The organism is Pantoea sp. BR_17 (assembly GCF_041955125.1).
Lineage (GTDB): Bacteria > Pseudomonadota > Gammaproteobacteria > Enterobacterales > Enterobacteriaceae > Pantoea > Pantoea stewartii.
Map to the genome: position 1 here is coordinate 230687 of NZ_JAVAXT010000004.1, position 115343 is coordinate 346029.

Here is a 115343-nt window from a genome sequence, read left to right on the forward strand (position 1 = left end):
GTGCAGCCCACCGTGCTGGGACAGGTCACGAGTGAGATGCGCATCGCGCAGGAAGAAACCTTTGGACCGGTGGCTCCGCTGTTTATCTTTGATGATGAAGAACAGGCGCTGGCGATGGCAAATGACACACCCTTTGGTCTCGGCGCTTACTTCTTTACTGAAAATATCCGTCGAGCCTGGCGCGTGGCGGAAGCGCTGGAGTTTGGCATGGTCGGTTTTAATACCGGCGTCATTTCGCTGGAAGTCGCGCCGTTTGGCGGCGTGAAATTATCCGGGATAGGTCGCGAAGGGTCGCGATATGGCATTGACGAATATCTGGAGCAAAAAACATTTCACATGGGCAGCCTGTAATTTAACTTTTAATTTCTGATATTCCTCGCCAGCATGAACGTTATGCTGGCGTTTTTTTTGTGCGCCAGATCGACGTTTTATCCGTATTCTCCTTTTTAGTGCAAGTTTCATGCGCATTGCACCAAAGCAATGCGGCTTTTTTGTGAAGTAAATCATCTGTTTAACCCTTCGGCAATTCCGCAATAAATCCTTCACGAATACGGCACAAAAATTTTTTTGGGCGGTTTTAAACGCATTTTTATTTTTTTAACGGCTGGCATACTTTCTGCATTACCTAATAAAGCGTGCCGAAAAGCATTGCCAGAAATTAATTCATCCAGCGTGTGATGGGTGTAACAAATAAGGATTCTTTCATGTTGAGTTTCGACCCGGAAAGCGTGCAACTCCCGCCTGGTCACTATATTGGCGGAAAACATGTACAGACCCAGGGCGGCGCTTTTGCCGTTAAACGCCCGTCTGATGGCAAGGTGTTTGCCACGCTGCGCGAAGCCCAGGCAGAGGATGTTGACCATGCCGTCATGACGGCACATCAGGCATTGAAAACCAGCGGCTGGTCAGGATGTGCACCGCGTGAACGTGGTCGGGTATTGCGCCGCTGGGCAGACTTAATCGAACAGGATCCCCTGCTGGCGCAGCTTGAAGCCCTTGGCTCAACCCGTCCGATTACCGATGTCGTGCAACATGAAATTCCCTTTACTGCCGAAGCCATTCGCTTCTATGCCGAGTGCGCCGACAAATACAGCGGCGATCTGTTTCCGACACGCGACAGTAGCCTGGGCATGTTGATTGCGGAGCCCTATGGCGTTATCGGGGCGATCACGCCGTGGAACTTCCCGCTGTCCATGGCTTCATGGAAATGCGGACCTGCGCTGGCCGCAGGCAATGCGGTAGTGCTAAAACCCTCAGAGCTGACGCCGCTGTCCACCGTGCGTATGGCCGAGCTGGCGGTACAGGCCGGGTTACCGGCGGGCATTCTGAATATTGTGCAGGGCAGCGGTGCGGTGACCGGCAGCGCCCTGGTCAGGCATCCCCTGGTGCGCAAAGTCTCCTTTACCGGCTCCACTGTGACAGGCGCGCGCATTATGAGTGATGCGGCCCAGTTTGGCATGAAGCCCGTCACGCTGGAGTTAGGCGGCAAAAGCCCCCAACTGGTGTTTGATGATGCGGGCGAGATTGAGGTGCTGGCACAACGTATTCTGCGTGGCTTTACCGCCAACGGCGGCCAGGCCTGCGTTGCCGGGACGCGCCTGATTGTGCAGCGCGGTATTGCCGATGCGCTGACGGAACGGCTGGCGGCGCTGTGTCGTGAGGTCCGGCCTGGCGTGACCTGGCAGGAGACCAGCCGCTATGCCCCGCTGATTGATGCGCGTCAGGGCAACAAAGTGCAGTCCGTGATTGAGGCGGCGAAAGCCCAGGGCGCAGACGTGCTGGTGGGCGGTGACCGCTTCGCGGATACCGACGAGGGCTGGTTCTGGCAACCTACGCTGCTGACGCAGGTGAAACAGGATAATCCGGCAGTGCAGCAGGAAATCTTCGGGCCTGTGCTGACAATTCAGACGTTCGACAGCGAAGACGAAGGGCTGGCGCTGGCGGCACATGAGACCTATGGCCTGTGCGCCGGGGTGCACACGCTGAGCCTGCCACGTGCGATGCGTGCGATACGGGGAATCGCTTCCGGCACGGTATGGGTCAACCGCTACGGGCGGTCCGGCGATTTCATTATCCCTACCGGAGGGTTCATGGGGTCCGGCATCGGCAAAGATTTGGGTCGTCAGGCGTTCCAGGCCTGCCAGCGCCAGAAAAGCGTCCTTATCGATTTTTAAGCACCTAACCAGACAATAACGAGGTTAATGTAATGGCACTGTTTAAACCCAAATTCATCACGTTTGATTGCTATGGCACGCTGATCTTTTTTGATATGGCCGGTGCGGCAAAACGCTGTTTTCACGATCGCGTCGACGCGAAAGACATGGCGGCCTTTGTGACCGACTTTTCCAGCTACCGCCTGGACGAAGTGCTGGGCGCGTGGAAACCCTATTACGATGTGGTCAGCAATGCGATTCAGCGCACCTGTAAAAAGTGGGGCGTGACATGGACGCAGGCAGACAGCGATTACATTTACACCGACTGCGCCACCTGGGGACCGCATCCGGATGTACCTGCCGGATTAGCTAAAGTGGCGGAAGCCTTCCCGTTGGTGCTGCTGACCAATTCAATGAAGGATCTGATTCCACACCATATTCCTCGTCTGGGTGCGCCCATCCACATGACGATTACCGCAGAAGAAGCGGGCGCGTATAAACCGCAGATGAAAGGCTTTGAATACATGCTGGAGAAACTGGACTGCCGTCCGGACGAAATTCTGCATGTGTCCTCCAGTTTCCGCTATGACCTGATGACGGCGCACGATCTTGGCATTAAACACAAGGTCTGGGTCAACCGTGGCCACGAACCGGCTAACCCCTATTACCAATACACCGAAATCAAAGACATTGGCGGCCTGCCCGGCGTCGTGGGTCTGTAAGGACAGCGTTATGAAACTGGAATCGTACTGGCAGGCGACCGCACCGGCGTTTCGCGCGGCCGCCAGCGGTCCGTTACCCGCCCATGCGGATGTGGTGGTGATCGGGGCGGGCTTTACCGGTGTTTCGGCGGCCTTATCACTGGCGCGCAGTGGGATCAATGTGGTGGTACTGGACAGCGGGGAGGTGATGAGTCAGGCCTCCGCCCGTAATGGCGGTCACTGCAACACCGGCGTGGCGCAAAACTTTGCTTCACTGGTGGCCAGCCAGGGGCTTGAGCAGGCCAGTCGGTTCTATAAGGCATTCGATGATGCCGTGACCTATGTCGGGCAGTTGATTAAAGACGAGCAGATTGACTGTGATTTTCGTCTGTGCGGCAAGCTCAAACTGGCCAGTAAGGCGTCGCACTTCTCCGGCCTGCGTGAGGCCTGGGAACTGATGCGCCGTACGGTGGATCCGGAAGTGGAGCTGCTCAGTCAGTCAGAGATTGCGCAGGAGATCGACGGCGGCGATTTCCATGGCGGCCTGCTACAGCATCACGGCGGCCAGATGCACATGGGCAAATTTGGCGTCGGCCTGGCCGAAGTCGCGGCCCGCAGTGGGGCAAAAATTTATACGCACCATCACGTTACGAAGCTGGAACGGCTTGACGGCTACCGCCATCGGGTGGTGACCAGCAAAGGTGACATTCTGGCCGATAAAGTGCTGATGGCGACGGGCTGTTCCAGTGACGGTCCGTTCCCGTGGTTCCAGCGCCGTATTGTGCCGGTAGGCAGCTTTATCGTGGTGACCGAGCCGCTGGATACGGCGCTTCTTACCGGCTTGCTGCCGCATAAACGTAACTATGTGACCTCCATGAACATCGGCAACTACTTCCGGACCACCGCGGACAGCCGTCTGGTGTTCGGTGGCCGGGCACGCTTCGCCATCAGTAACCCAACGTCGGACTCCCGCAGCGGGGACATCCTGCACGCCGCTATGGCCAGTATGTTCCCCAGACTGCGCCATACGCAGATCGACTACTGCTGGGGCGGCATGGTGGATATGAGCGCCGATCGCCTGCCGCACGCAGGCGAACAGGACGGTGTGTTTTACTCGCTGGGTTACAGCGGGCATGGCACGCAGATGTCGGTATGGATGGGCCGGGTCATGGCCGATCTGTTGAGTGAGAAATCCCGCGATAACCCCTGGCAGCGCGAGACATGGCCTGCACTGCCGGGTTATCACGGAAAACCGTGGTTCCTGCCTCTCGCCGGGCTCTACTACAAAGCAAAGGATCGCCTTTCATAACTTCACATTGTTTTTCAGGCCGCCGGGGCATTATCGGGTCGAAACATCATGACCGAATCATCGCCTTCGCGGTGCGCGCCACACAGCATGTGCCGTCTGATTAACGCAGGGAATTTCACCGTTCGCTTGAAAACGTAATGAGGGTGTACAGATGAGTAAAATCGATAATAAAGAATCTGACGTAACCAATCCTGCTCTGACGCGGATGATCACTGAAGGTACGCTGTCCCGCCGCAGTCTGATGAAATTGCTTTCAGCCGGGGCCGCGATGAGCACCGGGCTGATCGGCTTCCCTGGCATGGCGCTGGCAGAGGAGAAACCGACTCAGGGCGGCAAAATCCGTGTGGGCATGTCCAATGCGTCGGCGACTGACACGCTGGACCCGGCGAAAGGCAATAACAGCGCCGACTTTACGCGCCAGTTTATGTTCTACAGCGGACTGACAGAGGTGGATAAAACCCTGACGGTGAAACCTGCGCTGGCGGAATCCATCGACTCTGACGATGGCGTCACCTGGAGCATTAAGCTGCGTAAAGGCGTGACCTTCCATGATGGTAAGCCGTTTACGTCCAAAGACGTGGTTTATTCACTGAGCCGCCATAAAGATCCAGCCGTCGCGTCCAGCGCTTTCAAGCTGGCTGAGCAGTTCAAAACCATCAACGCTGTCAACGACAATGAAGTGCAGCTTATTCTGGTGGCACCTAACTTTGACGTTCCTTACATGCTCGCAACGTCGCCCTTCCTGATCGTGCAGGACGGCACCAAAGATTTCAGCAAAGGTATCGGCACAGGGCCGTTTGTCTGCAAAAGCTTTACGCCTGGCGTCAGTACGCTTGGCACGAAAAATCCCAACTATTTTAAACCGGGGCTGCCGCATCTGGACCAGGTGGAGCTGCTCGGCGTGACCGATCAGGCGGCCCGCGTCAATGCTCTGTTATCAGGCGATATTCAGGTGGCTTCAGGGCTGAAAGCCTCGGACAGTATGCGCATCAGCCGTACACCGGATCATGGGGTGCTTGAAACCAAGGGCGGCATGTACACCAACCTGATTATCCGCACCGACATTAAACCCGGCAGCAATCCGGATTTCGTGCTGGCGATGAAATATCTGCAACCCAGAGAGATCGTGGTGAAAACCGTGTTGCAGGGCTTTGGCGACGTCAGCAACGACACGCCGGTTCCGCCGTGGCACCCGCTGTACAACGCCGATCTCAAACCCCGTCCGTTGGATCCGGAAAAAGCGAAGTTTTATATCAACAAAGCCGGCATGAGCGGGCAAACCATTGAGATTGTTACGACGCCGCCGCTGGAAGGCGCAACCGAAGGCGCGCAACTGATTCAGCAGGTAGGTCGCAACGTCGGACTGAACGTCAACGTGCGTCGTGTGCCGTATGAAGGCTACTGGGGCACCCACTGGATGAAAGATCCCATTGGTTACGGCTCCATCAACCCGCGGCCAACACTGGATATGCTGTTCTCACAGTTTTATCTCTCCAGCGCACCGAACAACGAATGCGGCTGGAAAAATGAACAGTTCGATCAGCTGGTGATTGCGGCGCGTGGCGAACGTGATAAAGCCAAACGCAAGCAGATGTACGGCGATATGCAAACCCTGATCTATGACCACTGCGGCACGCTGATTCCTGCCTTTATCAGCTCGATGGATGGTTACAGCAAAAAGCTGAAAGGGCTGGAAGCCTGGCCGTCAGGCATGTTGATGGGCTATCGCTTCCACGAGTTTGCCTGGCTGTCTGCCTGATCACGCGTCTGTAAGAGGAGTTCGCCGATGAACCGATACATGATGTTCCTGATTGCCCGGCGCATTGGCGCCGGCATCCTGACCTTGCTTATCGTCTCAGCGGTGGTGTTCTTTATCACCAGCCTGCTGCCGGGCGATGCGGCGCAAATGATCCTGGGGCAAAACGCCACACCCGAAACCGTGGCGGCCCTGCGTCAGCAACTGGGCTTAGATCAGCCGCTGCTGGTGCGCTATTTCACCTGGCTCGGCGGCATGCTGACAGGGAATTTTGGCACCTCATTTGCCAGTCATCTGCCGGTGGCACAGCTGGTGGCACAGCGGCTTCCGGCCACGTTTGAACTGGCGGCGACCACCACCGCCATCTGCGTGCCGCTTGCGCTGATTATCGGTATTGCCGCCGCGATGAACCGCGGCTCGAAGCTGGATCGCGCGCTGGTGATTGGCACTATGGCCACGGTAGCCGTACCGGAATTTCTGGTGGCGACCGTAGCGGTGCTGATCTTCGCCGTGAAGCTGCACTGGGTCTCGGCTATGTCACTGGGCAGTCCCAACATGGATTTCGCCAGCTATATCAAAGCCTACGCATTGCCGGTCATCACGCTATGTTGCGGCCTGGTCGCCCAGATGGCGCGCATGACGCGTGCGGCCATCATTAACCAGCTCGACAGCCCGTATCTGGAAATGGCGTTGCTGAAAGGCGTTTCCCCGATGCGCGCCGTGTTGCGTCATGCCTTACCTAACGCCGTTGGCCCGATTGCAAACGCGATTTCCCTCAGCCTTTCTTATCTGTTTGGTGGCGTCATCATCATTGAAACCATCTTCAGCTATCCCGGTCTGGCCAGCCAGATGGTGGATGCGGTCAGTAACCGCGATCTGCCCGTCGTGCAGCTCTGCGTCATGCTGTTTGCCGGCTGTTATCTGTTTCTGCTGCTGGCTGCGGATATTGTCACTATCGCCTTTAACCCGAAATGGAGGAGCTGATGAAACTTCTGCTTCCCTGGCGCATTTTTCAGTCACTGTCGTTATCAGGTCGCCTGGGCCTGATCGTGACCCTGTTCTGGCTGGTCATCGCGCTGTTTGGCACCTGGTGGGCACCGCACAGCCTCGACGATATTGGTTCCGGGCCGCTGATGGGCGGATTCACCCCCGAAAACCTGTTGGGCACCGATTATCTGGGGCGGGATATGCTCACGCGCATTATGTACGGCGCGAAATTCTCGCTGGGCCTGGCACTCGGCGCGGCCATTCTGGCCAGCCTGATTGGGACGATGCTGGCCTTAATCGCGGCGGTCACCGGACGCTGGCTGGAAGAGCTGCTGGGTCGCATTAACGACGCGATGCTGGTGCTGCCGGGTAAAATTCTGGCGCTGATGATTGTGGCGGTATTTGGTTCTTCACTGCCGATGCTGCTGATCACGGCGGTGTTCACCTACTGGCCGGGCGCCTTCCGCATTGCGTTTGCGCTGGCCAGTAGTTTGCGCAATATGGATTACGTCCGCGCCTCCCGGCTGCGGGGCGAAAGCCGCTGGTACATCGCCATCCACGATATTCTGCCGAACATGGTTCATCCGGTGCTGGCCGATTTTGGTCTGCGCTTTGTGTACATCGTCCTGCTGCTGAGCGGCCTGAGCTTCCTGGGGTTGGGCGTCCAGCCGCCGTATGCCGACTGGGGCACCTTAGTCCGCGAAAATATTCAGGGGCTGTTTGACGGTTCGCCGGCGGTGTTGATGCCCGCCCTGGCGATTGCCAGTCTTACTATCGCCGTAAACCTGTTTATTGACAGTCTGCAAAGCATGCGTCCGCTGACGCTGGCAAAGGAGGGGGCATGAACGTGACACCACATACGGCGATGCCTGTGATTTCGGTGGATAAGCTGCGCGTAACGGCGCACAACGACAATGGCGATGAGCTGGATATCGTCTCCGATATTCGCTTCACCGTGCAGAAGGGGGAAGTCCTGGCGCTGATTGGTGAATCCGGCTCGGGGAAAACCACCATCGCAATGGCGCTGATGGGCTATGCCCGCCACGGTTGTAAGATCGCCGAGGGAAATATCCACGTCGCGGGCACCAACGTCATGGCACTGACGCCTGCCGAACTTCGCTTTTTCCGCGGAAATAAGGTCGCCTACATTGCGCAAAGTGCGGCGGCCTCGTTTAACCCCGGCATGAAAATTATCGACCAGGTGATCGAGCCAGTGGTGATTCACGGCACGATGACGCGCAAGGCGGCAAAAGCCAAAGCGCTGGGCCTGTTTCGGGAGCTGGCGCTGCCGAATCCGGACACCATTGGCGATCGCTTTCCGCATCAGGTTTCGGGCGGACAGCTCCAGCGCTTAATGACGGCCATGGCGCTGATTAGCGATCCGGAGGTGGTGATTCTTGATGAGCCCACTACCGCGCTGGATGTCACCACGCAGGTCGAAGTGCTCAAAGCCTTCCGCCGCGTGGTCAAACAGCGTGGCGTGACGGCGATTTATGTCAGCCACGATCTGGCCGTCGTTGCACAAATGGCCGACCGTATTCTGGTTTTACTGCAGGGAAAAATTGCCGAATACGGCAGCACGGCGCATCTGATAGGCGCACCGCAGTCGGACTATACGCGCCTGCTGATGGCGGCGGCGCAACAGAAAGAACGCCCCAGCAACTGGTGCCCGGCAAAGGCGAATGATCTGCCGCTGCTGGAAGTACGCGACCTGTCCGCGGGTTACGGACCCAAAGGCAGTGATGGTTTGCCCAAAGTGCGCATTCTGGAAAACATCAATCTTACGCTCTGGAAAGGCCTGGCTATCGGCATTATCGGTGAGTCCGGCTCGGGCAAAACCACGCTGGCTCATGCTATCGCCGGTCTGAACCCGGCCTGTCAGGGGCAAATCCTGTTTAACGGTCACATGGTGGCCGGTCAGATGCAAAAGCGCACGGATAACGAACTGCGTCGTATTCAGTATGTTTTCCAGATGGCGGATACGGCGCTCAATCCTGCACACAGTGTGGAACAAATTCTGTCACGCCCGCTGACGCTGTTTCATGGGCTGAGCGGCATCGCCCGGCAGAACCGGCTGTATCAACTGCTGGATTTGGTCAGGCTGCCACGTACCGTGCTCTCGCGCCGTCCCTGGTCGCTGTCCGGTGGACAAAAGCAGCGCGTGAACCTGGCGCGCGCGCTGGCGGCAGAGCCGGATGTCATTCTGTGCGATGAGGTAACCTCGGCGCTCGATACCGTGGTGGCCTCGGCGGTACTGGATCTGATCAGTGAGCTGCGCCGTGAACTGGGGCTGTCTGTCATCTTTATCAGCCACGATATGCACGCCGTCAGAGCGGTGTGCGATGAGATCATCGTCATGCGCAATGGCGCTATCGTCACCCAACTGGCGCGGGAAAATTACGAGCAGCCGACCCGCGAGCTCTATTTTGAACGCCTGAAACGTGCCGTGCCTGAACTCCGTCAGGGCTGGCTCGACGAGCACGAAGAGATCCTGAAAGCCGAATAACCGGTAAACAAGCGTCCCCTATTCCGGGGCAGGGCAGCACGCCATTGCCATGTTGCCCCAACACACGACGAGGTTGTGACGACATGCCCGCACCGATTCGATATGTACAGGACAGCCCGGATTTCCCAGATGCTGCTGATGTGGTGGTGATAGGTGCCGGTATCGCCGGTGCAGCCGCAACCTGGTATCTGGCAAAGCAGGGCCTGAAAGTGGTGCTGATAGAAAAAGGCCTGGTCGGGGCCGAACAGTCCAGCCGCAACTGGGGCTGGTGCCGCCAGCAGAATCGCGACGAGCGTGAACTGCCACTGGTGATTGAAGCCCTGCGCGGCTGGGAACAACTGAGTCAGGAAACCGGGGAAGAGCTGGGGTTTCGCCGCAGCGGCCTGGTGTATGCCACCCGCAATGAAGCGGATATTGCCGCCTGGGATAAGTGGGGGCAGATGGCGAAGCAGTACGGCGTGCGCAGCGATATTCTGAATGCCCGGCAGGCTAAAGCGATGACGCCGGGCAGTACCACTGACTGGCTGGGCGGCGTATCAGCGCCTACGGACGGTGCTGCTGAGCCGCGACTCGCCGCCCCCGGCATTGTCATAGGGGCGCAGAAAAACGGGGCGCAGGTTTTTCAGCAGTGTGCCGTGCGCGGGCTGGATATCACGGCGGGCCGTGTCAGCGGCGTCGTTACGGAACGCGCCCTGATCAAGACCAGCCGTGTTATCTGTGCTGCCGGGGCATGGACCTCAATGTTTTGCCGTCGTCACGGTCTCGATCTGCCGCTTGGCAACGTGATTGGCACCGCGTTTCGCACCCAGCCCATTCGGCAGGCCATTACCGTGCCGTTTTATACCGAACGTTTCGCCTGTCGCCCACAACTGGACGGCAGCTATACGGTTTCCGTCTCCGGCCGCGGCAGACTGGAGCCCGGCGCGCAGGGTCTGCGTTATCTGAAGCAGTTTTATCCCACATTCAAAAGTCGTCGTAAAAACCTTACCCTGAACCTGGGGATTAAACCGTTTTTCCATGGGCCTGAAGCCATGGGCCGCTGGGATCTGGATAGCGTTTCGCCGTTTGAGCGCATGCGTATTCTCGATCCGGCCGCCGATCGCTCGGTGGTGGAAAACGGCCTGGCAGCGATGCGCCGGGAGTTTCCTGCCCTGGCCAACCTGAAGGTTGCCCAGGCCTGGGGCGGCATGATTGACAGCACCCCGGATGCGATTCCGGTCATCTCCACCGTGGCAAAACTGCCCGGTCTGGTGCTGTCGGCGGGCTTCAGCGCCCACGGTTTTGGCATTGGCCCCGGTGCGGGCCGCCTTGCCGCCGAGCTGGCAACTGACGCCACGCCGGTTGTCGATCCGACACCTTATCGCTACAGCCGTTTCACTGACGGCAGCGCACTTGATGCACCTGGCATGATGTAAGGAAAGCAAAATGACATTTCATATTCGTACCATGACCTCAGACGATATCCCGCAGGTTCACGCCATGAGCCAGGCACTTAACTGGCCGCACCGTCGCGAGGACTGGGCGATCGGCATCCAGCTTGGCGAAGGCGTAGTGATTGAAGAGCAGGGTGAGGTCATCGGCAGCGCGATTCTGTGGCGCTGGGGTGACGAGGCCGCCACCATTGGCCTGGTCATTGTGGCCAATCAGCATCAGGGCCGGGGACTGGGCAAGCAGCTGATGCTGGCGCTGCTGGAAAAAGTCCCCGGCTATAACGTACGTCTGCACGCTACCGACATGGGCAAGGGCCTTTACGAGAAACTGGGTTTTGTGGCCTGCGGCAACATTCTCCAGTACCAAACGCCATCACTGAGCAGCGTGCCGGCCGTGCCCATCCCGGCGGGGTTAACTCTGTCTGCCGCAACCGCCGACGACCAGGGCAGGCTGGTGCAGATGGACCAGGCGGCGCATGGGCTGTACCGCCCTGAACTTATTGCGCATCTTATTAACGATAACCAGACCGTTATTTTGCAGGACGACGCACAACAGGCGCGCGGGTTTGCCAGCCTGCGCCGTTTTGGCCGCGGCTGGGTGATTGGACCGGTGATCGCGGACAGTTTACCGGTGGCACAGGCACTGACCGCCGCGTTAATGCAGGGCCTGAAAGGGGAATATCTGCGCATGGACACCGACGCCGCGCTGCCGATGGCCAGCTGGCTTGAAAGTCTTGGACTGGCCAATGTGGATGCCCCGGTCACCATGGTACGTGGCCAGGTGTGGGCACCACAGGGCATGCAGGCGTTTGGCTTAATGACCCAGGCGATGGCCTGATGCATATCGTGTACAAATCGGAGCCCCAGCGCGGCCTTTACTGGCAGCGCTGGCTGGCGGCGCATGCGCCGGATATCCACTTACATCTCTGGCCCGAAACGGGTGAGCCGGAGCAGGTGGAGGCGGTGATCGCCTGGGTGCCGCCGGACGATGTGACCCGCCGGTTTCCCAACCTGAAAATTCTGTTTTCTGTCGGTGCCGGGGCGGAACAGTTCGATCTGTCCGCGCTTCCTGCGCACCTGCCGTTAGTGAGGATGATTGAACCCGGGCTGACGCAGGGCATGGTGGAATACATTACCTTCGCCGTGCTGGGACTGCATCGCGATATGCCGCGCTATTTCCAGCAACAGCGTGCGCAGCAGTGGCAGGCGCATTCAGCCGTGCCCGCCAGCGAACGGCGCGTAGGGATCATGGGACTCGGCGAACTGGGGCGCGCCGCACTGACCCAGCTTCAGACATTAGGCTTTGACTGCGGCGGCTGGAGCCGGACGCCCCATCAGATACCGGGCGCAGCCTGCTGGCACGGTGACGCGCAGCTGCCCGCGTTTCTGGCTCGCAGCGACATTCTGGTGTGCCTGTTACCACTGACGCCCAGCACAGAGGGCCTGCTCAATGCCAGACTGTTCAGCCAGTTGCCCGCCGGGGCCGCGCTGGTGCAGGCCGGACGCGGACCACAGCTTAACGAACAGGATTTGCTGACCGCGCTGGACAGCGGTCAGTTACGGGCCGCTGTGATTGACGTAACGGAGCCGGAACCGCTCCCTGCCGGTCATGCGTTCTGGACCCATCCCGCCATCTGGCTCACGCCCCATATTGCCAGCCGCACACAAAACGACAGCGCGGTGAGCGCACTGGTGGCCAACCTGCGGCGTTTTCAGCGCGGTGAGCCGCTGCACGGCGTTATCGATCGTTCACGAGGATATTAAGATGGATCATTTAGTGGCGTTGCGCCGGGATCTGCACCGTAACCCGGAGCTGGGATTTCAGGAGCAGCGTACCAGCGACATTGTTGCCCGCTTTTTACACGATCTGGGCATTGAAGTGCATCGTGGCATCGGTAAAACCGGCGTCGTGGGCATACTGAAGAAAGGCACAAATTCGCGCATGATTGGGTTGCGTGCCGATATGGATGCGCTTCCTATGCAGGATAAAGGCGAGGTTGCCTGGACCAGCCTGCAACAAAACCGCAGCCACGCCTGTGGTCATGATGGCCACACGACCATGTTGCTGGGCGCAGCGGAGAAACTGGCGCGTGACGTTGCGTTTGACGGTACGGTGTGTTTTATCTTTCAACCGGCAGAAGAGGGGCTGGCGGGCGCGAAGGCTATGATCGACGATGGCCTGTTTGAACGCTTTCCCTGCGATGCCGTGTATGCGCTGCATAACTGGCCCGAGCTGCCGCTTGGGGAGATTCAAACCCGTCCGGGGCCGATTATGGCGGCAGCCGACCGTTTTGATATCACCGTCAAAGGCGCAGGCGGGCATGCTGCCCAGCCTCATCTGACCCATGACACGCTGCTGGCGCTGAGCGAGCTGGTGGTCCAGCTCAACACGCTGGTGCCACGGGCACTCGATCCCTGCGAACCGGCTCTGCTGACCGTGACGCGCATGCAGGGCGGTTTCTCCCACAATATGATCCCTGCGGAAGCCAACATCACCGGTACGGTGCGCACCTTTAATCCCGCGGCGCAGGACATCATCGAATCACGCCTGCGGCAGATGGCAGAACACATCGCGGCCGCGCACGGCTTACAGGCTGAGGTGAACTATCTGCGCTATTACCCGGCCACGATCAACAGTGATGCGGAAGCGACTCAGGCACTTGCCGCCTTGCAGGCCGCAGGTATGCAGGCACGCCTCGCGGCTCAGCCCGCGCTCACCTCAGAAGATTTTGCTTTTATGTTGCAGGCCAAACCCGGCGCCTATTTATGGATCGGCTCCGCGCCCTGCAAGCCGCTGCACCATGCGGCCTATGACTTTAACGACGCGTTGATACCGCATGGAATACGGGCATTTATCACGCTGGCCTGCCACGGGCTGGGGGCAACATTTCCTTGCTGAAACCTGTGGGATTTTAACACTTAATGCCGCTACTGGCGGAATTACGGCACCGTCATCGCTCAACAGATTGCGATACTTAAGCCAACCGAACACGACGTGGATGAGGTAGAGAAATGCAGAATGTCCTGGCAGAACAGCAAACTTATTCGGATAACAGCCTGTTGCTGGATGTCCGAGAACACCATGTGCCGCGTGGCATCGTTACCGCACATCCGCTGGTGATCGAACGCGCGAAAGGCAGCGAAGTATGGGATGTGGAAGGGAACCGCTATCTGGATTTCGTGGGCGGCATCGGCGTACTGAACGTCGGTCATAACCATCCTGCGGTCGTTAATGCCGTGACCCGTCAGCTCGGCCTGGTGTCGCATGCCTGTTTTCAGGTTGTGGCCTATCCCGGCTATATCGAACTGGCACAGCGCCTGAATAAGCTGGTCGGCGGTGAAGATCATTATAAAAGTGTTTTCTTCACCAGCGGCGCAGAAGCCGTCGAGAATGCGGTAAAAATTGCGCGAGCTTATACGCAACGTCCCGGCATTATCGCTTTTGACGGGGCGTTCCACGGTCGTACCTTGCTGGGCGTCACGCTGACCGGCATGTCTGCGCCGTACAAACAGAATTTCGGTCCGTTCCCGAGTGATGTGTATCGTCTGCCGTTCCCGAATCCGTTGCACGGTGTCACGGAGGCCGACTGTCTGAAGGCGCTGGAGCAGCTGTTTGCGGTGCAGATTCTGCCGGAGCGCGTGGCCGCCATTATCATTGAACCGGTGCAGGGCGATGGCGGCTTCTTACCGGCCGGTCCTGCGTTTATGCAGGCCCTGCGCCGCATTACCACCCAGCACGGCATTGTGTTGATCTGTGATGAAATCCAGAGCGGCTTTGGCCGTACCGGCACCATGTTTGCCTTCCAGCAACTTGGCATCAAACCGGATTTGGTCACGACTGCGAAGAGTCTGGCGGGCGGGCTGCCGATTTCGGGCGTGGTAGGTAAAGCCGAGATCATGGACAGCCCGGCGCCGGGCGGACTGGGCGGGACCTATGGCGGTAACGCGCTGGCCTGTGCGGCGGCCCTGGCGGTACTGGATATCTTTGAGCAGGAAAATCTGCTGGCGCGTTCTTGTCAGTTAGGTGAGCAACTGAATCAGCGTCTGCGTCAGCTGGCAGACAAGTATGCCTGTATTGGCGATGTGCGCGGCGTAGGTTTTATGCAGGCCGTTGAGATTCTGGATGTGGACACACACAAACCCGACAGTGCACTGACGCAAAAGATCCTCGACTGCGCCTGTCAGGAAGGGTTGCTGCTGATTAAATGTGGCTTACATCGCAATACCATTCGTTTCCTTGCACCGTTAGTGACCACCGATTCGCAACTTGAAGAGGCGCTGCATATTTTCGATATCGCGCTGGCGCGGGCGACCGGTCGTTTGTAGCAGCACTGGCCCTCATTGACAAGGCAGCTACCCGGGATGCGGTCCACCAGGCCGCAACCGGGTGTCACGCTGGCGCATTTTTTGCAAAGCGTGATAAGCCCGGGATTTTTTGTGTTACAAAAAAGTAGCGCAGTTGTTATTTTAAAAGGCGTATTTTAAGGAGTAACAAAAGTGCGCTTTGCGCGAGTACACAGCGTATTTCTGGGTAGTCACGAACGTCCAGTACAGCGGTAAACAATGAGGGGTGCTATGAACGGCTTAATGAAACTCGATCGCATCGATATCAATATTCTGGTGCAACTACAAAAAGATGGCCGTATCAGCAACGTTAATCTCGCCGATGCCGTCGGGCTTTCCCCGAGCCCTTGCCTGCAACGCGTCAAGCGCCTGGAACAGGCGGGATTCATCACGGGCTATGAAGCGCACGTTAATCTCACCAAAATTACCGACTCCGTCACCGTCTTTACCGAAGTCACGCTTAACGGACACCGCCGCGAAGACTTTATGAAGTTTGAAGCTGCGATGCGTGATGTCGATGAGCTGATGGAGTGCCATCTGATTACCGGCGGTTACGATTACCTTCTGCGCTTTATCACCCGCAGTATTGAGCACTACCAGGACGTGATTGAGAAGATGCTCGATGCCCAAATCGGCATTGATAAATACTTCAGCTACATCGTGATCAAATCCCCGGTCATGAAAAGCAGTGTGCCCCTGCGCTCACTGATCGGCAAACATAACGCGATGGAATACGGAAGCCAGTAGCCCGCGCAGTAAGAACGCTTTTTCGCGATGACAGGTACGAATGCAACATCGCCTGTGCACGAAACCCATCACTGACCGTTGATATTTTTTTGATCGACTACCCTTTAAGTCTGCACGGACTAAGAGGGGAAGGCGACCATGAGTACCAAAACCAGTGATTTTTTTGTCCAGCGTCTCAAGGCGTGGGGCGTTACGCGCATTTATGGCTATCCGGGCGATGGCATCAACGGTGTTTTAGGGGCCATTCAGCGTGCCAACGAACAGGGTGACGGCATTGAATTTATCCAGGTCCGTCACGAAGAAATGGCCGCCTTTATGGCCGCCGGACATGCCAAATTTACCGGCGAGCTTGGCGTTTGTCTGTCAACGGGCGGCCCGGGTGCGACACATCTTCTGACCGGGCTCTACGATGCCAAAATGGATCACGCACCGGTTCTCGCCATTGCCGGGCAGGCGGAAGCGACCGCTCGCGGTGCCAGTTATCAGCAGGAAATGAACCTTGACCGGATTTTTTCCGACGTGGCTAATTTTGTGCAGGAAGCCTCCGCGCCTGCGCAGGTCCGCCATCTGATTGACCGTGGCGTTCGTATTGCCATTGCACAGAATGGCGTGGCGGTGGTGATCGTCCCGAAAGATATTCAGGACGAAGCCTGGCAGGCGCCTCCGCACCTTCACGGGTTTACCCATTCTGGCAGCGGCTATCAGCGCCCCAAAGTTGTCCCTTACGACCATGATCTGCAACGTGCTGCGGAGGTGCTGAACAGCGGGAAAAAGGTCGCCATTCTTATTGGTTCTGGTGCCCGCGATGCGGCGACAGAAGTGGTGAAAGCGGCTAATCTGTTGGGCGCGGGCGTGGCAAAAGCGTTATTAGGTAAAGATGTGCTGCCGGATGATGCCCCTTTTGTAACCGGCGCTATTGGTTTACTTGGCACGGGGCCCTCCTGGGAAATGATGCAACACTGCGACACGCTGCTGATGATCGGTAGCGGCTTTCCCTGGACGGAATTTCTGCCGAAAGAAGGTCAGGCACGCGCAGTACAGATTGATATCGATCCTGCCATGCTGGGCCTGCGTTATCCTTGTGAAGTGAATCTGCACGGCGATGCCGCAGAAACGTTGCGTGCTTTGTTACCTTTGCTGGAGCACAAAACCGATCGTCGCTGGCAGGAGGATATTGCACGTCAGGTACAAGACTGGTGGACACTGATGGAAACGCGAGCGCATGCTCCTGCCAATCCCGTTAATCCGCAGCGTGTGGTATGGGAAATGTCGCCGCAACTGCCGGACGATGCCATTGTGACCTCCGATTCCGGCTCCTGTGCCAACTGGTTTGCGCGTGACTATCGTGTAAAACAGGGCCAGCGCGCCTCACTGTCCGGCGGCCTGGCCTGTATGGGGGCGGCGGTGCCCTACGCGATTGCGGCCAAATTTGCCCATCCGCACAAGCCGGTTGTGGCGCTGGTGGGAGACGGGGCGATGCAGATGAATAATATGGCTGAGCTGATCACCATCCAGAAATACTGGCAACAATGGGCCGATCCGCGCCTGATTGTTTGTGTATTCAATAATCAGGACCTCAATCAGGTGACCTGGGAACAGCGCGTGATGGAGGGTAATCCGCGCTTCGAAGCAACCCAGCAACTGCCGAACGTTAACTATGCTGAGTTCGCTGAATCTCTGGGATTGACAGGGATCTATGTGGATAATCCGGATGCGCTCGCAGGTGCATGGCAACGGGCGCTCAGCGCTGACCGGCCTGTACTGCTGGAGGTAAAAACCGATCCGGAAGTCGCGCCTCTGCCGCCACATATCACGTTCAGTCAGGCCAAATCCTTTATGGCCTCCATGGTTAAAGGGGATCGTGGCGCGGTCCAGATTCTCAGTGACACGGCCAGCCAACTTTTTCATAAAAAGCAATAGCGGGTAAATTTTCACTCGCCCTGCGGCAAGACTCTGCTTGCTGCCGGCCATACGGATGTCCGGCAGCCCTTTGCTAAACCGATAACAGGAGCCTGATCATGGGAACAAACACACAACCGGTGTGGCTGATTTCTGGATGTTCAACGGGATTTGGCCGTGAACTGGCGCAGCAGACCATCGCCCGCGGATTCCGGGTGGTCGTAACTGCACGCCATCGATCAGCGATCGCCGATCTGGTTGACGGCCATCCGAACGCGATTGCGGTTGAACTGGATGTGACGCAACAACACAGTATTGATAAGGCGGTCAACAAAGCGCTTGAAACGTTCGGCACCCTTGACGTACTGGTCAATAATGCGGGTTACGGTTACCAAAGTTCCGTCGAAGAAGGGGAAGACAAGGCCATACGCGCGCAGTTTGATGCCAACGTTTTCGGTCTGTTTGCTCTGACGCGTGCGGTACTGCCGGCTATGCGCACCGCGCGACGGGGTCACATTATGAATATCACCTCCGTGGCAGGATTTATCGGCTTTGCCAGCTCAGGTTATTATGCTGCCAGTAAGCACGCCGTAGAGGGCTGGTCTGATTCGCTCGCCCAGGAAGTGGGTCCGTTAGGGATTCACGTGACCTGTATTGAACCCGGCCCGTTTCGTACCGACTGGGCAGGACGTTCGCTGCATCAGACCCCGAGCACCTTACCGGATTATGCCGAAACCGCTGCCGCCAGGATGAAGGCGACGGCGGCGTACAGCGGCACGCAGAAAGGTGACCCTGTTCGTGCGGCGAGCGCGATGATCGCCATTGCTGAACACCCTGATCCGCCGCGCCACGTGGTGATGGGAGCATGGGGTTATGAGGCGGTAACGGAAAAACTCAAAGCGCGACTGGCACAGATAGAAGCCTGGAAGCAGACATCATTATCAACCGATTTTCCTGATTAAACAGCCCGATAAGCCCTGACCGCCATATGGCATGGATGCCCTATGGCGTTGAGCGGTTTACTCTCAGACCTGTCCGGTGTCCTGCGCTTCACAGACAAATTCACCTTCGCTTCACTAAGTCGTCACCTCTCTGTCATCTGATCCCGTCACGCTGTAGCCATCCCGCAGTCCACCGGCTGCGAAATCCCCCCTTACGCTGTGAGGATTTATTTGTGATGGAGTTATCCAGACATCCGACCACTGTGTATCAGGCCGTTGCGGCGCAACTGGAGCAGGCTGTTCAGGAGCGTTATCGCAGTGGTGACTATCTTCCTTCGGAGCAACAGCTGGCCGATCACTATGCCGTTAACCGCCACACCTTACGTCGGGCGGTTGATGAACTGGTGAATAAAGGGTTGCTGCAGCGTCGCCACGGCGTCGGCATTTTGGTGTTAATGCGCCCGTATGATTATCCGCTCCATGCGCAGGCCCGCTTCAGCCAGAACTTACTGGAACAGGGCAGCGATCCCACCAGTGAGCGCCTGCTGGCCGTATTGCGTCCTGCCAGTACAGACGTCGCGGCCGCATTAGGCGTGAACGAAGGCGACAACGTCATTCATCTGCGCACGCTGCGCCGGGTCAATGGCCTGCCGGTGTGCCTGATTAATCACTTCCTGCCCGACCTCAGTTGGTGGCCGCAGCTACAACGCTTTACCAGCGGCTCGCTCCACGACTTCCTGCGGCAGCACACCGGCAAGCAGCTGGTGCGCACGCAAACGCGCATCAGCACCCGTCGGGCTCAGGCCAAAGAGTGCAAGCAGCTGGAGATCGCACTGCATTCCCCCTTGTTGTGCGTGCGCACCCTGAATAAAACCACCGATGGTGCGATGGCGGAGTACTCCGTCAGCCTGACGCGTGGCGACATGATTGAACTCACTCTGGAGCACGAATGAAACAGCAAACGGCACGCCAGCACTGGCTTTCGGTGTTGGCCCACAGCAGCGCCGCCGAGCTTGACGCGCTCTGGCAGCCGCTCAACCTTACGCCGGCATTTACGCTGATCCGACCGGCTGAAATTGGCCTGACACGGTTGCAGGCCCGCATGGGCGCGACGGGCAAACGTTTTGTGATGGGCGATGCCACCGTCACGCGCGCGGTCGTCCGGCTAAACGATGGCACCCTGGGCTACAGCTACCTGCTGGGCCGGGATAAAGCCCACGCCGAACGCTGTGCCCTGATGGATGCGCTGTTGCAGCAGACGGGCACCGCCGAGCTGTTACAGGAAAAGATTATTACCCCACTGGCGGCCTTACGCGACGAGCAGCGTCAGCTGCGTGCACGTGAAATCGCCAGTAGCAAAGTGGACTTCTTTACGCTGGTACGCGGAGACAATGAATGACTTTACTGGCAAGTTTTCATCACCCGGTTGCGGATGCGCAGCATGCTTTTCGCCGCATTCTGAAAGCCATGAGCGAACCCGGCGTTATGGTATCGCTGCCGCTGCAACAGGGCTGGGGCGCACTTTCTCCCGCCGCCACTGCCGTGCTGCTGACCCTGGTCGATCAGGAAAGCCCCCTATGGCTGGACCCACAGGTCGATAATCAGACGCTGCGCGATAACCTGCGTTTTCATACCGGCGCACCGATTACCGACAGCACTGATGCGGTATTTGCGTTAAGTCACGCGACCGCTCAGCCTAATCCGGCCGACTTTTCCGCGGGTGACAACCTGGCACCTGAGAAAAGCACCACGCTGATTATTGAGGTACCTGCGCTGAACGGTGGCCTGGCATTACGGTTGACAGGGCCGGGACTGCGCGAAGCACGCGCCATTGCGCCACAACTGCCGGAAAGCGTGATCGACTACCTGCGTGCCCGCCCGCATCCGTTTCCTCAGGGTGTGGATCTCATCTTTACCTGTGGCGAAGCGATGATGGCGGTGCCACGGACAACCCACGTTGAGGTGTGCTCATGTACGTAGCCGTGAAAGGGGGCGAAAAAGCCATTGCTAACGCCCATCACCTGCAGGCGGATGTGCGGCGCGGCGATCGCGCGGTGCCTGAATTATCCTGCGACCAGGTCGCGCAGCAGCTCGGTCTGGCGGTAGATCGGGTGATGACGGAAGGTGGCATTTACGATCCCGCGCTGGCGGCGCTGGCGATTAAGCAGGCCAGCGGCGATCTGGTGGAGGCCATTTTCCTGCTGCGTGCCTATCGCACGACCCTGCCGCGGCTGGCGCAAAGCACGCCGTTAGCTACCGGTAGCATGCGAATCGAGCGACGCATCTCGGCGGTGTATAAGGATTTACCCGGCGGTCAGGTACTCGGGCCGACCTACGACTATAGCCACCGTCTGCTGGACTTTACGTTGATGGCAAATGGCGAAACACCGCCGCCGCCGCGCAGTGAGCAGGCGCTACCGGAACACTGTCCGCATATGTTCAGCATGATGAGCGAGGAAGGCTTCGCGGAGGCAGAACACGACGATGGCAGCGAACCCACGGATATCACCCGTGAGCCGATGGGCTTTCCCGCCTCGCGCGCGGCACGTCTTCAGCAACTGGTGCGCGGCGACGAAGGGTTTCTGCTGTCGCTGGGCTATTCCACGCAGCGTGGCTATGGCCGCACGCACCCCTTTGCCGGTGAAATCCGTACCGGATACGTCAGCGTCAGCATTTGTCCCGAAGAGCTGGGTTTTGAACTGGAGATCGGAGAAATGCTGCTGACCGAATGCGAAATGGTCAACGGTTTTACGCACGACGGCGAAAGCGCCCCGCACTTTACGCGGGGTTATGGCCTGGTCTTTGGCCGGGCTGAACGTAAAGCCATGTCCATGGCGCTGGTGGATCGGGCGCTACAGACGCGTGAACACCATGAACGCATTACCAGCCCGGCGCAGGACGAGGAGTTTGTGCTGTCCCATGCGGATAACGTCGAAGCCGCAGGTTTTGTGTCCCACTTAAAACTGCCGCACTACGTCGATTTCCAGGCGGAACTGGAACTGCTGAAACGTCTGCGCCAGGACTATCAGGAGCAGCAAAATGGCTGAACTCAGCGGCTATAACAACGGCTATCTTGACGAACAAACCAAACGTACGATCCGACGCGCCATCCTGAAAGCCGTGGCGATTCCCGGCTATCAGGTGCCGTTTGCCGGACGTGAAATGCCGATGCCTTATGGCTGGGGCACCGGCGGCATTCAAATTACCGCCAGCGTGATTGGCGACAAAGACGTTCTGAAAGTTATCGACCAGGGCGCGGACGATACCACCAATGCGGTCTCGATCCGCCGTTTCTTTCAGCGCGTCAGCGGTGCGGCGACGACCGAGCGCACAGTGGACGCCACGCTGATCCAGACGCGCCACCGTATTCCGGAAACGCCGCTGCAAGAAGACCAGATCCTGATTTTCCAGGTGCCGATTCCCGAGCCGCTGCGCTTTATTGAGCCTCGCGAAACGGAAACCCGCACTATGCATGCGCTGGAAGAGTACGGCATCATGCAGGTCAAACTGTACGAAGACATCGCCCGTTTTGGTCACATCGCCACCACCTATGCCTATCCGGTAAAGGTCAACGATCGCTATGTGATGGATCCGTCGCCGATCCCCAAATTCGATAACCCCAAGATGCACATGATGCCCGCGCTCCAGCTGTTTGGTGCCGGTCGTGAAAAACGCATCTATGCCTTGCCGCCCTATACCAAAGTTGAAAGCCTCGATTTCGACGATCATCCCTTCACCGTGCAGCAGTGGGACGAACCCTGTGCGCTCTGTGGTTCGCGCCACAGCTATCTGGATGAGGTGGTGATGGACGACCAGGGCACGCGCATGTTTGTGTGCTCCGATACCGATTTTTGCCACCAGCAGCAGGAACAACACCATGCACAGTGAACAACCGCTGCTCGCGGTGAACAACCTTACGCATCTGTATGCGCCAGGAAAAGGCTTTGAAGACGTCAGTTTTGATCTCTATCCGGGCGAGGTTCTGGGTATCGTCGGGGAATCCGGATCGGGCAAAACCACCCTGTTGCGTAGCCTGTCAGCGCGGCTGGCACCGCAGGCAGGCGCGATTCACTATCTGCAACGCGATCTGTATCAAATGAGCGAAAGCGACCGCCGCCGCTTACTGCGCACGGCGTGGGGCGTGGTCCACCAGCACCCGCTGGAAGGTTTGCGCCCTCAGGTCACGGCGGGCGGCAATATCGGCGAGCGCCTGATGGCCGTCGGTCACCGCCATTACGGCGAGATCCGCGCGCAAGCCAGCCACTGGCTGCAGGCGGTGGAAATCGCAGCTAACCGCATCGATGATCTGCCGACAACCTTTTCCGGCGGCATGCAGCAGCGTCTGCAAATCGCCCGCAATCTGGTCACCCAGCCGAAGCTGGTGTTTATGGATGAACCGACCGGCGGCCTGGACGTCTCGGTGCAGGCACGGTTACTGGATCTGCTGCGTACGCTGGTGCGGGAACTCAATCTGGCGGTGGTGATTGTGACGCACGATCTGGGCGTGGCGCGCCTGCTGGCGCATCGCCTGCTGGTGATGAAGCAGGGCCGGGTGGTGGAAAGTGGCTTAACTGACCGCGTGCTGGATGACCCGCATCATCCTTACACGCAACTGCTGGTTTCATCGGTGCTCAACTAATGGCGACGGCGACTATGAAAACGCAACTGCGCGTAGAAAATTTGTGCAAAACCTTTGTGATGCACAATCAAAACGGGGCGGCGCTGCCGGTATTACAGGATGCCTGCCTGGACGTCAGTCAGGGCGAATGCGTGGTACTGCACGGGCATTCCGGCAGCGGGAAATCCACCCTGCTGCGTGCCCTGTACGGTAACTATCAGGCCAACAGCGGCCACATCTGGGTACAGCATCAGGGCGAGTGGGTGGATATGGCGCAGGCACCGGCCCGTCAGATTATTGCCATTCGTCGCGATACTATCGGCTGGGTCAGTCAGTTTCTGCGCGTCATCCCGCGCGTGCCGACGCTGGAGATCGTGATGCAGCCGTTGCTGGAGCGCGGCGTGGAACGCGGCTTCTGTGAAGCCCGCGCGAAAGAGCTGCTGACGCGGCTTAACGTCCCGCAGCGCCTCTGGTCTCTGGCCCCCTCAACCTTTTCGGGAGGCGAGCAGCAGCGCGTCAATATCGCCCGTGGCTTTATCGCGGACTATCCGGTGTTGTTACTGGACGAACCCACAGCGTCACTCGACAGTGTCAACAGTGCCGCGGTCGTGGGCCTGATTGAGCAGGCGCGTGAACGCGGCGCGGCAATCGTGGGGATCTTTCATGATGAAGCGGTGCGGGAACGTGTGGCCGATCGCCTGCACGTCATGCAGCCCTTCAAAACAGGGGCAGAAGCATGATCATTAATAACGTAAAGCTGGTGCTGGAAAATGAGGTTGTTGCCGGTTCGCTGGAGTTTCGCGAAGACCGTATTACCAACTTTAGCGAAACGAACAGCCAGCTGGCCAGTGCGCTGGATGGCGAAGGCGCGTATCTGCTGCCGGGCCTTGTGGAGTTGCATACCGATAACCTGGACAAATTTTTCACCCCACGGCCTAAAGTCGACTGGCCGGCGCACTCGGCGATGAGTAGCCACGATGCGCTGATGGTGGCCAGCGGCATCACCACCGTGCTGGATGCTATCGGCGTGGGGGATGTGCGTGATGGCGGCCACCGACTGGATAATCTCAGTAAAATGATTGGCGCGATTCGTGACAGCAACCAAAAGGGGCTTAATCGCGCGGAGCATTTACTGCATCTGCGCTGTGAGCTGCCGCATCATACAACGCTGCCGCTGTTTGAAGCCTTGCTGTCCTCACCCGAGCTGTCGCTGGTGTCGCTAATGGATCACTCACCCGGCCAGCGTCAGTATGCGTCGCTGGAAAAGTACCGGGAATACTACCAGGGAAAATACCAGCTGAATGATGAGCAGATGGATGCGTTTGAGCGCGAGCAGCTGGAACTGGCCGAGGCCTGGTCACAGCCCAATCGTCTGGCGATTGCCGCGCTGTGCCGCGATCACGGCATCGCGATCGCAAGTCATGACGATGCGACCGTTGACCATGTCGAAGAGTCGCACGCCGTGGGCAGTGCGATAGCCGAGTTTCCCACCACGCTGGAGGCGGCAAAAGCTTCACGCTACCGCAACATGCAGGTGTTAATGGGCGCGCCCAACATTGTCCGCGGCGGTTCGCATTCCGGCAACGTGGCCGCCTGGGAGCTGGCCGCTCATGGCATGCTGGATATCCTGTCGTCGGACTACTATCCCGCCAGCCTGCTGGATGCGGCGTTCCGCCTGGCCGCCGATGAGCGCAATACGCTCTCTTTGCCTCAGGCCATTGCGCTGGTCACGTGCAATCCGGCACGTGCGCTGGGGCTGGAAGATCGTGGCGTGATCAGCGAAGGCTGCCGCGCCGACCTGGTCCTGGCGCATACTCAACATGGCCATCCCCATATTCGCCATGTCTGGTGTAAAGGTCGGCAGGTGTACTGATGGCCCGGCTCATCTGGCTTATCGGCCCGTCCGGTTCAGGCAAAGACAGCCTGCTGGACCGACTGCGCGAGGCACCGCCTGAGGGCTTGCTGATTGCTCATCGCTATATTACGCGCCCCCATGATGTAGGGGGCGAAAACCATATCGCCCTGACGGAAACGGAATTTATCCGGCGCGATGCGCTGGGGTTATTTGCCGTCAGCTGGCAGGCGCACGGTTTTTATTACGGCGTGGGCAGTGAAATCGACCACTGGCTGGCGTGCGGGCAAAACGTGCTGGTCAACGGATCGCGCCAGCATCTGGAACACGTCCGGGCACGTTACGGCACGCGACTGTTACCGCTATGCCTTGAGGTGTCGTCTGCGGTACTGGCCGCACGGTTACGTCAGCGTGGCCGTGAGAGCGAAGCGGCGATCGACCAACGGCTGGCACGGGCTGCCCGGCATCAGCCAGAAGGCTGCCTGCGGCTGAATAACGATGGCGCACTCGAAGAGACCGTACAACAGTTACGTCAGCTGCTGGAGGGCGCCTCATGAAACTGACCCTGCTCGGTACGGGCGGCGTAACCGGGGCTCCCGTGTTCGGTTGTGACTGTGGCGCCTGTTTGCGCGCCCGTCAGTCTGCCCGTTATCGCCGCGCGCCTACAAGCGCGTTAATCGAAGCCGGACGTGAACGTATTTTACTGGATGCGGGCTTACCCTTGCTGGCAGAACGGTTTCAGCCTGAGGATATCAACCGGATTCTGCTGACGCACTATCACATGGATCATGTGCAGGGCTTATTTACCCTGCGCTGGGGCAAAGGGAAACCGATTCCCGTCTGGGGGCCGCCGGATGAAAAGGGCTGTGACGACTTGTTTAAACATCCCGGCTTACTGGATTTCCGGCCCGCGTTAACTCCCTTCGTGGCCCAGTCATTTGGCGACCTGCGGGTGACGCCCTTACCACTACAGCATTCACGGCTTACGCATGGCTATCTGTTTGACTGGCACGGTGCCCGGCTGGCCTGGCTGTGTGATACCTGCGGTCTGCCGCCGGATACCGCGGATTTCCTTCGTGGGCAAACGCTGGACCACCTGGTGGTGGACTGCAACGATCCCCCCGGGCAGGGTGGGCGTAACCATAACGATGTGACCGCGGCCCTGACCATCATCGAGGCACTGAAACCCCACCAGGCCTGGCTGATTCATCTGAGTCACGATATGGACAACTGGCTGGCCGAGCATCCGCTACCGGCCTCGGTGCAGGCGGCGCATGACGGCCTGTCGCTGTCTCTGGACGCCGTTTTGCCTGTCATCGTTTAATCACATAACCGTAATACAGCTTTCATCCCCGGTGTTCTTAATATAGCGGTCTCTCGTCAGGTTCCTGCTGCGTGAGCAGGGCCTGCTGTCCCTGCTGCCAGCAAAGGCACTGAGCCAACAGGTACGGGCCAGACAGGGTAATGAAGCCCCGGATTCAGCGTCGGGTGCACAGAACGTTAACTGGAACAACGGAGAACATCATGGCACAGGCACTGCTGAAAACGGTGGTCGATAACGTCACGTCGTTGACCCACTCCGGCGGGCAAAAAGTGTTATCTGTTCAGGGATTGAGCAAAGCCTACGGTAGCAACAAGGTCCTCGATAATGTCAGTTTCGATTTGCATGCGGGTGAATTAGTGGCGGTGATTGGTCGCTCTGGCGCAGGCAAATCGACATTGCTGCATATGCTGAACGGCACCATTTCGGCCTCGCAGGGCGCAATCATCAGCCTGCATCACGGCGAAGCCGATCGCAATGTGGTCAACCTCAGTAGCCGCCAGATGCGCGAATGGCGTGCGCAGTGCGGCATGATTTTTCAGGATTTCTGCCTGGTGCCGCGTCTTGACGTGCTGACCAATGTGCTGCTGGGTCGTCTCAGCCAGACGTCGACGCTGAAATCGTTTTTCAAAGTCTTCTCTGACGCCGACCGCGCCCGCGCGATTCAACTGCTGGAGTGGATGAACATGCTACCGCAGGCGTTACAGCGTGCCGAAAACCTTTCAGGTGGACAAATGCAGCGCGTGGCGATCTGTCGGGCGCTGATGCAAAACCCCAAAATACTGCTGGCCGACGAACCGGTTGCCTCTCTCGATCCCAAAAATACCACCCGCATTATGGACGTTCTGCGCCAGGTGAGTGAACAGGGCATCAGCGTGATGGTTAACCTGCACTCGATCGAGCTGGTGAAAAGTTACTGCACCCGCGTCATTGGGATTCAACGCGGTGTGGTGCTCTTTGACGGCCATCCTTCTGACCTGACCGACGGCCTGCTGCATCAGCTGTACGGCGATGAATTCAACCAGATCCACTAACTATCACAGCAAGAGAACAAGGCTAATGAAAATCAAAGCTTTCGCGTTATTGACTACGGCACTGCTTACCTTTGGCGTTAATGCAGCGGATGCACCTAAAGAACTGAATCTGGGCATTTTGGGCGGTCAGAACGCCACCCAGCAGATTGGTGATAACCAGTGTGTGAAATCCTTCTTTGATAAAGAACTGCACGTGGATACCAAAATCCGCAACTCGTCCGACTATTCCGGCGTAATACAGGGCCTGCTGGGTGGCAAAGTGGATCTGGTGCTGAGCATGTCGCCGTCGTCTTACGCTTCGGTATATATTCAGGACCCGAAAGCCGTCGATTTAGTCGGCATTGTCGTGGATGACAAAGATCAGTCTCGCGGTTATCACTCTGTCGTGATTGTGAAAGCTGACAGTCCTTACAAAAAGCTGGAAGATTTGAAAGGCAAATCGTTTGGGATGGCCGATCCGGATTCCACGTCAGGCTTCCTGGTACCCAATCAGGCCTTTAAAAAGCTGTTTGGCGGCAACATCGACAACAAATACAACAATTTCTTTTCCAGCGTAACCTTCTCCGGTGGTCATGAGCAGGACATCCTGGGCGTGCTAAATAATCAGTTCGACGGCGCCGTCACCTGGACCTCCATGGTGGGGGATTACAATACGGGCTACACCTCGGGTGCGTTTGGCCGCCTGATCCGTATGGATCATCCTGACCTGATGAAACAAATCCGCATCATCTGGCAGTCACCGTTAATTCCTAACGGGCCTATCCTCGTGAGCAATAAACTGCCCGCCGATTTCAAAGCGAAAGTGATTGCTGCCATCAAAAAACTGGATAAAGACGACCACGCCTGTTTCACCAAAGCCGTGGGCGGCCAGCAGCACATTGGCAAAACCTCTGTGGCTGACTTCCAGAACATCATCGACATGAAGCGCGAGCTGATGAAAGGCGCGCGCGGCTAACGGTAAAGCCGTTGGCGTTGAGCCAGCGAGCCGCCCGCCGGGGTGCGGGCGGCCCGCTATCACAGACAGATTTCCCTTTCTCTGCTGACTTTGCCACACATCAATCTGAGAACACCGCCGTGACCGACTTCGAACGCTATTATCAACGCATCCGCCGCCAACAGAAGCGTGACTCGCTCGTCTGGTCACTGGTGCTGGTGGGGCTTTACCTGGCGGCGGCGAATATGGCCGAGTTCAATCTCGTGACCATCTGGCAATCCTTACCGCACTTTTTTGATTACCTGCACGAAATCATGCCCGTATTGCATCTGCCGGTGTTATTTGCGGATGGCAAGACAGAAGGATCGCTGGCTTACTGGGGCTATCGTCTGAATATCCAGCTGCCGTTGATATGGGAAACATTGCAGCTGGCGCTGGCCTCCACGCTGATTGCGGTGGTGATAGCGGGCGTGCTGGCCTTCTTTGCGGCCGATAACACACAAACGCCAGCCAGTCTGCGCATGGCGATTCGCGCTTTTGTCGCCTTTCTACGCACCATGCCGGAACTGGCCTGGGCGGTAATGTTTGTGATGGCATTTGGCATCGGAGCGATTCCCGGCTTTCTGGCGCTGGCGCTGCACACCATTGGCAGCCTGACCAAACTGTTTTATGAAGCCATTGAGTCCGCCTCGGATAAACCGGTGCGCGGGCTGGCGGCCTGCGGTGCCAGCAAACTGCAACGGATGCGCTATGCCTTCTGGCCGCAGGTGAAGCCGGTTTTTCTGTCATACAGCTTTATGCGCCTGGAAGTTAATTTCCGTTCGTCGACCATCCTGGGGCTGGTGGGGGCGGGCGGCATTGGTCAGGAGTTAATGACCAATATTAAACTGGATCGCTTTGATCAGGTCAGCATGACGCTGCTGCTGATTTTGATTGTGGTCTCGCTACTGGACACCGTTTCTGGCCGCCTGCGCCGTCGCGTTGTGGAGGAATAACCATGGTTACGCTTGCGCCCGATATCAGCGCGATGAAACAGCAGCATCCCGCGCTGTTTGCTGCACAAAACCGCTATCTGCGTCGCCTTGCCATGCTGGCCCTGGCGCTGGTGCTCTATTATGTCTTTTTCTTTATGGTGTTTGGCATCGAATGGAACCGCCTGCTTACAGGATGCCAGCAACTGGGCCGCTATTTTCTGCGCATGTTTGTCTGGCAGGACTTCGTGAACTGGCCGTTTGGCTACTATTTCTCTCAGGTCGGCATTACGCTGGCGATTGTGTTTGCCGGCACGCTGACCGCCACGCTGCTGGCGCTGCCGCTCTCGTTTCTGGCGGCGCGTAATGTGATGCATGACAAGGTTGCCCGTCCCATTGCGTTTGTTGTGCGTCGCCTGTTCGATATGCTGCGCGGCATTGATATGGCGATCTGGGGCCTGATTTTTGTTCGCGCGGTCGGCATGGGGCCGCTGGCCGGGGTGCTGGCGATTATCCTGCAGGACATTGGTCTGTTAGGTAAGCTCTATTCCGAAGGCCACGAAGCGGTTGAGCGTTCACCCAGTCGCGGCCTGGGCGCGCTGGGCGCCAACAGCCTGCAGAAGCACCGGTTTGGTATTTTCACCCAGTCCTTCCCACAGTTTCTGGCACTGAGCCTGTATCAGATCGAGTCCAATACCCGCTCAGCGGCGGTGCTTGGCTTTGTCGGCGCGGGCGGTGTCGGCCTGGTGTACGCGGAGAACATGCGCCTGTGGAACTGGGATGTGGTGATGTTCCTGACGATCATCCTGGTTGTCGTGGTCATGGTGATGGATGCCATCTCCAGCCGCCTGCGTAAACGTTATATCATCGGGAAGCCGGTGCCGTTGTGGCAGCCTGGCGGGCACGATTAAGCCGCGCGCTGCGCTGCCAGGCGCGCTGAAGCGCCTGCACCAGCTGCGCTGCCTGCCAGGGTTTCGCCAGTCGTTCACACAACGGCAACGTGACGGGCTGGTGACGCAGATCCTGGCCGCTGATGAGCAATGTAGCCAACTGCGGCCACTTTTGCTGTGCCTGACGAATCACCTCCGCACCGTTAATCTCACCCGGCAGCATCAAATCGCTGATCAGCAAATCGATATCCGGCGTCTGGTGCAGCAGCGCCAGCGCCGCTTCGCCCGTGTCACACTCCAGCGTCAGGTAACCCAGTTGGTGCAGATGTTCACACAGGGTTTGCCGCACAGCCGGTTCATCATCCAGCACCAGAACTAACCGGTCCTGCGCGGCATCCGGCTGCGCCGGGTGCGAGGCGACGGATCGGACCGCCGGGACATCGGGTGCGCGGGGCAGCAACAGCCGTACGGTGGTGCCCTGGCCCGGCGCGGTTTCCAGCTCTACCTGTCCGCCCGACTGACGAACAAAACCGTAGACCATCGACAGGCCCAGGCCGCTACCGGTACCGGTTGTTTTGGTGGTAAAGAAGGGTTCAAACACCTGCGCACGCACTTCTTCTGACATGCCGCAACCGTGATCGATGACCTCAATGGTGACCCGGTCTCGCTTTTCACCGCGCTCAGTGCGGCGCTGGTTCCAGATACGCAGACGGATCTCGCCGCTTTGTCCGGCCATCGCATCTCTGGCATTCACCACCAGATTCATGACCGCATTCTCTAACTGACTGGCATCAATCCAGGCAGGCCAGCCGGGCCGTTGGGCATCAATAATCAGGTGTTGACCGGGCAACAGCGAATGTTGCAGCAGCCCCTGCAGGTTTTCCACTAACGACACGACCGACACCGCATGCGGATTCAGGGTTTGCTTACGCGAAAAGGCCAGCAGTCGCTGGGTCAACAGAGCTGCCCGATCCGCCGCCTGGCGGGCGCGTTCTATCCGGCTCGCAAGAGGGCCGGGCGGCAGTTGCCCCTCGGTTAACGCCAGGCTGCCGATAATGACGGCCAGCAGATTGTTGAAATCATGCGCGATGCCGCCGGTCAGCTGACCTACCGCTTTCATTTTCTGGCTGTGTACCAGCGCTTCTTCCAGCACCTTCCGTGAGGTGCGCTCCAGCACCGTATTCACGCTACCGCGCCGGGGGACCGGGCTGAAGCGCAGTTCTACGGTGCGGCCATCGGCCAGCCTGACTTCCTGTGGTTCCGCCAGATCGTGCAGGTGTATATCAAGCTGCGCCAGCAGATGCTGGTAGTGCAGTCCCCGCTGCAAATCCCGCGGTGCGATGCCCAGAAGCTGCGGATACTGATCGTTCCACACCACCAATTCGCCGCTGTTATCAAACAGGGCAAAGCCATCACGCATTGCCAGAAAGGTGGATTCAAGTTGGGTACTTTTCTCTTTTAGCAGACGCGACGTATGGGCCAGCGAGGCGGTATTACGGGCAAACACATTGAAGGCGCGCGCCAGCTCGCCCAGTTCATCTCGTCGCTGAAGGCCCGGCACGCTGACATTGTGTTCCCCCTGGGCCAGCCGGGTCATTGCGGCGGCAATGGCGGTCAGGCTGGACCCCAGGTTGCGGTAGATGTAGTACCCGGTATAGACGGTGATGGCGAGTGCCAACAGGGCAGAAAGCAGGATAAAGCCACTGACCGAATCCCGTTGTCGGTGAGTGGCAATGTTACGCTGATCACTTTGCCGGGCTACCTGCTGAACGTACGCGGTAATGTCATCATTCAGCGCGGCTACGAGCGCCTTGATACGGTAGGTGGCATAGGCGATGGACAGATCGCTCTGTTCCAGCGCTGCCGCCAACGGGATCAGGCTGCGTTGGGTTTCCAGTAACTGCTGCACGTTGTCACCCAACGCCCCCGATGCGACCACGTTGCGCCATTGCGTCATCACCTGCTGCAACTGATCAATGACCGCGGTCGAGGAGGGCGTACGAATCGCAATATCCAGTAGCCTGCCGGTCTGCTGGCGCAACGCGAAATCGGGTGCGCCGGTTCCGTTGCGGTGTGCCAGGTCATTAATGCGTTCCAGCAGCAGCTGTGACTGCCATAACCCGCTGAGCACAAGATTGCGCTGCAAATGACGTTCATGTCCCTTACGCAGCAACAGACTCACAGACTGCTCAAGCATCAGACTGCGTGCACGCAGTCGGGCCACGCGTTCAGGCTCGCGTGCAGCCAGCGGCGTACTGGCCAGCAGGGCGAGTGAATGTTGCAGGGCCTGCTGATTCTGCTGCAGTCGTCGCGATTCGCTCTGATATTCCAGCGCGCCCACGACCTGAGATAACCGCACGGCGGTGATGGCGACATTCGCGGTATTGCGCGCCAGCGCCAGGCTGCCGTTCATATCGGCCAGCGTCTGGGCCTGAGCCTGTTCCTGAAGGCTTCCGGCATGGCGAAAGCTGGTAATGGCCACCACGCTCACCATCAGGGTGACGCACACAACTAATAAATGCGACAGCAACAGGCGACCGCGCGCCCCGACCTGCCACGGCAAACTGCGTTGCATCAATACGCTCTCCGGCCATGCGACGATAGGGCGAGTATAAAAGTGAGTGCGAAGCGGAATATGACAAATATGAATGGCCGCTGACATTATCCATTTATCTTCTCCTGCTTAACTCGCGGCTATCCATAATCAGCAGGAGCGGGGCGATGACAGCTAAGCCGATACTTGAAATGCGTCAGATCACCCGGCGTTTTGGCCACTTCTACGCACTGAAAGGCGTTGACCTGACCGTTTATCCTGGCGAGGTGCATGCGCTGATGGGGGAGAATGGCGCGGGCAAAAGCACCCTGATGAAGATTCTGGCAGGGGCCTATACGGCCACCAGCGGCGAGGTGTTGATCAACGGCGAGCCGTATCCGCTTAAAGGACCGAAAGCGGCATTAGCGGCCGGGATTACGCTGATCTATCAGGAAATCAACCTTGCTCCGAATCTCACCGTGGCAGAAAACATCTTTCTGGGAAGCGAAATCACCCGTGCTGGCATGGTCAGGCGTCACCAGATGGCCCGTGAAGCGCAGCAGGTTATTAACCACTTAGGCGCGCAGTTCAGCGCAACGGACAAAGTCAGCAGGCTGAGCATTGCCGAGCAGCAACAGGTGGAGATTGCGCGCGCCCTGCATCGCAACAGCCGTATTCTGGTGATGGATGAGCCCACCGCCGCCTTATCCAGCCGCGAAACTGAACAACTCTTTGCCCTGATCAAACGGCTGCGCAGCCAGGGAATGGCGATTATCTACATCAGTCATCGCATGGCGGAAGTGTATGAGCTGTCGGATCGCGTCAGCGTACTGCGCGACGGGCAGTACGTCGGCAGTCTGACGCGCGACAACCTTAACGCCAGCGAGCTGGTGCGCATGATGGTGGGACGCCCACTCAGCGATCTGTTCAATAAAGACCGCACCATTCCTCGCGGCGAGGTGCGTCTGGCTCTGCACAACCTGTCCGATGGCGGCAAGGTACAGCCCTGTAGCCTTAACGTGCGGGCAGGCGAAATTGTTGGCCTGGCCGGCCTGGTTGGTGCGGGACGCAGTGAACTGGCCCAGCTGATTTTTGGCGTGCACCGGCTTCAGCAGGGTGAAATCTGGGTGGACGGCCAGAAGGTAGAGATTCACTCCCCAAGAGAAGCGATTGCGCACGGCATTGGCTTTCTGACCGAGAACCGCAAAGAGCAGGGATTATTCCTTGAAATGGCTGCACAGGAAAACATCGTGATGGCCACGCTGGAACGGGATGCGCAGTACGGCATGCTGAACCGCCGTCAAGCCAGGAAGATCGCCAGCGAGGCGATTGCCGCGCTCAATATCCGGGTTCCCCACGCGCTGGTGCGGGCAGGAGGCCTGTCCGGTGGCAACCAACAGAAGCTGCTGATTTCCCGCTGGATTGCCATTGGTCCGCGCATTCTCATCCTGGATGAGCCGACGCGCGGCGTGGACGTCGGGGCCAAAAGCGAGATTTACCGCATGATGCAGGATATGGCGCGGCAGGGCGTGGCCATTCTGATGATCTCCAGTGAATTACCGGAAGTGGTCGGCATGAGTGACCGGGTTTATGTGATGCATGAAGGCACTATCGCAGGGGAACTGGCAGGTAACGAGATTAGTCAGGAAAACATCATGACGCTGGCAACCGGTGCGTATAGCGCATCACCGCTTGAAGTATGAGGATAAAACCATGACACAAACGGCACGGATTCATCCACCCACGGTCAGACGAGCCCTGATGGGCGACATCATGCAGACCGTCGGCATTTTACCCATTTTGATTTTAATCGTGGCGGTCTTCGGCGTTGTCACACCCAATTTCTTTACCGAAGCCAATTTACTGAATATTACGCGCCAGGCGTCCATCAACATTGTACTGGCCGCAGGCATGACGTTTGTCATTCTTACCGGCGGTATCGATTTATCTGTCGGCTCAATGCTGGGCACGACGGCGGTGGTGGCGTTGCTCACTTCGCTGGATCCGATGCTGGCCTCGCTCACGATTCCGATGGCGCTGGGAGCCGGGCTGGCGATGGGTCTGTTTAACGGCATTCTGGTGGCCTGGGCCGGGCTTCCGCCGTTTATCGTGACGCTGGGCACCTATACCGCACTGCGCGGAGCCGCCTATCTGCTGGCGAACGGCACCACGGTCATCAACGCCGATATCAATTTCGAGTGGATAGGCAATGGCTATCTGGGGCCGGTACCGTGGCTGATTGTTATTGCGTTCGCGGTGATTGCGCTTTGCTGGTTCATCCTGCGCCGCACCACGCTGGGCGTTCACATCTACGCCGTAGGCGGCAATATCCAGGCAGCCCGTCTGACCGGGATCAAAGTCGGGCTGGTACTGCTGTTCGTTTACGGGATGAGCGGCTTACTGTCCGGCCTGGGCGGACTGATGAGCGCTTCACGTCTCTACAGCGCCAACGGCAATCTGGGCATGGGTTACGAGCTGGATGCCATTGCGGCGGTCATTCTGGGTGGCACCAGTTTTGTGGGGGGAATTGGCACCATTACCGGCACGCTGATTGGCGCACTGATTATTGCCACGCTGAACAACGGCATGACATTGATGGGCGTTTCTTATTTCTGGCAGCTGGTGATTAAAGGGGCCGTGATCATCATCGCCGTTCTGATCGACAAATATCGCACGCGTCATCATGTGGGCTGATGTCCCCTATGCAGAGAGTACACAACGCGCCATTCAGCAGTTGGCCGATAAATAACAGCAGGAGAAGATCTATGCGTTTTAATCCGATTGTAACCGGGTTGCTGGCGGCAACGCTGCTCAGCGCCGGTATGGCTCAGGCAAAAGAACTGAAATCGATTGGCGTGGCGGTGGGCGATCTGGCTAACCCGTTCTTCGTGCAAATCACCAAGGGCGCAGAGATGAAGGCGCGCCAACTGGCTGGCGATAACGTCAAGGTGACGCTGGTGTCGAGTGGCTACGATCTTGGACAGCAGGTAGGGCAGATAGATAACTTCATCGCCGCTAAAGTCGACATGATTATCCTGAATGCCGCGGACTCAAAAGGGATCGCGCCCGCAGTGAAACGCGCACGGGATGCCGGGATTGTGGTGGTGGCTGTCGACGTCGCCGCCGACGGTGCCAACGCGACGATCACCTCGGATAACACTCAGGCCGGTGAAATGGCCTGTAAATATATCGCTGACCGTCTGAAAGACAAAGGCAACGTCGTCATTATCAACGGACCGCCGGTCTCGGCGGTGCAAAACCGCGTGGAAGGCTGTATGACGGCGCTGAAACGCCATCCTGACATCAAACTACTTTCTTCTAATCAGAACGCCAAAGGCAGCCGTGAAGGCGGCCTGGAAGTGATGACCGGCCTGCTGTCGGCCAACCCGAAAATCGATGCCGTGTTCGCGATTAACGATCCAACCGCAATTGGCGCGGATTTAGCGGCGAAACAGGCACAGCGTAACGAGTTCTTCATTGTCGGAGTGGACGGTTCACCGGACGGCGAAGAAGCGCTGAAACGTAAGAACTCGCTCTTTGCCGCCACGCCCGCTCAGGATCCTCAGGTGATGGCCGCGAAAGCCGTCGAAATCGGTTACGACATCCTGCAGGGAAAACCCGCACCGGATAAACCCGTGCTGATCCCGGTGAAGCTGATCGACCGTAATAATGTCGGCAGCTACAAAGGCTGGACCGTGAAATAAACCAGCAGGCGGCATCGCAGGGTGCCGCCTTAACGGGAGAGCGGAAGATGAAACGCGCCGACGTGAACAGACATTTGCAATATACGCGAGACTTTTTCACCCGTCAGGACGTCCCTCTGCCGTCCTGGGCCGATTACGGTCTCCGGCAGTGGCGTCAGCAACAGGAGGACATCACTGAAATCGTTGCCTTACGCCTGGGCTGGGATCTGACCAGTTTTGGTGGCGACGATTTTCTGCAAACCGGCCTGACGTTATTCACACTCCGCAACGGCTCGCCGCACGGAACGCCCTGGCACAAACCTTATGCAGAAAAAGTGATGCACGTGCGTGAAGGGCAGGTAACGCCGATGCATTACCATCCGCGCAAGATGGAAGACATTATTAATCGCGGCGGCGGCAACCTGATTGTCGAGCTGTATAACCGTGAAGGCCATGACAAAGCCGCCACGCCGGTGACGGTTTCCCTGGACGGCATCCGGCAAACCCATGCGGCGGGTTCGCAGATCAGGCTTTCCCCTGGTGAAAGTGTCACGCTCGTCGCGGGCGTCTGGCACAGCTTCTGGGGCGAAAACGGCTTTGGTGACGTGCTGGTGGGGGAAGTCTCCATGCCCAACGATGATGACAACGACAACGTCTTCCTGACGCCGCTGGCGCGTTTCAACGACCTTGACGAGGATGAGGAACCCCAGAGGCTGCTTTGTAACGACTATTCCCGCTGGCTCACCTTGAGGAGTGAATGATGGCTTTGATTTCTCTGGCACAGGGGCTGGCGCATGCCCAGCAACAGGGTTATGCGCTGGGCGCGTTTAATGTCCTGGACAGCCATTTCCTGCGTGCGCTGTTTGATGCGGCAGAGCGACAGCGCTCGCCGTTTATTATCAACATTGCCGAAGTGCATTTTAAGTACGTCACGCTCGATCAGATCGCTGAGGCGATCCGTTTTGAAGCCGCGAAGCATACTGTTCCGGTGGTGCTGAACCTGGATCATGGCTTGCACTTTGAGGCGGTGATGCAGTCGATTCGTCTCGGGTTCACCTCGGTGATGTTTGATGGTTCGACCCTGAGCTATGAAGAGAACATTCGCCAGACGCGGGAAGTGGTTCGCGCCGCACATGCCGTCGGCGTTTCCGTTGAGGCAGAGCTGGGCGCAGTCGGGGGTGATGAAGGCGGCGCACTGTTTGGGGAAGCGGACAGCGAGAAATTTACCGATCCGCGACTGGCCGCTGAATTTGTGCGCGAAACCGGCATTGATACGCTGGCGGTCGCCATTGGTAATGCGCACGGCAAATACAAAGGGGAACCCAAACTGGATTTTGACCGGCTGGCGGCGATTCGTCAGCAAACCGGTGTACCGCTGGTGCTGCACGGCGGGTCGGGCATCAGCGACGCGGATTTCCGTCGGGCAATCTCACTCGGTATTCACAAAATTAACTTTTACACCGGCATGTCTCAGGCGGCCCTTGACGCGGTGGAACGCAGCCTGGCCTCGCGCAATACCCGTTATGATGAGTTCGCAGAGTTACTGATGGCGGTGGAAAAGGCGATTTGTGAAACCGTTATGCAGCAGATGAACATTTTCGGCAGCGCAGGCCAGGCGTAAATGGCAACGCGAAGCGGCATTCTGGCCGCAGGTGTCATGCTGGTGGATTATGTGCATCGCATCAGCCACTGGCCGGAACAGGGCTGGCTGACCGAAATACAGCACAGCGAAAAGGCCGCAGGTGGCGCGCCGCTCAATGTTCTGCTCACGCTGTCGCGCATGCAGTGCACACTGCCGCTGGCGGCGATTGGCCTGCTCGGCAATGACGCCGATGGCGATTTTCTGCTGGCTATGATGAAAGCGGCGCAGATTGACTACCGGTTAGTACAGCGCACCGACGACAAGCCTACAGCGATGACCCAGGTGATGACGACCCCGGACGGACAACGGACTTTTTTCTTTTCACCCGGCGCCAACAGCTTACTGGACAGACCGCACTTCGCCGCCGTCGATGACGCACAGCGCATCTTTCATCTGGGGTATTTGCTGCTGCTGGAAACGCTGGACGGCGTGGACAGTGAATTTGGTACCCGCAGCGCCCGGTTGCTGGCACACATGCAGCAGCGGGGCTATTTCACGTCCCTGGATCTGGCTTCCCGCGCGGGCGATTACCGCCCTCAGGTGCTGCCCGCCTTACGCTGGCTGGATTATCTGGTGATTAATGAACTGGAAGCGCAGGCGTTGTCAGGCGTGCTGTTACGTGATGGCCGCGGCATTCAGCCGCCCGCCGCTTTTGCCCGTGCCGCGCAGTGGCTGGCGGAGCAGGGCGTGCGTCAGCGTGTTGTCATCCATGCGCCCGAGGGCGCATGGGGACGTGAAGCGGACGGCGAAGGTGTCTGGCAGCCCGCCTGGCAGCTGGCACCCGACGCCATTGTGGGCAGCGTCGGAGCGGGTGATGCGTTTTGTGCGGGCGTGCTGTTTGCCAGCCATGAAGGCGAGGATATGGTCTCGACGCTGAAACTGGCCCATACCTGCGCCTGTTTTAATCTGCGTGCCGCCAATGCGACAGACGGCATTCGCCCCTTGCGCGACATGCGTGAATGGATGGCTCAGGCGGTTTGTGTGGAAAGTCCCAGCCCTTCAGGTTTGACCACATCGGCAGAAAAAACATAGCCCAGCCCGCGGATAGTGCGGATCAGGCCGGGCTGATGCGGATTGGCTTCAATTTTACGACGTAACCGCATGATCAGCACATCGATCGTGCGGTCAAAGACATCCATCGTCTCGCTGTGGGTCAGTTCTAATAACTGATCGCGTGTCAGGACCTTACGTGCATGCCGTACCATGGCGCGTAACAAAGTATATTCCCCCTGCGTCAGGGGAACCGTTTCGCGTTGAGGATTGAGTAACTGGCAGCGCGCTTCATCAAGCACCCAGCCATTGAAGCGCCAGCCTGACTGCGCGTCATCACTGGTTGCGGCACGTCCGCTGCGTCTGAGGGCGGCGCGTGCGCGGGCCACGACCACGCGGGGATTGAATGGTTTAGCAATATAGTCGTCCGCGCCCATCTCCAGACCCACGACCATCTCCGATTCCGATCCCATGCCGGTCAGCATGATTACGAGGATATCAGGCCGTTGACGCTGCAACTGCTGGAGCACCAGCAATCCATTGGTATCAGGCAACATCATATCCAACATTACCAGCGTGATGTCCGGGTGAGCACTGACCATCGCCAGCGCCTCTTTACCCTGATGACAACGATAAACCCGTAAAGCATGTTCACTGAGCGCGTCCTGCAACAGATCGCAGACCGCAGGATCATCATCCACCACCAGAACTGCTGGCTTCATTGTGTGACCTCAATGTTACTAAAGAGTTAATTTCGAGTTTACACATTCCCCTTTTGCCTGCAGGTTAATGCGGCTGAAACGTGACCAGCGTCGCCTCACAAAGTGTTGAAGCGTGCGTCAGAACCCTTTTTTCGCCTTTTCGGCACCGAAAGGAAAACGTTTGCGCATTTAGGGGGCAATGCACCATAATCGCGCCCTGATTCGGTTCAGAATTCTCTTAAGGCTCGTTTGCGCTTATTCAGGTAATCGATTGCGTGTCGGACTGGCACAGCAATTGCTTAAGCCTTAGCAATTGCTCACATGACAAAGGAAAGCAACCCCGGTTTTTAGCAGGCCTGCAACGGCGCGGGCCAGCCGTCGGCATTACCACAAACAGCATGATAATAACTTTGGCAAGAGAGCACGTACCTGAGTGACGTCTCTATCATCGAGAGATAATGATGTTAGAAAAACTATTTAAATTAAAAGCGCACAACACAACGGTTCGCACCGAAATCATCGCCGGGATCACGACCTTTCTGGCAATGGCTTATATCCTGTTCGTTAACCCCAGTATTTTAGGGGCGACCGGCATGGACAAAGGTGCGGTCTTCGTTGCGACCTGTCTGGCGGCAGCAATTGGTTCTGTGTTGATGGGACTGATTGCCAACTATCCTATCGCCCTGGCACCGGGAATGGGCCTGAATGCCTTCTTCACGTATACCGTTGTGCTGCACATGGGCTACACCTGGCAGATTGCGCTGGGCGCGGTATTTCTGTCTGCGGTTATCTTCTTTGCGTTATCAATCTTTAAAATTCGCGAATGGATTATCAAAAGCATTCCGTTGCCGTTGCGTGCGGGGATTGCCGCCGGTATTGGTCTGTTCCTGGCGATTATCGCGCTGGAAGGGGCGGGAATCGTCGTCGACAATCCGGCCACGCTGGTAGGAATTGGTGATTTGACCAAGCCTGGACCACTGCTGGCGATGTTAGGTTTTATCATCATCGTCGTGCTGGAGGCGCGCCGTGTGACGGGCGCGGTTTTGATTGGCATTCTGATCATTACCTTTATCTCCATGGGAATTGGCCTGACGCCGTTTGGCGGCGTATTTTCTGCCCCGCCGTCCATCGCCCCGACGTTTATGCATCTGGATATCGCGGGTGCGTTTAACGTGGGTCTGATTAGCGTGATTTTTGCGTTCCTGTTTGTCGACGTGTTTGATAACACGGGAACGCTGCTGGGCGTGACCAAACGTGCCGGACTGGCTGACGAAGAGGGCAACGTGCCTAAAATGGGGCGCGCGCTTGTGGCGGACAGTGCGGCGGCGCTGTTTGGTTCTCTGCTGGGAACGTCCACGACCACCAGCTATGTCGAATCGGCTGCAGGCGTCAGCGCCGGTGGCCGTACCGGATTAACGGCTGTGGTAGTGGCGGTGCTGTTTTTACTGGCGCTGTTCTTTTCACCCCTGGCTTCCAGCGTGCCGGTTTACGCCACGGCACCCGCACTGCTCTTTGTGGCTGTGCTGATGACCTCAGGCCTGGCCGAGATCGACTGGAAAGACATTACTACTGCGGCTCCTGTTACGGTGACGGCCCTGACCATGCCATTAACGTATTCCATTGCAAACGGTATCGCTTTCGGCTTTATTACCTGGACCGTGGTGAAACTGCTGAGTGGACGGACGAAAGAAATTAATGCGGCGCTGATTATTCTTTCCCTGCTGTTTGTCATTAAGCTCGGCTGGTTGAGTGCATAATTAACTTCACCGTTACAGCATATTAAATATGCTGTAACGGTTTTAGCGTTATATTTCGCGTCGATGCATCACCATGCTGATTCAGCTTTTTCAATCGTTGTGCATTCTCTTCCAAAATGAATATGAACTGCCTTTTCTTAACGCCTTTCACCTCTTACTCTCCGACAACACCTTCTGAATAAGGCGGCACGCTGGTTTTATTTTGCGTTCTTATTCAATCAGGTAATGTTTATTGTGCGGGACTTTGCTTCAATAACGTCGAAGCAGGTCGTGAATAACGTTAACGGATGCATGTAATCCGCCTGTCAGGGACCGATAATGGGCAACCTTTGTGTAAAACGGGATCGCGGAAAGCCAAACGTAATCGACCGTCATTGCGGGACGGGAGGCAAAACAATGGAAAATTTTGAAAAGCGCTTTGAGCGACTGGAGCAAGACAGCCATCAGATGAAAATTGATCTGGCGCTGTTCAGTGGGCGCGCGACGGCATTTGCGACGAAAACCGATCTTGAAATACTGCGCTCAGAGCAAACGCTGTTTCACGTTGAAATGCTTCAGCGATTCACTAGCCTGGAAGAAAATGTAGAACACGTCGCTAGTCAGTTTGCCGGTATTGAGAACAGGCAGGATCGTATTGACAGCAAAATTTTTGAAATCAATAAGGTATTAGTCGACGTTACTAACCGGTTTAACAGCATTGACGCCACCTTCTCGGTTGTCATAGCGAAATTTGATGATACTGACAGCCGATTTGATGGGACAGATAAGCGGCTAGACGGACTTGACTGTCGGTTCGATGGTGTGGACATGTGGCTTGATGGTGTGGATAAGCGGCTGAACGGACTCGACTGTCGGCTTGATGGTGTGGACAAGCGGTTCGACGGACTCGACTGTCGGCTCGATAGCGTGGACAAGCGGTTCGACGGACTCGACTGTCGGCTTGATGGTGTGGATAAGCGGCTGGACGGACTCGACAGTCGGCTTGACGGTGTGGATAAGCGGCTGGACGGCATCGACAGTCGGCTTGATGGCGTGGATAAGCGGCTGGACGGACTCGACTGTCGGCTCGATGGCGTGGATAAGCGGCTAGACGGAATCGACTATCGCCTTGATGGCATTGATAAACGACTCGACGGAATGGATCGTCGCTTCGACAAGGTGGATCAGCGATTCGACAAGGTGGATGAGCGATTCGATAAGCTGGATGCGCGATTTGAAAGCCTGAATAATCGCCTTATCTGGACATTTATGGTCCCGGCTATTCTGGCTGTGTTTGCCTGGTTTATAAATACTGCCGTACTGAACGCAGCCTGATTCAGCAGAAACGGAGAAGGGATGACGGCATTAATGTGAAAGAGACTCACCCTTAATACCGTCTTTGATTTTACTCTTTAACGGAACGGGGGTTCGTTAAACGTTCGCAGTTTACGCGAATGTAACTTGTCACCCTCAGCCCGTAACAGCTCTACCGCCTGAATCCCAATCTGCAGGTGTTCAGAGATGGCGCCGTCGTAAAAGCGATTCGCCTGACCGGGCAGCTTAATTTCGCCGTGTAACGGTTTATCGGAAACACAGAGTAACGTACCATAAGGCACCCGGAAGCGGTAACCCTGGGCGGCAATGGTGGCACTTTCCATATCCACCGCCACAGCGCGGCTGAGATTAAAGCGCAGGGCCGAAGCCGAGTAACGCAGCTCCCAGTTACGGTCATCGGTGGTGACAACAGTACCGGTGCGCAGGCGCTCTTTGACTTCTTCGCCGGGCATACCGCTGACCGATTTGGTGGCATCGTAGAGGGCGCGCTGAACTTCGGCGATGCTGGGAATCGGGATATCCGGTGGCAGCACGCTATCCAGTACATGATCGTCACGCAAATACGCATGGGCCAGCACGTAATCTCCAATACGCTGACTTTCGCGCAGGCCGCCGCAGTGACCTATCATCAGCCAGGCATGAGGGCGAATGACGGCAAGGTGATCGCAGATGGTTTTGGCATTGGAAGGACCCACACCGATATTGATCAGCGTGATGCCGCGACGATGCGGTGACGTCAGATGCCAGGCAGGCATCTGATGTTTTTTCCAGGCCAGATCGGACAGCATCGCGTCATTGTTTTCCGTGTCAGCCGTCAGGATGACATCTCCGGCGCATACCAGGCTGTCAAACGGGGTTGACGGATCGCGTACCTGTTCGATGGCCCAGCGGACGAATTCATCCACATAACGCGTGTAGTTGGTAAACAACACGAACGGCTGAAAATACTCCACAGCCGTGCCGGTATAGTGGCGCAGGCGTGCCAGCGAAAAGTCGGTGCGCAGCGCATCAAAGTGGGAAAGGGGAAAGGTGGCGTCAGCATGAAACAAGCCATCTGCCGTCTCATCCCCAATCTGCGAGAGTTCAGTCGTGGGAAAATGACGGGCTATGCCGGCGCTCATGGTCCGGTCCAGCGACAGGTCAGAGCCGTCTATTACATACGGGTAGGGAATCTCCTGCTGTGACGGGCCGACTTCGATGTCCACGTCGTACTCTTTTTCCAGCATCGCCAGCTGTTCTGAAATGTAATGACGAAGCAAAGCGGGGCGGGTGACGGTGGTGCTGTAACTGCCTGTATGTGTAAATCGGCCCCATGCACGCGTGCGATTCTGTTGCGGTCCGTCTCCCTGCCAGGTAATGCGTAATTCAGGATAAACAAACAGGCCTTGCTCACGCGCGGCGGGGTCCGGCAGCACGCCTTCTTCCGTGTAGGCCTTGATGGACGCACGAAGCGCATCGACGGCGTCATTGTAAAGTTGCTCAAGCGCATCGAGTGCCTGTTCGCGTGTCAGCTTTTTCCGTTGGGCTGGCATAACTTCTCCTTTCAGGTTCTTACCACAATGCTCCTCAGCTTAGCGGTTTTAACAACGGATTGGGTGAAGAATCTATGATCGCGCGCATTTTGCGGCTGCCTGTTATGGGCGAGGCTAGTGGGCATCATGCGGCACTGAGTAAAAAAACGGATTAACCCGACAGCATCAGGATGTGCAGGGCAGCAATGGCTTTCGCTAAGGCAAGAGGGTGGACCGGAGCATGGCAGCACCGATTCGGCGCGACTAAAGGCGAGAGCAGAAAAGTGTGTAACGATGATTTAACAGGAATGCAAAACGTTTTGCATATTTCACTTTACGCTACCATCATTAGAGTTCTTTCCCGACATGTTCATATTTGGTACTCCTTTGCAAAATCCCGGCGTAGCAGTGGTGCAGGCGATTAAGCGCACGGCGTGGTATCCGAAACGTCGCGCTTACCGCACGCTGTACTGGCGTGAAATTTCGCCTCTTGCAGTTCCTATCTTTTTTGAAAATGCCTGTGTGCTACTGATGGGCGTGTTAAGTACCTTCCTGGTGAGCTGGCTGGGCAAAGAAGCCATGGCCGGCGTCGGGCTGGCAGACAGCTTCAACATGGTCGTCATCTCCTTTTTTGCCGCCATCGACCTGGGAACCACGGTAGTGGTCGCGTTTAGCCTGGCCAGACGCAATGGTAAACGGGCCCGCGCCGCAACACGGCAGTCGCTGGCAATGATGACGGTATTAGCCCTGGTGCTGGTTATCGCCATTGAGTTCTGGGGGCATCTGATTATTGACGCCATCGCAGGCGCAGCAGAACCGAAAGTGAAAGCCCTGGCACTCAGCTATCTGCAGGTTTCCGCATGGAGTTATCCGGCGGCGGCCATTACGCTGATTGGTAGCGGTGCGCTGCGTGGGGCAGGGAACACGAAAATACCGATGCTGATTAACGGTGGGATGAATATTCTTAACATCGTTATCAGCAGTGTGCTGATTTATGGCTGTTTTTCATGGAAGGGGCTGGGCTTTGTGGGGGCCGGATTAGGGCTGACAATTACCCGCTACATTGGCGCAATAGCGGTCATCTACGTGTTAATGATTGGCTTCAACGCCTCACTGAGAATTTCGCTGTCCAGCTATTTCAGGCGTTGGAACAGCAGTATTTTATTTGAAGTCTTAAGCATCGGTGTGCCGGCCAGTATTGAATCCGTGCTGTTTAACGGCGGGAAGTTACTGACACAGGTCTTTGTGGCGGGCATGGGTACCAACGAAATTGCCGGCAATTTTATCGCGTTTTCAATCGCCTCACTGATTAACCTGCCTGGTAATGCGCTGGGATCGGCGTCGACCATTATTACGGGAAAACGCTTAGGTAAATACCAGGTTTTTCAGGCAGAGCGGCAAATCAAGCACGTCTATCTGTTGGCTACAATCTGTCTGACAGGCGTTGCTGCACTGACCATACCGCTGGCGGGGCTGCTGGCACGCTTCTACACCAGCGATCCGGAAGTGATTAGCGTCACCAAACACCTTATCTGGCTGAATGCCCTGTTTATGCCGATTTGGGCCGCCTCCTGGGTGCTCCCCGCCGGCCTGAAGGGCGCGCGTGATGCCCGTTATACGATGTATGTATCGATGTTCAGTATGTGGTGCGCAAGGGTTGTTATTGGTTATCTGCTGGGCATTGAACTCGGTATGGGCGTGATTGGTGTCTGGCTGGGCATGTTCCTTGACTGGACGGTGCGCGGCGGATTTTTCTGGTGGCGGCTGAAAAGCGGGAAATGGCTTAATAACTACCGCAAGATGCTCGCCAGGGCAGAATCCACCTGAATACCTTCAGCCCACCCGTTTGTGAGAAGTGATGATGCGTGGCAGCTTCGCGCCGCGCATCATCACAGTCTGTTTTAATACTGCCACGCTTTTCATTTACCTGCCTCTACACAGGTTTCGTCATTCGTCAGGACGGTTCTGTGCCCACTTTTCCCGCAAAGCGGACGAAATGCGTTCGAATCCGGGGCCGCGCGCATCGCCTTCGGGTAGGAATACTCTTAAATTTAACGCCATTGCTTCGTTCAAATCTTTGATTAATATGGGTTATTGATTTTGTTTCAGAAAGGCCAGGCAGCCAAATTTGACTTAATTTCTCTTTTCAACTTACGCATCGCGTTTGAGCTGACGGTTTTCTCAGCTTTCAGGGCCATCCGGCACCTTAAAATATTCATCTGGCTTAAGCTTTTATACTAAAGGATAGGGGCGCTGAGACCATAGATGAGTATCAGACGTACGAAATGTGCAGGTTTCACCGTATTGTCATCTGTTTGAGTTAGTAAAAAACATAAATACTATTACTTAGTTACGTAACTGGGAGCTGTATTGAATTTTTCAAGGCAATATGTAAAGCTGTGTAAGATGTTAATAAATGGAAAAGAACTTTACACAGGCGAGCAGGATGTACAGGCTCGTGCGGTAGCTATGGTGCTGCATATTTTTTTGTAACCCATTGATTTATTGCTATTTGTGTGAGATCGACTGGAATTTAAGCAGGATGTTACCATTCTCCCCACACGAATAACGATTAACCAGCCCCGTTAAGTTTAACGATTACCTAACAAAAATCGTGTCTTACCAAAACATAATCAGGCTGCTTTAATACCGTTTGCTTTTAGGAATGGGTCAGTTTGCTGAATGTATTTGGTGAAATTCAGCCGACCCGCTTCTCCGGTCATCAGGTTTTATGAACTGTGCCTATACTGTTCATGCTCATCGTATAAAATTTACACTCAATCAACGCTCCTATTCAGGCAACTTGTATTGTTAATCAATGACTTGGCGTCATCTGGCGTCCAGTTGACGTTGTGCAACAATACGACGCGCTGACCACCGGCCAAAGGCCACTTTTTTGGGTATTAATGGAACTAAATATGAAAAAAATGGTGAACTTTCGAATTGCATTAAGCCTGATGTTTGTTTTTGCTGTTGCAGGCTGTAAAACACCGCCAAAAATGACAGATGACACAATGGTCACCAATACCGTTGATGGCACTACCCTGATTCACCGTCATGCCGTAGCTGCGCCTGCACAGTTCACCGCCGTCAATGAGAGTTACCGTGCCCTGTATCCTGCCTCTGTGATGACACGCCCGGATTTTGGCGGCAAGGTCGTGGAAACGCTGAAAACGGGTGAAACCTATACCGTTGTGGGTCAGGTAGAAAATAACTGGCTGGCACTGGGCGAAGAAGCTGACGCGGTTTCACCACCCGCAACTGACGCGAAAGCCACCGACAGTAAGGGCGCCGCGCCTCAGGCACCGACCAATGCGGTCAAAGTCATTGGCTATGTGCCTTTCCGGGCAGTGGTAAAAAGCGATTTATACGACCAAACCATCAAAGCCGATCAGCCTAAGCGTCGTGCGCGTGCCGCCGCGAAGAAAAAGACCTGCGTCTCTGTTGATGGCAACAGCCAGGCCTGCCAGAACAGCAATAACGGTACCTGGATCATTAACTAAGTCAGGGGCAGGGAGGGGCAGATATGGCACATACCCACTTGCGCGCTGGCCTGAAAAAATGGCTCTGGCCCTTCCTGCTACTTCTGCTGACCGCATGCAGTAGCAGTAAGCCCGATATCGCGCGCTACAACCTGAATTTTCAGGCGCATCCCCCCATCAACGCCGGCGCGCCGCTCAAAGTGCGCGTCATGCTGTTGACGTCGGATGCCGAGTTTATGTCCGCTGATTTCTTCACATTACAGAATCAACCCGCGACCGCATTAGGCAATACGCTGCTTAACAGTCAGCAGTTTTTCCTGATGTCCGGTCAGCTCAGTAAAACGCTGAGTGCGAAAAGCCTGCCTGAGGCACGGTTTATCGGCATCATGGCGGAATATCAAAAGCTGGATGGCAAAGTGTGGCGGCTGGCGCTGCCTTTCCCGGACAGCGACAGCAGTTCATTCTGGCAGTTCTGGAAAAGCAATGATGGTGAGCTAAACGCCAACATTATTGTTGACGATGCCGGTATGCGTCCCGTTAAGCAATAACACCGTCTTCAAAGGATGATTATGAACAGAGCCGAAAAGGTTGTTTGGGCGGAAGGGATGTTTTTGCGTCCTCACCATTTCCAGCAGGCAGAAAATTTTCTGCAAAGCTCGCTGCGTGAATGGGGCCAGTCGCAACGTCCTTACATTTGGGGATTTTTCGATCTCGAATTTGATGAAGCGCTGTTACGGCAGGGCAAGCTGGCGCTCAATGCCGCCAGTGGATGTCTGCCGGATGGGACGTTTTTTGCTTTCAGCCAGCCCCAGCAAGGTCCAGCCCCATTAGACGTGCCCGCGAATATTGACCGGGCGAAAGTGGTGCTGGCCATCCCCGCGCGGCGTAATGGCCGCGAAGCGGTAACGTTTGAAGATGCGCCAGATTCTCTGGCGCGCTACCTCGCCTGGGAAGCGGAAGTCGAAGATGACAACGCGCAGGCTGTTGGCACCGCCACTGTCCAGTTTGGCAAGCTTCGCCTGCGGTTAATGCTGGAGCAGGATCTGACCGCAGAGTGGACGGCCATGGGCGTGGCGCAGATTGTTGAAAAACGCAGTGACAACCACATTCGTTTAGACAATGACTACATCCCTCCTACCTTAACGCTTGCAGGCAGTCGTCCGCTTCAGAGCATGATGACGGATTTGCACGGTATGATTCAGCAGCGCAGCCAGCAACTGAGCCAGCGCGCGCCAGGTACCGGGCGTTTTAACAGTGCAGATATGGTGGATTTCATGCTGCTGGCGCTCCTTAATCGCCAGTTGGGGCTGCACGCTCATCTGCAGCACCTGCCGTTACTGCATCCTGAAACGCTCTACAGCCACTGGTTACAACTGGCCGCGGAACTGGCAACCTGGACGCAGGCCCGTACGCCTGACGCGCTTCCCGTTTACGATCACGATGATCTGCAAGGTTGCTTTTCGCGCCTCACCCTGTTGCTGCGTCAGGGGCTGTCGCAGGTCATGGAAGAGAGCGCCATTCAACTGCCACTGACGCAGCGTTCACACGGCCTGAACGTCGCCACCGTGCCAGACAACAGCATGGTGCGTGAATTTGGCTTTGTGCTGGCCGTCAAGGCAAGCGTTCCCGCCGATGCACTCAAAACCCATTTCCCGGCACAGATGAAGGTCGCGCCTGTGACCAAAATTCGCGATCTCGTGCAGTTGCAGCTTCCGGGGCTGGCCCTGAGAGCCATGCCTGGCGCGCCCCCGCAAATCCCCTGGCACGCCGGATACAGCTATTTTGAGTTGGATAAAAACAGCGAGCTGTGGCAGGAGATGGAACGATCGGGTGCCTTCGCGCTGCACCTTGCCGGTGAGTTTCCGGGCCTGAACATGGAGTTCTGGGCCATTCGCAGTCAGTCAGAATAATTCAAACTGAGCAGGCATGATGCAGGAACAAAACAAACCGAACAGTGATGCTTTTCAGCAGGAGTTAAGTCTGAGCCATCAGAACACGCTGGTGGCCGCAGCTAATCCGCTGATCAACGCCATTCCCCAGATTCGTCACTCGGTATCGCACGACGATCCCGCCCGTTTACGCCAGCAACTTATCGAACAGATTCGTCGTTTCGAGCTGGCCTGTCAGCAGTCGGGTCTGAGCTACGAAGTGATCGTTGGCGCACGTTACTGCCTGTGTACGGCGCTGGACGAAGCCGCTGCGCTGACGCCCTGGGGCAGCCGCGGTGTGTGGACCAGTAATGGCTTGCTGGTAACTTTTCACAACGAAACCTGGGGTGGCGAAAAGTTTTTCCAGCTGCTGGCTAAACTGTCACAAAATCCGCGACAGCATATTCTGTTACTGGAGCTGATTTATTTCTGTCTGGTGCTGGGGTTCGAAGGGCGCTACCGCGTACTCGACAACGGGCGTTCACAGCTGGACACCATTAAACAGCGCCTGCTGCAGATGATCCGAAGCGTCAGGGGAAGTTTTGCCGCTGCGCTTTCGCCACATCCTACCGATCAACCGGTGTTGCGCAAACTGTGGCGACCAATGATTCCGCTGTGGGCCTGTGCCGCGCTGGCGGGCCTGGCGGCCTGCCTGTTCTACATTGTGCTTAACTGGCGGCTGGGGGATTATACCTCGCCGGTGCTGGCCAAAATTTATCAGACGACACTGCCCGAAGTGCAGATTCGAAATCCGGCACCGCCGCCGCCGCCGTCACTGAACCTGAAGTCCTTCCTCAAACCAGAAATCGATGAAGGCCTGGTCGCGGTGCGTGACGAGGCCGATCAGAGCGTGGTGACGCTGAAAGGAGACGGCTTATTCGCCTCTGGATCAACGGAAGTTCGTGGGCGTTATGATGCGGTGATTCAGCGCATTGCCGAGGCCATGAACAACGTCAGCGGGAAAATCCTGGTCGTGGGATACAGCGATAACGTGCCGATTCGCAGTGCACGTTTTGCGTCGAACTACGAGCTGTCGCTGGCTCGCGCTCAGTCCGTTCAGAACCTGTTGCAAAAACAGCTGGCCAATCCGTCACGTGTCAAAGCGGAAGGGCGGGGCGAAACGCACCCGCTGGTGCCTAATAACAGTGCAGAGAACCGCGCCCGCAACCGTCGTGTTGAAATCACGCTGCAGGTCGCACCTGACACGACGAAAGCTGAACTTAACGGCCTGGCAAGAGGGAACTAATCCATGCTGAATGTCCTGTTTTCGATACTGACCAGCCGCCTGGCGTGGGGCTTCGTCGGTATCACAGCGTTATCATTTATCATTTGGGTCATCGGCCCGGTGTTCTCGATAGTGGATTCCCGGCCGCTGGAGTCTGAACAGAACCGCATGATCAGTATTGCGCTGCTGTATGTGGTCTGGGGCCTGAGTCAGGCGATTCCACGTCTGTATAACTACTGGCTGAACCGCAAACTGATGTCCAGTCTGGAGACCAGCAAACCGGACGCACCTGAGGAAGAGCGCAAACGCCTGACCAGTGAGGATCAGGTGCTTGCCAGCCGCTTCTCTGAAGCGACAGAAATGCTAAAAAAGGCGCATTTTCAGCGCCAGAGCAGCAAAGGCGCCCCTTTCTGGGCGCAGCGCTTCAGCCATCAGTACCTGTACCAACTGCCGTGGTACATGATTATCGGTGCGCCTGGCGCGGGTAAAACGACGGCGCTGGTGAATTCCGGTTTGCAGTTTCCGTTGGCCGATAAATTTGGCAAAGCGGCCTTACGCGGTATTGGCGGAACACGAAACTGCGACTGGTGGTTTACAAATGAAGCTGTCCTGCTGGATACCGCAGGACGCTATACCACGCAGGAAAGTCAGCAGGAGCGTGATGCCAGTGAATGGCACCATTTTCTGGCGCTGCTGCGCAAATACCGTGGCCGTCAGCCTGTAAACGGCGTCATTGTGACACTCAGCGTGGCTGATCTGTTGTCGCAATCGCCCGACGCCATGCGTAATCAGGCGATGGCGCTGCGTCAGCGCCTGATGGAACTTCACGATCAACTGGGCATTCGCTTTCCGGTTTATGTGCTGGTCACTAAAGCTGACCTGTTAAAAGGTTTCCGCAGTTATTTTGCCAGCCTGGATAAAACACAGCGCGAACAGATCTGGGGATTTACCTTCCCATGGGCGAAAGCCTCGACAGCGGATTTCGAACTGAGCAGCCAGTTCCAGCAGGAATATGCTCTGTTGCAACAGCGGCTGGATGCCGGGCTGGCGGATGTTCTGCTGGCGGAAAGTGATGCGCAGGCGCGGGCAGAAAGTTATCTGTTCCCACAAGAATTTGCCGCGCTGCGCCCACAGTTGGCTGAAGCGCTGGATATTCTCTTTGCCCGTTCTGATTTCGAAACGCAGTTTGCGCCGCGCGGGATCTATTTCGCCAGCGGCACCCAGGAAGGGCTGCCATTTGACCGTGTGATGGGCGAACTGACACGTGCACTGCACTTGCCGGGCCAGCAGCAGGGCGAGTCAGGTAGCTGGGACAAGGTGGATAAAGAGGCCCCGATTCCGCAGAACAAAGGCCAGAGTTTCTTCCTGAAAGGGGTGCTTGAAAACGTCATCTTTCAGGAGTCGGGCCTGGCAGGCAGCAATCGCTGGTGGGAACTCCGTAATCGCGTAGGGCTCTGGTCGGGCTACCTGGCCTTGCTTATCCTGGTGCTGATTGCGGGGACATTGTGGCTGATCAGCTATAACAAAAATAAAACTTATCTGCAGGAGATGGCGGCCAAAACGCCGCAGGTCGAGCAACTGGGTGACAAACTGCAAAAAGAGGTGAACGGTAACCTGTTTGCGCTGGTCCCTTATCTCAACACGCTGTTGCACCTGCCGGAAAGCGCGTCTTTTTCCCTGGAGCATCCGCCGCTGACGCGTCGCATGGGACTGTATCGGGGTACGGAAGTGAGTGACGCCACGCAGGCGTTATACAATCGCGCACTTAAACAACTGTTGATGCCACAAGTGGCGCAAAATATTACCCGCTGGTTACGCAATGACAACGGCAGCGATGCCGATTACAGCTATGAAGCCCTGAAGGCTTATCAGATGCTGTATCAGCCAAAGCACTATGACGGTAAGTTTCTTCAGGCGTGGATGATGTTAAATATCTCCCGTGAACTGCCTCAGGATGTGACGCAGGCGGAGGTGAAACAGCTGGCGTGGCACCTGCAGCAGTTGCTGGAAACACAGATCCAGTCCTCGCCCTATGCGAAGGATGACGCGCTGGTAAAGCGCGAGCAGGCGCTGATTAGTCAGATGCCGCTGTCACAGCGCGTTTACGGACGCCTGAAACGCCTGCTGGAACGCGATAGTGCATTGTCATCCGTGACCCTGGCTGCCCTGGGTGGGCCGCAAAGCGAACTGGTGTTCTCACGTAAAAGCGGTAAATCCGTGAATGAAGGCGTGTCCGGACTTTTCACGCCCGACGGCTACTGGAACCACGTTGATAAAGAGATCGCCCCCGTTACGGATGCCCTCTACAAGGATGATATCTGGGTGCTGGGTGGCGAAACGGCCCATGAAGACAGCAAACAAACCGATATGGCGGTGCGTCAGCTGTATATTCAGGACTATATTCGCCAGTGGGAGCAGTTTCTCAGCGATATCCAGCTCAACAGCAGTGCCGATTTAACGCAGCGTATTAATACCGCACGTCTGTTATCCAGTAACCATTCCCCGCTGCGGCAACTGGTTATTAATTTGAGTAAACAGCTCACGCTGACGCGGGCACAACCTGACGACAAGAGCGCGAAAAATGCCGCAGCCGCGTCAGATAACAGTGCCACGCGCACGTTACAGGCACTGTTTACCTCGCCGCGCTCGAATGGTGAACAGGGTGCGGTGCAGCAAACGCCTGAACAAGCGGTAACGGCCCATTTCGCACCGATTATCGAACTGGCACAGCCATTGCAGCAGGGCAGCAAAGTGCTGGCCGTGGATGATTTCCTGAAGCAGATTGACGACCTCTATCGTTACCTCACGGCCGTACAAGACGCGGCGAACAGCGGAATGCCACCGCCGTCCAGTGATGCGATCAGCCGTCTGCAGGCCAGCGCGGGTCGTTTGCCTGGCTCGCTGCAAAATATGGTCTCCGGTATGGCTGTCGGTGCCAGCAGTGATGCACAGCGTCGCGATATGGATAACGTCCGCAAGCGCATTACCATGGAAGTTGGCAGTTTCTGTCGCCAGGCGATTGCCGGCCGCTATCCTTTAGTGCGCAACGCGCGAAGTGAAGTCACGCCTGACGACCTGGCGCGCATGTTTGCGCCAGGCAGCGGACTGATGGACAGCTTCTTCCGGGACAATCTGGCCAGTAAAGTGGATACCACCCGCGCGGCATGGCGTTTCACGCCGGGCATTGATGGTAAAACGTTACCGGGGGGCGAAGCGCTGCTGCGTCCGTTCCAGCAGGCTCAGTCGATTCGCGATGCGTTTTTTGCCAATGGTGCCACCACGCCTTCTTTCCGCGTGACGTTGCGCACGGTAAAAATGGACAACGACATTCTTAATATGACGCTGGACGTGGACGGGCAAATCTTACGCTACAGTCATGGTCCACAGGCGGTGCAGTTAGTCAGCTGGCCCGGTCCGGGGGGAACCAGTCAGGTGCGCATGCAACTGGGCCTGACGAATGGCACAACCTCCACGCTGACCACCAGCGGGCCATGGGCGCTTAATCGCTTCTTTGACCGCGCACAGGTCACCTCGGTCGGTGGGCTGACGCGCGAAGCCAGCTTTAATGTGGACGGCCATAATGTGACGTTGTCCTTTACGCCGGGCAGCATCAGGAACCCCTTCCAGCTCCCTGCATTTAGCTGTCCCTGAAACAGGATCTGACTATGACTCAATACGCAGCACCTGGCTGGTACGGCAAACTGCCCAGTTCGGGTGATTTCGTAAAACGACGTTTCCCCGATACCCTGCAGCGCCAGTGGTCGAACTGGTTTCAGGTAGGATTGCATCACTGGCAAACCAGTGCGGAAGGCGAGCATTCCGCGTCACGGGCCTTTCTCAAAGCACCCGTGTGGAATTTTGTCATACCGCCCATGTTAGGTACGCAACTGATTCAGATGGGCTGCCTGACCGCCGCCCGCGACAGCGTCGGGCGACATTATCCGCTCTGTGCGTTGCGCTACTTTACGCCAACGGAATGGGCCCCGTTACTGCTGGCCCGCGCCGGTGACTGGTATCACCAGATGGGCAATACCTTATTGCGGGCGGTTCAGGAGGGGGGCACGCCCGAGCAGTTTGATCAGGCGTTGTTAAGTATTCCCCTTCCACAGCCTCAGGAAGGCGAAGCCTCATCGGATATCTTATCGGTGATCGGCAGCGGGGAGAATAATGCCTCCACCCTGAGCTGGAATTTGCCATCACAGAGTTTTGATCCCCAGTTTCAAAGCAGTTTTTGGTGGACCAATCAGAGCGACGGTTTTCCGCTTTATACCCATGTCCACAGCGGCAACCTGACAGCGCAGTTATTTTCGCTGTTATTCGATCCGGCGGGCGGTGCAAAGCCCGGGCGAAATGGACTTTATCCTCCTATGTTTGAATCCTGAGGCGAAACGGATGAGTATTGATATTGACACGTTGCTGATACCGGTAAGCCACGATAATCCCTGCGGGGATAACCTGGAATACGATGCGGATTTTCAGGCGATGGAACAGGCCAGCGTAGGCAAAGCCGAGCAGCAGTTCGGCGATACCATCATTCCGGCCGAACCGGCTGACTGGAACAAGGTCGAAAAGCTGGCACTGGATTTAATGAGCCGCAGCAAAGATTTACGCGTCATGCTCACGCTGACGCACGCCTGGACTCGTCTCAAAGGGTTGCCCGGCTATGCACAGGGGTTGCAACTGATTGAGCAGGCCATGTCGCAATACTGGGAAACCTTGTGGCCACGTCTGGAAGAAGATGGCCAGCCCGATCCCTTTTACCGCATTAATGCCCTGGCCGTGCTGGGCGACCAGTCAGCCCTGGCGGGCGCGGTGCGCCAGTCGTGGCTGCTGCGTTATGCTTCCGACGGGATTACGCTTCGCGATGCCGCTGCATTATGTGACGGCAGTAAAACGGAAGTGCCAGACTACCCTGGCGGCCTGCCGCGTCTTAATGATGAACTGGCGCGAGGCGAGCAACCCGGCGTTGCGGCCATTCAGGACATTGGCGAACGTTTGCAGCGCATTCGTAGCCTGGTGACTGAAAAGCTGGATGAAACGGCCTTACCGGATATGAGTCAGCTTCAGCGCAGCTTCGCCATGCTGAATGAGCGTTGCCAGGCCACCGATATCGGCGCGTTACAGTCTCTGGCAGCGGCCGTACAGTCTGCACCGGAAACTGAAAACCCAACCGCGCCCAGGGCCGCGTCGCGCGCCGCTACAGACTGGCGCAGTGCTCAGCTTAACTCGCGTGCTGAAGCGCAGTTAATGCTGGAAAAAGTGAAACAGTACTTTACGCAGCACGAGCCCAGCCATCCGGCACCGTTGATGATTGACCGTGTACAGCGCCTGATCGAACTCGACTTTATGGACATCATTCGCGACCTTGCGCCGGATGGTGTACATCAGTTAGAAAACATTTTTGGACGCCGCGACTAAGCTATCAGTGAAGTCTTAACGCAGCGAGACCTGCGCGCCTCCTGCGAGCCAGTAACCGCGCATTATTTATGGAGAGAACCATGCCAACAATGAAGTCCAGTGGGCAGAAATTTATCGCCCGCAATCGCGCGCCACGCGTTCAGATTGAATATGACGTGGAAGTTTATGGTGCAGAACGAAAAATTCAGTTGCCCTTCATCATGGGCGTACTGGCCGATTTAGCCGGTAAGCCGCTGGAGCCGCAGGCCAGCGTTGACGATCGCAAATTCCTGGAAATCGACATCGATAACTTCGATGAGCGCATGAAAGCCATGAAGCCACGCGCTGCATTCCAGGTCGACAATACGCTGAACGGCGACGGCAAACTGAATATTGACCTGACTTTTGAAAGCATGGACGATTTCTCCCCGGATGCCATTGCCCGTAAAGTCGAACCACTTAACAGCCTGCTGGAAGCACGTACTCAGCTTTCAAATCTGCTGACCTATATGGATGGCAAAAATGGCGCTGAAGAGCTTATCGGCAAAATTCTTCAGGATCCGACCCTGCTGCAGGCGCTGACGCATGTGCCTAAGCAGGCGGATGCCGCAGAAGGGAAGGAGGAGCAATAATGAATCAGACTTCTCAACAACCCCAGTCACAGGGCGATGCCAGTTTTAGTCAGGACGAGTTTAGTGCCTTACTGAACAAAGAGTTTCGTCCAAAGAGTGATCAGGCGCGCGAAGCGGTAGAAAGCGCGGTGAAAACGCTGGCACAGCAGGCGCTGGAAAATACGGTGACCGTTTCCAGCGATGCTTACCGTACCATTCAGGCACTGATTGCTGAGATTGATGAAAAGCTGTCTCAGCAGGTCAATCAGATTATTCACCATGAAGAGTTTCAGAAGCTGGAAAGCGCCTGGCGCGGTCTGAGCTATCTGGTGAATAACACGGAAACCGATGAGATGCTGAAGATTCGTTTCATGAGCATCTCTAAACAGGAGCTGGGCCGCACGCTCAAGCGCTATAAAGGCGTGGGCTGGGATCAAAGTCCGCTGTTTAAGAAAATCTATGAACAGGAATACGGCCAGTTCGGTGGCGAGCCGTTCGGTTGCCTGGTCGGCGATTACTACTTCGACCACAGCCCGCAGGACGTTGAGCTGCTGGGCGAGATGGCCCGCATCGGTGCGGCCGCGCACTGTCCGTTTATCACCGGTACCGCGCCAGGCGTTATGCAGATGGAATCCTGGCAGGAGCTGGCGAATCCACGCGATCTGACCAAAATCTTCCAGAACACTGAATATGCCGCCTGGCGCAGCCTGCGCGAATCGGAAGATGCGCGTTACCTGGGCCTGGTAATGCCGCGCTTCCTGTCTCGTCTGCCTTACGGCATTCGTACCAACCCGGTTGACAGCTTCGATTTTGAAGAGCAGACCGATGGCTCGGATCACAGCAACTACAGCTGGACCAACGCAGCTTATGCGATGGCGGCCAACATCAACCGTTCATTTAAAGAGTACGGCTGGTGTACCTCCATCCGTGGCGTGGAATCAGGAGGCGCAGTGGAAAACCTGCCCTGCCATACGTTCCCCAGCGATGACGGCGGCGTGGACATGAAGTGCCCGACCGAGATCGCCATCAGTGATCGCCGTGAAGCCGAACTGGCGAAAAATGGCTTTATGCCGCTGGTCCACCGTAAAAACTCTGACTTCGCCGCGTTTATTGGCGCACAGTCGCTGCAAAAACCGGCGGAATACCATGATGCGGACGCTACCGCGAATGCTCGTCTGGCTGCCCGTTTGCCGTACCTGTTCGCCTGCTGCCGTTTCGCTCACTATCTGAAGTGCATTGTGCGCGACAAGATTGGTTCATTCCGTGAGCGTGACGATATGGAACGCTGGCTGAATGACTGGATAATGAACTATGTTGATGGTGACCCGGCTAACTCTTCACAGGAAACCAAATCACGCAAGCCACTGGCTGCGGCGGAGGTGAATGTGGAAGAGCAGGAAGACAACCCTGGCTACTATGCAGCGAAATTCTTCCTGCGCCCGCATTATCAGCTGGAAGGATTAACAGTGTCGCTGCGTCTGGTATCGAAGCTGCCTTCGCTGAAGTCGAACGAGAATTAAATTTTTTTGCAATGTAAAGCACGTCCAGGTGGCGTGCTTTTTCAGACGATTAAGCATGACCTTTTTCACTTCAAAAATTCTGTTGCCCGCAAAATAAACCTTTTCTGAAAATACTGGCTCCGGTAGAAGGTCTACGGGTTTCGACCGGGCTATAAAGGTATAATGGCAGGCTACCTAATCAGATATTTTGCTGTTCCATGTCGGCCAGATAAATAATTAGCTCAACTGTTCTGTTATCGCTGTGAGAATGGATAGGGGTTAAGTCATCAGCCTGCAACAGAATGAACGACATAATTAAATTTAGCGTATTTACGACGGATGCCTTGTGTGCGTCAGCATTCATTTGACATACCGATACGGCAAAAAAATCTCCTGCTGTTGCAGTTTATTGTAGTGGGACCCTTCGGGAAGCCTGTAGCACTCCCGAAGTCGAGGCAAAAGTAAAATATGGACTGTTTTATTCAGCCCCATGCTTTTCTCTTTGCCATATAGATGCTTTTTCGAAAGCGACAACTTTTTCCATAACGAAGAGTAAATATTATGGCTATTGATATGTATTTGAAGGTAGACGGCATTACGGGTGAATCTAAAGATTCTAACCATACCGGCTGGATTGATATTACCTCTTTCTCCTGGGGCGCTAATCAGCCGGGTAATATGAGCGTGGGCGGCGGTGGCGGTGCTGGTAAAGTTAACTTCAACGACCTGCACATTAATGCCAAAATCGACAAAGCGGTAACTGCACTGCTGAAAAACTGTGCCAGCGGTAAGCACGTTTCTAAAGTTGAAGTGTCAGTTTGTAAAGCGGGCGGCACGCAAATCGAATACACCCGAATCACCCTGGAAGATGTGCTGGTAACCAACGTTCAGTTCGTGGGTTCAGAGCACGATGACACCCTGGGCGTAACTTATGCATTCCAGGCTGCGAAAGTGAAACAGCAGTACTGGGAGCAGAGCTCTTCTGGTGGTAAAGGTGCAGAAACCAGCGCGGGCTGGAACATCAAAGAGAATAAAGAAGCGTAAGAAAAAACGCCTCCTTATCGGGAGGCGTTTCTCGCTAAGTGGTTTTTTCTTTTTATGCGTTAGGCTCCCAGCCAATTTACAAGGATTTCTCTGGATCAGATTCATTGGGTGGAGATAGTAAATGAGTATTACAGGGTCAGTTGGTATAGGTGGCCGTAATAATTACGGCGATGTAAAAACGGTTCAACGGCTTTTACAAAATAATGGTTTTCCCCAGCTTCGTGATGACGGCAGAATTGGGCCAAAAACTATCGAAGCTATCAAAAGTTACCAATCACGTTTCATGTCACGGCCAGATGGTTTGGTTGATGTTCATGGAAAGACATGGAGTGCACTCTCTCGCTCAGGTAATAGTACCGGTAAAATTTTACCACCTGGGAAAGTCGATGATCCAAATGTTAATTCTGGCCGTCTTACCGTTAATGCGGGACAAATTACATTTGATGCCGAAGGTAATGACAACATTCATAGTCCTTATTTCAGTAGGCATATACATTGGCCAGGATATAACTCAGGTGTAACCATCGGAAGAGGTTACGACATGGGCGGAAGAAGTTCAGGTGAAATTTATTCTGATCTTTTGATGGTGGGGGTTGAGCAAGAGCAGGCAAGGCGTCTTTCTTTAGGCTCTACAAAAAAAGGAAGTGCGGCACATGCCTGGGTTAAAAAACACAGGGATGAATGCGGCATCATATCACGTGAGTCGCAGGCAAGACTCTTTGAGATCATTTACCCAATCTATGTAAGTCGTGCTAAATCTTCCTATCTATCTAAAACTGCCAGTCATCACGAAAGAACGGATTGGGATAAGCTGAAGCCTGCAATTAAAGATATTATTGTGGATTTAGTTTATCAAGGTGCAGGTTCGACGATAAATATGCAGGCGGCTATGCATAATGACATCGATAAATTGGCAGATTTTATTGATAGCTCAGCATATCTCCAAAAGTTTGAAAAGGGTCGTCATCGTGCTCGTTATCTCAGAAGTAGACGATAAATAAGAGGTTACATGAAAAAGATATTGCTTTCTACTTTGTTCGTAGTTGGTATGCAAGTGCTTAATCCGGTTTATGCTTTAAGTGATTGCTCACAAGGAAATAATGATCAAGAGGTTTACGCCTGTGCAGAAAAGAATAAATCTGAAACAGAAGTGATGTTGAATAAGGAATATAAAGCGGCTAAATCAAGGGTTCAGGAGCTTTATAAAGGCAATGATGAGGAGCTTAATAAGTACATAAGCACGTTAACTGAAGCACAACGGGCATGGTTAAAGTACAGAGAAAATGATTGTGAACTTGCCTCTTTTGCAGCGGATAAAGGTAGTGACGCAAGTCTTTCTTATATCAATATCTGCATGTATGAGCACAATGAACAAAGAATTAAAAAGTTAAAAATGATACCTTATCATTAATTATATTATAACAATCAATTCCTCTGGGGTGCATTTTTATTTTCAGCTGTCGTCAAGTGAATATAGCATAGGATAAGTGATGTCTTTTTAAAAGATCTGGCCTTATTAATGCTTAAAAATGGATCGTAAATGTATGCACCTCTTTTTGGCAAGGCAGGCTTGGACGTTTTAGTTCGTATTAAAAATTTTACAGAGGCACTCTTGCAGTTTTTCGATGAGCTCGTTCGTAATTGGCCTGTTATGTTTATGTAATTTAGTATGCTGACATTATTAATGCCATTTATTTTGGCGGGGAGCTTTAGTTGGTATTCGCTTTTTTAAGTTAAATTTTTATTTTAATGGTTTCGCAATTCTTAATGCCGGGACAAGCAGTGATAGTTACAGGCGCACCCGTAGATAGAGCAGCAATGCGCATATCGGATTGACTCACGACTGCGTTGCGTGGCTCAATGAGGCACGTGCTAAAGCATTATCAGAGATGCCCTGCCATGAATTTTTACAGGGTGGATATCCGCAACGCGAGGTTTGCGTTTATCTTTTCTTATCATCCACTAAGCCTCTATATCCCGCCTTTCTCCCCGAGAGACGCGCAATATAGATGTCGAACAGCTAACCGCAGGAATCCGTGATGCGCTTTACGATAATAACCGCTAAACCCGGCTATCAACCGCCGCAAACCAGTTTTGATTTTCTTCCTCCCGGCGGCACAATTGGTCGTGGCGTGGATAACAATCTGGTACTGCCCGACGACGATCGCACGATTTCCCGCCTGCAGGCGATTGTGCATATCACTGCTGAAGGTGAATGCCGCCTGACGAATCGCGGTAACGTGACGCGCGTGCTGTTAAACGATATCCCACTGGAGCAGAGCTCTTCTGGTGGTAAAGGTGCAGAAACCAGCGCGGGCTGGAACATCAAAGAGAACAAAGAAGCTTAATATATTTTCTAGCGGCCTCAGGGCCACTTTATTTAAAAGATATCTAACAGGTCGATTCAATTATTATCTTTGATATGAGTTTATATTAAAGCTATCGTCTTTTGTGGGGGGGATATGCCTGGAAAAAGTTATATTGAACCTGGTTTTTGCGTAGTTCAACGTCCAGGTAGGTTGACTGAGCAAGCAACGTTCTTATTCGATAATCGCAATCTTCCAGCAATTAATTATTTTTTGCAATTGAATGCAGACGTCACGTGGGCAAAGCCTGGGCAGATGCTTATAGTTGCAGATCCTAATGGAAACAATAACCCTGCCGTAATTAATTCGCTCAACGCTGCAAAAAAGCATACTAACAATAGCCTGTCTACCATGTCTGTAGAGGATGCAAATTTTTTTCACCGCCATTATGATTCAATTGCTGCAATCACAAATTTCATGGATAAAGGCACTGGGTTAATCGGTGATGCCGGTGAAAAGTATTTTTCAGAGATAGGCAATAAGTTGAAAGCTATTGAAAATGCTTACCGGAATCAGTACTTAACAGCAGGGACACTAATTGGTGAGCAGTTTTTCATCGAACGACGACGCCTTTTCAATGAATTGGAAGATCTACTTAACCGTTTCTCTCGATTAGCTTTGCGATTACGGCCTTATGAACAAATAAAACATGCTTTAAATCTTTCAAGTTCATCAATAGTCCATGAGTGGCAAACGGCAGGTGTAGGAGCTATTCGAGGATACTCAACTTACGTTGATGCAGCAGCTAAGGCCGCAAGATTCATGAAGTATGGAGGTTGGGTTGCTATCGGTTTCAGTGCATTAAACACAACTAATGATGTCTATAAAGGATGCACAGTTGATCGCGAGAATGAGTGTACAAAAGTTGCTGTAAAAGAATATTCGAAGTTTGCAGGAAGTACAGTGGCTGGTTTTTATGGTGGGGCGTTGTCAGCTTCACTTGCCACAGGCGCATGCGTTGCGTTGGGAGTGGCAACTGGCGGAGTGGGTGCCTTGGCTTGTGGTATAGTTGGTGGTGCCGCAGGTGGATATGGTTTTGGTGAAGCCGGTGGAAAAGCCGTGGACTTTATCATGGATAAGATCTTATGACATTATATGATATCACCATGTATACGATTATTTTTTTATTTTTCCTTATTGGTTTTTTGCATATTTATGCCTCTTTTATTTTTAAGAAAAACAGTGAAAAATACGCTAAGATAATTCGTGACTTTAATAATGCAGGTCTCCAGCTTGATACTACTACTAAATTTTCAAGTAACTTGGGGTTTTATGCAAATTATCAAAAGCTTTCATATTTATATCGCCTTCAAAAAGGTGTGAAAATGAAATTCAGACAAAATGAAGAAGTAAGGGGGGAAGCTTATAATTTTATTCAGTCGCAACCAAAAAATATGACAGCGTGGATCGCTGATTTAGTTGTTTTTTATAAGGCTATATTTGCCCTGACTGCGGTTTTTGGTTTTCTTTTGTTTTTCTTTGTTTACATACTCAACTAGTTTATCGATTAATTAAAGTGAGAAAATAAATCTCGAACTGGTAATGATGTTTTTAGGTGTTTACGTTTTGCGGGCTTTACACTTTCACCTTTTAGGTCATTCCTGGGTGATAGCGTTCTACTTCCGAAAATTAAAATTCATAACTTGGGTTAACAAGTATGTTGATATTAACCATAGTCAAACATTCCATCTTAACGACAGTAAAGAAGTTGAAGCGCTTATTCAGGAAAGCGCCTGAGTTAATACGACGTAATCTGTTTGTTTCATCGCTTGGTCTGAAAATGGAAAAGTTATAGACCATTTTATTGAGAAAATAGGCCCGGGTAAATGACTGTAGGCTGCCATTAGTAATAATGAGCAAGAAGCCTGCACATGTTTTAATGATGAAATGAACGTTACTGAGTTATCATTTAAACAATGAAGACCAGGCAGCACAATCCACTAAGCCTCTATATCCCGCCTTTCTCCCCGAGAGACGCGCGATATAGATGTCGAACAGCTAACCGCAGGAATCCGTGATGCGCTTTACGATAATAACCGCTAAACCCGGCCATCAACCGCCGCAAACCAGTTTTGATTTTCTTCCTCCCGGCGGCACAATTGGTCGTGGAGTGGATAACAATCTGGTACTGCCCGACGACGATCGCACGATTTCCCGCCTGCAGGCGATTGTGCATATCACTGCTGAAGGTGAATGCCGCCTGACGAATCGCGGTAACGTGACGCGTGTGCTGTTAAACGATATCCCACTGGAGCGGGGACGCCAGGTGGAATTGCAGGATGGCGACGTGCTGGGTATTGATGACTACCGCCTGCTGGTTAACGATCTTAATGGTGAACAGCAACCCCAGCCGTCGCCTGTGGTGACGGCTGCACCAGCCAAAGCGCCGGTCATGAACGATGCGCCACCGGTCGCTGCACCAGTCACTGCCACAGCAAGCACGGCGGCCATTCCGAGTGAAATCTGGGACAGCCTGGCAAAAGAGTTTTCCATTTCGGATGATTTGTCGAAGCGTAAAACGCCGGCCCCCGATATGCCAGATGCCAATCCGTTAACTTCGACGGCGGCGAACCGTAATCCGGAAGATCCGCTGGCACAGTTAATCAGCGATAAGCCGCTGGATATCGGGCAACAGCCTAAAACCAGCAGTCTGTTTGATGAAGGCGATGCGCTCTTTGCACAGGAAAGCATCTTTGATGATCGTACGCCGAGCACCTTATCAGCCCAGCAAAATGCTCAGGGACAGCCGAAAGTCGAGGCGCCATCGGGCGATCTGGATCCCCTGAATCTGTTTGGCAGTCAGAATACGCCCGACCCACGTCATCATGACGATCCCCTTGGATTAATGATGAGCGGCGCGGTACCGCTGGCGCAACCTGAGGTGCCGGTTACACAACCTGAAGCACGGCCAGCCCCGCAGAAACCGGCCCCGCAAACGCCTGAGCCTGCTCCCGAACCGCGTGACAGCGCGCCGGTTGAGCTGGCCGAGTTAAGCAGCTCACCGCTGTTTGATCACACTGAAACGCAGCCCACTCACGATCCCGTATTCGAAACCGAGCCGGAGCCTGCGCCGCCTGAAGGGGCGCAGAGTCCCATTGATTACGGTGGCATTACGTTACCGACGCCGCAGGCGGTTCAGCGTGCGCCTTCGCCGACGCCAAAAGGACGACTGCGTATTGATCCGGTTGCCTCGCACAACAATAACGGTGGGGCAGAGCAGACGACAGGAAACAGCAGTAGCGGTGATGCGTTGAAAGGTGAATTGCTGGATGCGTTGCTCGAAGGCATGGGTCTGCAGGATCTGCAACCAACCCCGCAATTCGACCGTGAGCAGATGCGGCAATTTGGCCAGATGCTGAGCATGTTTTCACAGGGAACGGTCGCGCTGCTCTCGTCGCGCTCAATTTTGAAACGCGGCGTGAAGGCGGATATGACGGTTATTCTCGACGACGCGAATAACCCGTTTAAACTGTTGCCCTCGGGCAAGACCGTGCTGATGCAGATGTTTGGAAGCCGCATGCCAGGCTTTATGCCACCACGCCAGGCGGTACGCGATGCGCTGATTGATTTGCAGGCCCATCAGTTGGGTATGATTGCCGGTATTCGTGCGATTATCGCCTCCATGCTGCAATCGTTTAATCCCGACCAGCTGGAAGAAGAGGCGCGTCAGAACGGATCAATCTCACGCATTGGTCTGCTCGGTAATCGCAAAGCCGCGCTGTGGGAACATTTTGTTCAGCGCTATGGCGAAACCGCCGGTGAAATCGAAGATGACTTCCATACCTTGTTTGGCGAAGCCTTCTTGCACGCGTACGACATGGAAGTAAATCAGTATAAAGACTCACAAACCCACACGGATGACGCATGAATATCTCTACTGCTTCCACGTCGAATCAGGGCGACCGCGCCACCAATCAGGATCAAACTGGTGAGCGCATCGGTGAACGTTCGGCCTGCTTTGTGGTGTGCGATGGTGTGGCAGGGTTTCCTGGCGGTGATGTGGCAGCGAAAATTGCGCGCAGCAGCCTGATGGAAGCCTTCGATGGCAATGCGCACCTGGATGCGCAAACTATCCGCGATTACGTCAATTATGCCAACGACGCAATCCGGCAACAGCAAAAAGCCAACAGTCAGCACAGTCGCATGGGCACCACGCTGGTGAGTTTGTTTATCGACAGAGACTATGAGCTGGCTTACTGGGCCCACGCAGGCGACAGCCGCCTGTATCTGTTTCGCCGAGGCTATCTCTATCATGTCACCACCGATCACAGCCTGGTGCAGCAAATGAAAGATGCCGGTCATCAGACCGAAGGCATCAACAGTAACCTGCTTTATTTCGCCCTCGGCATGGGCGATGAACAGCGTGATGCCAGCTATAGCGACGTGGTGCCTATTGAAGACGGCGACGCCTTTCTGCTGTGCACGGACGGCTTCTGGCATGGCGTCACGCTGGAACAAATGCAGCAATCGTTGCATATGGTGAACACGCCAGAAGAGTGGCTGACCCTGATGCAACAAATTATCAAAAACAGCCAACCGCAGGGTGGTCAGCAGGACAACTTCAGCGCCATGGCTGTCTGGGTAGGTTCCCCGGAAGACACCACTTTATTGCACTCGCTGTCAGATGCGGCGCAGTTTTTCCCTCTTCGAGATTGAGAACGCCAACATGAAATATGGATTAGTGGGCCTGGCTGCAATGCTGTTGAGTACCCATGCCTTTGCTGAGAACTATCGCATTGTGCAGTCGCCAACTCAGAAACTGGATGTCTGGATTGATGATGTTAAAGATAACCAGCTCGCAAGCTGGTGTAAGAGCACGGTGAACCTGCGCATTGTGACGCACGGGGATAAAGATCCTTCAGTATTAAATGATTTTCTGCCGCGTGTCGCCGGATTAATGGGCTCGCAATGTAAGCCGCTGCAACAACTGCACTGGACATTAACCGATACCGAAGGTGCCCAACTGGGTAACGGCAGTGCGGCAAAAGCGCAGCAGTGGAAAGTGGTTATTACACCGCTGGCAACCTCCCAACCTGCTTCGGCTGCCACTGCACAGCAGCAGGCACCGGTGACGCAGACGCAACCCGCCGCGCCGGTCGTGCTGAATTCTCCACCCGCCGATACCACGCCATGGCTGCAGTTCAGTTTGCTGGATGGCTGTCATTTCCGGACCTGGTGGCATCAGCCCGCGCAGTCAAGTGCCGTCTTCGTGCCCGCTAAGCAGGGCGTGACCTGTGGCAAAGATGGCTGGCTGAGCGGTCACAGTACCTTAACGGAAGTGGGCAAGGGCCAGAGCAAACCCGTCTCTGTCAGCTTCTTACAGGGTTTCCCGGTGGCGGGCCTGAGCGACAAACAACAGCTTGATGAGCTGACGATTACCACGGTCAACAGCGAGCGCATGGTGCTGAGTGATGAAAAATCGCCAGACAGCTGGCTGGTGCTGCCGTTCAGCCCACAACTCAACGGCTGGCAGGCGGTGAATCAGGTCGTTGTGGCGATGCCTGCCAGCGAAGCCGCAGATGAAAATGCCCTGCGGGCGCGCCTGCAGGAAGTGCGTAAAACCTGGTCACCCTGGCTGAGCAGCCCTGCCTCAATCAAAGTGCAGTTGGTGGAAAAACTCCATCCGGAACTGAAAGATCCGGCCGCCGCCGTCTATCGCACCATCAACTAAGGCATAAGGAGTTTGAATGGATTCTTTACAACAGCGTCTGGCTAGCGCCTCTCTGGCAGAAAACCTGGCCAGCATTACCGCGCAAATCCAGGCAAACCCTGCGGATGCCGATTTACGGGCTGCCTTCGTCCAGCTGTTGTGCCTTGCCGGTAACTGGAAGCGGGCACAGACACAACTGAAATCCTGGCTGGCGATGTTGCCGCAGGCGCAGCCCACCGTTACCTTGCTGCAACAGGCAATTGCGGGCGAAGTATTACGTGAGGCTGTCCTGCGCGGCGAGGCCGATCCCCAATTGCCTGGCAGTGCCTGGCCCTGGTGCAATCTGATGCTGGCCGCGTTAAAAGCCGATATCGCCGGGGATAGCGTAGCAGGGGCGACACTGCGTGCTCAGGCGCTGGACAGCGCAGAAGCGACTGCCGGTCGTGCCGTTGCGCAGGAGGGCGAAAGCCCGTTCGCCTGGCTGATGGACGGCGACAGTCGCTTCGGACCGATCTGTGAAGCGATTGCTAATGGTCGCTATTACTGGATCCCGTTTGCGGCGATCGCGGAAATGGAATTCCAGGCACCAGCAAGCGTGACGGATCTGGTCTGGCGTCATACGCGTTTGCAACTGGTGGATGGCAGTGAGCAAATCTGTCAGATCCCGGTTCGTTATCCTCTTCAGGAAGGCGCGGACGAACGCTTCCTGCGTGCCAGCATCACAGAATGGCAGGCACTGGACGGTGACGAAGGGCAGTTCATTGGGCACGGACAAAAAATGTGGCTCAGTGACGAGGCAGACTTTCCCTTACTGACGCTGCAACAGATGATTTTCAACGAAACTGAGTTACCTCATGAGTCGTAACGACAATTCATCCGGTGACGGCTATTCACAGCTGCATGGCGGCTATCGTTCGCGTAAAAATCGCGAAACGCTGACCGCGCGCGATAAGCTTCAGTCATCGCTGCTGGACAGACTGACGGATGATGCACCCGAGAAAGCGACAGAATCGGGCAACAGTTCGGTGATTACCCACAGCACGCTGCGACGCAATGTACTGCGCGATCTTCAGTGGCTGTTCAACACCATTAACAATGAAGCACAGCACGATCTTAGCGGGTTGAATGAGGTACAGCGCTCTGTGCTGAACTTTGGCGTCGCGCCGCTGGCCGGACAGAATATTTCTGACATTGAGTGGCAGGATATGCAGCGGAAAATGACCGATGCCATCCTGCATTTCGAACCGCGTATTATACCGCAGGGCCTGCAGGTGCGCTGCGTCAGCGATCTGACCTCCCTCAGCCTGCACAACGTTTTGTCGATCGAGATAAAAGGCCGGTTATGGTGCGTACCTTACCCGCTGGAGTTTCTGTTCCGCACTCAAGTGGATTTAGAGAGCGGCCATTTTGAACTACAGGATGCAGGTTAATCATGGACAGCAAGCTGCTCGATTATTACAACCGTGAACTGGCCTATCTGCGTGAGATGGGCGCGGAATTTGCTGCGCAGTATCCGAAAGTCGCCGGACGGCTCGGGATGCGCGGCATTGACGTTGCCGATCCCTATGTCGAGCGGCTGATGGAAGGTTTTGCTTTCCTGACCTCCCGTGTGCAGCTAAAGATGGATGCGGAGTTCCCGCGCTTTTCGCAGCGCATGCTGGAAATGGTGGCGCCCGGCTATCTGTCTCCCACGCCGTCCATGGCCATTGCGCAACTGACGCCGGACAGCCGGAAAGGCGATATCAGCAATGGTTTTTTAGTGCCGCGCGGCACGATGATGGAAAGCCAGAACCTGAAAAAAACCGGTGTCACCTGCAGCTACAGCACGGCACATGATGTGATGTTGCAGCCGCTGCGCATCAGCGATGTCTCCCTGGGGGGCGTACCGGCGGATATTCCGCTGGGAGAACTGAAGGCACGCGGATCGTCCGGGGTGTCCAGTGCACTGCGCATCCGTATGACCTGCGAAGGCATTTCCTCGCTGAGCCAGCTCAGTCTGGACGACATTATGTTTTTCCTCAGCGGCCCGGATATTCAGGCGCTCAAGCTGATGGAGCTGCTGATGCAGCATCGTAGCGGCATTATTTTGCAGTCCGTGGAAGCAAAACCGCAGCGCCAGTCGCTGCCAGACGATGCGCTGGAGCAGGAAGGCTTTTCGCCGGATCAGGCGCTGCTGCCGGATGACCTGCGTAATTTCGATGGCTATCGTCTGCTACAGGAATATTTCGCTTTCCCGGCACGTTTCCAGTTTGTCAGCCTGCGCCAGCTCGCGCCGTTTTTGCGCCGCTGCGACAACACGCAGTCTTTTGACATCGTTATCCTGCTGGATAAAGCAGATGCCGCGCTGGAAAGCGTGGTCGACAATACGCACCTGGCGCTGCACTGCACGCCGGTGATCAACCTGTTCCCGAAAACGGCTGAGCGACTCAAAGTCAGTGACAGTCAGCATGAATATCATCTGGTGGTCGATAACATCCGCCCACTGGACTATGAAATTCATTCGGTGAAGCGGCTGTTTGCCTCGGTGGAAGGGCAGCGTGAAGAGCAGATTTTCCGTCCCTTCTGGAGCACCTTCAGCCACGATGGCGGCGATTACGGCGCCTATTTCTCGCTGCGTCGCGAACAGCGCACACTGTCCGAACATGCGCTGCGCTATGGCACCCGCACAGGCTATATCGGCTCTGAAGTATTTTTGTCGTTGGTCGATCAAAACCACACGCCGTGGAACAGCGATATCCGCTACCTGTCTGCCGAGGTGATGTGTACCAGCCGCGATCTGCCGTTAATGCTGTTACAGCAGGAGCAGGGCAACTTTGTTATGCCCGACTCAATTCCGGTCGGGCAGCTTACCTTATGCAAAGGGCCCACGCCGCCACGTCCCGCGCTGGCAGAAGGGCTGTCAGCGTGGCGGTTGATCAGTCATCTGCAGATGAACTATCTCAGCCTGATGGACAGCAGTGAGGGGGAAGGCGCGGCGGCCTTGCGCCAGATGTTGAGTCTGTATGCGAGCCTGGCGGAAACGCCGCTAACGCGCCAGATCGACGGCATACGGCACTGCAACCTGAAAGCCGTGCACCGTCGCGTACCGGAACCGGGCCCGGTGGTCTTTGCACGCGGCGTGAGCATCGCGCTGGAAGTCGATGAACAGGCTTTTTCAGGTGCCAGTCCGTGGCTGTTTGGCAGCGTACTGGAGCGCGTCTTCTCTCGCCTCGTGGCGCTGAACAGCTTTACCGAATTCACCCTGAGCAGCCAGCAGCGCGGCGAAGTGGGCTACTGGCCACCGCGCATGGGTAAAAAGGCGCTGCTATGAGTGAAACGGCGCACATCATTCCCTTACAGCGGGCCGTTCGCCTGCCCGATGATTTCTGGCAGGCGGTCATGGCCGCTCCCTGGCGCTACGACCTGTTTCAGCTGTTGCGTAAGCTGGATGCCCAGAGCGGTCAGCGTTATGCCTTAGGTAAAGCGCCGCTGCCAAAATTTGAAGCCGTGCGCATCGGACAAACCCCTTCGCTGGCCTTTGCACCGTCCACCGTGTCACAGGTTAAACCGCGCGAGCAGGACGACCGTTATGACGTGTCCATCTACAGCTTTGGCTTGTTCGGCCCTAACGGCCCGTTACCGACGCACTTAACGGAATACGTTCGTGGCCGCATCGATCACCACCAGGATCACAGCCTGAGCGCCTTTGCCGATCTGTTCCACCATCGCGCCACCTTGCTGTTTTACCGGGCCTGGGCGAATGCTCAGCCCACCAGCTCGCTGGATCGCCGTGATGACCGACGCTTTCAGGATTACCTGGCCTGTGTGGCAGGCATTGGCTTACCGGCTCAGCAACAAGCCAGTTCGCTCAGCCTGCATGCGCGCCTGATGCTGTCCGGCCACCTCAGCCGTCACGGTCATGATGCCGAAGGCCTGGTGCGGATTCTGCGTCATTACTTTGGTGTGCCGGTGATGTTGCAGCAGAACGTGCCGCAATGGTTAGCGCTGGACAGCCGCGATCAGGCGCGATTGTCAGCAGGACGCCACATGCCGCGGCTGGGTGAGTCCGCTTTCCTTGGCGTGGCCGTGCGTGATGTGCAGCATCGCTTCCGCCTGCGCATCGGGCCACTCAGTGCCGAGCAGTATGAACGTTTTTTACCCAATGCTCAGGGCGCGTGCGAAGTGCGCGACTGGGTACGTCACTATTTAGGGATTGAGATGCAGTGGGATCTCAGCCTGATCCTGGCGGCCGACGCCGTGAAAGGGGTAACCCTGGGCGGTGAGGCGCGGCTGGGCTATACCAGTTGGCTTGGACAGCAACCGCAGCCCATAGATCGTGAAGATTTTGCTTTTGAGGTTGAGGCCATGCCGTAACGGCGCAACCGCTTTCCCCGATATTTAGCCGCTTCTTTCATTAAAGAGAACCGATATGTCAGAAATCAGCCGTGCCGTACTATTTGGCAAACTGGATACGCTGTTATTTACCTCGCTTGAGAGTGCGACCGCCTTCTGCAAACTGCGTGGCAATCCCTACGTGGAGCTGGTGCACTGGCTGCATCAGCTCATGCAGCAGCAGGATGGCGATCTTCAGCAGGTGATTAAGCACTTTTCACTGGATGAAAACGCGCTGACGCGGGATATCGTCGCTGCCCTGGACCGCCTGCCGCGCGGCGCCAGTGCGGTCTCCGATCTCGCAGAACACATCGACAGCGCCGTTGAACGCGCCTGGGTTTATGCGTCGCTGAAATATGGCGCGAACCGCATTCGCGGCGGGCATCTTCTCATCGGGATGTTGAAAACCTTTAATCTGGCCAGCGTGCTGAAAGGCATCTCACCGCAGTTTTCGCGCATCAATGCCGATGCGTTACTGGCGCAGTTTGATACCTTGCTGGCGAACAGCAAGGAGGTTCAGCAGGCCGTTGTGCCGCCTGCCGGTGAGGCCGCCGCGCCAGCGGCAGCGGGCACCAGTACGCTGGCGCAGTATGCACAGGATCTGACGGCCCGCGCACGGGACGGAAAAATCGATCCGGTCGCAGGCCGTGATGAAGAGATCCGCCAGATGGTGGATATTCTGATGCGCCGCCGCCAGAACAACCCGTTACTCACCGGTGAAGCCGGCGTGGGAAAAACGGCGGTGGTAGAAGGGCTGGCGCTGCGCATCGCGGCCGGTGACGTACCTGCACCGCTGCGCGACGTACAACTGTGGCTGCTGGATATCGGTATGCTACAGGCTGGTGCGGGCATGAAAGGCGAATTTGAAGCGCGCTTACAGGCGTTGATCAACGAGGTGCAATCCAGTCCCACGCCGATTGTGCTGTTTATTGATGAAATTCATACGCTGGTAGGCGCGGGTGGACAACAGGGCACAGGCGATGCCGCCAACCTGTTAAAACCCGCCCTGGCCCGTGGCCAGCTGCGCACGATTGGCGCAACCACCTGGGCCGAATACAAAAAATACATTGAGAAAGATCCCGCGTTAACCCGCCGTTTCCAGACCGTGCAGGTGCAGGAGCCGGATGAAGCGAAAGCGATCCTGATGCTGCGCAGCACCGTCAGTGCTCTGGAGAAACATCACCAGGTACTGCTCCTGGATGAAGCCGTCAGCGCCGCCGTAAAGCTGTCTCACCGCTACATTCCTGCCCGTCAGTTGCCGGATAAAGCCGTGGCGTTACTGGATACCGCCTGCGCCCGCGTGGCCGTCAGCCAGGGCGCTCAGCCGCCTGCGCTGGAAGATTGTCTGCACCGCCTGGCGGCGCTGGACATTGAAGCAGACATTGCGGAACGCGAAGCGAAAGTCGGGCTGGGCGATGAAACCCGTCAGGCCGCCATTGCTGCGCAACGCAGCGCACTGGAGGCCGAGCGTGATGCGCTGGACGCCCGCTGGCAGCAGGAGCGCGAACTGGTCGAAGAGTTGATTGCACTCCGTGCCCGCTGCGTGACGGAAGGAGAAGCCTCGCTGCGTGAGGCGCTGGATCACACCCGGCAGAAGCTGCAGGCGGTACAGGACGAAGCGCCCCTGCTGTTTGCCGCCGTGGATGCCAGTGTGGTCGCAGCGGTGGTATCTGACTGGACCGGTATCCCACTGGGCCGCATGGTGAAGAACGAAATCGACGCTGTGCTGAATCTGGCCGATACGCTGAACCAGCGCGTGATTGGTCAGCGCCACGGTCTGGATCTGATTGCCAAACGCGTCCGCACCTCGCGCGCCCGTCTGGATAATCCCAACAAACCGGTCGGTGTGTTTATGCTCTGCGGCCCGTCGGGCGTGGGCAAAACCGAAACCGCGCTGGCGCTGGCTGAGTCGCTTTACGGTGGTGAACAAAACATAATCACCATCAACATGAGCGAGTTCCAGGAAGCGCACACCGTATCAACCCTGAAAGGTGCGCCTCCGGGCTACGTCGGTTACGGGGAAGGGGGCGTACTGACGGAAGCCGTCCGCCGTCGCCCTTACAGCGTGGTACTGCTGGATGAGATTGAAAAAGCCCATCCTGACGTGCATGAGCTGTTCTTCCAGGTGTTTGATAAGGGCTGGATGGAAGACGGTGAAGGCCGTCACATCGATTTCCGCAATACCATTATCATTCTGACCTCTAACGTCGGTACGGAACTGATCAGCGCTCTGTGCGCCGATCCGGAACTGATGCCGGAGCCAGAGACTCTCAGCACCGCGTTACGTAAACCGTTGCTGGAGGTTTTCCCGCCTGCGCTGTTGGGCCGTCTGCTGGTGGTACCGTATTATCCGCTGAGTGATGAGATGCTGGCGGAGATTGTTAAACTTCAGCTGGGACGCATTGTCCGTCGGCTGGAAGAGAATCACGGTATTGAGGCCGTTATTGACGATTCGGTGGTCAGCCAGATCGTGCAGCGTTGTACGGAAGTGGAGTCTGGCGGTCGCATGGTCGACGCCATCCTGACCAATACCCTGTTGCCGCAAATGAGCCAGATACTGCTCAGCGCCCATGCCCGTGACGAACGTTATCGTCGTGTGCAGGTCAGCTGTGAGCAGGGCGAGTTTGTTTGCCAGTTTGCTGTCTAAAGCCGTTCGTTATCAGAGAGCGTTCGAATATGTCGGAACACGATAATCACCAGACTGTACCCAATGCGCTACCGATTGGTTACCGGTTCAATGAGTTTGAAATCAAGGAAGTCATCGGCGGCGGTGGCTTTGGCATCGTCTATCGCGCGTGGGATCACCAGCTGGAACGCGATATCGCCATCAAGGAGTTTATGCCGTCTTCACTGGCTGTGCGCAGCGACGATCTGAATCTGGTACTGCGCAGTGAACGGTTCAGCAAGACGTTCCATGCCGGCCTGAACAGTTTTATTCAGGAAGCTCGTCTGCTGGCGCGTTTTAACCATCCTAATCTACTGCATGTACTGCGCTTTTGGGTGCAAAACGACACCGCCTACATGGGCACGGTGTTTTACAGCGGGACCACACTGTCAGCCCTGCGTGAGCGCAATCCGCAGCTGATCGATGAGAACTGGATTCGTCGCCTGCTGCCGCCCCTGCTGGGTGCGATTAAGACCATCCATGATGCGGGTTATCTGCATCGGGATATCTCGCTGGATAACATCCAGATTCAGATTAACGGCGATCCGGTGCTACTGGATTTCGGCTCCGCGCGCAAAACCATCGGTAACCTTTCGGATGAAAGCGAAACCATGCTGCGTCCGGGTTATGCGCCGATTGAGCAATACAGCGACAACGATGAAAGTGAACAGGGCGCGTGGACCGATATCTATGCGCTGGGTGCCGTACTGCACACGCTAATTACTGGCGCACCGCCGCCGGTGAGCGTGGTACGCAGTATTGAAGATAATTATCAACCGCTGGTTCAGCGTGCGCCGGCCGGCTACAGCCAGACCTTGCTGGCGGCAGTCGATCGCGCGCTGGCCCTGAAACCGGAAGATCGTCCGCAAAGCATTGACGCTTTTGCGGCCTCCCTGGTACTGCCAGAAAAAGCGCCCGAACCGCTGCCGGAAGTGAAAAACACCGGGCCGGGCACGATGCTGGTGCCGGTAGAAGAAAACGACGAGGCCGCTGCACCGGCCACACCGCTGAAGAAACTGATGCGTAACCGCTTTGCGTTACCGGGCCTGGTCGCGGCGGGCGTGCTGGTGGGCGTGTGTGCAGGTTTACTGATGGCGGGCGGCGACAAACAGGACGCTGAACCGGCTGACGTTGCGCAGACGGAAACGGCCCCGGCAGCTTCCTCCGCATCGCAGGCACCGACGGAGCCCTCTGTTACACCGGCTCAAACCCAGACGGCGCCAGCACAAACGCAGACTGCCCAGGCCCAACCGGAAAAAGCGCAGGAGCCGGTGGCACCGCCACCTGCGCCCGTCGCGCAGGTGTATATCAAATTACAGCCCGGCGAGCGCGTTGAGGTGAACGGCCAGCCGCAGGCGGTTGTACCGGCAGCCAATGGTTTTGCCGCACTGCAACTGGCACCAGGCAATTACACGTTTTCAGTGACAGGTCAAAACGGCGAACGCGAACAGACGTTGACGATTAATCAGGAAGGCGTCTGGTTACTTGATCCTCATATTTAACAGGTATGTCTATGTTTTCACGTATTACTGTACAACTTCCCGCGCAGGGACTGCTGTTCCGTCGTCTGAGCGGCCGCGAGGCGCTGTCTGAATCGTTCGTGCTGGAAGCGGAGCTGCTTTCCACGGACGCGCGCATTGACCGCCAGTCGCTGCTGGGTAAACCGGTCACCTTCACGCTGCCGACGGACGGTCTGATGAGCGCGCTGAACCCGCGCTATATCAACGGCAAAATCACCCGGATTGGGGTACGCAGCGAGGAGCTGGGCGGTGTGCGCTATGCGGTCTACGGGCTGACGGTGGAGCCGGACCTGTGGCCGATGAAGCGCGACCGCAACCTGCGCATCTTCCAGAGCCAGACGGTGCCGCAGATTGTGCAGACGCTGCTGAAGGAGTACGCGGTAAACGTGGAAACGCGCCTGGCGGGCAGCTACCGGGTGTGGGAATACTGTGTGCAGTATCAGGAGAGCAGCTTTGACTTCATCAGCCGGCTGATGGAGCTGGAGGGCATTTACTACTTCTTCCGCCACGAGGCGGACAAGCACACGCTGGTGCTGTGCGACGCGCCGGATCAGCATCAGCCGTTCCCGGGCTACGAGACAATCGCGTACCACGTGACGCCGTCGGGCGGCAGCGTGACGGAGGAGGGCGTGAGCCAGTGGGCGCTGGCGGAGAGCGTGACGCCGGGCATCTACAGCACCGACGACTACGACTTCCGCAAGCCAAACGCGTGGATGCTCCAGGCGCGCCAGAATCCGGTGTCGCCGACGCCGGGTTCAGTGGACGTGTACGACTGGCCTGGCCACTTTGTCGAGCACGGTCACGGCGAATACTACGCGCGCGTCCGCCAGGAGGTGTGGCAGACAGAGCACCACGAGGTGAGCGGAAGCGGAACGGCGACGGGCATCGCGCCGGGCTACACCTTTGCGCTGCTGAACGCGCCGCACTTCAGCGACAACGGCAAATACCTGGTGACGTCGGCGTACTATGACTTTGAAGAGAACAGCTACGCCAGCGGCGACGTGGGTGCCACGCGCCACAACATCGACTTCACGGTGCTGCCTGCCGCGGTGACCTTCCGTGCGCGCCCGGAAACACGGTGGCCGAAGACGCACGGCCCGCAGACGGCCAGGGTGGTGGGGCCGAAGGGTGAGAGCATCTGGACGGACAAATACGGCCGGGTGAAGGTGAAGTTTCACTGGGACCGTCTGGCGAAGGGTGACGACACGAGTTCATGCTGGGTGCGGGTGTCAAGCGCCTGGGCAGGCCAGGGGTTTGGCGGGGTGCAGATCCCGCGCGTCAACGATGAAGTGGTGGTGGATTTCATCAACGGCGATCCCGACCGTCCATTGATTATCGGCCGGGTTTACAATGAGGCCAGTATGCCGCCGTGGGCACTGCCCGCTGCCGCCACACAGATGGGCTTTCTGAGCCGATCGAAAGACGGTACGGCGGACACCGCTAACGCATTGCGCTTTGAGGATAAGGCGGGTGAGGAGCAGGTATGGCTTCAGGCGCAGAAGAATATGGACACCAACATCAAAAATGATGAAACGCATACTGTTGGTGGGGAACGAAGTCACTATGTCGCTAAAAGTGAGTTACATCGTGTTGAAGTCAATCAGGTACAGGCTGTTAAAGGCGACACTGAGATTTTGACCGGTAAAGGTAAAGTTGATGCTGTAGTCGAGCAATATGTTCTGGCGTCGGGGACCCAGCTACGCCTTGTCTCGGGCGAAAGTGCCATCGAACTGAATGCAAATGGCACTATCAATCTTATCGGAAAAGATTTTAATTTCTTCGTCGAGAAGGACGGCAATATCACCACAGGTGGAAAACTGAATCTGAACACCGAAGGCGCGCAACCGGGCACCTCTGCGCCGGGGTCGGGACACAAAGGCGATATCAGCGCGGCTGTTCAGGAGAAATTTACGCCGGGAAAGCCGGGTAAGGCAGGTGCTTTAGCAAGCGCACCTGCCGACGCTTCAAATAATGCCGTTGCCCACGCTAACGTGCAAACGCCCTCTTTCAGTGGTTATGGCAAAGATGTAGACAGTTTGGTTGAGAAGTCACCTACCATGAAACAGGACATCACCACCCTGAAAAAGCGTGGATGGGTTTTCAAAGAGGGTGAGGCGGGGAAAGGGACGTTTGCGGATCGTCAAGGTCGTATCATCACTGTCGATAAAAGCAACATGAATGATGCTGCTAAAGTCGTACAGTCGCTGTCACATGAAAGTGGACATGCACTTTATAAACCCAATATTGATCTGAGTTCTAAGGATAATTACCTGAACAGCACACTCAGTGATGAGGGCGCAGCTACACTAAATAATATTCGTGTACAGCGTGAGATCATTGCTAATCACGGTGAGGACATCGGCATAGCAGGCAATACAGCGAATCAGAAAGATTACAATGCTATCTTCGACTCCCTGCAAAAAGGTGACATCACTGAGAGTGACGCGAGGATGAAGATCGGGCGTATATTCGGAAAAGGTGAGAGGACCTCCACGACGAAGGAGCTATACGAGGATTATTATGGGGGTTGGTATGATAAAAATTACCCGGCAAAGTAAGCTATCAGTCATGTTACTGGCAGGTTTTTTTATAAGCGGATTAGTGGAAGCAAAGATGCAAGCAAATGATATATGGAGTTTTGTCACGCAAATGCGTTCCAGTGTGAAGAGTTTATCTGTACAGGCTATTCACAATGCCCCACTGGCGTTTAAATTAAAAAGTCAGAATGAATATATCAATTTTTACCGGGCTGACGGGATCAGGCTTAACGATGCGTTACTGATTAACGATATTGAGTTGCGACTGAGTAAAAGCCCTGACGGAATGGCACCTTTTCTGAGTTTTTCGCCGCAAGGGAAGTGCATTACGCTGAATGAGATCAAAAACCATTATCGGACTATCCGTTTAACGGATTACCCGCGTGGTCAGTCTGAAAATGAGCTAACCAGCTACACATCACCTCCCGATGCCAACGGCCAGGTCATCACCTTTTCATTTACGGCTAAAAATCCAGACTGCCTGAGCAGAGTGATTATTACTTCTGAAGAGTAAAGGAACGGCTTACTGACAATGATGGTCTGGTACAAAGCTCAGCAGCAATTGTCACCTCTTTGTGCGATTATCTGGCTTTGAATGTTCCTCTCTCATCAGAAAATATATGACGTTAATCAGGTTATTTTTGACACTGGCGTTTTTTTTCACGCCTGTTTTAAGTCTGGCAAATACGGTGTCGACAGAAGCAGTACCTCCACTGAGCAACGACGATTTCTCTGTCCTGCTCAACGACTACGCTTTCACCCCTGGTGACGCATGGAACAATCAGAGCTTCGTCCGTGCGGGCAAAGCCTTGAGCTCGGTTGTGGCCGGAGAAGTGGTCATCGATGAACAGCGATACAATTATTTCCAACACAGCTATGACGGCTTTGCGTTGTTCAGCGCAACGGCGGTGGGAAATGCCAGCCATACCATTCTGGCGGAGATTCTTGTGGACGCTGCCAGCGTGCCGACGGCTCGCAATATTGTGGTGGGCGATAGCGTGGAACAGGTTCGGCAAGCCTATGGCCCAGGCAAAGAAAGTGACAGCGATAATCAACACTGGCTTATCTACAAGCTGGGTGAGAAACAGTTGATGTTCGAAATTGACCAGCAAAAGGTCAGCCATATCATGTTGAATACCACTATGAGTGCCAGACAGCATGACATCAGCGCAGACCAGGCTGTCAGCGCGGCAACAGAAGCCATTCATAGTTATCACCTGACAACACTCAGCGATCAATGTCTCAGGTATGATGTTGACGACAGCAGTGATAAAAGTTTCTTTATCATTACGGTTCGCGAAGACAACCATGACGTCAGTTGTGGCGGCGATCCGGATATCTCTCCTCGTCTTTTCGACATTAAAGTGGCGCGTGATAACACTCAAATACTCACTAACGCCGATGATGCCGATGGCACGTATCGAAGCCTGAATACGTCAGCCACACCCAATCAATAAACGGACACCCTATGAATTATCAGTTCAATGAAGGCGCATTTGCGCTGTTTCCTGCTGCGTGGCAGGACACCACCATGAATATTTTGCGGGATGAGGCCAGTGGGCTGGCATTCGTTGTGAGTCGTGGTGTCATTCCTGAAGGTAGCGATGCGGAGACGGAATTCCAGCGTCAATGGGATACATTACGCAGTCAGATGGGCGCTATTCAGCAAACAGCGTTTGTACGGGTTATGGCTGGGATTGATAGCGCGCTACAGGCGCTGGAAGTTGAAACCGCCTTCGAGCGCAATGGACAAGCTGTGTGGCAGCGGCAGTTGGCTACTCAGGTTCCTGACAGCAACATTTTCATGATTTTTACCCTTTCCGCGATGCGTCCTTTCAATGAAGAAGATGGAGAGCGCTGGAAAAGTTTTAAACACAGTCTGAGTCTGAACAATCCAGGGAAAGCATAAGCTATGGATAACCATGCGGCCCGCGTGGGCGATGAGATCATTCACTCCAGCATTTTTGCTGATATCACCAGTATTGTCGCTGAGGGCGCAGCCTACGCCGTGATCGGTGCGGCGGTGGGCGCGGCGGCAACCGCCGCCGCGCCCCTGTTAGGTGCAGGGATGGCCGCGGCCGGTGTGGCCGCTATTGGTTCCAGCTGCCTGCTCAGTGGTATTCTGGGCGGCGTACTGGCCAATGCCGTTGGCCTCTCAGAGGACATCACTAAAGTAGCCGATGGGCTGGGAAACATGCTGTTCCCTCCTTCGCCCGCTGGTGTGATTGCCAGCGGATCAGAAAATGTTCTGGTGAACGGTCTTCTCGCGGCACGTGCGGCGGGCATGCTCGTATCCGGAGAAACTCCACCGCCGGAACCGCAGTCACCCAAAAGCTTTGCCGATTACGGCGGCATGTTGCTCGCTGCAGCCAGCCAGTTTGGCAGTGCGATGTGGCAGCCTACGGTTGCGTCAGCCGATGCCGGAACGTCTCCGCTGGAGCAGGACAAAGTTGTCTGCGAAAAACACGGCGCGCCGCAATATCTGGCCCAGGGTTCTAAGCAGGTTTTTATTAACGGGCAGCCAGCCGTTCGCGCCAAAGACAAAACCACCTGCGAAGCCACGGTAAGTGACGACGTTTCACCCAATGTCATCATTGGCGGTGAAACCGTGACGGTAAGAGAGATCAAAAGCGGTAAAGTACCCGGGCTGGCTTTAGCGATGATCGGCCTGTCCCTGATCCGCGGTCGACCCAGTCAGATTCTGAAAAACATGCCCTGTGCACTCGCCGGTGCGGCCGGGGGGATGATGGCCGATATGGCGATTAATGCGGCCTTTTCGTCGCTGTTTCCGGTTCATGCCTCCACTGGCGTCAAAGTCCTCAATGATGATGCCGAACGTGATTTCTCCCTTCCTGGCCGTTTTCCGCTCAGTTTCCAACGTAGTTACAACAGCCTGACGCAGCGCAGCGGATTATTTGGTCTGGGCTGGGCAACGGTGTTCGACAGCTATTTAGTGCTGGATGGCGCGCAGGCAACCTGGTTTGATGACAACGGGCGCGAGCTGCGCTTTGCGGTGCCGGGGGATAAAGAGGTGCTATACAGCATCAGCGAAGGACTGATGGTGCGCCGTAATGAAATGGGCGATATCGCTATTGCCGATGATGATGGTGCGGTTTGGCGGCTCTATAAACCTACAGCGGCGAATCCTCAGGTACTGCGTCTGGCTTCGCTGAGCGACGAATACGGTAACGCGCTGGAGATGGGCTGGGATGAGCAGGCGCGTCTTGTGCGTATTCATGATGCACCGCTGGCCATCGACGTCACACTGCATTACGGCGACAACCAGCACCCTCAGCGCCCGACCTCCGCCAGTCACTTTGATGGTGAACAGCACTGGCCGCTAGCGCACTGGGATTATACAGAACAGGGCCAGCTTGCCAGCGTCACCGATGCGGCTGGCATTACCTCGCGCCGTTTCCGTTATAACGACGATGGGTTAATGATCTGGCATCAGCTGCCGGGCGGACTGGAAAGTGAATATCGCTGGCAGAAACTGGATCACTGGCGTGTGGTCGAGAACCGCACCAATACCGGTGATGGCTGCCATATGCACTACGATCTGGAAGCAGGCATTACGCGGGTGTCGACCTATGACGGTCAACAGCGCGAACACCACTGGAATGCTGCGGGCCTTATCACCTGTTTCATTGATGAACGGGGCGAGAAGTGGCGTTATGAGTGGAATGAAAACGAACTCATGACGCGCCGCATCGATCCGCTGGGCAATGCGGTGAGCTTCACCTATGACGATCTTGGTAACCGTGTTGAAGAGAAAGATGCGGACGGCGGTGTGCAGGCAGTGCAATGGCTGTCCCACCGTTCTCTGCCAACGGTCGTTGCAGGCGCAGACGGCTCCACAACGAAATACTATTACGATCCCCATCATGGCCTTGAGCGTGTGGTCGATGCGCTCGGGCAAAGTACCGTTTATAAGCGGGATGAGTTTGGGCTGGTTATCGAAGAAATCGATGCGGCAGGCAACAGCTATCGTCGGGAGTTCAACGATGCAGGCCAGGTCATCCGTGAAACAGACTGTTCAGGGCTGACGACGCGCTACCGCTATCATCCGCTGGGCTGGCTCATTTGTGTGACGGCGCCGGATGGTGAAGAAACCCGTTATCACTATGATGCAGCAGGCCGTCCTGTTTTGCTGGAGCGGGCAGAGGGCTGGGAAGAGCGGTTGCGCTGGAGTGACAACGGCCTGCCACTGGCCCACGAGTCAGCCGATGGCAAACGCAGTGAATTCCGCTATGACAACGTCGGGCGCTTAATCGCGAACCGCAATGCCCAGGGTGAGACGGTTCAACGCAGCTGGGACAGCCGTAGCCGGTTAACGGCGCTGCAAAACGAGAACGGCGAGCAGTATCAGTTCGAATGGGGCGCAGATTCACTGCTGCTGGCCCAGACTGGACTGGACGGCGTGGCCACGCGTTATGAGTATGATGCTGCGGGCCGCACGTTAGCACGCACTTTTGCCGCCGGGCATCCTCAGGCGATTACCCATCGTTATCACTGGAGTCGGGCCGGACAACTGCTGGCGCGCACGACACCGGAAGGTCAGACGCGCTATCACTACCGTGGTGGTGGTCAGCTAAGTAAAGTGTCACAGCATCTGCCACTGTCTGACACCGAGTGGAGCCAGCAGGCTGAGCAGGAGATTACGTTTACCTATGATGCGCTGGGCCGCATCGTGAGTGAACAGGGGGAGCAGGGCACACTGGCCTGGGGGTACGATGCGCTGGGTAATTGCACAGCCCTAACCCTGCCGGATGGCCGCAACCTGAAGCAGCTTTACTACGGTAGCGGTCATTTACTGAGCATCGCACTCGACAACCTGCCGGTGACGGAGTTTACCCGTGACACATTGCATCGGGAACTCAGCCGCACGCAGGGCGGTCTGACCACGCGCAGTGAATACGATCGTCTTGGCAGACTGCGCCGCCGTGACGTTTTCAGGGGGGAAGCCCAGCGACCTGCACCGCGCGTCTGGTCCCGCCGACGCGATTTCGATTACGGCAACAACCTGATCCGTGAAGAGCGCGACGATAATCCGTTCAGCCAGACATTATGGCACTACGATAACGCTGGTCGTTTGTTGTGCCAGGAAGGCGCGCAGCCTGGTAATGAACACTGGCGCTGGGACGGTGCAGGCAACCCGCTGGATCGCCATGCCGCTTCCCACGTCATGCATAACCGCGTGACCGAACTGAACGGGATTCGCTGGCAGTACGATATTCATGGCCGCACCACTGAGAAGGATGACGGCCAGACCCGCTGGCGCTACCGTTACGATGGTGAGCATCGTCTGACGGATGTCATCAGCGAGCCGCGTGATCGCAATAAGCCACGCAACAAAGTGAGCTTCCGTTACGATCCGCTGGGCCGACGCATCAGTAAAACCTGCCAACAATCGTTACAGGGTAAGCCGTCTGGTCATGCTGTCACAACGCGGTTTGTGTGGGAAGGTTACCGTCTGCTGCAGGAAATCCACGACGATATTCCGCTGACTTATGTCTACAGCGACAGCCAGAGCTATGAGCCACTGGCCCGTATTGATGGCGTGGAAAGTCCGGAGATATTCTGGTTCCACTGCGCCGCAAATGGGACGCCCGAGCTACTGACCGACGTTGAAGGCCAGAAGACCTGGGAAGGTGTGAACAGCCCGTGGGGCAAACTGCTGCGCGAATCGAATCAACGAATTCCGGTGGTAGAGCAGAACCTGCGTATGCAGGGCCAGTACCTGGACCGGGAAACGGGGCTTCACTATAATTTGTTCCGTTATTATGACCCGGACAGCGGCCGGTTTACCCAGCATGACCCGATAGGGCTGGCGGGGGGGATCAACCTTTATCAGTATGCGCCGAATGCGCTGGGATGGGTGGATCCGTGGGCGTTGAGGCGTACATGTAAGCCTAATAAACCAACTAAACATAATGATCACAACCAAGGCGCGTTTGCAAGACAGTGGCAGGGGAGAGGCGTATATAAAGGGCGTGATACTTGGACAAATACTATGTTGAAGGAAGGTGATATTGTCTATGGTGGTGTGCCCGGACAATCTGGCTTTTATTTCGACAAAACAACTCTGGATGCCGCAGGCGGGAGCAGAGAGTCACTTTGGAAAAGTTTACAGGCGTTACCACATCCAAAATTTGGCTATCGTGGTCAGATACAGGCTTACAGGGTAAAACGCGAAATAATTGTTGGAACTGGCAAGGCATTATCACAAGATCTAGCAAAATTCGGAAGTGGTGGTGGAACACAATTTCCCCTTTCTAATTATAAGGCTGTTTTAGAGCCTGTTGGAAATACATTTAGTATGGGGATATGAAATGAAAATTAATAAAGAAGACGGAAGTTTGGATTTTGAGAATGGATTGATTATTTCCTCTACTTCGACTAAAAAAAATTTGTTTGCGATGGGTGGTTTATTTTGGGAGGGATGGCCTGACAATGGTGATGATACCGTAAATTATCGAGCCGTTTTTAATACGAAAAACAATAGGCAAGGTGATATTTACCTGATCGTATTTTTATCTCATAAAGGTGATGAGAATGCCACAGTAGTAAGTTGGTGCTTTGCACCTGATAATCTATTGATGGGAGAGCAAAATAAACCAGAGGGTAAAGTTACACGAAAATTAAGAGAGTGGTTTAAAGTGCAATCTGGTTGTAATCTTCCAGTCTATGGCGCGTGGGGACACATTGATGCAGTATATGACCCACATAACAGAACAGGTATGATTACTTGTAACTATCGTTCAGGCTTTGAAGATGCAAAGTCATGGAGTAATTATTGTGAATGGAATAAGTTAAAATTTTAATGTTGATAGTGAAGTATCTTTATATGGATTATTTATGGTTTTTCAATAAATACCATTTGTAGTTATTTTCTATTAGCTAATCTTTTTATCCTGCTATATATAATAACTATTTGCGGTGTGGTGAGTTTTATCATTAATTTTAAAGTTGGTTTTTTGGCAATTCAATCATTGACGGTATTTTAATGAGATTTTTATCATGGCTTGTCGGGCGTGATATCACTGAATTACTGCAACATGGTTTCGAAATAGATGAGGTAATCGCACTACAGGAAAACTCCATACTTGCCTGTTCCACTACAGAGCTTGAGCTTTATTTTAAACAGCCTGCTGAGTCTCTTCCCTGGCAAAATGCCTTTCCGATTGCAATAGTGCTGGAGCTGGTGCTGGTCGCCTTTGCATTTAATTTGCTGATATTTCTGCGCGCTTTACTCTGCTCAATCCACAAGTACATGCGTTGATTTTTTTTATTCCCTCAATCGTCATTATTGGCGCGGTACTCACGGCCAGTTACCTGCTTGCCCGAGGCAAAACAACCGGTGTGGCGGGGCTAGCATACGTCTGTGGGACATTGCTTATATTGACCGTTTTCTATTGAGCTTTGCTCAAAGTCGCTGGCTGAATAAATGGCTACACTTACGCAGGATATCGGTTTCAAAATCATTGGGTTAATGAATTACCTGTCAGGTGCGTACGTCGCCTGTTCAAGCTCTGGAAAGCGATCTGGTGCCGGGTTTCGGCTGGGTACTTCAATATTACGCAAGATGCGTATTTTCGATTCTGCCGCCTTGTCTGCACCGCCCATCATTATGCCGTTTATTACCGTTGAGTTGCATGTTGTGGTAATGCTATTGATAGATGTGTCCGGTTCAAACACCACTTCAGATCGGCGCTCAGAAAATATCAACGAAAAAGGCAAAACCATGTAGCCACTCACGCCCAAAAAAATTTCATTTTCCTCGCTTGAAATCCCACTAAATGATCCTATAAATGTCTGTGAGCAGCGGGGGAGGTCCCCACGCCGATGAGCTTTTGAATGAACCATTAATTCAGGAGGTTATCACTATGGCATTACGTAATTTTCCCGTATTTCCTTCTATCGCAGATTCTGCCTTTTCAGACCGGTTTAACCGTATCGACAGGCTGTTCAGCCAGTTGACCGGTGATGCGCCCGTGTCGGTTTCCCCCTCTTACGACCTTAAGCAGGTTGATAACGAACACTACGAACTGACCGTCAGCGTGCCGGGCTGGAAAGAAAGCGAGCTTGAAATCGAAGTAGCAGGCGGTCGTCTGACCGTGACCGGACAGAAAGAGGAGGTCAGCGATAACGATACGGAAAAAGAAGGGCAGAACAGCGGTTGGCTGCACCGTGGTATCAGTCGTTCAGACTTCCGTCTGAGCTACAGCGTGCCGGAACATATGAAAGTGACCACCGCACGCCTGCAGGACGGTTTGCTGCGCGTCGGCCTGCACCATGAGATACCGGAAAGCGAGAAGCCTCGTCGCATTCCGATCGAACACCGTACGGCGGAAGCCATTGAACATCAGGCCTAATGGCAGGTTAACGAAAAAGCGGAGGGCGCTGACGGCGTTCTCCGCGCTTTGTCATCAAGGTGCCAGAGAATCAGGAGGCGGTAATGAAAGTCATCAGCGTGCCCGAAGATCGTGCTCTTTATCCCAAACTGGTTGGCGAAACCGTAATGGCGGCAAAGTTACAGTTAGGCCGCACCCGGTTGTCGGTGAATTACAACAAAGTGCCTGGCGGTATCATGCCGGTGCTGGTGGTGGATTTCTACAACGAAAAAGGCAAACTTTACTCCCTGCGTTACAACCTGCCGCCCGATACACCAGAGCGCACTGAACGTCGATTGTCGCTGTTAATGCGGCTGATTGAGAAAGAGGCCAGTGAGGAAAAGCTGGCTGAGGCGGTGTAAAACCGATAAGTGCAACCAAAACGAAGAGGAGGTGACGATGCTCAACACACTCATGCTACATACCTCGTTGGGTGCTGGCATGCTAGCGGTGACGGCCAGCCTGTTTCACAACCGTTTTAAATAAGCCGTTTTTCGTTTTCTCTCGTCAGGGTGCCGACATCGCGGCACCCTGTTTCATTCGTGCCCGCCGCTTGTCTTTTTGTGCTTCAATTGTTATGTTATAACATATCTATTTGTAGGGTGAAAAACATGCCGTCGTCCAGAGCGTTACCTCAATCCGATTCTGTTTTGCAGGTCAACATTGCGCAGTTGAACCGAACGGACGGCGAACCGCTCTTGCATCACATTCACTTCAGCGTCAGAGAGGGAGAGCGGCTGGTCATCATCGGGCCAAACGGCAGTGGCAAGACGTCATTACTGCGGGCAATGTGCCGTGAGTTATCGTCACCGCCACAGGCGATTCAGCTTAACGGCGCATGTCTGGCAACGTTTTCACGGCAACAGCTTGCCACCTGCATAGCCGTGATGGCGCAGAATGATATGCCCGATCTCAGGCTGTCGGTTGAAGAGTACGTTGCGTTGGGCCGTATTCCGCATCTAGGCGCCTGCCCGGCAGGAGTAAATCAACGGATCGTCCACGAATCCATTGATGAAACCGGTCTTTCAGCACTAAAAACACGCCCGCTGGCTGCGCTGTCCGGGGGAGAGCGACAGCGTGCTTCACTGGCGCGCGTGCTGGCGCAAAAGTCGTTATTGATCTTACTGGATGAACCGACGAACCATCTTGATCCGCTGGCCCGCCAGCAGCTACTGGCACTCATTAAAAACAAAGGGATTACGGCAATAGCGGTACTGCATGACCTGTCCCTGATTGATACGTTTGCCGATCGTGTTCTTATCCTGTCGCAGGGCGAGCAAATTGTGTGTGATCACCCGTCGCACGCACTGACGTCGCGCTATCTCCAGCCCGTGTTCGGCTTAAACAGCTTTACCGTAAAACATCCTGCCAGCGGTAAGCGCTTACGTATTTTTGAGGTGCCCGACTGTGCATGATGCATTGAGTAAAATCGGTTTTGCCGCGTTCCTGGCCGTGACGCCAGCCATGTGGGCCAGCGCGAGTGATTTTCCTGTCACCATCGACAGTTGCGGCCAGCCCGTGACGTTCACCTCGCCGCCTGCGCGAGCCGTGATTAACGACCTCAATATGGCAGAAATGGCTTTTGCGTTGCATCTGCAGAACCGCATTGTCGGTCTCACCGGCATCAGTGGCTGGTACAAGATGACGCCGGCCTTTAAGCAGGCCATGGGATTCATCCCTGAGCTGGCACCGAAATATCCCTCACTGGAAACGTTGCTGGCCGCGAGCCCTGATTTCTTTTTTGCTGGCTGGAATTACGGGATGAAAGTGGGCGGTGACGTTACGCCTGCTTCACTGCGTCAGTACGGCATTAAAACCCTGGTGCTGAGTGAAAGCTGCGTCTTTACGCAGAAGGACAAGCAGAAAGCGACGATGGATCTGCTCTATAACGACGAGATTAAACTGGGCAAAATTTTTGGCAAGCGGGCCGAGGCCGAGGCGCTGGTAGAGGACTGGAAACAGCAACTGCAGGCCTTACCTCAGCGTCCGGCTGACACGCCGCCTCGAAAAGTCTTCGTTTACGACTCAGGCGAAGACAAACCGTTCACCAGCGGAAAATATGCCATGCCGACCGCCATCATTGAGGCCGCCGGAGGTAAAAACGCGATGGAATCGCTGGAGATGAGCTGGGGCACCACCTCCTGGGAGAGCGTGGCGGCCACGCAGCCGGATTTTATTATCTTGCTGGACTATCAGACCGGCAGTGGGGCAGAGGCACTGCGCCACTTCCTGGAAAATCATCCGCTTATGAAGCTGACGCCTGCGGTAAAACACCATCGCTACCTGAAATTACAGTACGCTGAACTCACACCGGGGCCGGCCAATATTCAGGCCGTAGAGAAGCTGGCTCATGCGCTCTATTCGCCGGATGCGCCGTGAATCGATCGCCGTATCGTTATCCAGGAATAATGAGTGCGTCCTGCCTGCTGCTGGCGATCCTGATGCTGATCAGCACGGCGGAAGGCACCGTGTCATTGTCTTTAACGCAGGTGCTGTCCGCACTCGACATGGCAGACGCGCCCGTCTCTGAAATGGTAACCCGAATCGTGATCGACCTACGGTTACCGCGCACGCTGCTGGCCGTGATGACGGGGGCTGGCCTGGCCATGGTCGGGGCTTTATTGCAAACCACCACCCGTAACGATTTAGCCGATCCGTTTTTATTTGGTCTGTCCTCTGGGGCCTCAGCCGGTGCTGTACTGGTGATTACCCGCTTTGGCGATCGGCTGTCGGCGTTAACCTTGCCCGTTGCCGCTTTCGCGGGTGGGCTGTTTTCAGCCGCCGCCGTCATGTTGCTTTTTCATTTCAAAAAGCAACGTTCAGCAGAGCACTTGATTCTCTGCGGGCTGGCCGTGTCATTTCTGTTTGGTGCGGTGACCAGCTATTTGATTTTTTCAGGCGACCAGCGCGCGGCCAGCTCGGTGATGTTCTGGTCACTGGGCGGGCTGGGATTAGCCAGCTGGCATAATCTGCCTTATGCACTGGTAAGTCTGGCATTACTGACAGGGTTTGTAGCGCTGCGCGGGCGGCAGTTGGATGGATTGCTGGCGGGCGAGCAAACCGCACTCTCGCTTGGTATTCACGTCAACCGGTTACGCATCGAGGTGTTTCTGTGCTGTGCGCTGGCAACCGCGTTGCTGGTGGCACTGACCGGCGTCATTGGCTTTGTCGGACTAATGGTGCCGCACCTGTGTCGGCACGTAACGGGTGTGAAACACCGGTTGCTGATCCCACTGTGCGCGCTCTGGGGCGCCATTTTGTTGTGTGCTGGCGATATTGCCAGTCGGACGCTGCTGGCCCCGCAGGAGCTACCCATTGGCATTATCACGGCGGGCATTGGGGGGATGTTTGTGATTGTCCAACTGACGCGCGCCCGACCCTGAATGCTGAAATCCGCCGCTGAGTAAGACCGGTTCACGGTGCCTGACTCAGTAAGGTAATTTCATTATTTCATTCCGAGACAGCTGGCCAATAATGGCGAGCGATCTTCTGCAATCAAGGTATTTCCACCGAGGATTGCCGGATTGCCTGGCTTTATTATGAATGTAATAGCTATTCACACTTCTTTGCATTCGGGTAACATATTAGCCATTGTCTTATTTACTTAAACAATCGATCCGATCCATCCTAAACCTTAAAACAAACGTACTCACGAAGTCCCGCGTGACTTCAGTCTGACGTCAGGGTTCGATTTATGCTCAATCGCATTACTGTTCAGTTACCCGTTGAAGGCTTGCTGTTCTGGAAGCTATCTGGCCGAGAGGCCCTGTCTGAATCGTTTATCTTAACGCTTCAGGTTTTAGGGACCGATGCGCGTATCGAACGCAGCGCGTTGCTGGGTAAAGCCGCTACCGTAGTGGTGCCGACGCAAAGTCTGGCAAATCCACGTTACTTTAATGGCAAGATCACGCGGGTGGCGGTGAGCGCGGTAGAGATGTCAGGCACGCGTTATGCTGTTTACACGTTAACGCTTGAGCCAGATCTGTGGCCGATGAAACGTGACCGGAATCTGCGCATTTTTCAGGAGCAAACCGTTCCACAAATCGTGCAGACGTTACTCAGTGAGTATCAGGTTAACGTGGAAAATAACCTGTCGGGTAGCTATCGCAGCTGGGATTACTGTGTTCAGTATCAGGAAAGCAGTTTTGATTTCATCAACCGACTGATGGAGCTGGAAGGCATTACCTGGCACGTTCGCCATGAGGCCGGTAAGCATACCATCGTGCTCACGGATGCCACTGCGCAGTACACGCCATTTAGTGGCTATGAAGTGATCCCCTATCATCAAACGCCTTCAGGCGGTTCCACCAGTGAAGAAGGGATAAGCCAGTGGGCCCTTACTGACAGCGTGACGCCGGGTTTATACAGTCTGGACGACTACGATTTTCGCAAACCTAACGCCTGGCTCTTCCAGGCACGACAAAATCCAACATCTCCTTCACCCGGCACCATTGATGTGTATGACTGGCCGGGGCGGTTTGTGGAACATGGTCATGGCGAATTTTATGCCCGCATCCGTCAGGAGCGTTGGCAGGTAGAGCATCAACAAACCCACGGCACCGCGACGGCAATGGGGATTGTGCCGGGCAGCACGTTCCAGCTCACCAATGCGGCCTTTTTCAGCGATGTCGGTGAATATCTGGTGACTGCTGCTGACTACCAGTTTGAGGAGAATCGCTACGCCAGTGGCCCGGACAGCCAGACGATTCATCGTACGGAGTTTAGCGTGATACCAGCGGGTGTGGTGTTTCGTCCTGAGCAGAAAACGCCGTGGCCGCGCACGGGCGGCCCGCAAACGGCGAAGGTGGTCGGGCCGAAAGGCGAAAGTATCTGGACCGATCGCTATGGTCGGGTCAAGGTTAAGTTTCACTGGGATCGGCTGGCAAAAGGTGACGATACCAGTTCCTGCTGGGTGCGTGTTTCCAGCGCGTGGGCGGGACAAGGTTTCGGCGGCGTGCAGATTCCACGCGTAGGCGACGAAGTGGTGGTCGACTTTATTAATGGCGACCCTGATCGGCCAATTATCACCGGTCGCGTCTATAACGAGGCCAGCATGCCGCCCTGGGCTTTGCCCGCTGCCGCTACGCAGATGGGATTCATGAGCCGCTCAAAGGATGGATCGCCTGACAATGCCAATGCGCTGCGTTTTGAAGATAAACCCGGCGAAGAGCAGCTCTGGTTGCATGCTGAACGTAATATGGATACCGAGGTTGAAAACGACGAAACCCATGATGTCGGCAGCAATCGCACCAAAACCGTTGGTAAAGACGAAACCAGCCATATCAAGCAGAACCGTACACGGACCGTGGATGGCAATGAAACCATCTCGGTTGGACAGGACCGCAGTAAAACCATCAGCGGCAATGAAACCACCACGGTTCAGCAAAATCGTACGGAAACGGTGAAAGGTAATGAAACGCTCAGCGTTGAGCAAAACCGCGATGAAACCATTACCGGAAACCATACCACGACGGTGAAAAGCAATAACACCGGCACAGTAGAAGGGAAGCAAACGCTAACGGTGATTCAGGATCGGACCCGTACGGTGCAGGGCAATGAAAAGGTTAGCGTGCAGCAAAACCGAACCGTGCAGGTGACGGGTAATCAGACACTCGACGTGACGGGTAATCGTCACGTCAGTGTCAACAGCAATGAGGCCCGTACCATTGCGCAAAAGCAGGATGTGACGATCGGCGCTGGGCGCACGCTCAGTATCACGGGGGGCGATACCCGCTTTACTCAAGGAAGCGTGGCCGACAGTGCCACGGATACGTTTCATATCAACGTCGGTGAGAGCGGGATTTTAATCAGCAATGGCAGCGTGCAAATTACGGCGGGCGGATCGACGATTACCATTAATGCCGCCGGTGTCATGGTGAATGGCAAAAAAATTGAACTCAATGCCTGACAGGGATGAGAAATGAGCACCGCAAAGAATCCCACTGAACGTGTTATGACTGAGCTGGAGCTGAGCTGGTTAACCGCCACGGAAAAGACCGACGCGGGTCTGTTTATCTGGCGCGTTCCAGCCGCAGGCGAATCACTACTTGATGCGTTCATCGCCCTTCAGCAGCATCCGGAGGGGCGTTCCGTACCCGATATATTCCTTGGTCTGTCTACGGCGTTTGAAACCGGTTATGGCTATAGCGATGCACTGTCGCGTGACTTTCTTGAACATTATGACGCCACGCCCGATGCGGCACATTGGGATGGCGATGTGTTGCTGCCCTGCTACACCATTGAACAGCTTTGCGGCCTGTTACAGGACTTCGCCGATCATTTTGCAGAGGATGTACGTTACCTGGTTCTGGTGCTTAAACCCGCTGCCGTAAGTGACGAGAGTGCGTTGATGCGCTGGCTGAAACGCTGGCTGGCTTCCTCCGCGCCTGCGCCGCGTTTACTGCTGATTGATACGCTTGAACAACCGCTTTGGCAGCCACTTCATGACGCGCATCCTGATCGCGTCCAACTGATTGTCGATCAGGTCGATGGCATGAAGGTGATGCATCAAACCGCCCAGCAGCAAAGCGATCCTGATACCGATCGGGCATTGCTGCGGCGTTACCTTGCCGATGCGATGCTCTTGCTGGAAAAAGGGACCGCCCAGCAGGTCGCTGCGCGCGGCAGTCTGGCGTTAGGCATTGCACAGCGGCGAGGCTGGCCTGATCAACAGGCGATGTTGCATAACCTTATTGCGGGCGGCTGGCTGAAAGGCCAGGATCACAATAAGGCCGTCGACCACTATCGTGAGGCGCAAAACGCGTCCAGCAGCGTGGCGGACCCCGTTGTCAAAGGCCAGCTTCGAACGCAGAGTACGTTTGGCGAAGCCGGTGCCTGGTTTTCACATAAAGAGTACGTTCGAGCGGCACAGTGCTACCGGCAGGCCGCGCGTGAGGCAGAGGTAATCCCCCATCCTGTGTTTGCGATTGAGGGCTGGCGCATGACTGGCTTCTGTTTATGGCTCGCCGGACAACGCCCGGCTGCCATGGAAGCCTATGGTAAGGCCGTGCGAGCCGCAGAGAATGTGCCCCTGGCCGAGCGGGGCGAAACCACGCTGCCGCTGGTCTTTCAGGATCTTCTGCGCAGTCACGATAAACGCCGCACAGAGGCGCTTGAAGCCTATGCATCTCGCTGGCAATCCGATAAACAGCGGCTTATTCAGCAGGCCGACGCGAACCTGCCGCTTGTGCCCACCCCATCGCAGGTCCGCCAAACTGACAGCCTGCTGCAACGCCAGCTCGAGGCAACCTTTTTACTTATTCGCGAGGAGCGGGAAACACTCATCCGCAATGGCGATGACAGTTTTCGCCGTGTCATCCACCTGGCCCGTGAAAAACTGCATCCGCAGTGGAATGGCTTACCTGACATCGCCCATCCTTTTGATGCCCCGCCGGGTGAATGGCAAAGCCTGCCTGCGTGGGGAAGCACTGAACCCTTAGCCACACAACCTGCAGGGAGCAACACATTGTGAAAAACCGCATCATCCTTATTGTCGTCGTCACGGTCCTGGCGCTGCTGTTCTTAAGCCTGTCCGATAGCGGTCTGGCGACGGAAGTCAGAACATTTTTGCGCGCGCTGCTGCGAGCCATTTTCTGAGGCCTGATTCATGCATTCCGGTGCGCACTTTGATCCGCAGCTAGGACTGGACATTCACACCTATCCCTGGCCTTTACCGACGCCTCACATCGGTATTGTGTTTGATGTGTTTGACTATCTGCCATTGATTGGCACTACGGTGCATGTTAACAGCATCAAACGGGCCAGCGCGGGAACGGGTGGAATGTCGATACATATCCCCGTTGGCGGCGTTTGGGTGCCGCCGTTGCGTGCGCCCGGCGGCCCACAGATTGAAGATGAGCTGTTTATGGGCAGTAAAACGGTTTCGGTGGATGGTGAACCGTTTTCCCGAATTGGCATGCCGGTACTGAGTTGCAATATTGTCGGTATGATTCCCCCGTTTCGCCTCAAGCGCGTCACTAAACCCAAACCGTTGTCCCTGACGCTACCGCTGACGTTCAACCTGGCCATCCCCAACAATGTCATCGTAGGAGGGCCACCAACAATCAATTTGATGGCGCTGCTGATGCGTGCCGGGTTGAGCGGTCTGGGAAAAGGGCTGAAGAAGTTCCGGAAGTCGGTGAAATGGCAAAATTTCATGAAACGCTTTGGCGACTACAGGCGCAAATTGTTTCGTAATATGGAGCCAGGGGTTCTCAAGTGTAAGGTTCTGCGAGCGGAACCGGTCGATATTCGGGATGGCAGCGTCAGTCTTGAACAGCAGGATTTCCTGTTGCCGGGCCGGCTGCCGCTGGCCTGGCATCGGACGTATTCGTCGGCCGATGTTGAAACGGCAGGACTTTGTGGCTATGGCTGGCTGACACCCGCGGATACCCGGCTGGAAATCCTGACTGAAGAGGGCATTGCGCTCTTTATTCAGCCTGACGGGATGACGCTTTTTGCCGCCCTGCCACAGGAAGACGGACGTAAACATGCTGTCATGGGGTTGCCGGATGGCAGCCGCCTGTGGCGAGACAGCGCCCAGGGCCAGGTGACCTGGTGCGTTGAGCAGGAAGCGGGGATCCTGTGGCATTTCACCGGTGCCGATGGGCGGTTACCGATACAGCAATTATCCGATCGTAACGGAAACGGCTGGGCCTTTGAATGGCAGGACGAGATGCTGATTCGGCTTCGCGAATTCAGCCTTAACGGGTTGACCGGACGAGAGGTCCTTGTCACTCATGATAAGGGCCGCCTGAGTAGCTTACGCCTGCACAATGCGCTGGACGGTGACATCACGCCGCTGACGCGCTACGAATATCATGCCAATGGTCAACTTAGCGCCGAAATTGATGCGCTATCGCATCCCCGGCGTTTTGACTATCAACAGTTTTATCTGGTCAGTCACTTTGACCGAAACGGCCAGGGATTTCATTACCAGTACAATCAGGACTGGCGCGTCATTCACGCCTGGGGTGACGGCGGCGTCTGGGACTACCACTTCGCTTACGAACCGCTGCTCAATGAGGTTGAAGTAACGGATTCACTGGGCCACCTCTCACGTATTACGTTTGACGACAATGGTCTGCCGATCGCCGAAATCGATCCCTGTGGCGGGAATACGGTATTTCGTTACGACGACTTTGGTCGAACGGTAGAAGTGATTGAACCGGATGGCAGCATTCATCAATGGGATTATGATGCGCAGGGCCGCATGGTCGCTGAGCATTTACCCGACGGCAGCATGGTGCAGGCCGTTTACAATGAGGATGGCCTGCCGCTGGCGATCACCGATCAGAAAGGTGCGGTCTGGCACGCCGACTATGACAGCGGTGGCAACCTTATTGCCAGTCGCGATCCGGGCGGTGTGACGGCCCGTTATCAGTTCGATCGGCTTGGCCAACTGACCCAGGCGAATGAGCCGGGTGCACCGCAAACAGAGTATCGGTATGACCGCTTTGGTTTCCTGCTGGTGGTCAGCGTGGCAGGCGCGGGAGAGACGCGTTTCAGGCACAACGTACGTGGGAATTTACTGGAACGTGCTGATGCCAGTAACGGTGTGACCCGTTTTTACTGGGATTCGAAAGATCGCCTCATCGCCACGGTCGACCCGGCGGGTGGCGATGTCCGGATTGAGTATGACCGTGAAGATGAGCCTGTCACGTTTACCGATGAAGTGGGGCAGACCACGCGTTTTTACTATAACGGCACAGGCATGCTCACCGCCTGTGAAACGCCTGATGGTGCCCGGCTGGGTTATGAATACGATCCTGAGGACCGCCTGCTGGCCGTGATTAATCAATCTGGTCAACGCTGGCAGATGGAACGAGATGGGCTTGGACGTGTGACGGCCGAGCAGGATTATTGGGGACAAAAAACGCAGTACCGTTGGGACAAAGGCAGCCGCCTGGCCGCACGTTGCGATCCGCTCGGACGTGAGGTGCACTATGGCTACGATAAAGCCGGGCGCCTGAGTGAACGACGTAGCGGTGATACCTTGCAGGCAACGTTCCACTATGATCCCTGCGGAAGGCTGGTGCTCTGCCAGAATCCCTGGCGGCGACTCAGCTGGCGCTACGATGACGCGGGACGGTTACTGACAGAAGATCAGGACGGCTTTCAACTTCGCTACCATTATGACGAGCAGGGACTTTTGCACGAGCGTGAAAGCGACAGTGGCCATCGGGTGGTTTATCGGTACGATGCGTATCAACGTTTACGCACCGTGCAACTCAACACTGATTCGCCGATCACCTTTGATTATGATGCCGCGGGACGGTGTATTCATGAACAGTTGTCAGAGGCATTGACGCGCACCCTGAATTACGACCACCAGGGACGGCTTACGTCACAGCAGGTACTACAAAATGATTTACCGCTGTTTGCCAGTGGCTTTGTCTATGACAAAAGCGGAAATATGACTGCGCGTCACGACAGCCAGTGGGGCAACGATCGCTATCGTTATGACCCTGTGGGCAGGCTGACGGCACAAATCACCCCTGACGGGGCACTGCGAAAGTTTGTGCAGGATGCAACAGGTAGCCATTTGCAGACGCAAACCCGTGAGGTTAATGACCGCGCGGAAGGTTGGTTCCGGGAGGGCGTGCATCAGGGCGTTCGTTATGTTTATGATCGTGCCGGTGAGTTACGCCAGCGACGCCGAGTCGCGGGGACCGCGGGTGATCAGGATGAAAAAGAAGATTTCCTCTGGGATGAAAATCGACAACTGATTGCGGTGCGTAAAGGGAACCATCAGGTGCGCTATGGCTATGATGGGCTGGGCCGCCGGGTGTTTAAGCAAACCGACAGCGAAACGCGCTGGTTCTACTGGCAGGAGGACGCGCTGGTGGGCGAAACGCTCACCCGCACACATGAACCTCTGGCCGCGCAGAGTATCTTTGATACAGGCAGTCGCCTTAAGCGACAAAAAGCACAGGCTGCACTGTTCAGCACGATGCGGGAATACGTCTATTATCCCGGCACGTTTCGACCGCTGGCGTTGCTGACGCAACAGGGGGACAGTAAACAAAGCTGGCACTATCACTGCGATCCTAATGGCGCACCAGTCAGACTGACATCCGTTACTGGTGAGATTGTCTGGGCAGAAAAAACCGGTGTCTGGGGTGAAAAAGGCCAAATCTTTGCTGATCAGATCGAAAACCCCCTGCGTTTTCAGGGGCAGTATTTTGATGCCGAGACGGGGTTACATTATAACCGCTATCGGTATTATGACCCTGAGATTGCGGCGTATATCAGTCAGGATCCGATAGGGCTGGCGGGGGGGGTTACTCCCTATCGTTATGCTCCAAATCCATTTGTATGGAGTGATCCACTCGGGCTTACGACGGAGGAAATAAAAACTTTGTTCCATTTCACCGATTTGAAAGGAATGGAGGGTATTAAAAACAGTGGAGTTATCAGGCCTTCCACGGGCGGTGTTCATGCACGTTTTGGAGATGGTCAGTATTTTACTAATGTTCACCCAGATAGGATTGGTGGGCGTACATTAAAAGATTTAGAAGACTCTGGTAAAATATCTTTGGGGCAACTTGCGGCTAACATTTATGGTGATGCAAGAAAGTCTGGTAGTATCACTCATTATGTTGAGATTGATGTGACAGGGTTGAATATAACTGAGCCGAGACCGGGTACTTTCTTAGTCAAGAATGACAAAGAACTTGATGTCTCGAACCGAATAGTGAGTAGTGGGAGTTCATGCTAGTGAGTAATAAAAGTTACTACCGTGCGGTTTCAGAATTTTTGAGGGGAGCCGGTGTTGTCTATACTGAATTCATCGGGGAAGTGGCAACCAGACAGATAAGCGTTTTTGAAGGAAATCATTACTCTTCATCTTCAGTCACTGACTGGCATGAAGATATCGGTTACTTACTCTATGATGGCAAAAAAAATGAGTTAGATTTATCTGATTCTGAAGAGATTACAGATGAAAATTTTGAAACCGAATGGAAAAAAACACTCGTCAATGAAGACCAAATAGCCTATATCCATCATCATAGTGGAGATGCATCAATACCATTTAAAGAATCAGTTATTATTTTGCACGTTGTGAATAACCTAGGAAAGTGGGGGAAAGGTTTTGTCCTTTCTTTGTCTAAAAGATATCCGTTGGCAAAAGAAAAATATTTGGCCTCTTCGCGAATTGGGTATAAGATGGGCGATGTGCAATTTATTGAAGTGGATACTCTTAATAGAGTATTTGTAGCAAATATGGTTGCACAGGAAGGAATAAAAAAATCCCAAAGAGACGCTAAAAGATACATTTCATATGAGGCTCTTGAAGAGTGTCTGGAAATTGCAAGTGACTATGCATTGTGCAATAGATTAGAAGTTCAGATGCCAATGATCGGTGCAGGTCTGGGCGGCGGAGATTGGCAAGTTATTATTGATATTATAAAAGATAAACTGACTTATAAAAAAATACCCTGCCATATTCTAACTTTAGACTAGATGGCAAGAAAGGGCTTTTATCAGCCTTTTCTTTTTTCTCGCTTTTTCCTTTTAATTAAGGTTTTTTATGAGGGTTTAGCTTTCCTTTTTTATGTGAAAAAAATAATATTACTCTAGTTCATAGTGGCGAAATTTTAATAAGTCGTGCTACTTTGCTATGATTTATTCTGTGATAAATTTTCTTTTTTTGGTGAATTAGCTAAGTCATATTAAAACTAGAGCTGAAAATTAGATGTTAGATATAAATTGGAAAAAAACTTATAAAAAATGCCGCTAATGCGGCAATTCTTAATTCTATGAGCATTATTATAAATAAATGTTCGGCTGGGTACACTTAAAATACCCCCTCACTCACACCACCGTTTCATTCTCAAGCTTCTGCCTTTTCCGCAGATTCGGAAAGAGCATCATCCAGAGCCCAACCACCACCAGTGTCCCGACGCCGCCAATGACGGCGGCGGGCACCGCGCCCATCCATGCCGCGAGCAGCCCGGATTCAAACTCACCCAATTGATTTGAGGTATTGATAAAGATAGCGTTAACCGCATTGACGCGGCCGCGCATCGTATCCGGTGTATCCAGCTGAACCAGTGCGCCACGGATCACCATGCTCACCATATCGAAACCACCCAGCGCGGCCAGCGCCAGCAGAGAAAGCCACAGTTTTGTTGAGAGCGCAAACAGCAGCGTCGCCAGGCCAAAACCGGCCACGGAACCAAACATAATCATGCCAACATGTTTTTCCAGCTTATGGCGGCTGAGCCAGACGCCGACCAACAGGGCACCCACTGACGGCGCACCGCGTAACAGGCCAAGTCCCCATGGCCCGGTGTGCAGAATATCCTGGGCGAAGACAGGGAGCAGGGCGGTCGCCCCGCCCAGTAAGACGGCGAACAGGTCGAGCGATATCACGCCCAGAACATCCTTGCGTTCGCGAATAAAGCGTACGCCCATAAACATGTTCGACAGCGTCATCGGCACACGTTCCTGAGGAGGACGCTCATAACGTAAGCAACTCACCAGTATCAGCGAGAATAAATAAAACAGGGCTGAAACCCCGTAAACCACCTCGGGACCGGCTATATACAGCAGTCCACCCAGCGTTGGCCCGACAATCACCGCCGCCTGACCGCCAACAGAGCTGGCCGCCATGGCGCGCGCCAGAATCGGTGGCGGGACCAGCGCCGGCAACATAGAGGTAATGGCTGGCCATTCCAGCGCTTTCGCCAGCGAAATCAGAAAGACCAGCCCCCAGATTTCAAGTTTGTCTGCCCAGTGCAATAGCGTCAGCGCCACCAGACCGAGCAGCGCGGCCCACTCAATCAGTTGGCCGATAACCACGATACGGCGGCGGTCGAACTGATCGGCCAGATGTCCTGCCGGCAACGCCAGAAGCACTGAGGGCAGAAACTGCATCAGGCCAATCATGCCTAACGCCATCGCGCTGTGGGTTATTGCATAGATTTGCCAGCTGACGGCCACGGAAAACATCTGAAAACCAAATGAAGAACAGGTTCGGGCGAGCCAAAACGCCACAAATGACCTGTGTTGCAGCAGCGAGTCTTCGCCTGTTGAAACGCCTGTACGCATCCTGATACCTGTCCCGAAAAGCCTCGCGGCAAAAGTGATTGCCTCAGTCTGATTGATGACCGTGATGCGGTCTGGTTTTTTCTGACTAAAGCATGGCGATGTTACTGCCTGGCGGTCCGCGCGATATTCACGTCATGGGCAGCGTCAGTCAGCACAGATAGAGCCCTAAATATTAGCATGCTCAATATTCAGTTTAATAAATCAAAATATCGACAAGATGTGATTTTAACCCGCTGAATAATGGGGAATTGACGGATTACTTTTTATCATTCACCACAGAAAATGTACGAGCCGATCGGAAGGGACGCGACTTATCAGAGCTATTGGTCTTTCGTCGACGCAGCGATGATAAGATACGATCAAATGTTTTTTGACCGTCAGGCAAAGCCGTGTCAAAAAGCAAATAAAGGCGGGCTCGCAGGGCATAACGCTTTTTACGGCGTAAAAGACGTTAAAGCCCGCCCGACTGTTTCATCCATGGTCCGGGCTCATAAGGCGGCGTAAGACGTCAGCAAAGACGTTGGCAGGCTGACTCTACGTCGTCGCAGAAGTCCGCGCCATGCCTTCGTTTCGCCGTCACTGACGCAAAAGGCGCAGACGGAGGAGATGATGTCCCTGAGTGTGCTACAGTGTTCAGGCACTTTTTTCCTTGGGTTTTCAGAGGTCCCAGCTAATGACGAATAAACAGGGTGTTTTAATTGTTAACCTTGGAACACCAAAAGAACCCACGACTGCTGCGGTTAAAACATTTTTATCGAAATTTTTGCACGACTACAGAGTGGTCGATTTACCCCGGATCCTGTGGTGCCCGATCCTGCATGGCGTAATTATCCCGCTACGCGCCAAACGCGTCGCCAAATTGTACTCCTCTATCTGGATGGACGAAGGTTCACCGCTGATGGTGTACAGCGTCCGTCAGGCGCGCGCACTGGAAGCGCTGACGGGCATGCCTGTTGAGCTGGGCATGAGTTATGGCGAGCCGAGCATCGGGGGCGCTATCGACAGGCTGCTGGCGAAAGGTGTCGATAAAATTATCGTTATTCCTTTGTATCCGCAGTTTTCCTCGTCCACCGTGTCATCCGTTTTCGACAGCGTGAGTCGTCACCTGCAGACGATGAAGAACCGCTACACACCGGCGATCAACTTCATCAACGACTATGCCGATCATCCTGCTTATATCGATGCGTTAAAAACGTCCGTGCTTGAATCGTTTGAGGCCAATGGCGTGCCGGATGCCTTACTGGTCTCCTATCACGGTATACCGGTCAGGTTTTCAAACGAAGGCGACAAATATCAGGAGCGTTGTGCGTTAACGACAAAATTACTCACCGACGCCCTGAACATGCCTTCGCTAAAAGTAGTGATGACCTTCCAGTCACGCTTTGGCAGGGAACCCTGGTTAACGCCCTATACCGATGAAACCATTAAAAATCTGCCTGCGGAAGGCGTAAAAAGCCTGCAGGTAATCAGCCCGGGCTTTGCGGCAGACTGTCTGGAAACGCTGGAAGAACTGGATGAGCAGAACAGGGAAATCTTTATGCATGCGGGCGGGACGTCCTTTACCTATATTCCTGCGCTCAATGATAAACCTGTTCATATTGAGATGCTGCGCCAGCTGGCGGAGGGCGCGAAATAGCGTGCTGCGGTCCGTCACTTGTTAAAGACCGGTAGCGACAAAGCCAGAATGCGTTCATTCTGGCTTTGTGTTTTTATTAACCTGCAGCATTTTATGATGGCAGATTGCTAAATTTGGCCGTAAAGCAACGCGCGGAAAGAAGACAGAGAAAGGCGATCGGCTGAAAAGCAAAAAGCCTGCTCGCAAGCAGGCTTTTTTAATACTGGCTCCTCTGACTGGACTCGAACCAGTGACATACGGATTAACAGTCCGCCGTTCTACCGACTGAACTACAGAGGAATCGTGTGAACGAGGCGAATAGTAACGAGGTCGGCTCAGGGTGTCAACAGTATAAAAGCGTTTAGCATTCAACTGGCTAGCTTTAAAGCAATGCGTCTGCAAAGCAGGCGATTTAGTCGTGGGCGGCTCCTGTTCTGCTTAACGGGTCCTGCTGATAAAACTGCTGAAGATGACGGTACATGGCCGGGAAACGCTCCGCCAGCAGGGCCGGGGCCGTAAAAAAATACTCGGATAATACCGCGAAGCACTCTGCCGGATCGCTGGCGGCATAAGGATCGATGCTGGCGGCCTGCTCACCGACACTTTCCACTTCATGTTCAATCCCGGCCATCGCGCTTCGCAAATCTTTTTCCCATTGGGCAACCTCACGTAGCGGCATCATTGGCACGCCGCTGGTATAACCGCTACCGCGCGCATCCAGTTTGTGCGCCACTTCATGAATGACCAGGTTGTAGCCGGAAAGATCGAAGGAGTCCTGAATATCCAGCCAGTTGAGCACGATTGGCCCTTGCGTCCAGCTTTGCCCGGCATGGACGGCGGGGGCGTGATGGACCAGGCCATGCTCATCCTGCCACAGGTCATCCACATTGAAAGGCTCGGGATAGATGAGCACTTCGTGAAAGCCGTCCAGCCAGTCGAGCCCCAGCTTCAGCACCGGCAGGCAGAACAGCAAAGCAATGCGCACGGTACGCAGCGCATCAAGCTGACAGCCTTCAAGCGGAACCAGTTTTTTTTGCTGCAGAAAATGCTGAGCCATGGCCTGCAGCGACTGACGTTCATCGTGGTTGAGGAGGGTAAAAATCGGCTGTGTCAGCCCGGCCTGCCAGGGCAGGTCAGTCAGATCCGTATTGCTGTGTGTTTTCCATGGCCATTTAAACATCGTTGGTTCCGCACTGAATGCTGCAATTGCAGAACCCTGAGCGACCAGACAGTAAAATGCCAGCATCAAAACGGCATGCTGGCATCGTCAGGCTTCAGGGATGAAGGAGCAATATTCAACCTGTTAGCAAGGAAATTGTCTGTGATTCAGCCCACAAAGCGCAGGCTAAGTTGATTCGCGCGTGGCACGCTCGAACTCAATAACCCAAACCCACGGGTTAACCTGCCAGCTGGTTGCCCCGTACTGTTTTTGCCAGGCTTTGCGATAGGCTTCTTTAGGCAGTTCAGAATTGACGTTCATGGTAAAGAAGTTGTTCAGGAAGTGCGAGTCGGTCTGCACACCTTCCGCCATAATGTCGTCTTCACTAATATCCTGAATCTGCTCTGCGCGCACATCCGTAATAATCAGGTCGATGCGGCTTGCCCAGCGCGGCATATGAATGGCTGTTTGCCAGCCAAACTGCTCGGCGTCCGGTCCGCCTGACGTATGTTGGCCCAGTTCATTGCTGTCCGCCCGGTACTGGCAAAAGTCCGGCGAGCGAAACGGGGTGGGATCGCGTTCATAATCCGCCAGCGCATGTTCAGGCACGATGGGGCCACGCCAGGTTTCGCGGACCCAGAGCTTGTCGCCAGGCATGCCGTAAGGACAATGATAACGAATGTCGTTCATGGCCATCATTTTGTCACCGTGCAGGTGATTAGCCTGTACATCAAAGGCATGTACCCCTTCATGATGATCCTGGCCTGGACCAAAAGCCTGCGTTTTCATTATGCGCCGGGTTTGGGTTTGTTGGCCAACCAGCAGGGCTCGGACCCGCTGTTCGGAAAAAAGAATCGGCCGCTCTTTCATGGATTACCTCTTTTTATTAGTCGATCCCGGTTACTGCTGAAACAAAAAGGGCACCTAAATGGTGGCAATATCATAAAAAATATAAATCATTATTCCTGATAATTGGCCACCGTGTGGTTCGCTCAGTTGTGATGATTTTTAATCCACCGGACAGGTGTGGATAAAAAATCATCAGCACTGCTGTTAACGCGTATTACCGGACATCTGATAGTGAGAATACAGTACGTTATATCGGCAAAAATAGGAACCTTTTCAGATTTATCCATCTATAATTTTCGCCGCTTTTATTGTTTTTTACATTTTTATTATGACATTAATTCCCTCACTCTGAGATAAAATAGCGCTGATTAATCATTATTAATATTAAACTATTCATCCTGCCTAAAACTGAATCAGTCAAGGCTGAAAAAGCAGCAAATGGCTGTTTTCCTGGTAGCAAATTGCCATAAAAATGATCAGCGTCTCATTTTTAAGAGGAATTTAAAGGTCCCGACCGGCTTTTTCCTTAGCGATGTAAAGAAAATGTCATTAGCCATTCGTTATGATGACAAAGCCTATACGCGTAACAGGTCGTCAGTAACAGGTCGTCAATTGAGACGAAAATAACCCTTACAGGAAAAGATTATGTCACTTGCACTTTGGCAGGCTCGCTATGAAACCTGGTTTGAAAAAAACTGGATTCATGATGATGGCGCACACGATATTGCGCATTTACGTCGGGTCTGGATGAGCGCGCAGCGCATTATGGCAGGTACATCTGCCGACCCACTGATCGTCCTGACTGCCTGCTACTTTCATGATGTGGTGAATTTACCGAAAAACCATCCTGAACGTCATAAGGCTTCCACTTACGCCGCCAGCGAAACGCAGCGTATCCTGCAGCAGGACTTTACGGATTTTCCTGCCGAATTAATCGCTGGAGTGATGCACGCGGTTCAGGCACACAGTTTTAGCGCGGCAATCACGCCTGAAACCCCTGAAGCGAAAATCGTTCAGGATGCCGATCGGCTGGAATCGCTGGGTGCAATCGGGCTGGCCCGGGTGTTTTACACAGCCGGTACGATGAACCGTCCTCTGTTCAACAGTGAAGACCCGCTGGGGAAAGCGCGTGAACTTAATGATGTGAAATGGACACTGGATCACTTTCAAACCAAGCTGTTACGGTTGCCTGAAACGATGCAAACCGAAGCAGGGCGGAGACTTGCAGAACACAACGCGGACTTCCTGGTACGCTATATGGCCAAGTTGTGTGCTGAGCTGCAGGGTAATCTGGTTAGTCTGGATGAGGCAGTACTTCGTGATTTTAGTCCCTTACACGCTGAATATTAAATTTTTATGACAGTATAGGAATCGATACAGTCATCCGGTAGCGTGGAAGCAATAACAAAAAAGGAGTGAGGAAATGACCGAAACTGTTAATTTGACGATTAAAATTGATCCTGCATTGAAAGAACACATTAAACAGCTGGCGCTTGAAAACCAGGTATCAATGAGTCAGGAGATCGTGCAACGTCTGCAGGCCAGCCTCGAAGCACCTTCTCAGCCCGCCATCGACAGTCAGAACACGGAAGAAGGCGCGTCGGATGCTTTAAGTTCCAGCGAAATTAAACAACTGCGTACGCTGCTTAAGAAGCAGAGTAAGAAAAAGAAATAATGGTTATCGGTTGTTCTCGCGATGAAAGCCGCCTTTGATAAAGGCGGCTTTTTTATTCAGAGCGCGTATTCAGACGGCAATGCGGAATTGTTGCACGCTTTCGGCCAGGCGTGAGGCCTGATGTTGTAAGGTATCGGCGGTACGTACCTGCCGTGCCGTAAGCCCCTCGTTAGTATGCAGTTCCTTGTCCAGCGCCACCACTTCGGCGGCAATGCCAGACACGCGGCGACTTTGTGCTGTGGCGTTTTCCTCCAGTTCTTTTAACTGGGTAACCACGGCGCTGACCGACTGGCTGATTTGGTAAAACAAGGCTTCCAGTGACTTCACCTTGTTGAATCCCTCAGAAATATGCAGCTGTGTATTATTCACCAGCCCGTTAATTTGCTGTGCCGACTCGCCGCTTTTATTCGACAGGGTACCCATCTCTTTTGCCACGACGCTAAAGCTGCGTCCATAAACCCCTGCATGCGCTGATTCAATCGCCGCATTCAACGCCAGCAGACGCGTTTGCAGTGAAAGACCGTCCAGCAGCTCGACAATGCCGGCGATTTCCCCTGAGGAATCGACGATGTGGCGCATCTGCACCTCCATTTCATCGACCTGACTGGCGCACTGCTGCATCAGTTCATCCGCGACATGTGCCTGCTGTGCGGCCTGTTGCGAAAACAGCGTACTGTTTTCAACCTCTTCCGAGACACGATGCAGGCGCTGCGAAATATGACTAAAGCTGCTGTTTTGCACCTTATAGTGCTCGCTTACCTGGTCATTGGTATGCTGCATTTCCCGCGCACCCTCCGCCACGCTGGCGGCTATGGTATTAATTTCTGCCACAATGGTGCGCAGCCCTTGCCGCATATCCGCCACCGCGTTAAACAATCCGGCGGTTTCTAACGATTGCAGACGAGGCGGTTGCGGGCAACTGACTAAGTCGCCAGTGGCAATAGCCTGCAGCTGGCGGCTGGCCAGTCTTAAAGGAATAATCACGCCGCGCAGCAGCAAAACCCCACCCGTCAGCAACAGCGTAAACAGCAGCCCTGTGACCAGCAGCGACAGGTTACGGCTGGTGGTCAGCGTCTCCAGTGTCAGGTTGTTGACGGCAGAAAGCTGTTTGTTGGCCTGGGTGATTTCGTTAAACCAGGCGCTGTTAAACTGCTGTTGATAAGCCTGCATCGGCACCATAAAGAACGCATCGATATTATTGGCTTCCAGGCCTTTAAGCTGCTCTTCAAGGCCCTGGGTTAACATCATGAAACCCTGCTCAAGCTCCCCCTTGGGAACGGCATGGTACTGAGCAAACAGCTGTTCTGCATGCACGAGTGAGGATTTTGCGGTTTCCGCCAGGCTCTTCCAACTGTCCACCGATCCACTTTTCTGATCTTCCATCAGATAAATGCCTGCCCGGTGGCTGTTATCGCTGGCCGTCAGCAGCTCTATGCGAGCGTGATCGAGCAGCGCCAGCCGGTCGCGCATGGCACTCGCCTGCGTCAGGTTCACTTTGGTATGGCTGACCTGCGCGGTCAGCAGAACAATCCCGATGGATTGCAGCAAACAAAACAGCACAACGAACAGCATAAAATTGCCGCGCAGGCTGGTAAGCCAGGTGGGCACCGGGGGCAGTTTGACGCGATAGCGACGCTTCAGACTGCGCAGGGATAACAACGTGAGAGGTGACATCATTCTACCCATCAAGTGAAAAAGCAGCAGTATTCTGGGCTTGTATGACGAGGTTGTGACAATATCGCCTGGCAGCGGGAAAAGAGGAGAAAGGTTGCGCCTAAGCGCAACTTTTAGCGTGTTTTATGCTGTAAATCGTGAATGTAGGGCAGGAGAAGCTGCGCCACGGCGGCAAAAACGGGGACGACAACGGAATTACCAAACTGTTTATACGCTTGCGTGTCGGAGACCGGAATGCGAAAAGGCTCACTGCCGGCATCATCGAAGCCCATGATGCGTGCGCATTCACGGGGCGTAAGACGACGGGGACGATGCGCCATATTGGTGGCATCAAGGAAATCACGCTCGCCTTTATCCGCGTCCCAGCCGCGATCGATCAAAATCTCAGAGCCATCTTTATAGTAGCGGGCAGACAGGGTGCGCACGCAGCACTGCAGATTGCGCGGATCGTTCAGACCAAAGCCAAAGCCATTCCCCAGCGCTTTATGCTTTTTGGCATACTGATACAGATAACGCCACAGCACCGGCGACAGGATGTACTTATCATCAGGTGCGGCTTCCAGCAAACTTTGCAGGCTGGGCACCTGGGCAGGGAAAAAGCGTTTGATGTCGCGCAGAGTAAAATTCTCGCAGCCGGCAATGTCCCGTCGAATGCCCACCAGCACAATACGCTCGCGGTGTTGAGGCAAGAAATGGCGGGCATCAATCACTTTCGGATCCGGTGCACTGGCATCGGCATCCGCGACGGCATAGCCCAGCTCATCCAGCGTATCCATGATGATGGCAAAGGTCCGGCCTTTGTCATGGCTTTTAAGGTTCTTCACGTTCTCCAGCACGAAGAAGGGCGGTTTTTTGGCGGCAAGAATGCGTGCTACATCAAAAAACAGCGTACCCTGCGCCTGGCATTCGAACCCATGCGCCCGACCCAATGCATTCTTCTTACTGACGCCAGCCAGCGAAAAGGGCTGACAAGGAAAGCCTGCCAGCAGCACCTGATGATCGGGGATGGCTGCATCAATGGAGGAGTAGATCGCTGCTTCATCGTATAGCCCGGCAGGCTGCGTGACCTGGCGGATATCGGTATTGAAGTGGTGCTCAAGCGGATCGCTGTAATGGTTGGCCCGGTACGTGCGAATCGCCTCTTTATTCCACTCACTGGTAAAGACACATTTTCCACCAATGCGCTCAAATCCGCGACGAATCCCCCCGATGCCGGCAAACAGGTCAACAAAACGAAACGCAGGTGCATCATAATGCGCAGGACGAGACGGCAATAAGCGTTCGAACAGATCCCGCTCCGCAGTGCTCAGTGCGGGCAGCGTGCTTTTACCCTGACGAATACGGTTGATGAGCGTCGGTGACCAGTGCGCAAAGCCGGCCTGATGCAGTCGGGCAACGATATCCCTGACGGAATAGATCGACAGGACCTGGTGTAACAGATTCAGTTCATCGGAATGCAGAGCTGCAGAAAGAAGAGGTTCAGCGGTTGCGACGGCGTGCATGCAAATATCCTTAACAGTGAAGCGCCTATGCTATCACTCCTTGCCCGATGAGGAAATCCGCCTGACGCGGCGGCGGTGTGCTGTAAAACACGCGAGTGTAAAAGTCAGGACAGGTAGCACCGGACGCGTGATTACCGTCCGGAAGCGGCAAAAAATGGCCGCTTTTGTCCAGGTGGCTTTCGCTTTTCAGGACGGCGACTAAAGTTGAAAGAGTAGCCTTTAAGGAGATGCTATGGCCGACGTTCACTCCAGCGAAACGCGCAGCAAAAACATGCGCGCTATTCGCCAGCAGGACACTGCGATTGAGCAACGCATCGCACTGTTGCTCAAAGATCGCGGATTCACTTACCGGGTTCAGGACAAAAACCTGCCAGGGCGGCCTGATTTTGTCCTGACCGCTCATCAGGCCATTATCTTTGTGCACGGCTGCTTCTGGCATCGTCATCACTGCTATTTGTTTAAGATACCCGCCACGCGCACCGAGTTCTGGACAGGCAAGATTAACAGCAACGTCGAACGAGACCATCGCTATGTACGGCAGTTACGTGAGAGCGGCTGGAAGGTTCTCATCATCTGGGAATGTGCACTGCGTGGCAAACTCCGTCTCGACGACGACGCGTTGCTTGAACGACTGGAAGAGTGGTTACTGGCGATGAATGACAGTGCTGAAATCGATCATCAGGGCATTCATCATTATCGTGAGCAGGAATGATCGGGCCTTGCTCATCAGTAACATAACATGTTAGATAGACGCTTTTCCGTGACCGGGAGACCGAGATGAGCAGCATAAAACTGACGGTTAAACGTCTCTACCAGATTCGTGATGAGCGCATGGTGAATACCAAAGCCACCGCCAGAATTTATGTGGGCGAAACGCTGGTGGCCACGGAAGAAATTACCGGCATGACGGAAAGCCCGGTCAGTAAATACCTGCATAGCGAAGGACTGGCTGGGCAAGCGGTGCGCGTCGAATGGGATTGTGAGGGCATCGCAGAGATGACGGTAACGGAAATCGAACGATGCCCATGTTGTCAACATAACGAACCGGAATAGTCACAACGCACGCATCGTATGCCGTTGGGCTTCGTCGAGGATGAGGCCTTCACTGTTTGCGATGTAAGTCGTTGTCGATGACCGTATAAGGGACATATTTTGGCAGGAACCAGTTTATTAACGTTGCTGGATGATATCGCCACGCTGCTGGATGATATCTCTGTAATGGGCAAAGTCGCGGCAAAGAAGACGGCGGGCGTTCTGGGTGACGATCTGTCACTGAATGCGCAACAGGTCAGTGGCGTAAAAGCCAATCGCGAACTGCCGGTCGTGTGGGGCGTGGCCAAAGGCTCGTTTCTGAACAAGCTGATTTTGGTGCCGCTGGCGCTGATTATCTCGGCATTTGCGCCGTGGTTAATCACGCCGCTGTTGATGATTGGCGGCGCTTACCTTTGTTATGAAGGTGTCGAGAAAGTGCTGCACAGCCTGCAACACGACAAGCAGCAAAATTCACCGGAGGCCCGTCAGCAGCGTCTGGATAACCTGGCAAAGCAGGACCCGCGTGAATTTGAAAAGAAAAAGGTTAAAGGGGCTGTGCGCACCGATTTCATTTTGTCCGCCGAAATCGTCGCGATTACGCTGGGCATCGTTTCGGAAGCACCGCTGCTGAATCAGGTTCTGATCCTGGCGGGCATTGCCATTCTGGTCACGATTGGCGTTTACGGTATTGTGGCGGGCATCGTGAAAATCGATGATCTGGGATTCTGGTTAAAGCAAAAATCGTCACGGGTGGCCCAGTCAGTTGGTGCCGTGCTGCTGGCTGCGGCACCCTGGCTGATGAAAATATTAACCGTGGTGGGCACGCTGGCCATGTTCTTGGTGGGAGGGGGCATCATTGTTCACGGGATAACGCCTTTGCACCACTTTATTGAAAATGCTATCGCTCCGTTTAGCGGTCTGGTATCAGGGCTGCTGAGTAACGGCGCTAACCTGGTGATTGGTTTTATCATTGGGTCGATCGTGCTTTTAGTGGTTAACCTTATTGCCAAACTGCGTGGGTAATCGGTATAACAGCGCCTTCTTTTACGCGTTCTGGGGAGAAAACAATGAGCGACGATATGTTTGAATTCGATATAGATGCTCAGTTAGAGCAGGCCGAAGCCAAGGCAGAAAAAAAGGCGGCCGAAGTGCCTGACGACCTGAGTGACGAAGCGGATTGCGAAGGCTGCAAAATCTGATTCATCCTTCCTCTGAAGCGGATAGCCTCTTATCCGCTTTATTCCTTTCCAGGATAACCTTCTACTTTATTCTGAATTTGCCCTTTTTCTGCGCGCCTTAACAGCAGCAACTTTTTTACCATGCTATAAATAAATATTAAGAATTAATGTCAATGGATAAAGAGGGCGCAACATGGTTTTTGCAATCAGTGATGAAGTGCAGCATAAGGACGGCGGGCAAACGATGGTGGTGACCGGTCATGCCAGTGGCATGGTAGAGTGTCGCTGGTATGATGGTTATGCGGTCAGAAGCGAGGCGTTTCGGACAGACGAGCTCAGCCACACCCGTGAGTCACAACCGCAGTTAACGTCCTGATTGCAGATGACCGGGCCGGTGTTGTACACCTGGCCCGTCTGTCTTCCTGCCAGGCATCACGTCACGTGATAGCCTGTCTTCCACCTATGGCATGCTAGACGTTACCGTCATTATCCTCTTCCACCGCCTTGTAAATTCTTTGCAGAATATCCGGGAAGGCAGACTGAACCCGACTCCAGCTTGGGATAAACGGCTTGTCATTTGGGCGTTCTATAAAGGACTGACCCGCATCCAGGATAGCCTGGGTAAACATCTCGACCGCAGCCTCTTCCACGTGCTGATCGAATTTCAGTCCGTTCATGGCGGCCTCATGATTGTAGATTTCCATCATATCTAACGCATTGCGATAGTAGGTGGCTTTCAGCACGCGGAAGGAATCACTGGTGAGCGGCACGCCCATGGTGGCAAGTTTACGTAAAAGCGACTGAACAATATCGTTGCTCATGCGCTTCAGGCCACCTGTTCCGTCATCCTCTGCCAGCGGTTGATGCTTGTGGTCATAATTATCCGCAATCTCAACCTGGCACGACTGGCGTGTGGTGTAATTGCGATAGATCTCGGAGAGCACGCCAATCTCCAGGCCCCAGTCACCCGGAATTTTAATCCCGTTAAGGACATGAGTACGCATGGCGAACTCGCCGGAGAGCGGGTAACGGAAACTGGAGAGGTAATCAAGGTATTCCGAGTGACCATACACTTTTTGCAGGGAACGCAGCAGCGGCCCGACTAATAAACGGCCCACGCGACCATTGAGTTTGCCGTCGGCGACGCGCGCATAAAACCCTTTACAAAACTCATACTGAAACGCGGGATTCGCCAGCGGATAAAGCAAACGTGCCAGCATACCGCGCTCATAGGTAACAATATCGCAATCGTGTAGTGCGACACAGCTGGTGCGGTCGGAGGCCAGCGTATAGCCGGTGCAGAACCAGACGTTACGCCCTTTGCCCGGATTCGTCGGCGACAAACCTTCTTTGTCCAGTTCCGCGTCGATCGCCTTCAGGCGGGGACCATCATTCCATAAGATCCGATGGCGCTGCGGCAGGCGAGAAAAGAACTCGCGGGCATGGAGGAACTGATCGCGATCGGCCCGGTCCAGGCCGATGACAATTTCATTCAGATACGGCACTTTTGCCAGTTCATCGACGATTTTGCTCAGTGCCGGTCCTTCCAGCTCAGAAAACAGGGAGGGCAGAATTAACCCCATTTTGCGTTTACGCGCAAAACGCACCATCTCTTTTTCCAGCGATTCGACGCTGCGGTGCGTGAGATTATGAAAGTTAGTAATTACGCCATTCTGAAAGAAATCACTCATTGCATCATCCTTATGGGGTTGCCCGAGGAACCACAGCCGTTCATGGCTGCGTTAAAAAATGGTCCAGACCTTCGCACCAGCCTTCAGGGCCGTGATGCGTTGTATGATAAACCTGCCCATCATTACGCGTTAACGTGACAGGGGTTTTGCTGAAGCCTTTAATCACGATGGCATAATCGACCGCATCGAGCATAGGTGCATCGTTAGGGCCATCACCCAGTCCAATCGTGATCAAATCCTGATGGCTGTAATGCGACAGTAATTTATGCAGGGCATGGCCTTTTCCGCTTCGGGCCGGCATCACGTGCCAGAAGCGGCCGCCCTGGGTAAGCGTCAAATGGTAGTCAGCCAGCGCATGGCGAAAACGGTCTAACGCCTCTTCGGTATCGCGCCAGACGATAACTTCGGAGGCATCGCGCTGGCGGGCGAGCGCGGCCTCGGCTTCCGGTAAACCTGTCATTGCCGACACGTCGCTGTCGCTAAAATCCTGAAAGCCGCTAAAGCGGAACTGCTGTTTCATCGCGCTAAGAATCCGACAGATGGCGACGTAGTTCAGCTTATCGTCAGGGATACGAACGGGTTTGTCCTCGTGGAAGTAGAGAACCGCGCCGTTTTCGGCGATAAACGGCGTACCGCTAATCCCGATTTTTCGTTGCAGCGGCAGAATTTCCGCCGCCGTCTTGCTGGAGCAAATCACCACAGGAACCTGATGCTGGCTGAAGGTCTCCAGCCATGCTGTGGCGGCATCCCAGTTGTAGTCGTGGTGGTCAAGCAGCGATCCATCGAGGTCGGTCACGATCATCAGCGATTCATTCAGGTTGGGCATCCAGGTCTCCTCCACACGGCTCACGTTAGCCAAGGCATCTGTTTAGTGTAGTTGAGTCCTGAAAAGGCCCGAGGTTCCGTACTCATGCAGACAGAACCAGGAGGATTCTTAAAACCCGATAGGACAAAAAGCGGGAGCGGTCAGAATGTGCACGACGCATGGCGCGCGCGCTGCGGCTTGCGTAGGCAGGAGGAGGGCAGGAGCAGAATAAGATGAGCGAAACGTGCATCGCAGAAGCTTGTTTTCATTACCGGAACAGCTACTCTGAGAAAGCAGTATGTCTTCCCTGGTGTAACGATTTGAATACTTGCCTGGCCTGTGCCGGGTATTTTTTTGCCTGCTATTCCGCCTGGCGAGCGATCCCGCTAGCGATTGATCTCACTGTAGCGGCAATCGTGAATGTCCATCTCACACTGCTCCGCAGGTTCACGGCACGGGGCTGTCGGCCCGCCAGCATTTTTTTCAGTCTGCGCAACCTGAGGCGAAAAATAGTCCTGTACCTGTCCTGCCGTGTCACGCTGGATGGCATGAAGAAGCGCATCCATTTCACTGTCCCGATCACTTTGGTTTTCATCTGAAGCGAGAAAATGCGTCATAGTCTGCCTCCAAAGAGCAACGTGAATACTGAGTATAGAACGGCGGGCTGACAGCAGGGAAGGGTAAAAAAAGGCCCGCGCTGCGCGGGCAAAATAATCCTTGTTACTTTGGGTGTGTTGTTTTCCTGGGGTAGGAAAGCAACGCAATGAAGTGTAACGATTCTCGTGTTAAACGTCCGGCTGTGAAGTGTCAGGAAAACGAAAAAAACCCTGAATCAGATTTACCTGACTTTTCCTGTAACCCTTCAGAAAACGGCTATATTGGTAAGCAAAACGGTT

Annotated in this window: 99 protein-coding genes, 1 tRNA gene and 1 pseudogene (1 of these 101 cut by a window edge); 89 read left to right on the forward strand and 12 right to left on the reverse strand. The window is 54.8% G+C overall.

Translation table 11 applies throughout. The features are described 5' to 3' along the window. The 30 genes from RAC60_RS08945 to phnE (RAC60_RS09090) all read left to right on the forward strand — a co-directional run. On the forward strand, positions 1 to 351 hold the 3' end of the coding sequence (locus RAC60_RS08945; RefSeq protein WP_375093386.1) for an NAD-dependent succinate-semialdehyde dehydrogenase. It extends 1107 nt beyond the left edge of the window; 351 of the gene's 1458 nt are visible here — the last part of the coding sequence; the start codon falls outside the window, past its left edge; its stop codon occupies positions 349 to 351. Positions 352 to 704: 353 nt separating this feature from the next. Further along, complete coding sequence (locus tag RAC60_RS08950; protein WP_375093388.1) at positions 705 to 2174, forward strand: aldehyde dehydrogenase family protein; 1470 nt, start codon at positions 705 to 707, stop codon at positions 2172 to 2174. A gap of 32 nt (positions 2175 to 2206) precedes the next feature. Beyond that, on the forward strand, positions 2207 to 2875 hold the full coding sequence (locus RAC60_RS08955; protein ID WP_039338052.1) for a haloacid dehalogenase type II: 669 nt from the start codon (positions 2207 to 2209) through the stop codon (positions 2873 to 2875). Between the two features lie 10 nt (positions 2876 to 2885). Further along, positions 2886 to 4163, forward strand: a complete 1278-nt coding sequence (locus RAC60_RS08960; RefSeq protein WP_006119656.1) for an FAD-binding oxidoreductase — start codon at positions 2886 to 2888, stop codon at positions 4161 to 4163. Positions 4164 to 4314: 151 nt separating this feature from the next. Further along, entirely contained in the window at positions 4315 to 5922 is a 1608-nt protein-coding gene (locus RAC60_RS08965) for an ABC transporter substrate-binding protein (RefSeq protein WP_058701620.1), read from the forward strand. Between the two features lie 27 nt (positions 5923 to 5949). Beyond that, a complete protein-coding gene (locus RAC60_RS08970; protein WP_058701621.1) occupies positions 5950 to 6903 on the forward strand; it encodes an ABC transporter permease in 954 nt (317 codons plus the stop codon). Next, the gene (locus tag RAC60_RS08975) at positions 6903 to 7751 is read left to right on the forward strand and encodes an ABC transporter permease (protein ID WP_006119653.1); all 849 of its coding nucleotides are present in this window, start codon (positions 6903 to 6905) and stop codon (positions 7749 to 7751) included. The genes RAC60_RS08970 and RAC60_RS08975 overlap by 1 nt, the downstream gene beginning before the upstream one ends. Beyond that, positions 7748 to 9412 (forward strand): ABC transporter ATP-binding protein, encoded by a 1665-nt coding sequence (locus RAC60_RS08980; protein WP_375093392.1) that lies wholly within the window; start codon positions 7748 to 7750, stop codon positions 9410 to 9412. Before RAC60_RS08975 ends, RAC60_RS08980 begins: the two co-directional genes overlap by 4 nt. Before the next feature lie 83 nt (positions 9413 to 9495). Further along, complete coding sequence (locus RAC60_RS08985; protein WP_058701623.1) at positions 9496 to 10827, forward strand: FAD-binding oxidoreductase; 1332 nt, start codon at positions 9496 to 9498, stop codon at positions 10825 to 10827. Positions 10828 to 10837: 10 nt separating this feature from the next. Then, positions 10838 to 11680 carry a GNAT family N-acetyltransferase gene (locus RAC60_RS08990; protein WP_205956553.1) on the forward strand — a complete coding sequence of 281 codons (843 nt, stop codon included), beginning with the start codon at positions 10838 to 10840 and terminating at the stop codon, positions 11678 to 11680. After that, positions 11680 to 12606, forward strand: coding sequence for a glyoxylate/hydroxypyruvate reductase A (locus RAC60_RS08995; RefSeq protein WP_058701625.1), 927 nt, complete (start codon positions 11680 to 11682; stop codon positions 12604 to 12606). The genes RAC60_RS08990 and RAC60_RS08995 overlap by 1 nt, the downstream gene beginning before the upstream one ends. A 1-nt stretch (position 12607) precedes the next feature. Beyond that, positions 12608 to 13741: a M20 aminoacylase family protein gene (locus RAC60_RS09000; protein WP_033740354.1), complete on the forward strand. Its 1134-nt coding sequence runs from the start codon at positions 12608 to 12610 to the stop codon at positions 13739 to 13741. 113 nt (positions 13742 to 13854) lie between these two features. Further along, positions 13855 to 15168, forward strand: a complete 1314-nt coding sequence (gene gabT / locus RAC60_RS09005) for a 4-aminobutyrate--2-oxoglutarate transaminase (RefSeq protein ID WP_033740353.1) — start codon at positions 13855 to 13857, stop codon at positions 15166 to 15168. Positions 15169 to 15417: 249 nt separating this feature from the next. Next, on the forward strand, positions 15418 to 15933 hold the full coding sequence (locus RAC60_RS09010) for an Lrp/AsnC family transcriptional regulator (protein ID WP_033740352.1): 516 nt from the start codon (positions 15418 to 15420) through the stop codon (positions 15931 to 15933). A gap of 138 nt (positions 15934 to 16071) precedes the next feature. After that, entirely contained in the window at positions 16072 to 17853 is a 1782-nt protein-coding gene (locus RAC60_RS09015; RefSeq protein WP_058701626.1) for a thiamine pyrophosphate-requiring protein, read from the forward strand. A 98-nt stretch (positions 17854 to 17951) separates the two neighbouring features. Further along, positions 17952 to 18794: an oxidoreductase gene (locus RAC60_RS09020; RefSeq protein WP_033740350.1), complete on the forward strand. Its 843-nt coding sequence runs from the start codon at positions 17952 to 17954 to the stop codon at positions 18792 to 18794. A gap of 215 nt (positions 18795 to 19009) precedes the next feature. After that, positions 19010 to 19726 (forward strand): phosphonate metabolism transcriptional regulator PhnF, encoded by a 717-nt coding sequence (gene phnF / locus RAC60_RS09025; protein WP_006119641.1) that lies wholly within the window; start codon positions 19010 to 19012, stop codon positions 19724 to 19726. Next, positions 19723 to 20172: a phosphonate C-P lyase system protein PhnG gene (gene phnG / locus RAC60_RS09030; protein WP_006119640.1), complete on the forward strand. Its 450-nt coding sequence runs from the start codon at positions 19723 to 19725 to the stop codon at positions 20170 to 20172. The genes phnF and phnG overlap by 4 nt, the downstream gene beginning before the upstream one ends. Then, positions 20169 to 20753, forward strand: coding sequence for a phosphonate C-P lyase system protein PhnH (gene phnH, locus RAC60_RS09035; RefSeq protein ID WP_375093396.1), 585 nt, complete (start codon positions 20169 to 20171; stop codon positions 20751 to 20753). Before phnG ends, phnH begins: the two co-directional genes overlap by 4 nt. Next, the gene (locus RAC60_RS09040; RefSeq protein ID WP_033739493.1) at positions 20744 to 21820 is read left to right on the forward strand and encodes a carbon-phosphorus lyase complex subunit PhnI; all 1077 of its coding nucleotides are present in this window, start codon (positions 20744 to 20746) and stop codon (positions 21818 to 21820) included. The genes phnH and RAC60_RS09040 overlap by 10 nt, the downstream gene beginning before the upstream one ends. Then, a complete protein-coding gene (locus RAC60_RS09045) occupies positions 21813 to 22661 on the forward strand; it encodes an alpha-D-ribose 1-methylphosphonate 5-phosphate C-P-lyase PhnJ (RefSeq protein ID WP_006119637.1) in 849 nt (282 codons plus the stop codon). The genes RAC60_RS09040 and RAC60_RS09045 overlap by 8 nt, the downstream gene beginning before the upstream one ends. Next, a complete protein-coding gene (gene phnK, locus RAC60_RS09050; RefSeq protein ID WP_006119636.1) occupies positions 22651 to 23412 on the forward strand; it encodes a phosphonate C-P lyase system protein PhnK in 762 nt (253 codons plus the stop codon). Before RAC60_RS09045 ends, phnK begins: the two co-directional genes overlap by 11 nt. Beyond that, positions 23412 to 24131: a phosphonate C-P lyase system protein PhnL gene (gene phnL / locus RAC60_RS09055; RefSeq protein ID WP_054633538.1), complete on the forward strand. Its 720-nt coding sequence runs from the start codon at positions 23412 to 23414 to the stop codon at positions 24129 to 24131. The genes phnK and phnL overlap by 1 nt, the downstream gene beginning before the upstream one ends. Beyond that, complete coding sequence (gene phnM, locus RAC60_RS09060; RefSeq protein WP_375093397.1) at positions 24128 to 25264, forward strand: alpha-D-ribose 1-methylphosphonate 5-triphosphate diphosphatase; 1137 nt, start codon at positions 24128 to 24130, stop codon at positions 25262 to 25264. Before phnL ends, phnM begins: the two co-directional genes overlap by 4 nt. Next, positions 25264 to 25800: a ribose 1,5-bisphosphokinase gene (gene phnN / locus RAC60_RS09065; protein ID WP_375093399.1), complete on the forward strand. Its 537-nt coding sequence runs from the start codon at positions 25264 to 25266 to the stop codon at positions 25798 to 25800. Before phnM ends, phnN begins: the two co-directional genes overlap by 1 nt. Further along, positions 25797 to 26567, forward strand: coding sequence for a phosphonate metabolism protein PhnP (phnP, locus tag RAC60_RS09070; protein ID WP_039338203.1), 771 nt, complete (start codon positions 25797 to 25799; stop codon positions 26565 to 26567). The genes phnN and phnP overlap by 4 nt, the downstream gene beginning before the upstream one ends. A gap of 200 nt (positions 26568 to 26767) precedes the next feature. Then, a complete protein-coding gene (gene phnC, locus RAC60_RS09075) occupies positions 26768 to 27598 on the forward strand; it encodes a phosphonate ABC transporter ATP-binding protein (protein ID WP_006119631.1) in 831 nt (276 codons plus the stop codon). A 25-nt stretch (positions 27599 to 27623) separates the two neighbouring features. Next, entirely contained in the window at positions 27624 to 28553 is a 930-nt protein-coding gene (gene phnD / locus RAC60_RS09080; RefSeq protein ID WP_054633541.1) for a phosphonate ABC transporter substrate-binding protein, read from the forward strand. 119 nt (positions 28554 to 28672) lie between these two features. Continuing rightward, complete coding sequence (gene phnE / locus RAC60_RS09085) at positions 28673 to 29527, forward strand: phosphonate ABC transporter, permease protein PhnE (RefSeq protein WP_033739498.1); 855 nt, start codon at positions 28673 to 28675, stop codon at positions 29525 to 29527. Positions 29528 to 29529: 2 nt separating this feature from the next. Beyond that, on the forward strand, positions 29530 to 30414 hold the full coding sequence (gene phnE / locus RAC60_RS09090) for a phosphonate ABC transporter, permease protein PhnE (protein WP_033739486.1): 885 nt from the start codon (positions 29530 to 29532) through the stop codon (positions 30412 to 30414). On the opposite strand, the gene RAC60_RS09095 is transcribed toward phnE (RAC60_RS09090), so the two are convergent. Continuing rightward, entirely contained in the window at positions 30368 to 32968 is a 2601-nt protein-coding gene (locus tag RAC60_RS09095; protein WP_058701631.1) for an ATP-binding protein, read from the reverse strand. The genes phnE (RAC60_RS09090) and RAC60_RS09095 overlap by 47 nt on opposite strands. A 146-nt stretch (positions 32969 to 33114) precedes the next feature. Between RAC60_RS09095 and RAC60_RS09100 the strand changes: the two genes are divergently transcribed. From RAC60_RS09100 to RAC60_RS09125, 6 genes are all read left to right on the forward strand, one after another. Then, on the forward strand, positions 33115 to 34629 hold the full coding sequence (locus tag RAC60_RS09100) for a sugar ABC transporter ATP-binding protein (RefSeq protein ID WP_054633544.1): 1515 nt from the start codon (positions 33115 to 33117) through the stop codon (positions 34627 to 34629). Between the two features lie 10 nt (positions 34630 to 34639). Next, positions 34640 to 35620, forward strand: coding sequence for a ribose ABC transporter permease (locus tag RAC60_RS09105; RefSeq protein ID WP_033739482.1), 981 nt, complete (start codon positions 34640 to 34642; stop codon positions 35618 to 35620). A 71-nt stretch (positions 35621 to 35691) separates the two neighbouring features. Further along, positions 35692 to 36630 (forward strand): ABC transporter substrate-binding protein, encoded by a 939-nt coding sequence (locus tag RAC60_RS09110; RefSeq protein WP_375093403.1) that lies wholly within the window; start codon positions 35692 to 35694, stop codon positions 36628 to 36630. 47 nt (positions 36631 to 36677) lie between these two features. Beyond that, positions 36678 to 37370, forward strand: coding sequence for a D-lyxose/D-mannose family sugar isomerase (locus RAC60_RS09115; protein WP_054633547.1), 693 nt, complete (start codon positions 36678 to 36680; stop codon positions 37368 to 37370). Next, on the forward strand, positions 37370 to 38230 hold the full coding sequence (locus tag RAC60_RS09120) for a ketose 1,6-bisphosphate aldolase (RefSeq protein ID WP_324030611.1): 861 nt from the start codon (positions 37370 to 37372) through the stop codon (positions 38228 to 38230). Before RAC60_RS09115 ends, RAC60_RS09120 begins: the two co-directional genes overlap by 1 nt. Next, a complete protein-coding gene (locus RAC60_RS09125; RefSeq protein ID WP_324030422.1) occupies positions 38231 to 39283 on the forward strand; it encodes a carbohydrate kinase family protein in 1053 nt (350 codons plus the stop codon). Here the strand turns inward: RAC60_RS09125 and RAC60_RS09130 are convergent. Then, positions 39220 to 39963, reverse strand: a complete 744-nt coding sequence (locus RAC60_RS09130; protein ID WP_375093405.1) for a response regulator — start codon at positions 39961 to 39963, stop codon at positions 39220 to 39222. The genes RAC60_RS09125 and RAC60_RS09130 overlap by 64 nt on opposite strands. 437 nt (positions 39964 to 40400) lie before the next feature. Here RAC60_RS09130 and RAC60_RS09135 point away from each other — a divergent pair, with 437 nt between their 5' ends. Both RAC60_RS09135 and RAC60_RS09140 read left to right on the forward strand, forming a co-directional pair. Next, entirely contained in the window at positions 40401 to 41699 is a 1299-nt protein-coding gene (locus tag RAC60_RS09135) for an NCS2 family permease (protein ID WP_199227855.1), read from the forward strand. A gap of 396 nt (positions 41700 to 42095) precedes the next feature. After that, positions 42096 to 43013: a hypothetical protein gene (locus RAC60_RS09140; protein ID WP_375093407.1), complete on the forward strand. Its 918-nt coding sequence runs from the start codon at positions 42096 to 42098 to the stop codon at positions 43011 to 43013. 77 nt (positions 43014 to 43090) lie between these two features. On the opposite strand, the gene RAC60_RS09145 is transcribed toward RAC60_RS09140, so the two are convergent. After that, positions 43091 to 44545, reverse strand: a complete 1455-nt coding sequence (locus RAC60_RS09145) for an AMP nucleosidase (RefSeq protein ID WP_033742179.1) — start codon at positions 44543 to 44545, stop codon at positions 43091 to 43093. 345 nt (positions 44546 to 44890) lie between these two features. Here RAC60_RS09145 and RAC60_RS09150 point away from each other — a divergent pair, with 345 nt between their 5' ends. From RAC60_RS09150 to RAC60_RS09360, 43 genes and pseudogenes are all read left to right on the forward strand, one after another. Further along, on the forward strand, positions 44891 to 46351 hold the full coding sequence (locus tag RAC60_RS09150) for an EmmdR/YeeO family multidrug/toxin efflux MATE transporter (RefSeq protein ID WP_172677641.1): 1461 nt from the start codon (positions 44891 to 44893) through the stop codon (positions 46349 to 46351). 1079 nt (positions 46352 to 47430) lie between these two features. Beyond that, positions 47431 to 48027, forward strand: a complete 597-nt coding sequence (locus RAC60_RS09155; protein ID WP_033742175.1) for a hypothetical protein — start codon at positions 47431 to 47433, stop codon at positions 48025 to 48027. A gap of 23 nt (positions 48028 to 48050) precedes the next feature. Then, positions 48051 to 48554, forward strand: coding sequence for a type VI secretion system lipoprotein TssJ (tssJ, locus tag RAC60_RS09160; RefSeq protein WP_050504999.1), 504 nt, complete (start codon positions 48051 to 48053; stop codon positions 48552 to 48554). Between the two features lie 21 nt (positions 48555 to 48575). Beyond that, positions 48576 to 49916 carry a type VI secretion system baseplate subunit TssK gene (tssK, locus tag RAC60_RS09165; RefSeq protein ID WP_375093410.1) on the forward strand — a complete coding sequence of 447 codons (1341 nt, stop codon included), beginning with the start codon at positions 48576 to 48578 and terminating at the stop codon, positions 49914 to 49916. A 16-nt stretch (positions 49917 to 49932) separates the two neighbouring features. Further along, a complete protein-coding gene (locus RAC60_RS09170) occupies positions 49933 to 51180 on the forward strand; it encodes a DotU family type VI secretion system protein (RefSeq protein WP_080752842.1) in 1248 nt (415 codons plus the stop codon). 3 nt (positions 51181 to 51183) lie between these two features. Next, the gene (tssM, locus tag RAC60_RS09175) at positions 51184 to 54810 is read left to right on the forward strand and encodes a type VI secretion system membrane subunit TssM (RefSeq protein ID WP_375093411.1); all 3627 of its coding nucleotides are present in this window, start codon (positions 51184 to 51186) and stop codon (positions 54808 to 54810) included. A 14-nt stretch (positions 54811 to 54824) separates the two neighbouring features. Beyond that, entirely contained in the window at positions 54825 to 55541 is a 717-nt protein-coding gene (tagF, locus tag RAC60_RS09180) for a type VI secretion system-associated protein TagF (RefSeq protein ID WP_033742168.1), read from the forward strand. A gap of 10 nt (positions 55542 to 55551) precedes the next feature. After that, positions 55552 to 56577, forward strand: a complete 1026-nt coding sequence (gene tssA / locus RAC60_RS09185; protein ID WP_058701635.1) for a type VI secretion system protein TssA — start codon at positions 55552 to 55554, stop codon at positions 56575 to 56577. A gap of 80 nt (positions 56578 to 56657) precedes the next feature. Then, positions 56658 to 57188: a type VI secretion system contractile sheath small subunit gene (tssB, locus tag RAC60_RS09190; RefSeq protein ID WP_033742165.1), complete on the forward strand. Its 531-nt coding sequence runs from the start codon at positions 56658 to 56660 to the stop codon at positions 57186 to 57188. Continuing rightward, complete coding sequence (tssC, locus tag RAC60_RS09195; protein WP_033742163.1) at positions 57188 to 58687, forward strand: type VI secretion system contractile sheath large subunit; 1500 nt, start codon at positions 57188 to 57190, stop codon at positions 58685 to 58687. The genes tssB and tssC overlap by 1 nt, the downstream gene beginning before the upstream one ends. 540 nt (positions 58688 to 59227) lie before the next feature. Next, positions 59228 to 59710: a type VI secretion system tube protein Hcp gene (locus RAC60_RS09200; protein WP_033742159.1), complete on the forward strand. Its 483-nt coding sequence runs from the start codon at positions 59228 to 59230 to the stop codon at positions 59708 to 59710. Between the two features lie 121 nt (positions 59711 to 59831). Then, positions 59832 to 60707 carry a peptidoglycan-binding protein gene (locus tag RAC60_RS09205; RefSeq protein ID WP_033742157.1) on the forward strand — a complete coding sequence of 292 codons (876 nt, stop codon included), beginning with the start codon at positions 59832 to 59834 and terminating at the stop codon, positions 60705 to 60707. Between the two features lie 12 nt (positions 60708 to 60719). Next, positions 60720 to 61121, forward strand: coding sequence for a lysozyme inhibitor LprI family protein (locus tag RAC60_RS09210; RefSeq protein ID WP_282497990.1), 402 nt, complete (start codon positions 60720 to 60722; stop codon positions 61119 to 61121). A 628-nt stretch (positions 61122 to 61749) separates the two neighbouring features. Then, positions 61750 to 61989, forward strand: a pseudogene (locus RAC60_RS09215) (FHA domain-containing protein); the annotation flags it as partial. Positions 61990 to 62172: 183 nt separating this feature from the next. Next, positions 62173 to 63165 carry a hypothetical protein gene (locus RAC60_RS09220; RefSeq protein WP_375093415.1) on the forward strand — a complete coding sequence of 331 codons (993 nt, stop codon included), beginning with the start codon at positions 62173 to 62175 and terminating at the stop codon, positions 63163 to 63165. Further along, positions 63162 to 63575, forward strand: coding sequence for a hypothetical protein (locus RAC60_RS09225; protein WP_375093416.1), 414 nt, complete (start codon positions 63162 to 63164; stop codon positions 63573 to 63575). The genes RAC60_RS09220 and RAC60_RS09225 overlap by 4 nt, the downstream gene beginning before the upstream one ends. Positions 63576 to 64093: 518 nt before the next feature. Next, on the forward strand, positions 64094 to 65944 hold the full coding sequence (tagH, locus tag RAC60_RS09230) for a type VI secretion system-associated FHA domain protein TagH (protein ID WP_289367347.1): 1851 nt from the start codon (positions 64094 to 64096) through the stop codon (positions 65942 to 65944). Further along, positions 65941 to 66732 carry a PP2C family serine/threonine-protein phosphatase gene (locus tag RAC60_RS09235; RefSeq protein WP_039338221.1) on the forward strand — a complete coding sequence of 264 codons (792 nt, stop codon included), beginning with the start codon at positions 65941 to 65943 and terminating at the stop codon, positions 66730 to 66732. The genes tagH and RAC60_RS09235 overlap by 4 nt, the downstream gene beginning before the upstream one ends. 10 nt (positions 66733 to 66742) lie before the next feature. After that, a complete protein-coding gene (locus RAC60_RS09240; RefSeq protein ID WP_375093418.1) occupies positions 66743 to 67747 on the forward strand; it encodes a hypothetical protein in 1005 nt (334 codons plus the stop codon). Positions 67748 to 67763: 16 nt separating this feature from the next. After that, positions 67764 to 68591: a type VI secretion system accessory protein TagJ gene (locus tag RAC60_RS09245; protein ID WP_375093419.1), complete on the forward strand. Its 828-nt coding sequence runs from the start codon at positions 67764 to 67766 to the stop codon at positions 68589 to 68591. Further along, a complete protein-coding gene (gene tssE / locus RAC60_RS09250) occupies positions 68581 to 69156 on the forward strand; it encodes a type VI secretion system baseplate subunit TssE (RefSeq protein ID WP_039338225.1) in 576 nt (191 codons plus the stop codon). The genes RAC60_RS09245 and tssE overlap by 11 nt, the downstream gene beginning before the upstream one ends. Positions 69157 to 69158: 2 nt before the next feature. Further along, positions 69159 to 71036, forward strand: a complete 1878-nt coding sequence (gene tssF, locus RAC60_RS09255; RefSeq protein ID WP_375093420.1) for a type VI secretion system baseplate subunit TssF — start codon at positions 69159 to 69161, stop codon at positions 71034 to 71036. Further along, the gene (tssG, locus tag RAC60_RS09260; protein ID WP_039338228.1) at positions 71033 to 72079 is read left to right on the forward strand and encodes a type VI secretion system baseplate subunit TssG; all 1047 of its coding nucleotides are present in this window, start codon (positions 71033 to 71035) and stop codon (positions 72077 to 72079) included. The genes tssF and tssG overlap by 4 nt, the downstream gene beginning before the upstream one ends. Positions 72080 to 72134: 55 nt before the next feature. Beyond that, complete coding sequence (gene tssH / locus RAC60_RS09265; protein ID WP_375093421.1) at positions 72135 to 74744, forward strand: type VI secretion system ATPase TssH; 2610 nt, start codon at positions 72135 to 72137, stop codon at positions 74742 to 74744. A gap of 29 nt (positions 74745 to 74773) precedes the next feature. Next, entirely contained in the window at positions 74774 to 76264 is a 1491-nt protein-coding gene (locus tag RAC60_RS09270; RefSeq protein ID WP_375093423.1) for a serine/threonine protein kinase, read from the forward strand. 11 nt (positions 76265 to 76275) lie between these two features. Next, positions 76276 to 78840: a type VI secretion system Vgr family protein gene (locus tag RAC60_RS09275; RefSeq protein WP_375093424.1), complete on the forward strand. Its 2565-nt coding sequence runs from the start codon at positions 76276 to 76278 to the stop codon at positions 78838 to 78840. Further along, positions 78815 to 79333 carry a hypothetical protein gene (locus RAC60_RS09280; protein ID WP_226375844.1) on the forward strand — a complete coding sequence of 173 codons (519 nt, stop codon included), beginning with the start codon at positions 78815 to 78817 and terminating at the stop codon, positions 79331 to 79333. The genes RAC60_RS09275 and RAC60_RS09280 overlap by 26 nt, the downstream gene beginning before the upstream one ends. A gap of 175 nt (positions 79334 to 79508) precedes the next feature. Beyond that, positions 79509 to 80276 (forward strand): hypothetical protein, encoded by a 768-nt coding sequence (locus RAC60_RS09285; protein WP_375093426.1) that lies wholly within the window; start codon positions 79509 to 79511, stop codon positions 80274 to 80276. 11 nt (positions 80277 to 80287) lie between these two features. Continuing rightward, a complete protein-coding gene (locus RAC60_RS09290; RefSeq protein ID WP_375093428.1) occupies positions 80288 to 80728 on the forward strand; it encodes a DcrB-related protein in 441 nt (146 codons plus the stop codon). Between the two features lie 3 nt (positions 80729 to 80731). After that, entirely contained in the window at positions 80732 to 85150 is a 4419-nt protein-coding gene (locus RAC60_RS09295; protein ID WP_375093430.1) for an RHS repeat-associated core domain-containing protein, read from the forward strand. A gap of 1 nt (position 85151) precedes the next feature. Then, complete coding sequence (locus RAC60_RS09300; protein ID WP_375093432.1) at positions 85152 to 85643, forward strand: hypothetical protein; 492 nt, start codon at positions 85152 to 85154, stop codon at positions 85641 to 85643. A 182-nt stretch (positions 85644 to 85825) separates the two neighbouring features. Further along, complete coding sequence (locus RAC60_RS09305) at positions 85826 to 86101, forward strand: hypothetical protein (RefSeq protein WP_226375019.1); 276 nt, start codon at positions 85826 to 85828, stop codon at positions 86099 to 86101. Between the two features lie 165 nt (positions 86102 to 86266). Beyond that, on the forward strand, positions 86267 to 86569 hold the full coding sequence (locus RAC60_RS09310) for a hypothetical protein (protein ID WP_205958569.1): 303 nt from the start codon (positions 86267 to 86269) through the stop codon (positions 86567 to 86569). A 136-nt stretch (positions 86570 to 86705) separates the two neighbouring features. Next, positions 86706 to 87194, forward strand: coding sequence for an Hsp20 family protein (locus RAC60_RS09315; protein WP_033742122.1), 489 nt, complete (start codon positions 86706 to 86708; stop codon positions 87192 to 87194). 83 nt (positions 87195 to 87277) lie between these two features. Beyond that, positions 87278 to 87574 carry a hypothetical protein gene (locus tag RAC60_RS09320; protein ID WP_033742120.1) on the forward strand — a complete coding sequence of 99 codons (297 nt, stop codon included), beginning with the start codon at positions 87278 to 87280 and terminating at the stop codon, positions 87572 to 87574. A gap of 249 nt (positions 87575 to 87823) precedes the next feature. Continuing rightward, a complete protein-coding gene (locus tag RAC60_RS09325) occupies positions 87824 to 88627 on the forward strand; it encodes an ABC transporter ATP-binding protein (RefSeq protein WP_375093434.1) in 804 nt (267 codons plus the stop codon). A 49-nt stretch (positions 88628 to 88676) separates the two neighbouring features. Then, a complete protein-coding gene (locus RAC60_RS09330) occupies positions 88677 to 89591 on the forward strand; it encodes an ABC transporter substrate-binding protein (protein WP_375093467.1) in 915 nt (304 codons plus the stop codon). Continuing rightward, positions 89588 to 90595, forward strand: a complete 1008-nt coding sequence (locus tag RAC60_RS09335) for a FecCD family ABC transporter permease (RefSeq protein ID WP_375093436.1) — start codon at positions 89588 to 89590, stop codon at positions 90593 to 90595. Before RAC60_RS09330 ends, RAC60_RS09335 begins: the two co-directional genes overlap by 4 nt. Before the next feature lie 311 nt (positions 90596 to 90906). Continuing rightward, positions 90907 to 93120 (forward strand): type VI secretion system Vgr family protein, encoded by a 2214-nt coding sequence (locus tag RAC60_RS09340; protein WP_054633587.1) that lies wholly within the window; start codon positions 90907 to 90909, stop codon positions 93118 to 93120. Positions 93121 to 93132: 12 nt separating this feature from the next. Then, the gene (locus RAC60_RS09345) at positions 93133 to 94683 is read left to right on the forward strand and encodes a hypothetical protein (protein WP_375093438.1); all 1551 of its coding nucleotides are present in this window, start codon (positions 93133 to 93135) and stop codon (positions 94681 to 94683) included. Next, a complete protein-coding gene (locus RAC60_RS09350) occupies positions 94680 to 94808 on the forward strand; it encodes a hypothetical protein (RefSeq protein ID WP_096010432.1) in 129 nt (42 codons plus the stop codon). Before RAC60_RS09345 ends, RAC60_RS09350 begins: the two co-directional genes overlap by 4 nt. Positions 94809 to 94818: 10 nt before the next feature. After that, entirely contained in the window at positions 94819 to 98931 is a 4113-nt protein-coding gene (locus tag RAC60_RS09355) for an RHS repeat-associated core domain-containing protein (protein WP_375093440.1), read from the forward strand. Then, positions 98925 to 99677, forward strand: coding sequence for a macro domain-containing protein (locus RAC60_RS09360; RefSeq protein ID WP_054687633.1), 753 nt, complete (start codon positions 98925 to 98927; stop codon positions 99675 to 99677). Before RAC60_RS09355 ends, RAC60_RS09360 begins: the two co-directional genes overlap by 7 nt. Before the next feature lie 351 nt (positions 99678 to 100028). Here RAC60_RS09360 and RAC60_RS09365 read toward each other — a convergent pair whose 3' ends face one another. Continuing rightward, positions 100029 to 101267 carry an MFS transporter gene (locus RAC60_RS09365; RefSeq protein WP_054633591.1) on the reverse strand — a complete coding sequence of 413 codons (1239 nt, stop codon included), beginning with the start codon at positions 101265 to 101267 and terminating at the stop codon, positions 100029 to 100031. A 673-nt stretch (positions 101268 to 101940) separates the two neighbouring features. Here RAC60_RS09365 and hemH point away from each other — a divergent pair. Beyond that, positions 101941 to 102903 carry a ferrochelatase gene (hemH, locus tag RAC60_RS09370; RefSeq protein WP_006119604.1) on the forward strand — a complete coding sequence of 321 codons (963 nt, stop codon included), beginning with the start codon at positions 101941 to 101943 and terminating at the stop codon, positions 102901 to 102903. A 203-nt stretch (positions 102904 to 103106) separates the two neighbouring features. Here hemH and RAC60_RS09375 read toward each other — a convergent pair. The 3 genes from RAC60_RS09375 to RAC60_RS09385 all read right to left on the reverse strand — a co-directional run bounded on the left by RAC60_RS09375 (position 103107) and on the right by RAC60_RS09385 (position 104911). After that, positions 103107 to 103182, reverse strand: a tRNA-Asn gene (locus tag RAC60_RS09375). Positions 103183 to 103294: 112 nt separating this feature from the next. Next, positions 103295 to 104062, reverse strand: coding sequence for a DgsA anti-repressor MtfA (mtfA, locus tag RAC60_RS09380; RefSeq protein ID WP_375093443.1), 768 nt, complete (start codon positions 104060 to 104062; stop codon positions 103295 to 103297). A gap of 165 nt (positions 104063 to 104227) precedes the next feature. Next, positions 104228 to 104911, reverse strand: a complete 684-nt coding sequence (locus tag RAC60_RS09385) for a hypothetical protein (protein WP_033742103.1) — start codon at positions 104909 to 104911, stop codon at positions 104228 to 104230. 624 nt (positions 104912 to 105535) lie between these two features. Here RAC60_RS09385 and RAC60_RS09390 point away from each other — a divergent pair. Further along, positions 105536 to 106240 carry a phosphohydrolase gene (locus tag RAC60_RS09390; protein WP_033742101.1) on the forward strand — a complete coding sequence of 235 codons (705 nt, stop codon included), beginning with the start codon at positions 105536 to 105538 and terminating at the stop codon, positions 106238 to 106240. Between the two features lie 73 nt (positions 106241 to 106313). Next, positions 106314 to 106565 carry an Arc family DNA-binding protein gene (locus RAC60_RS09395; protein WP_006119599.1) on the forward strand — a complete coding sequence of 84 codons (252 nt, stop codon included), beginning with the start codon at positions 106314 to 106316 and terminating at the stop codon, positions 106563 to 106565. 69 nt (positions 106566 to 106634) lie between these two features. Here RAC60_RS09395 and RAC60_RS09400 read toward each other — a convergent pair whose 3' ends face one another. After that, positions 106635 to 108251, reverse strand: a complete 1617-nt coding sequence (locus tag RAC60_RS09400) for a methyl-accepting chemotaxis protein (RefSeq protein ID WP_033742097.1) — start codon at positions 108249 to 108251, stop codon at positions 106635 to 106637. Between the two features lie 101 nt (positions 108252 to 108352). After that, positions 108353 to 109741, reverse strand: a complete 1389-nt coding sequence (dcm, locus tag RAC60_RS09405) for a DNA (cytosine-5-)-methyltransferase (protein WP_205951993.1) — start codon at positions 109739 to 109741, stop codon at positions 108353 to 108355. 232 nt (positions 109742 to 109973) lie between these two features. On the opposite strand from dcm, the gene RAC60_RS09410 reads away from it, so the two are divergent. The 5 genes from RAC60_RS09410 (at position 109974) to RAC60_RS09430 (ending at position 112327) form a co-directional block, all read left to right on the forward strand. Beyond that, positions 109974 to 110453 (forward strand): very short patch repair endonuclease, encoded by a 480-nt coding sequence (locus RAC60_RS09410; RefSeq protein ID WP_058701674.1) that lies wholly within the window; start codon positions 109974 to 109976, stop codon positions 110451 to 110453. Positions 110454 to 110518: 65 nt separating this feature from the next. Then, positions 110519 to 110794, forward strand: coding sequence for a hypothetical protein (locus RAC60_RS09415; RefSeq protein ID WP_006119595.1), 276 nt, complete (start codon positions 110519 to 110521; stop codon positions 110792 to 110794). Positions 110795 to 110893: 99 nt separating this feature from the next. Continuing rightward, positions 110894 to 111796, forward strand: coding sequence for a DUF808 domain-containing protein (locus RAC60_RS09420; protein ID WP_054633597.1), 903 nt, complete (start codon positions 110894 to 110896; stop codon positions 111794 to 111796). Between the two features lie 44 nt (positions 111797 to 111840). Then, on the forward strand, positions 111841 to 111972 hold the full coding sequence (locus tag RAC60_RS09425) for a hypothetical protein (RefSeq protein WP_006119592.1): 132 nt from the start codon (positions 111841 to 111843) through the stop codon (positions 111970 to 111972). Between the two features lie 172 nt (positions 111973 to 112144). Beyond that, positions 112145 to 112327, forward strand: a complete 183-nt coding sequence (locus RAC60_RS09430; protein ID WP_033742091.1) for a YodC family protein — start codon at positions 112145 to 112147, stop codon at positions 112325 to 112327. A 94-nt stretch (positions 112328 to 112421) separates the two neighbouring features. Here RAC60_RS09430 and RAC60_RS09435 read toward each other — a convergent pair whose 3' ends face one another. From RAC60_RS09435 to RAC60_RS09445, 3 genes are all read right to left on the reverse strand, one after another. Further along, positions 112422 to 113642, reverse strand: a complete 1221-nt coding sequence (locus RAC60_RS09435; RefSeq protein WP_033742089.1) for a glycosyl transferase — start codon at positions 113640 to 113642, stop codon at positions 112422 to 112424. Positions 113643 to 113682: 40 nt separating this feature from the next. Beyond that, the gene (locus RAC60_RS09440; protein ID WP_375093448.1) at positions 113683 to 114468 is read right to left on the reverse strand and encodes a mannosyl-3-phosphoglycerate phosphatase-related protein; all 786 of its coding nucleotides are present in this window, start codon (positions 114466 to 114468) and stop codon (positions 113683 to 113685) included. A 365-nt stretch (positions 114469 to 114833) separates the two neighbouring features. Further along, positions 114834 to 115064 (reverse strand): DUF2525 domain-containing protein, encoded by a 231-nt coding sequence (locus tag RAC60_RS09445; protein WP_162286973.1) that lies wholly within the window; start codon positions 115062 to 115064, stop codon positions 114834 to 114836. Positions 115065 to 115343 lie beyond the last annotated feature (279 nt).

Coding starts and splice junctions, on each gene's coding strand:
- RAC60_RS08995 (WP_058701625.1), top strand. CDS start 11,680: ATGCATATCGTGTACAAATCGGAGCCCCAGCGCGGCCTTTACTGGCAG.
- phnC (WP_006119631.1), top strand. CDS start 26,768: ATGGCACAGGCACTGCTGAAAACGGTGGTCGATAACGTCACGTCGTTG.
- RAC60_RS09145 (WP_033742179.1), bottom strand. CDS start 44,545: ATGCCAGCCCAACGGAAAAAGCTGACACGCGAACAGGCACTCGATGCG.
- RAC60_RS09425 (WP_006119592.1), top strand. CDS start 111,841: ATGAGCGACGATATGTTTGAATTCGATATAGATGCTCAGTTAGAGCAG.
- RAC60_RS09410 (WP_058701674.1), top strand. CDS start 109,974: ATGGCCGACGTTCACTCCAGCGAAACGCGCAGCAAAAACATGCGCGCT.
- RAC60_RS08955 (WP_039338052.1), top strand. CDS start 2,207: ATGGCACTGTTTAAACCCAAATTCATCACGTTTGATTGCTATGGCACG.
- RAC60_RS09140 (WP_375093407.1), top strand. CDS start 42,096: ATGGAAAATTTTGAAAAGCGCTTTGAGCGACTGGAGCAAGACAGCCAT.
- phnD (WP_054633541.1), top strand. CDS start 27,624: ATGAAAATCAAAGCTTTCGCGTTATTGACTACGGCACTGCTTACCTTT.
- phnF (WP_006119641.1), top strand. CDS start 19,010: ATGGAGTTATCCAGACATCCGACCACTGTGTATCAGGCCGTTGCGGCG.
- RAC60_RS09105 (WP_033739482.1), top strand. CDS start 34,640: ATGACACAAACGGCACGGATTCATCCACCCACGGTCAGACGAGCCCTG.
- RAC60_RS08980 (WP_375093392.1), top strand. CDS start 7,748: ATGAACGTGACACCACATACGGCGATGCCTGTGATTTCGGTGGATAAG.
- phnK (WP_006119636.1), top strand. CDS start 22,651: ATGCACAGTGAACAACCGCTGCTCGCGGTGAACAACCTTACGCATCTG.
- RAC60_RS09345 (WP_375093438.1), top strand. CDS start 93,133: ATGAGCACCGCAAAGAATCCCACTGAACGTGTTATGACTGAGCTGGAG.
- RAC60_RS09395 (WP_006119599.1), top strand. CDS start 106,314: ATGACCGAAACTGTTAATTTGACGATTAAAATTGATCCTGCATTGAAA.
- RAC60_RS09340 (WP_054633587.1), top strand. CDS start 90,907: ATGCTCAATCGCATTACTGTTCAGTTACCCGTTGAAGGCTTGCTGTTC.
- RAC60_RS08950 (WP_375093388.1), top strand. CDS start 705: ATGTTGAGTTTCGACCCGGAAAGCGTGCAACTCCCGCCTGGTCACTAT.
- phnE (WP_033739486.1), top strand. CDS start 29,530: ATGGTTACGCTTGCGCCCGATATCAGCGCGATGAAACAGCAGCATCCC.
- RAC60_RS09110 (WP_375093403.1), top strand. CDS start 35,692: ATGCGTTTTAATCCGATTGTAACCGGGTTGCTGGCGGCAACGCTGCTC.
- RAC60_RS09010 (WP_033740352.1), top strand. CDS start 15,418: ATGAACGGCTTAATGAAACTCGATCGCATCGATATCAATATTCTGGTG.
- RAC60_RS09150 (WP_172677641.1), top strand. CDS start 44,891: ATGTTCATATTTGGTACTCCTTTGCAAAATCCCGGCGTAGCAGTGGTG.
- RAC60_RS09390 (WP_033742101.1), top strand. CDS start 105,536: ATGTCACTTGCACTTTGGCAGGCTCGCTATGAAACCTGGTTTGAAAAA.
- dcm (WP_205951993.1), bottom strand. CDS start 109,741: ATGCACGCCGTCGCAACCGCTGAACCTCTTCTTTCTGCAGCTCTGCAT.
- tssA (WP_058701635.1), top strand. CDS start 55,552: ATGAGTATTGATATTGACACGTTGCTGATACCGGTAAGCCACGATAAT.
- RAC60_RS09400 (WP_033742097.1), bottom strand. CDS start 108,251: ATGGGTAGAATGATGTCACCTCTCACGTTGTTATCCCTGCGCAGTCTG.
- RAC60_RS08975 (WP_006119653.1), top strand. CDS start 6,903: ATGAAACTTCTGCTTCCCTGGCGCATTTTTCAGTCACTGTCGTTATCA.
- phnP (WP_039338203.1), top strand. CDS start 25,797: ATGAAACTGACCCTGCTCGGTACGGGCGGCGTAACCGGGGCTCCCGTG.
- RAC60_RS09200 (WP_033742159.1), top strand. CDS start 59,228: ATGGCTATTGATATGTATTTGAAGGTAGACGGCATTACGGGTGAATCT.
- RAC60_RS09320 (WP_033742120.1), top strand. CDS start 87,278: ATGAAAGTCATCAGCGTGCCCGAAGATCGTGCTCTTTATCCCAAACTG.
- tssB (WP_033742165.1), top strand. CDS start 56,658: ATGCCAACAATGAAGTCCAGTGGGCAGAAATTTATCGCCCGCAATCGC.
- RAC60_RS09280 (WP_226375844.1), top strand. CDS start 78,815: ATGATAAAAATTACCCGGCAAAGTAAGCTATCAGTCATGTTACTGGCA.
- tagH (WP_289367347.1), top strand. CDS start 64,094: ATGCGCTTTACGATAATAACCGCTAAACCCGGCCATCAACCGCCGCAA.
- RAC60_RS09130 (WP_375093405.1), bottom strand. CDS start 39,963: ATGAAGCCAGCAGTTCTGGTGGTGGATGATGATCCTGCGGTCTGCGAT.
- phnH (WP_375093396.1), top strand. CDS start 20,169: ATGACTTTACTGGCAAGTTTTCATCACCCGGTTGCGGATGCGCAGCAT.
- RAC60_RS09385 (WP_033742103.1), bottom strand. CDS start 104,911: ATGAAAGAGCGGCCGATTCTTTTTTCCGAACAGCGGGTCCGAGCCCTG.
- RAC60_RS09000 (WP_033740354.1), top strand. CDS start 12,608: ATGGATCATTTAGTGGCGTTGCGCCGGGATCTGCACCGTAACCCGGAG.
- phnG (WP_006119640.1), top strand. CDS start 19,723: ATGAAACAGCAAACGGCACGCCAGCACTGGCTTTCGGTGTTGGCCCAC.
- RAC60_RS09430 (WP_033742091.1), top strand. CDS start 112,145: ATGGTTTTTGCAATCAGTGATGAAGTGCAGCATAAGGACGGCGGGCAA.
- RAC60_RS09235 (WP_039338221.1), top strand. CDS start 65,941: ATGAATATCTCTACTGCTTCCACGTCGAATCAGGGCGACCGCGCCACC.
- RAC60_RS09415 (WP_006119595.1), top strand. CDS start 110,519: ATGAGCAGCATAAAACTGACGGTTAAACGTCTCTACCAGATTCGTGAT.
- RAC60_RS09355 (WP_375093440.1), top strand. CDS start 94,819: ATGCATTCCGGTGCGCACTTTGATCCGCAGCTAGGACTGGACATTCAC.
- RAC60_RS09040 (WP_033739493.1), top strand. CDS start 20,744: ATGTACGTAGCCGTGAAAGGGGGCGAAAAAGCCATTGCTAACGCCCAT.
- RAC60_RS09155 (WP_033742175.1), top strand. CDS start 47,431: ATGGAACTAAATATGAAAAAAATGGTGAACTTTCGAATTGCATTAAGC.
- RAC60_RS09315 (WP_033742122.1), top strand. CDS start 86,706: ATGGCATTACGTAATTTTCCCGTATTTCCTTCTATCGCAGATTCTGCC.
- RAC60_RS09170 (WP_080752842.1), top strand. CDS start 49,933: ATGATGCAGGAACAAAACAAACCGAACAGTGATGCTTTTCAGCAGGAG.
- RAC60_RS09220 (WP_375093415.1), top strand. CDS start 62,173: ATGCCTGGAAAAAGTTATATTGAACCTGGTTTTTGCGTAGTTCAACGT.
- tssK (WP_375093410.1), top strand. CDS start 48,576: ATGAACAGAGCCGAAAAGGTTGTTTGGGCGGAAGGGATGTTTTTGCGT.
- RAC60_RS09125 (WP_324030422.1), top strand. CDS start 38,231: ATGGCAACGCGAAGCGGCATTCTGGCCGCAGGTGTCATGCTGGTGGAT.
- RAC60_RS09365 (WP_054633591.1), bottom strand. CDS start 101,267: ATGCGTACAGGCGTTTCAACAGGCGAAGACTCGCTGCTGCAACACAGG.
- RAC60_RS09310 (WP_205958569.1), top strand. CDS start 86,267: ATGGCTACACTTACGCAGGATATCGGTTTCAAAATCATTGGGTTAATG.
- RAC60_RS09360 (WP_054687633.1), top strand. CDS start 98,925: ATGCTAGTGAGTAATAAAAGTTACTACCGTGCGGTTTCAGAATTTTTG.
- tssH (WP_375093421.1), top strand. CDS start 72,135: ATGTCAGAAATCAGCCGTGCCGTACTATTTGGCAAACTGGATACGCTG.
- tssG (WP_039338228.1), top strand. CDS start 71,033: ATGAGTGAAACGGCGCACATCATTCCCTTACAGCGGGCCGTTCGCCTG.
- RAC60_RS09015 (WP_058701626.1), top strand. CDS start 16,072: ATGAGTACCAAAACCAGTGATTTTTTTGTCCAGCGTCTCAAGGCGTGG.
- RAC60_RS09270 (WP_375093423.1), top strand. CDS start 74,774: ATGTCGGAACACGATAATCACCAGACTGTACCCAATGCGCTACCGATT.
- RAC60_RS09300 (WP_375093432.1), top strand. CDS start 85,152: ATGAAAATTAATAAAGAAGACGGAAGTTTGGATTTTGAGAATGGATTG.
- RAC60_RS08990 (WP_205956553.1), top strand. CDS start 10,838: ATGACATTTCATATTCGTACCATGACCTCAGACGATATCCCGCAGGTT.
- tssC (WP_033742163.1), top strand. CDS start 57,188: ATGAATCAGACTTCTCAACAACCCCAGTCACAGGGCGATGCCAGTTTT.
- RAC60_RS09295 (WP_375093430.1), top strand. CDS start 80,732: ATGGATAACCATGCGGCCCGCGTGGGCGATGAGATCATTCACTCCAGC.
- RAC60_RS09440 (WP_375093448.1), bottom strand. CDS start 114,468: ATGCCCAACCTGAATGAATCGCTGATGATCGTGACCGACCTCGATGGA.
- RAC60_RS09290 (WP_375093428.1), top strand. CDS start 80,288: ATGAATTATCAGTTCAATGAAGGCGCATTTGCGCTGTTTCCTGCTGCG.
- RAC60_RS09045 (WP_006119637.1), top strand. CDS start 21,813: ATGGCTGAACTCAGCGGCTATAACAACGGCTATCTTGACGAACAAACC.
- RAC60_RS08960 (WP_006119656.1), top strand. CDS start 2,886: ATGAAACTGGAATCGTACTGGCAGGCGACCGCACCGGCGTTTCGCGCG.
- tssM (WP_375093411.1), top strand. CDS start 51,184: ATGCTGAATGTCCTGTTTTCGATACTGACCAGCCGCCTGGCGTGGGGC.
- RAC60_RS09205 (WP_033742157.1), top strand. CDS start 59,832: ATGAGTATTACAGGGTCAGTTGGTATAGGTGGCCGTAATAATTACGGC.
- tssJ (WP_050504999.1), top strand. CDS start 48,051: ATGGCACATACCCACTTGCGCGCTGGCCTGAAAAAATGGCTCTGGCCC.
- RAC60_RS08965 (WP_058701620.1), top strand. CDS start 4,315: ATGAGTAAAATCGATAATAAAGAATCTGACGTAACCAATCCTGCTCTG.
- phnL (WP_054633538.1), top strand. CDS start 23,412: ATGGCGACGGCGACTATGAAAACGCAACTGCGCGTAGAAAATTTGTGC.
- RAC60_RS09275 (WP_375093424.1), top strand. CDS start 76,276: ATGTTTTCACGTATTACTGTACAACTTCCCGCGCAGGGACTGCTGTTC.
- gabT (WP_033740353.1), top strand. CDS start 13,855: ATGCAGAATGTCCTGGCAGAACAGCAAACTTATTCGGATAACAGCCTG.
- RAC60_RS09330 (WP_375093467.1), top strand. CDS start 88,677: ATGTGGGCCAGCGCGAGTGATTTTCCTGTCACCATCGACAGTTGCGGC.
- RAC60_RS09115 (WP_054633547.1), top strand. CDS start 36,678: ATGAAACGCGCCGACGTGAACAGACATTTGCAATATACGCGAGACTTT.
- hemH (WP_006119604.1), top strand. CDS start 101,941: ATGACGAATAAACAGGGTGTTTTAATTGTTAACCTTGGAACACCAAAA.
- RAC60_RS09210 (WP_282497990.1), top strand. CDS start 60,720: ATGAAAAAGATATTGCTTTCTACTTTGTTCGTAGTTGGTATGCAAGTG.
- tagF (WP_033742168.1), top strand. CDS start 54,825: ATGACTCAATACGCAGCACCTGGCTGGTACGGCAAACTGCCCAGTTCG.
- RAC60_RS09325 (WP_375093434.1), top strand. CDS start 87,824: ATGCCGTCGTCCAGAGCGTTACCTCAATCCGATTCTGTTTTGCAGGTC.
- phnN (WP_375093399.1), top strand. CDS start 25,264: ATGGCCCGGCTCATCTGGCTTATCGGCCCGTCCGGTTCAGGCAAAGAC.
- tssE (WP_039338225.1), top strand. CDS start 68,581: ATGAGTCGTAACGACAATTCATCCGGTGACGGCTATTCACAGCTGCAT.
- tssF (WP_375093420.1), top strand. CDS start 69,159: ATGGACAGCAAGCTGCTCGATTATTACAACCGTGAACTGGCCTATCTG.
- RAC60_RS09095 (WP_058701631.1), bottom strand. CDS start 32,968: ATGCAACGCAGTTTGCCGTGGCAGGTCGGGGCGCGCGGTCGCCTGTTG.
- RAC60_RS09245 (WP_375093419.1), top strand. CDS start 67,764: ATGGATTCTTTACAACAGCGTCTGGCTAGCGCCTCTCTGGCAGAAAAC.
- phnM (WP_375093397.1), top strand. CDS start 24,128: ATGATCATTAATAACGTAAAGCTGGTGCTGGAAAATGAGGTTGTTGCC.
- RAC60_RS09435 (WP_033742089.1), bottom strand. CDS start 113,642: ATGAGTGATTTCTTTCAGAATGGCGTAATTACTAACTTTCATAATCTC.
- RAC60_RS09240 (WP_375093418.1), top strand. CDS start 66,743: ATGAAATATGGATTAGTGGGCCTGGCTGCAATGCTGTTGAGTACCCAT.
- RAC60_RS09305 (WP_226375019.1), top strand. CDS start 85,826: ATGAGATTTTTATCATGGCTTGTCGGGCGTGATATCACTGAATTACTG.
- RAC60_RS09135 (WP_199227855.1), top strand. CDS start 40,401: ATGATGTTAGAAAAACTATTTAAATTAAAAGCGCACAACACAACGGTT.
- RAC60_RS08985 (WP_058701623.1), top strand. CDS start 9,496: ATGCCCGCACCGATTCGATATGTACAGGACAGCCCGGATTTCCCAGAT.
- RAC60_RS09100 (WP_054633544.1), top strand. CDS start 33,115: ATGACAGCTAAGCCGATACTTGAAATGCGTCAGATCACCCGGCGTTTT.
- RAC60_RS08970 (WP_058701621.1), top strand. CDS start 5,950: ATGAACCGATACATGATGTTCCTGATTGCCCGGCGCATTGGCGCCGGC.
- RAC60_RS09120 (WP_324030611.1), top strand. CDS start 37,370: ATGGCTTTGATTTCTCTGGCACAGGGGCTGGCGCATGCCCAGCAACAG.
- mtfA (WP_375093443.1), bottom strand. CDS start 104,062: ATGTTTAAATGGCCATGGAAAACACACAGCAATACGGATCTGACTGAC.
- RAC60_RS09225 (WP_375093416.1), top strand. CDS start 63,162: ATGACATTATATGATATCACCATGTATACGATTATTTTTTTATTTTTC.
- RAC60_RS09020 (WP_033740350.1), top strand. CDS start 17,952: ATGGGAACAAACACACAACCGGTGTGGCTGATTTCTGGATGTTCAACG.
- RAC60_RS09445 (WP_162286973.1), bottom strand. CDS start 115,064: ATGACGCATTTTCTCGCTTCAGATGAAAACCAAAGTGATCGGGACAGT.